This is a genomic window from Sulfurimonas marina (genome assembly GCF_014905095.1).
Taxonomy (GTDB): domain Bacteria; phylum Campylobacterota; class Campylobacteria; order Campylobacterales; family Sulfurimonadaceae; genus Sulfurimonas; species Sulfurimonas marina.
The window spans coordinates 519043-634385 of record NZ_CP041165.1 but is presented as its reverse complement, the minus strand read 5'-3'; the positions used below and the strand labels follow the sequence as shown (position 1 = coordinate 634385).

At 36.1% G+C, this 115343-nt stretch carries 119 protein-coding genes, 2 tRNA genes, 3 rRNA genes and 1 pseudogene (2 of these 125 only partly in view); 26 read left to right on the top strand and 99 right to left on the bottom strand.

Annotated features, from left to right (window positions below):
• The 18 genes from FJR03_RS03375 to FJR03_RS03290 form a co-directional block, all read right to left on the bottom strand.
• Positions 1–479 carry the beginning of a polysialyltransferase family glycosyltransferase gene (locus FJR03_RS03375; RefSeq protein ID WP_193114249.1) on the bottom strand. 550 nt of this gene lie to the left of the window's left edge, so only the first 479 of its 1029 coding nucleotides appear in the window; its start codon is at positions 477–479; its stop codon lies off the left edge, out of view.
• The gene (locus FJR03_RS03370) at positions 476–1165 is read right to left on the bottom strand and encodes an acylneuraminate cytidylyltransferase family protein (protein WP_193114248.1); all 690 of its coding nucleotides are present in this window, start codon (positions 1163–1165) and stop codon (positions 476–478) included. The genes FJR03_RS03375 and FJR03_RS03370 overlap by 4 nt, the downstream gene beginning before the upstream one ends.
• Positions 1165–2211, bottom strand: coding sequence for a nucleotidyltransferase family protein (locus FJR03_RS03365; protein ID WP_193114247.1), 1047 nt, complete (start codon positions 2209–2211; stop codon positions 1165–1167). The genes FJR03_RS03370 and FJR03_RS03365 overlap by 1 nt, the downstream gene beginning before the upstream one ends.
• On the bottom strand, positions 2212–3369 hold the full coding sequence (gene neuC / locus FJR03_RS03360) for a UDP-N-acetylglucosamine 2-epimerase (RefSeq protein WP_193114246.1): 1158 nt from the start codon (positions 3367–3369) through the stop codon (positions 2212–2214).
• Positions 3366–4364 (bottom strand): N-acetylneuraminate synthase, encoded by a 999-nt coding sequence (gene neuB / locus FJR03_RS03355; protein ID WP_193114245.1) that lies wholly within the window; start codon positions 4362–4364, stop codon positions 3366–3368. Before neuB ends, neuC begins: the two co-directional genes overlap by 4 nt.
• Positions 4361–4939: a NeuD/PglB/VioB family sugar acetyltransferase gene (locus FJR03_RS03350; RefSeq protein WP_193114244.1), complete on the bottom strand. Its 579-nt coding sequence runs from the start codon at positions 4937–4939 to the stop codon at positions 4361–4363. Before FJR03_RS03350 ends, neuB begins: the two co-directional genes overlap by 4 nt.
• Positions 4936–6078 carry a LegC family aminotransferase gene (locus FJR03_RS03345; protein ID WP_193114744.1) on the bottom strand — a complete coding sequence of 381 codons (1143 nt, stop codon included), beginning with the start codon at positions 6076–6078 and terminating at the stop codon, positions 4936–4938. The genes FJR03_RS03350 and FJR03_RS03345 overlap by 4 nt, the downstream gene beginning before the upstream one ends.
• An 8-nt stretch (positions 6079–6086) precedes the next feature.
• Complete coding sequence (locus FJR03_RS03340; protein WP_193114243.1) at positions 6087–7211, bottom strand: hypothetical protein; 1125 nt, start codon at positions 7209–7211, stop codon at positions 6087–6089.
• On the bottom strand, positions 7212–8348 hold the full coding sequence (gene rffA, locus FJR03_RS03335; RefSeq protein ID WP_193114242.1) for a dTDP-4-amino-4,6-dideoxygalactose transaminase: 1137 nt from the start codon (positions 8346–8348) through the stop codon (positions 7212–7214).
• 3 nt (positions 8349–8351) lie between these two features.
• Entirely contained in the window at positions 8352–9047 is a 696-nt protein-coding gene (locus tag FJR03_RS03330; protein ID WP_193114241.1) for a WbqC family protein, read from the bottom strand.
• Complete coding sequence (locus FJR03_RS03325; protein WP_193114240.1) at positions 9044–9949, bottom strand: glycoside hydrolase family protein; 906 nt, start codon at positions 9947–9949, stop codon at positions 9044–9046. Before FJR03_RS03325 ends, FJR03_RS03330 begins: the two co-directional genes overlap by 4 nt.
• Complete coding sequence (locus FJR03_RS03320; RefSeq protein WP_226962168.1) at positions 9946–10758, bottom strand: phytanoyl-CoA dioxygenase family protein; 813 nt, start codon at positions 10756–10758, stop codon at positions 9946–9948. The genes FJR03_RS03325 and FJR03_RS03320 overlap by 4 nt, the downstream gene beginning before the upstream one ends.
• 2 nt (positions 10759–10760) lie before the next feature.
• Entirely contained in the window at positions 10761–11423 is a 663-nt protein-coding gene (locus FJR03_RS03315; protein ID WP_193114238.1) for an acetyltransferase, read from the bottom strand.
• A gap of 241 nt (positions 11424–11664) precedes the next feature.
• The gene (gene rfbB, locus FJR03_RS03310) at positions 11665–12702 is read right to left on the bottom strand and encodes a dTDP-glucose 4,6-dehydratase (protein WP_193114237.1); all 1038 of its coding nucleotides are present in this window, start codon (positions 12700–12702) and stop codon (positions 11665–11667) included.
• A complete protein-coding gene (gene rfbA / locus FJR03_RS03305) occupies positions 12695–13570 on the bottom strand; it encodes a glucose-1-phosphate thymidylyltransferase RfbA (RefSeq protein ID WP_193114236.1) in 876 nt (291 codons plus the stop codon). The genes rfbB and rfbA overlap by 8 nt, the downstream gene beginning before the upstream one ends.
• Positions 13571–14758, bottom strand: a complete 1188-nt coding sequence (locus tag FJR03_RS03300; RefSeq protein ID WP_193114235.1) for a UDP-N-acetylglucosamine 4,6-dehydratase — start codon at positions 14756–14758, stop codon at positions 13571–13573.
• A 57-nt stretch (positions 14759–14815) separates the two neighbouring features.
• The gene (locus FJR03_RS03295; protein ID WP_193114234.1) at positions 14816–15898 is read right to left on the bottom strand and encodes a glycosyltransferase family 4 protein; all 1083 of its coding nucleotides are present in this window, start codon (positions 15896–15898) and stop codon (positions 14816–14818) included.
• Positions 15888–16910: a glycosyltransferase family 9 protein gene (locus FJR03_RS03290; RefSeq protein ID WP_193114233.1), complete on the bottom strand. Its 1023-nt coding sequence runs from the start codon at positions 16908–16910 to the stop codon at positions 15888–15890. Before FJR03_RS03290 ends, FJR03_RS03295 begins: the two co-directional genes overlap by 11 nt.
• A 59-nt stretch (positions 16911–16969) precedes the next feature.
• Here FJR03_RS03290 and FJR03_RS03285 point away from each other — a divergent pair, with 59 nt between their 5' ends.
• Together FJR03_RS03285 and FJR03_RS03280 are read left to right on the top strand one after the other, a co-directional pair.
• Positions 16970–17710: a lipopolysaccharide kinase InaA family protein gene (locus FJR03_RS03285; protein WP_193114232.1), complete on the top strand. Its 741-nt coding sequence runs from the start codon at positions 16970–16972 to the stop codon at positions 17708–17710.
• Entirely contained in the window at positions 17700–18458 is a 759-nt protein-coding gene (locus tag FJR03_RS03280) for a glycosyltransferase family 2 protein (protein ID WP_347402124.1), read from the top strand. Before FJR03_RS03285 ends, FJR03_RS03280 begins: the two co-directional genes overlap by 11 nt.
• Here the strand turns inward: FJR03_RS03280 and FJR03_RS03275 are convergent.
• Positions 18444–19409 carry a glycosyltransferase family 9 protein gene (locus FJR03_RS03275; RefSeq protein WP_193114231.1) on the bottom strand — a complete coding sequence of 322 codons (966 nt, stop codon included), beginning with the start codon at positions 19407–19409 and terminating at the stop codon, positions 18444–18446. The genes FJR03_RS03280 and FJR03_RS03275 overlap by 15 nt on opposite strands.
• Before the next feature lie 58 nt (positions 19410–19467).
• Here FJR03_RS03275 and FJR03_RS03270 point away from each other — a divergent pair, with 58 nt between their 5' ends.
• Together FJR03_RS03270 and waaF are read left to right on the top strand one after the other, a co-directional pair.
• The gene (locus tag FJR03_RS03270) at positions 19468–20748 is read left to right on the top strand and encodes a glycosyl hydrolase (RefSeq protein WP_193114230.1); all 1281 of its coding nucleotides are present in this window, start codon (positions 19468–19470) and stop codon (positions 20746–20748) included.
• Entirely contained in the window at positions 20745–21719 is a 975-nt protein-coding gene (gene waaF, locus FJR03_RS03265) for a lipopolysaccharide heptosyltransferase II (RefSeq protein ID WP_193114229.1), read from the top strand. Before FJR03_RS03270 ends, waaF begins: the two co-directional genes overlap by 4 nt.
• Here waaF and FJR03_RS03260 read toward each other — a convergent pair.
• From FJR03_RS03260 to rfaD, 3 genes are read right to left on the bottom strand one after another with little or no spacing between them, the layout of a single operon-like run.
• Positions 21708–22292 (bottom strand): YfaZ family outer membrane protein, encoded by a 585-nt coding sequence (locus tag FJR03_RS03260; RefSeq protein WP_193114228.1) that lies wholly within the window; start codon positions 22290–22292, stop codon positions 21708–21710. The genes waaF and FJR03_RS03260 overlap by 12 nt on opposite strands.
• Positions 22286–23692, bottom strand: coding sequence for a D-glycero-beta-D-manno-heptose-7-phosphate kinase (gene rfaE1, locus FJR03_RS03255; protein WP_193114227.1), 1407 nt, complete (start codon positions 23690–23692; stop codon positions 22286–22288). Before rfaE1 ends, FJR03_RS03260 begins: the two co-directional genes overlap by 7 nt.
• Positions 23693–24700: an ADP-glyceromanno-heptose 6-epimerase gene (rfaD, locus tag FJR03_RS03250; RefSeq protein WP_193114226.1), complete on the bottom strand. Its 1008-nt coding sequence runs from the start codon at positions 24698–24700 to the stop codon at positions 23693–23695.
• Between the two features lie 113 nt (positions 24701–24813).
• Here rfaD and FJR03_RS03245 point away from each other — a divergent pair, with 113 nt between their 5' ends.
• Positions 24814–25104 (top strand): c-type cytochrome, encoded by a 291-nt coding sequence (locus tag FJR03_RS03245; protein ID WP_193114225.1) that lies wholly within the window; start codon positions 24814–24816, stop codon positions 25102–25104.
• Positions 25105–25143: 39 nt separating this feature from the next.
• Here FJR03_RS03245 and ccoS read toward each other — a convergent pair whose 3' ends face one another.
• The 28 genes from ccoS to FJR03_RS03105 form a co-directional block, all read right to left on the bottom strand.
• Positions 25144–25362, bottom strand: coding sequence for a cbb3-type cytochrome oxidase assembly protein CcoS (ccoS, locus tag FJR03_RS03240; RefSeq protein WP_193114224.1), 219 nt, complete (start codon positions 25360–25362; stop codon positions 25144–25146).
• A 58-nt stretch (positions 25363–25420) separates the two neighbouring features.
• Positions 25421–27808: a heavy metal translocating P-type ATPase gene (locus tag FJR03_RS03235; protein WP_193114223.1), complete on the bottom strand. Its 2388-nt coding sequence runs from the start codon at positions 27806–27808 to the stop codon at positions 25421–25423.
• Positions 27798–28283 carry an asparaginase domain-containing protein gene (locus FJR03_RS03230; RefSeq protein ID WP_193114222.1) on the bottom strand — a complete coding sequence of 162 codons (486 nt, stop codon included), beginning with the start codon at positions 28281–28283 and terminating at the stop codon, positions 27798–27800. The genes FJR03_RS03235 and FJR03_RS03230 overlap by 11 nt, the downstream gene beginning before the upstream one ends.
• The gene (gene gmhB, locus FJR03_RS03225) at positions 28267–28791 is read right to left on the bottom strand and encodes a D-glycero-beta-D-manno-heptose 1,7-bisphosphate 7-phosphatase (protein ID WP_193114221.1); all 525 of its coding nucleotides are present in this window, start codon (positions 28789–28791) and stop codon (positions 28267–28269) included. Before gmhB ends, FJR03_RS03230 begins: the two co-directional genes overlap by 17 nt.
• Entirely contained in the window at positions 28784–29386 is a 603-nt protein-coding gene (locus tag FJR03_RS03220; RefSeq protein WP_193114220.1) for a D-sedoheptulose-7-phosphate isomerase, read from the bottom strand. The genes gmhB and FJR03_RS03220 overlap by 8 nt, the downstream gene beginning before the upstream one ends.
• Before the next feature lie 158 nt (positions 29387–29544).
• Positions 29545–29660: ribosomal RNA gene (gene rrf, locus FJR03_RS03215) — 5S ribosomal RNA — on the bottom strand.
• A 150-nt stretch (positions 29661–29810) separates the two neighbouring features.
• A 23S ribosomal RNA gene (locus FJR03_RS03210) occupies positions 29811–32697 on the bottom strand.
• 163 nt (positions 32698–32860) lie between these two features.
• Positions 32861–32936, bottom strand: a tRNA-Ala gene (locus FJR03_RS03205).
• A 122-nt stretch (positions 32937–33058) separates the two neighbouring features.
• A 16S ribosomal RNA gene (locus FJR03_RS03200) occupies positions 33059–34577 on the bottom strand.
• The 16S, 23S and 5S rRNA genes sit together here with 1 tRNA gene alongside, the layout of an rRNA operon.
• Before the next feature lie 308 nt (positions 34578–34885).
• Positions 34886–35539 (bottom strand): pilus assembly FimT family protein, encoded by a 654-nt coding sequence (locus FJR03_RS03195; RefSeq protein WP_193114219.1) that lies wholly within the window; start codon positions 35537–35539, stop codon positions 34886–34888.
• An 87-nt stretch (positions 35540–35626) separates the two neighbouring features.
• Entirely contained in the window at positions 35627–37429 is a 1803-nt protein-coding gene (locus FJR03_RS03190) for a citrate/2-methylcitrate synthase (protein WP_193114218.1), read from the bottom strand.
• Between the two features lie 9 nt (positions 37430–37438).
• Entirely contained in the window at positions 37439–38776 is a 1338-nt protein-coding gene (locus tag FJR03_RS03185; protein WP_193114217.1) for an ATP citrate lyase citrate-binding domain-containing protein, read from the bottom strand.
• Positions 38777–38866: 90 nt separating this feature from the next.
• The gene (locus FJR03_RS11605; protein WP_226962167.1) at positions 38867–39520 is read right to left on the bottom strand and encodes a hypothetical protein; all 654 of its coding nucleotides are present in this window, start codon (positions 39518–39520) and stop codon (positions 38867–38869) included.
• Between the two features lie 536 nt (positions 39521–40056).
• Complete coding sequence (locus tag FJR03_RS03175) at positions 40057–40626, bottom strand: aminodeoxychorismate/anthranilate synthase component II (protein WP_193114215.1); 570 nt, start codon at positions 40624–40626, stop codon at positions 40057–40059.
• A gap of 43 nt (positions 40627–40669) precedes the next feature.
• Positions 40670–44242 carry a proline dehydrogenase family protein gene (locus FJR03_RS03170; RefSeq protein ID WP_193114214.1) on the bottom strand — a complete coding sequence of 1191 codons (3573 nt, stop codon included), beginning with the start codon at positions 44240–44242 and terminating at the stop codon, positions 40670–40672.
• Between the two features lie 57 nt (positions 44243–44299).
• Positions 44300–45319, bottom strand: a complete 1020-nt coding sequence (locus FJR03_RS03165) for an AI-2E family transporter (RefSeq protein WP_193114213.1) — start codon at positions 45317–45319, stop codon at positions 44300–44302.
• 14 nt (positions 45320–45333) lie between these two features.
• Positions 45334–46134, bottom strand: coding sequence for an ABC transporter permease (locus tag FJR03_RS03160; RefSeq protein WP_193114212.1), 801 nt, complete (start codon positions 46132–46134; stop codon positions 45334–45336).
• A gap of 5 nt (positions 46135–46139) precedes the next feature.
• Positions 46140–48020, bottom strand: a complete 1881-nt coding sequence (gene flgK / locus FJR03_RS03155; protein WP_193114211.1) for a flagellar hook-associated protein FlgK — start codon at positions 48018–48020, stop codon at positions 46140–46142.
• 1 nt (position 48021) lies between these two features.
• Complete coding sequence (locus FJR03_RS03150; protein ID WP_193114210.1) at positions 48022–48450, bottom strand: hypothetical protein; 429 nt, start codon at positions 48448–48450, stop codon at positions 48022–48024.
• A 29-nt stretch (positions 48451–48479) separates the two neighbouring features.
• Entirely contained in the window at positions 48480–48680 is a 201-nt protein-coding gene (locus FJR03_RS03145; protein WP_193114209.1) for a flagellar biosynthesis anti-sigma factor FlgM, read from the bottom strand.
• Positions 48681–48750: 70 nt separating this feature from the next.
• Complete coding sequence (locus tag FJR03_RS03140; protein WP_193114208.1) at positions 48751–49056, bottom strand: rod-binding protein; 306 nt, start codon at positions 49054–49056, stop codon at positions 48751–48753.
• Positions 49056–50102 carry a flagellar basal body P-ring protein FlgI gene (locus FJR03_RS03135; protein WP_193114207.1) on the bottom strand — a complete coding sequence of 349 codons (1047 nt, stop codon included), beginning with the start codon at positions 50100–50102 and terminating at the stop codon, positions 49056–49058. Before FJR03_RS03135 ends, FJR03_RS03140 begins: the two co-directional genes overlap by 1 nt.
• A 37-nt stretch (positions 50103–50139) precedes the next feature.
• A complete protein-coding gene (gene rsmD / locus FJR03_RS03130) occupies positions 50140–50739 on the bottom strand; it encodes a 16S rRNA (guanine(966)-N(2))-methyltransferase RsmD (protein WP_193114206.1) in 600 nt (199 codons plus the stop codon).
• Positions 50729–51106: a hypothetical protein gene (locus tag FJR03_RS03125; RefSeq protein ID WP_193114205.1), complete on the bottom strand. Its 378-nt coding sequence runs from the start codon at positions 51104–51106 to the stop codon at positions 50729–50731. Before FJR03_RS03125 ends, rsmD begins: the two co-directional genes overlap by 11 nt.
• 3 nt (positions 51107–51109) lie before the next feature.
• Positions 51110–51772, bottom strand: coding sequence for an exodeoxyribonuclease X C-terminal domain-containing protein (locus FJR03_RS03120; RefSeq protein WP_193114204.1), 663 nt, complete (start codon positions 51770–51772; stop codon positions 51110–51112).
• Positions 51766–52278, bottom strand: coding sequence for a hypothetical protein (locus FJR03_RS03115; RefSeq protein WP_193114203.1), 513 nt, complete (start codon positions 52276–52278; stop codon positions 51766–51768). Before FJR03_RS03115 ends, FJR03_RS03120 begins: the two co-directional genes overlap by 7 nt.
• Positions 52279–52281: 3 nt before the next feature.
• Positions 52282–52707, bottom strand: coding sequence for a hypothetical protein (locus FJR03_RS03110; protein WP_193114202.1), 426 nt, complete (start codon positions 52705–52707; stop codon positions 52282–52284).
• Positions 52708–52769: 62 nt separating this feature from the next.
• The gene (locus FJR03_RS03105; RefSeq protein WP_193114201.1) at positions 52770–52982 is read right to left on the bottom strand and encodes a hypothetical protein; all 213 of its coding nucleotides are present in this window, start codon (positions 52980–52982) and stop codon (positions 52770–52772) included.
• Between the two features lie 145 nt (positions 52983–53127).
• Here FJR03_RS03105 and murA point away from each other — a divergent pair, with 145 nt between their 5' ends.
• Positions 53128–54390: a UDP-N-acetylglucosamine 1-carboxyvinyltransferase gene (murA, locus tag FJR03_RS03100; protein WP_193114200.1), complete on the top strand. Its 1263-nt coding sequence runs from the start codon at positions 53128–53130 to the stop codon at positions 54388–54390.
• Between the two features lie 7 nt (positions 54391–54397).
• On the opposite strand, the gene FJR03_RS03095 is transcribed toward murA, so the two are convergent.
• Positions 54398–54772, bottom strand: a complete 375-nt coding sequence (locus FJR03_RS03095) for a heat shock protein transcriptional repressor HspR (RefSeq protein ID WP_283949394.1) — start codon at positions 54770–54772, stop codon at positions 54398–54400.
• Positions 54773–54788: 16 nt separating this feature from the next.
• Positions 54789–55685, bottom strand: a complete 897-nt coding sequence (locus tag FJR03_RS03090; protein ID WP_193114199.1) for a DnaJ C-terminal domain-containing protein — start codon at positions 55683–55685, stop codon at positions 54789–54791.
• Positions 55686–55784: 99 nt separating this feature from the next.
• Here FJR03_RS03090 and FJR03_RS03085 point away from each other — a divergent pair, with 99 nt between their 5' ends.
• From FJR03_RS03085 to FJR03_RS11880, 3 genes and pseudogenes are all read left to right on the top strand, one after another.
• Entirely contained in the window at positions 55785–56273 is a 489-nt protein-coding gene (locus FJR03_RS03085; protein ID WP_193114198.1) for a SprT-like domain-containing protein, read from the top strand.
• A 127-nt stretch (positions 56274–56400) separates the two neighbouring features.
• A pseudogene (locus FJR03_RS11885) lies at positions 56401–57090 on the top strand (methyl-accepting chemotaxis protein); the annotation flags it as partial.
• A 9-nt stretch (positions 57091–57099) separates the two neighbouring features.
• Positions 57100–57495, top strand: a complete 396-nt coding sequence (locus tag FJR03_RS11880; protein ID WP_430739140.1) for a CZB domain-containing protein — start codon at positions 57100–57102, stop codon at positions 57493–57495.
• Between the two features lie 50 nt (positions 57496–57545).
• On the opposite strand, the gene purH is transcribed toward FJR03_RS11880, so the two are convergent.
• The 10 genes from purH to FJR03_RS03030 form a co-directional block, all read right to left on the bottom strand.
• Positions 57546–59081, bottom strand: coding sequence for a bifunctional phosphoribosylaminoimidazolecarboxamide formyltransferase/IMP cyclohydrolase (gene purH / locus FJR03_RS03075; protein WP_193114196.1), 1536 nt, complete (start codon positions 59079–59081; stop codon positions 57546–57548).
• 164 nt (positions 59082–59245) lie between these two features.
• Positions 59246–59806 carry a hypothetical protein gene (locus FJR03_RS03070; RefSeq protein ID WP_193114195.1) on the bottom strand — a complete coding sequence of 187 codons (561 nt, stop codon included), beginning with the start codon at positions 59804–59806 and terminating at the stop codon, positions 59246–59248.
• Positions 59807–59848: 42 nt separating this feature from the next.
• Positions 59849–61105: a SagB family peptide dehydrogenase gene (locus tag FJR03_RS03065; RefSeq protein WP_193114194.1), complete on the bottom strand. Its 1257-nt coding sequence runs from the start codon at positions 61103–61105 to the stop codon at positions 59849–59851.
• 3 nt (positions 61106–61108) lie between these two features.
• A complete protein-coding gene (locus tag FJR03_RS03060) occupies positions 61109–61411 on the bottom strand; it encodes a hypothetical protein (protein ID WP_193114193.1) in 303 nt (100 codons plus the stop codon).
• 51 nt (positions 61412–61462) lie between these two features.
• Complete coding sequence (locus FJR03_RS03055) at positions 61463–62167, bottom strand: pirin family protein (protein WP_193114192.1); 705 nt, start codon at positions 62165–62167, stop codon at positions 61463–61465.
• 18 nt (positions 62168–62185) lie between these two features.
• Entirely contained in the window at positions 62186–62749 is a 564-nt protein-coding gene (locus tag FJR03_RS03050) for a YceI family protein (protein WP_193114191.1), read from the bottom strand.
• Positions 62749–63210, bottom strand: coding sequence for a MarR family winged helix-turn-helix transcriptional regulator (locus FJR03_RS03045; RefSeq protein ID WP_193114190.1), 462 nt, complete (start codon positions 63208–63210; stop codon positions 62749–62751). Before FJR03_RS03045 ends, FJR03_RS03050 begins: the two co-directional genes overlap by 1 nt.
• 79 nt (positions 63211–63289) lie before the next feature.
• Positions 63290–63991, bottom strand: a complete 702-nt coding sequence (locus FJR03_RS03040; RefSeq protein WP_193114189.1) for a hypothetical protein — start codon at positions 63989–63991, stop codon at positions 63290–63292.
• Positions 63992–64000: 9 nt separating this feature from the next.
• On the bottom strand, positions 64001–65173 hold the full coding sequence (locus FJR03_RS03035) for a vWA domain-containing protein (RefSeq protein WP_226962166.1): 1173 nt from the start codon (positions 65171–65173) through the stop codon (positions 64001–64003).
• A complete protein-coding gene (locus tag FJR03_RS03030) occupies positions 65137–66141 on the bottom strand; it encodes an ATP-binding protein (protein ID WP_193114188.1) in 1005 nt (334 codons plus the stop codon). Before FJR03_RS03030 ends, FJR03_RS03035 begins: the two co-directional genes overlap by 37 nt.
• A 166-nt stretch (positions 66142–66307) precedes the next feature.
• Between FJR03_RS03030 and FJR03_RS03025 the strand changes: the two genes are divergently transcribed.
• Positions 66308–66751 carry a DUF6932 family protein gene (locus FJR03_RS03025; RefSeq protein WP_193114187.1) on the top strand — a complete coding sequence of 148 codons (444 nt, stop codon included), beginning with the start codon at positions 66308–66310 and terminating at the stop codon, positions 66749–66751.
• Positions 66748–67668: a hypothetical protein gene (locus FJR03_RS03020; RefSeq protein WP_193114186.1), complete on the top strand. Its 921-nt coding sequence runs from the start codon at positions 66748–66750 to the stop codon at positions 67666–67668. Before FJR03_RS03025 ends, FJR03_RS03020 begins: the two co-directional genes overlap by 4 nt.
• A 92-nt stretch (positions 67669–67760) precedes the next feature.
• Here FJR03_RS03020 and FJR03_RS03015 read toward each other — a convergent pair whose 3' ends face one another.
• The 7 genes from FJR03_RS03015 to FJR03_RS02985 all read right to left on the bottom strand — a co-directional run bounded on the left by FJR03_RS03015 (position 67761) and on the right by FJR03_RS02985 (position 75032).
• Complete coding sequence (locus tag FJR03_RS03015; protein WP_193114185.1) at positions 67761–71180, bottom strand: PAS domain S-box protein; 3420 nt, start codon at positions 71178–71180, stop codon at positions 67761–67763.
• A gap of 76 nt (positions 71181–71256) precedes the next feature.
• Positions 71257–72477 carry a vWA domain-containing protein gene (locus FJR03_RS03010; protein WP_193114184.1) on the bottom strand — a complete coding sequence of 407 codons (1221 nt, stop codon included), beginning with the start codon at positions 72475–72477 and terminating at the stop codon, positions 71257–71259.
• Positions 72458–73465, bottom strand: coding sequence for an ATP-binding protein (locus tag FJR03_RS03005; protein WP_193114183.1), 1008 nt, complete (start codon positions 73463–73465; stop codon positions 72458–72460). Before FJR03_RS03005 ends, FJR03_RS03010 begins: the two co-directional genes overlap by 20 nt.
• 9 nt (positions 73466–73474) lie before the next feature.
• The gene (locus FJR03_RS03000) at positions 73475–73663 is read right to left on the bottom strand and encodes a hypothetical protein (RefSeq protein WP_193114182.1); all 189 of its coding nucleotides are present in this window, start codon (positions 73661–73663) and stop codon (positions 73475–73477) included.
• A 1-nt stretch (position 73664) separates the two neighbouring features.
• Complete coding sequence (locus tag FJR03_RS02995; protein WP_193114181.1) at positions 73665–74105, bottom strand: GNAT family N-acetyltransferase; 441 nt, start codon at positions 74103–74105, stop codon at positions 73665–73667.
• Positions 74095–74535 carry an ankyrin repeat domain-containing protein gene (locus FJR03_RS02990; RefSeq protein ID WP_193114180.1) on the bottom strand — a complete coding sequence of 147 codons (441 nt, stop codon included), beginning with the start codon at positions 74533–74535 and terminating at the stop codon, positions 74095–74097. The genes FJR03_RS02995 and FJR03_RS02990 overlap by 11 nt, the downstream gene beginning before the upstream one ends.
• Entirely contained in the window at positions 74535–75032 is a 498-nt protein-coding gene (locus FJR03_RS02985) for a thioredoxin domain-containing protein (protein WP_193114179.1), read from the bottom strand. Before FJR03_RS02985 ends, FJR03_RS02990 begins: the two co-directional genes overlap by 1 nt.
• 102 nt (positions 75033–75134) lie before the next feature.
• Between FJR03_RS02985 and FJR03_RS02980 the strand changes: the two genes are divergently transcribed.
• The 6 genes from FJR03_RS02980 to FJR03_RS02955 all read left to right on the top strand — a co-directional run bounded on the left by FJR03_RS02980 (position 75135) and on the right by FJR03_RS02955 (position 80208).
• The gene (locus FJR03_RS02980; RefSeq protein WP_193114178.1) at positions 75135–75524 is read left to right on the top strand and encodes a 4Fe-4S dicluster domain-containing protein; all 390 of its coding nucleotides are present in this window, start codon (positions 75135–75137) and stop codon (positions 75522–75524) included.
• Entirely contained in the window at positions 75525–75905 is a 381-nt protein-coding gene (locus tag FJR03_RS02975) for a 4Fe-4S dicluster domain-containing protein (protein WP_193114177.1), read from the top strand. It begins immediately after the preceding gene.
• 95 nt (positions 75906–76000) lie between these two features.
• Positions 76001–76396, top strand: a complete 396-nt coding sequence (locus tag FJR03_RS02970) for a NifB/NifX family molybdenum-iron cluster-binding protein (RefSeq protein WP_193114176.1) — start codon at positions 76001–76003, stop codon at positions 76394–76396.
• Positions 76397–76495: 99 nt separating this feature from the next.
• Positions 76496–78391 carry a sensor domain-containing diguanylate cyclase gene (locus FJR03_RS02965; RefSeq protein ID WP_193114175.1) on the top strand — a complete coding sequence of 632 codons (1896 nt, stop codon included), beginning with the start codon at positions 76496–76498 and terminating at the stop codon, positions 78389–78391.
• 52 nt (positions 78392–78443) lie between these two features.
• Positions 78444–79901, top strand: coding sequence for a nitrogenase cofactor biosynthesis protein NifB (gene nifB, locus FJR03_RS02960; protein WP_193114174.1), 1458 nt, complete (start codon positions 78444–78446; stop codon positions 79899–79901).
• A gap of 25 nt (positions 79902–79926) precedes the next feature.
• On the top strand, positions 79927–80208 hold the full coding sequence (locus tag FJR03_RS02955) for a hypothetical protein (protein WP_193114173.1): 282 nt from the start codon (positions 79927–79929) through the stop codon (positions 80206–80208).
• Here the strand turns inward: FJR03_RS02955 and FJR03_RS02950 are convergent.
• The 3 genes from FJR03_RS02950 to FJR03_RS02940 form a co-directional block, all read right to left on the bottom strand.
• Positions 80205–81410, bottom strand: a complete 1206-nt coding sequence (locus FJR03_RS02950; protein WP_193114172.1) for an NAD(P)/FAD-dependent oxidoreductase — start codon at positions 81408–81410, stop codon at positions 80205–80207. The two genes, FJR03_RS02955 and FJR03_RS02950, sit on opposite strands and share 4 nt — an antisense overlap.
• 130 nt (positions 81411–81540) lie before the next feature.
• A complete protein-coding gene (locus tag FJR03_RS02945) occupies positions 81541–82266 on the bottom strand; it encodes a Rieske 2Fe-2S domain-containing protein (protein ID WP_193114171.1) in 726 nt (241 codons plus the stop codon).
• Positions 82267–82296: 30 nt separating this feature from the next.
• The gene (locus FJR03_RS02940; RefSeq protein ID WP_193114170.1) at positions 82297–83649 is read right to left on the bottom strand and encodes an FAD-dependent oxidoreductase; all 1353 of its coding nucleotides are present in this window, start codon (positions 83647–83649) and stop codon (positions 82297–82299) included.
• A 229-nt stretch (positions 83650–83878) separates the two neighbouring features.
• Here FJR03_RS02940 and nifV point away from each other — a divergent pair, with 229 nt between their 5' ends.
• The 7 genes from nifV to FJR03_RS02905 all read left to right on the top strand — a co-directional run bounded on the left by nifV (position 83879) and on the right by FJR03_RS02905 (position 89431).
• The gene (gene nifV, locus FJR03_RS02935) at positions 83879–84985 is read left to right on the top strand and encodes a homocitrate synthase (protein WP_193114169.1); all 1107 of its coding nucleotides are present in this window, start codon (positions 83879–83881) and stop codon (positions 84983–84985) included.
• Positions 84976–85791 carry a hypothetical protein gene (locus FJR03_RS02930; RefSeq protein ID WP_193114168.1) on the top strand — a complete coding sequence of 272 codons (816 nt, stop codon included), beginning with the start codon at positions 84976–84978 and terminating at the stop codon, positions 85789–85791. The genes nifV and FJR03_RS02930 overlap by 10 nt, the downstream gene beginning before the upstream one ends.
• 127 nt (positions 85792–85918) lie before the next feature.
• Positions 85919–86125 (top strand): CCE_0567 family metalloprotein, encoded by a 207-nt coding sequence (locus FJR03_RS02925; protein WP_193114167.1) that lies wholly within the window; start codon positions 85919–85921, stop codon positions 86123–86125.
• A gap of 8 nt (positions 86126–86133) precedes the next feature.
• Positions 86134–86367 (top strand): hypothetical protein, encoded by a 234-nt coding sequence (locus FJR03_RS02920; protein WP_193114166.1) that lies wholly within the window; start codon positions 86134–86136, stop codon positions 86365–86367.
• Positions 86368–86375: 8 nt separating this feature from the next.
• The gene (locus FJR03_RS02915; protein WP_193114165.1) at positions 86376–87368 is read left to right on the top strand and encodes a leucine-rich repeat domain-containing protein; all 993 of its coding nucleotides are present in this window, start codon (positions 86376–86378) and stop codon (positions 87366–87368) included.
• A gap of 54 nt (positions 87369–87422) precedes the next feature.
• Positions 87423–89285: a PocR ligand-binding domain-containing protein gene (locus tag FJR03_RS02910; RefSeq protein ID WP_193114164.1), complete on the top strand. Its 1863-nt coding sequence runs from the start codon at positions 87423–87425 to the stop codon at positions 89283–89285.
• A gap of 70 nt (positions 89286–89355) precedes the next feature.
• Positions 89356–89431 (top strand) — tRNA-Gly (locus FJR03_RS02905).
• A 14-nt stretch (positions 89432–89445) separates the two neighbouring features.
• Here the strand turns inward: FJR03_RS02905 and FJR03_RS02900 are convergent.
• The 23 genes from FJR03_RS02900 to FJR03_RS02790 form a co-directional block, all read right to left on the bottom strand.
• A complete protein-coding gene (locus tag FJR03_RS02900) occupies positions 89446–90081 on the bottom strand; it encodes a hypothetical protein (RefSeq protein WP_193114163.1) in 636 nt (211 codons plus the stop codon).
• An 82-nt stretch (positions 90082–90163) separates the two neighbouring features.
• A complete protein-coding gene (locus FJR03_RS02895; protein ID WP_193114162.1) occupies positions 90164–90517 on the bottom strand; it encodes a hypothetical protein in 354 nt (117 codons plus the stop codon).
• Positions 90518–90615: 98 nt separating this feature from the next.
• On the bottom strand, positions 90616–91833 hold the full coding sequence (clpX, locus tag FJR03_RS02890; RefSeq protein ID WP_193114161.1) for an ATP-dependent Clp protease ATP-binding subunit ClpX: 1218 nt from the start codon (positions 91831–91833) through the stop codon (positions 90616–90618).
• Positions 91833–92654, bottom strand: a complete 822-nt coding sequence (locus FJR03_RS02885) for an SIR2 family protein (RefSeq protein WP_193114160.1) — start codon at positions 92652–92654, stop codon at positions 91833–91835. The genes clpX and FJR03_RS02885 overlap by 1 nt, the downstream gene beginning before the upstream one ends.
• Positions 92647–93186 (bottom strand): hypothetical protein, encoded by a 540-nt coding sequence (locus FJR03_RS02880; protein ID WP_193114159.1) that lies wholly within the window; start codon positions 93184–93186, stop codon positions 92647–92649. The genes FJR03_RS02885 and FJR03_RS02880 overlap by 8 nt, the downstream gene beginning before the upstream one ends.
• Complete coding sequence (locus tag FJR03_RS11805; RefSeq protein WP_283949393.1) at positions 93176–94708, bottom strand: sigma-54 interaction domain-containing protein; 1533 nt, start codon at positions 94706–94708, stop codon at positions 93176–93178. The genes FJR03_RS02880 and FJR03_RS11805 overlap by 11 nt, the downstream gene beginning before the upstream one ends.
• Positions 94709–94771: 63 nt before the next feature.
• Positions 94772–94981, bottom strand: a complete 210-nt coding sequence (gene nifT / locus FJR03_RS02870; protein ID WP_193114158.1) for a putative nitrogen fixation protein NifT — start codon at positions 94979–94981, stop codon at positions 94772–94774.
• A 3-nt stretch (positions 94982–94984) separates the two neighbouring features.
• The gene (locus FJR03_RS02865) at positions 94985–96625 is read right to left on the bottom strand and encodes an L-aspartate oxidase (protein WP_193114157.1); all 1641 of its coding nucleotides are present in this window, start codon (positions 96623–96625) and stop codon (positions 94985–94987) included.
• Positions 96626–96628: 3 nt separating this feature from the next.
• Positions 96629–97738 (bottom strand): aldo/keto reductase, encoded by a 1110-nt coding sequence (locus FJR03_RS02860; RefSeq protein WP_193114156.1) that lies wholly within the window; start codon positions 97736–97738, stop codon positions 96629–96631.
• A 167-nt stretch (positions 97739–97905) separates the two neighbouring features.
• Entirely contained in the window at positions 97906–98325 is a 420-nt protein-coding gene (locus FJR03_RS02855) for a TOBE domain-containing protein (protein ID WP_193114155.1), read from the bottom strand.
• 109 nt (positions 98326–98434) lie between these two features.
• Entirely contained in the window at positions 98435–99982 is a 1548-nt protein-coding gene (gene nifK / locus FJR03_RS02850) for a nitrogenase molybdenum-iron protein subunit beta (RefSeq protein WP_193114154.1), read from the bottom strand.
• Between the two features lies 1 nt (position 99983).
• Positions 99984–101450, bottom strand: a complete 1467-nt coding sequence (gene nifD, locus FJR03_RS02845) for a nitrogenase molybdenum-iron protein alpha chain (protein ID WP_193114153.1) — start codon at positions 101448–101450, stop codon at positions 99984–99986.
• Positions 101451–101530: 80 nt separating this feature from the next.
• Complete coding sequence (locus tag FJR03_RS02840; protein WP_193114152.1) at positions 101531–101887, bottom strand: hypothetical protein; 357 nt, start codon at positions 101885–101887, stop codon at positions 101531–101533.
• Between the two features lie 68 nt (positions 101888–101955).
• Positions 101956–102864, bottom strand: a complete 909-nt coding sequence (gene nifH / locus FJR03_RS02835) for a nitrogenase iron protein (protein ID WP_193114151.1) — start codon at positions 102862–102864, stop codon at positions 101956–101958.
• 296 nt (positions 102865–103160) lie between these two features.
• A complete protein-coding gene (locus FJR03_RS02830; protein ID WP_193114150.1) occupies positions 103161–103937 on the bottom strand; it encodes an RMD1 family protein in 777 nt (258 codons plus the stop codon).
• 145 nt (positions 103938–104082) lie between these two features.
• Positions 104083–104676 carry an ATP-dependent Clp endopeptidase proteolytic subunit ClpP gene (gene clpP / locus FJR03_RS02825; RefSeq protein WP_193114149.1) on the bottom strand — a complete coding sequence of 198 codons (594 nt, stop codon included), beginning with the start codon at positions 104674–104676 and terminating at the stop codon, positions 104083–104085.
• Positions 104677–104686: 10 nt separating this feature from the next.
• Complete coding sequence (locus FJR03_RS02820; protein WP_193114148.1) at positions 104687–105667, bottom strand: iron-sulfur cluster assembly scaffold protein; 981 nt, start codon at positions 105665–105667, stop codon at positions 104687–104689.
• 148 nt (positions 105668–105815) lie between these two features.
• Positions 105816–107021, bottom strand: a complete 1206-nt coding sequence (locus FJR03_RS02815) for a NifS family cysteine desulfurase (RefSeq protein WP_193114147.1) — start codon at positions 107019–107021, stop codon at positions 105816–105818.
• A gap of 17 nt (positions 107022–107038) precedes the next feature.
• Positions 107039–107368 (bottom strand): nitrogen fixation protein NifQ, encoded by a 330-nt coding sequence (locus FJR03_RS02810; RefSeq protein WP_226962165.1) that lies wholly within the window; start codon positions 107366–107368, stop codon positions 107039–107041.
• Positions 107365–108585, bottom strand: coding sequence for an FprA family A-type flavoprotein (locus FJR03_RS02805; protein ID WP_193114146.1), 1221 nt, complete (start codon positions 108583–108585; stop codon positions 107365–107367). Before FJR03_RS02805 ends, FJR03_RS02810 begins: the two co-directional genes overlap by 4 nt.
• Positions 108582–108944, bottom strand: a complete 363-nt coding sequence (locus tag FJR03_RS02800; RefSeq protein WP_226962164.1) for a NifB/NifX family molybdenum-iron cluster-binding protein — start codon at positions 108942–108944, stop codon at positions 108582–108584. Before FJR03_RS02800 ends, FJR03_RS02805 begins: the two co-directional genes overlap by 4 nt.
• Positions 108941–109921, bottom strand: coding sequence for a NifU family protein (locus FJR03_RS02795; protein ID WP_193114145.1), 981 nt, complete (start codon positions 109919–109921; stop codon positions 108941–108943). Before FJR03_RS02795 ends, FJR03_RS02800 begins: the two co-directional genes overlap by 4 nt.
• Position 109922: 1 nt before the next feature.
• The gene (locus tag FJR03_RS02790; protein WP_193114144.1) at positions 109923–110309 is read right to left on the bottom strand and encodes a NifB/NifX family molybdenum-iron cluster-binding protein; all 387 of its coding nucleotides are present in this window, start codon (positions 110307–110309) and stop codon (positions 109923–109925) included.
• Between the two features lie 177 nt (positions 110310–110486).
• Here FJR03_RS02790 and FJR03_RS02785 point away from each other — a divergent pair, with 177 nt between their 5' ends.
• Both FJR03_RS02785 and FJR03_RS02780 read left to right on the top strand, forming a co-directional pair.
• On the top strand, positions 110487–111827 hold the full coding sequence (locus FJR03_RS02785; RefSeq protein ID WP_193114143.1) for a nitrogenase component 1: 1341 nt from the start codon (positions 110487–110489) through the stop codon (positions 111825–111827).
• Positions 111828–111829: 2 nt separating this feature from the next.
• Positions 111830–112237 carry an ArsC/Spx/MgsR family protein gene (locus tag FJR03_RS02780; RefSeq protein WP_193114142.1) on the top strand — a complete coding sequence of 136 codons (408 nt, stop codon included), beginning with the start codon at positions 111830–111832 and terminating at the stop codon, positions 112235–112237.
• 14 nt (positions 112238–112251) lie between these two features.
• Here the strand turns inward: FJR03_RS02780 and FJR03_RS02775 are convergent, their stop codons facing one another.
• The 4 genes from FJR03_RS02775 to FJR03_RS02760 form a co-directional block, all read right to left on the bottom strand.
• Positions 112252–113691 carry a sensor domain-containing diguanylate cyclase gene (locus FJR03_RS02775; RefSeq protein WP_193114141.1) on the bottom strand — a complete coding sequence of 480 codons (1440 nt, stop codon included), beginning with the start codon at positions 113689–113691 and terminating at the stop codon, positions 112252–112254.
• A 96-nt stretch (positions 113692–113787) separates the two neighbouring features.
• Complete coding sequence (locus FJR03_RS02770) at positions 113788–113985, bottom strand: hypothetical protein (protein ID WP_193114140.1); 198 nt, start codon at positions 113983–113985, stop codon at positions 113788–113790.
• Positions 113986–113987: 2 nt separating this feature from the next.
• Positions 113988–115088 carry an alanine dehydrogenase gene (gene ald, locus FJR03_RS02765; RefSeq protein WP_193114139.1) on the bottom strand — a complete coding sequence of 367 codons (1101 nt, stop codon included), beginning with the start codon at positions 115086–115088 and terminating at the stop codon, positions 113988–113990.
• A gap of 127 nt (positions 115089–115215) precedes the next feature.
• Positions 115216–115343: the 3' end of an RNA polymerase factor sigma-54 gene (locus FJR03_RS02760; protein WP_193114138.1), read on the bottom strand. Its footprint extends 1090 nt past the window's final position; the window shows 128 of its 1218 coding nt (coding positions 1091–1218); the start codon falls outside the window, past its right edge; the stop codon is at positions 115216–115218.

Genomic DNA, 115343 nt, shown 5'->3' with positions numbered 1-115343 from the left:
TGTTTGATTCTAAACTTTAAATTTGCCAATAAATATCGTAATAATTTTAGTTTCTTTGAGAAAGAAAACTTATGAAAAAAATTTTTATCTTTTAATACATCATAAGTTGAAAGTGTCAATGTTCCATCATCTATTAAATATATATTCTTCGTAGTTAAATTAGCCATTAAAGCCTGTTGTATAGTTCCTAAATCTCCAACAAATAAATAATCATATTTGTCTTTTTTTAGCTCTTTTATTAATTTCACCTGTTCAAAGAAACGTTTTTTCTTCCTTATTTTAGCTAAATCATAATAAATTATTTTATCCCACTCTTCTTTGTTGAGTAGGTTGATTTTTTGTTGAAAATCTGTCTTATTTAAAGAGGAGTTGTACATTAATAACAATATATTTTCGTTAGTTGAAAAAGAGTTTACAGCCTCCATAGCATTAAGTAGCTGTAAAGGTGAAGCTACAATAGATAAACTATGTTTCTTCATACAATTTCCTTCATAAATAACTGTGCAATTTGAAAATCTATCTTTTCATCTATATCAATAGAGTATTTTCTTTCCATAATATATGAAAAAATATTTTCTTTTAGAAAAAAACCTTTATTTTCTAAAAGCTTTTCTGTTTTACAGATATAAAGAGCACCATTTATTCTATAGTATATTTCTAAATCCTGACTTCTTTTATTATTCACTTCATTTCTTAAAAAATTACTCATATTTTTATCTTCTGGTAAAGTATTGCTCCAAAGGAGGCTATGGTCTAATTCACAAACACTGATCACGGCATCAGCTTGTTTCTCTTCTAAAAGTTTTATAGCCTCATCTATATGCTTTTCATTCCTAAGTGGACTAGTAGGTTGAAGTAAAACTATATAATCATACTCTTCCATGTTTTCTATAGTATGTTTTATAGTATCAAAAGTTGTAGATGTATCAGTAGCTAATTCATTAGGTCTTTTTATCGTTTTCGAACCATATTCTTTTGATTTATTTAAAATTTCATCATCATCACTACTAACAACTACTTTATCAATATACTTAGATTTCATACCTGCTTCAATAGTCCAAGTAATAAGAGGTTTTCCATTTAAATCTAAAATATTTTTTCGTGGTAACCTTTTACTGCCTCCTCGTGCAGGTATTATTGCTAAATATGTTTTATTTAAAAACATTAAAATACCTCATTGTACTCTTCATTGGCCTTTTTATATTCTTCAATTCTTCCAATATCAAGCCAATATTCTCGAAGAGGGAATGAGATAGCATTTTTATTTTTACTTATTAATGTTTCAAATAATGTTGGCATATCAAAAAATTCGTTTTTCGGAATATATTCTAAAACTTCAGAAGAAAGCATATATATCCCTGCACTCACAAAAAATTTATGTACAGGTTTCTCTGCTATTGATAATATTTTACTCTCTTCAATATTAACAACCCCGTAAGGAACTTGAAAATCATATTCCCTTACACACATAGTAGCCAATGCGTTATTAGAAAGATGATAATCATGAAGGTGTTCAAAATTTACATTTGTTAGTAAATCACCATTCATTACAAAAAACGGTTCAGTAGGTTTTTCCTTTAAAAGACTTAATGCACCGGCTGTACCCATCCTTTGCTCTTCTAAAACATACTCGATATTTACTCCAAACTTTTTTCCATCACCGAAATAGTCTTGAATTATATGTGATTTATAATTTACACACATAATAATATTAATATACCCATACTCTGCGAACTTTTCTACAATAGTTTCTAATATAGGTTTATCACCTACTTTTAACATTGGTTTTGGAACATTTTCAGTAAGCGGACGTAGTCTTGTCCCTAAGCCACCAACCATTAAAACAACCTTGTTTGTCTTTGTTTTCGGCTTGATAAGCTCTTCAATTTCCTTAAGACCGACAACTTTTCCCTCAGCATTAACTATTGGAATTTGATGTAGCTTTTTCAATAATGCCACTTTTAATATTTCTTCTTTTGTATCGCTGATAGTTGCTATTGTAGGTGTTTTATATATAATTGTTTCTATAGAGCTATCAAGCTCTAAACCCTTTAACAATCCTCTACGTATGTCACCATCCGTTATTGTTCCTAACAATGTACCATGTTCATCGACTACTAGTGCTATTTGTAAAGCTCCCTGATCTATAATTGCTAATGCTTCTTTTATAGTTGAATTAATGTTTAGTTTTAAACTGTCTATGTTTTTCATTTATTTACCTAAATCATAAAATGATTTTTTTAATAGTTTTTTTAAATCTTTTTGCTTTAAGATATTAATTATCTTTTCACTCGCAATACCATCACCATACGGATTTTTTACAGTAAGTAATATATCTTGAAACTCTTTACTTTCTAATTGAATAAAAGCATTTAAAATACTCTCTTTATTTGGTTTACAATCAATTACACTCTGTGCTTTTATTCTACCTTGTTGTCGTTCACCAATATTTATAGTCCCTTTATGAAAACTTGGAACTTCCAATAATCCACTTGAGCTATTTCCAACTACTGCATCTACATATTGTAATGTGCTTAAATATCTTAATTGTCCCATTGATGTAAAAGCTATTGATTTAGTAGAATGTTGTGAAACATATTCATCGATCATACTATTAATAATTCTTCCATTTGTATCGCTATTGGCCTTTGTAAAAATAATATTTGTATTATCAAGTTCGTCTATAGCGGATAACAACTCTTTAAATTGTTCCTCTGCTGTTTCATTTTCTAAAGTTACAGGATGAAATGTCACTAATATATTTCGTTTATTTAACTGAAAGTTTATAGACTTTTCAAACTCTTCTTTTGACAATAACTTTAATCGTTTAATATTCTCAATACCCATGCCTCCAACGTTAAAAACATTTTCAGGTTTTTCACCAAGTTGAATTACTCTATTTTTATATTCCTCTGTAGCTGTAAAGTGTAAATGGCTCATCTTTGTAATACTGTGCCTGATTGCATCATCAAAAGCCCCTTCAGTAATTTCTCCACCATGCAAATGTGCAATAGGAATTCGTGCTATCATTGCTGTAGCAGCTGCACTTAAGATTTCATATCGATCACCCAACACAACAATAAGATCCGGGTTCAAATCAGCATAAGTTTCAGCAAATGAAATTTGTGCTAATCCCATCGATTTTGAAATACCTATTGGGGTATCTGATGATAATAGTATCTCAATCTTCTTATTAACTTTAAACTCTTTTTCTATCTCTTTAAAAGTGAGTCCAAATTCCGGACTTAAATGCATTCCCGTAACAATTAACTGTAATTCTAAGTCAGTATCTATTTCTATAGCTTTGATCAACCAATATAACAGTCCATATTCAGCTCTTGTACCAGTAACTACACAAATCTTTTTCATATCAATTCATCTTCCAAATAATCTTTCTGTGCTGTTAAACCAACAATCTCATCCCATCTCATTGGACTGATCCCATTACCAGGTCGTTTTATATCCAGATTATCTTCACTAAAAGTCTCACCTGCTTTAATCTCTTTTTTTGCAACAATTGATTTTCTAGCAATTTCAATATTTTTACTTTCACTTATACTTGGTTTTTTTACACTACTACCAAGAGCTATTTCAATATTTCTAATAGCTTTTACCATAGCCTTTAACTCATCCGGTTCTAAAGAAGCTTTATGGTCAGGTCCTTCCATCGTTTTATCTAAAGTAAAATGTTTTTCTATACACTGCGCACCCATTGCCACTGCTGCTGTGGGGACCTCAATACCTAAAGTATGATCACTATATCCATAAGGTATATCAAAAGTTTTTCCAATTGTCACCATTGCTTTGAGATTTACATCTTGCATTGGCGTAGGGTACTCCGTATTTGCATGAAGTATAGTTATTCTCTCTTTTTGTGTTCCTGCACTTTCTAAAACATTCAACGCATTTTCAATTTCACCAATTGTTGACATACCCGTTGATAAGATAATTTTTTTATTTAGTTTTCCTATATGTCTTAAATATGGTAAATTTGTAATCTCTCCACTTGGAATTTTAAATATATCTAATCCCATGTCATTTAAAAGTTCTATGCTATCATGGTCAAAAGGTGTAGATAAAAACATAATATTTTTCTTTTTACAATAGGTCATTAACTCTGTATGGGCGTCTACATTTAATTCCAATTTTTTGATCATCTCAAACTGAGATTCATCTTTATCTGTAGTTTGCTTTTGATATTGTGCTTTTTTAGCATTTTTACTTACTAAGTTTTCTGTTTTAAATGTTTGAAATTTAATAGCATCTGCTCCAGCTTCAACTGCAACATCTATAAGTTTCTTAGCAAGTTCTATGGAACCGTTATGGTTTACCCCTGCTTCTGCGATGATAAATACATGATTCATTTAATTACACTCCCAGCTTTTACAAAACCTTCTATAACTGTTGTTTGTTTTGAAACAGCATTACTACCATAAAAAGTATTTTCTTTAACTTGACAGCCACCATTTAAGACACTAGCTGTTGAGATATGACAATTATCTTCTATAATCACATCATGTTCAATTAAAGCTTTTGTATTAATTATACAGTTTTTACCAATTTTTACATTAGCATTTATTAATGCATGATGCATCACAATTGTCCCTTCTCCTATTTGTGAATAATTAGAGACATAGGCTAAAGGAGAAATTACTACAGGTAGTGAGAAACCAATTGCTTTTAACTTTTTATAGAGTTTTTTTCTTAATTGATTTGATTCAATATGCCCTATTGTTATAACAGCTCTTGAAGAAGTTAAAAATATTTTATCTAAATCATCATCACAACCAATTATCTCATAATCTAAAACTTTTTTACCTATGTTATCCCTTTGGTCAACAATGCCAATAATATCATATTTTTTTTCTTGTTCAATAACATCAATAACACTATGACAATGTCCTCCACCGCCAATTAACACTATTTTTTCTCTACTCATATTCGTACACTACTAGGGATATTAACGATTCGTTCTTCTAAAAACTTTGCATTCTTTAGTCCATCTGTTTGACAAGATTGAAACATCTGAAGTTCATTCATAAGTTTCCATATTGGTCGTGTCATTACACTATTATTATTAGTAAATTCTAAAAATGAATCTCTCTCTTCTTTTGTACTCATCATAACAGCTTGCAGCCAATAATTAGAACTCGAATCAACTGGTTCAGAAATAAACTTAATACTATTTTTTGAAGAAAAGAACTCTGCATATATTGATGCAAGTTTCTTTTTTGATTCTAAAAATTTTTCTAGTTGTTCTAGCTGTGCAACTAACAGAGCAGCATTGAGATTAGGCATTCTATAGTTATATCCTATCTCATCATGTACATATTCAAACGGGTGTGGAATTTTTGCTGTTGTTGTAAGATGCTTGGCCCGTTTTGCAAGTACTTCGTCATCTGTAACAATAACTCCTCCTCCACCCGATGTAATAATTTTATTTCCATTAAAACTAAAAGCACCTAGTTTTCCAAATGTCCCCGTATGCTGCCCTTTATAATAGCTTCCTAAACTTTCTGCACTATCTTCAACCAAATTAATAAACCATTGCTCACATATCTCTTGTATTTCACTAATTCTACAAGCGTGACCAAATGTATGCATAGGGACACATGCTTTTATAACTTTTTGTGTAGTTTTGTTAATACAACGGTTATCTTTTAATTCACAATGTTCTTCTAAAAAGTTTTTTAAAGATTCAGGGCTCATTCCCATTGTATCTAAATCTACATCTATAAAAACAGGTTCTGCACCACAATAACTAATAGCATTACATGTTGCAATAAATGTTAACGGCTGTGTAATAACCTCATCTTCTTTTGTAACATTAGCCAATAGAAGTGCTATGTGGAGTGCCGCTGTTCCATTTACTGTTGCTATTGCATATTTACTACCAACAAATTTTGCAAATTCTGATTCAAAAGTATCGACATACTTTCCTACACTTGAAACGAAAGTAGAATCAATACATTCATTTAAATACTTTTTTTCATTTCCTAGAAATCTTGGTTCATGCAAAGGTATAAATTCTTTTGTATTAAACGTGTACTGTATAAAATCAATGATCTTTTGCATAATATAACCCTCTAATTATAAACTTTTCTAAGAAATTCAATTGATCTCAATTCTTCACTTTCTACTGCTTCTTGATTCATGACGATATCAACTTCACTCGTTACAATTGATTTTGCAATATGTTCTAAATTATCAAAAAAAATACATTTTGTTTTATAAACTTTTTCAAAAACATTTGAATTAGAAGAACCTGTTGCAGTACACAAACTACCACAACCCCATTTTACAAAAAGTCTTGCACTACTCACACCACCTCTTGGCTGTAAAATAAGATGTGAATTAGAAGCCAATAAAACATTATATAAGAAAGGCGTCATTTGAGAAAAGTAATTTATTTTCACTTTAATTTTTTTGAAAAACTGTAAATAAAAAAGATACATATCAAGATATATTCTTTTCTTCAATGTCAACATTACAATAAAGCTATATTCTTGATATATATTTATAGAACGAAATGAATTAATAACTTTAATGATTTCTCGTACAGAAAATACATTTGTTTTTGTACCAATCATAATCTGTTTGCCTGAAAATTTTGTATTTTCCATCTCATTAATTACAGTAAATAAATTATTGGAATCTTTTGTAAGTAAAATTTCAAAGATTCCAGATGAATCTATTACACTAATGTTATTTCGATTAAGGATTTTTGTTATCTTATCATAGTAATAATATTTAGGAGCAATAAAGTTTTTTAATTTAGGAAGTAAAAACAATAAATCTTCTGAAATATGATTGTTAGTTTCCTTTGTTAATATGCCATATTTATTAATATTTTTTTGCCATCTATCAAGTTCATCATCAGTTATATAGATATATACTTTATCTAGAAGTTCTTTTTTTAAATCAAAAATCTCTTTAATTATAGGTACATTCCAATTATTTAATGATATGAATGTAAAAGACTTTACTTCTTCCATATAAAGAAGTAACTTTGAGTCATACTCAATATATTCAATTTTTGGCAATCTTTTATAATTTGTATTTAAAATACTTCCAGAAGGAAATACTAAAACTTTAATATCAACATCTTCCAATCCTAATTTATTAATAAGAGAGTCAATAATCAAGTAGGAAAAAGTATCATTATCTACAATGCAAAAGACATGCTTCTTTTTAAAGTCTTTTTGTTTCATTTAATCTCCAAAAAAATTTCTAACTTTCGTTATTACATATTGAACAGAACTGTGCTTTATATTATAAAACAATGGCAGTCTAATCAACAATTCACTTTCTTTCGTAGTAAATTCATCTCTACCTATAAAATCACCAAACTTCCTTCCAGCAGGAGATGAATGAAGTGGAATGTAATGAAAAACCGCCAAGACATCATGTTGTTTTAAGTAGTCTAAAAGAGCTGTTCTTGTCTTCAAATCCTGTACCTTTATGTAAAACATATGTGCATTATGCATAGATTCTTTCGGAATAATTGGTAGCTTTATAAATCCTCTAGTTTCTAACTCTTTCAAGCCATTGAAATATATTTGCCAATTTTCCAGTCTGTTGTGATTTATTTCATCTACACATTCTAAATTTCCCCATAAATATGCTGCACTTACATCATTCATTAGATAACTACTACCAATATCTACCCATGTATATTTATCAACCATGCCTCTAAAAAATTGACTTCTATTAGTACCTTTTTCTCTTATAATTTCAGCACGTTCTTTAAATCTATTATCATTAATAATCAGTAATCCACCTTCTCCAGCACTAGTATAGTTTTTGGTTTCATGAAAACTAAATGTTCCTAAATGTCCTATCGTTCCTAGTGGTTTACCTTTATAAGTACTCATCATTCCTTGAGCTGCATCTTCAACAACAAACAAATTATATTGTTCTGCTAAGTGCATAATAGTGTCCATTTCACATCCAACACCAGCATAATGTACAGGAACTATTACCTTTGTTTTATTTGTTATGGCTTGTTCAATCTTACTTTCATCTATATTCATCGTATCTGGACGAATATCTACAAAAACTATTTTTGCTCCCCGAAGAACAAAAGCGTTTGCAGTAGATACAAAAGTATAAGATGGCATAATTACTTCATCACCATCTTGTATATTTAATAATAGTGCAGCCATCTCCAATGCATGTGTACAAGATGTAGTTAAAAGTGCTTTTTTACATTGTAGTTTCTCTTCGAACCATTTATGACATTTTTTTGTAAACTCTCCGTCTCCAGAGATTTTATCACTATTTATTGACTCTAATATATATTTTTCTTCATTACCTGTAAAAGGTGCTTTATTAAATCCTATTTCCATAAACTATTCTCTAAAACTCTTCATAAAATTAGTAGCATTTACTCCTTCGTTGAATATTAAATCTAAAATACTCACACCATGTTCAAAAGGTGGATGCAACTGTTCGTATTCTTTATACTCACTATAGTCCATCCATTCTACTTGGATATTCTCTTTATTTGCCAGTTCTTCATCAAAATAATCTTTTGCAGCAGGCCCACTAACATAAATATCTGCATTGCAATCTTTACAAATGCCTAACAATTTTTCTGTTTGTCCATCGACCAACTCAAATTCACTTGACCATCTTATTGTTGTTTTTATATCTAAGATCTCATTTATAACACTAATAAATTTATAGTTTATCTGACTCAAATACTCTTCATCACATGTCAAGTATATCTCTTCAAAAAGGTCCTTATATTCTTTAAAATATTGTGTTTTTGAATAGTTCTGTTTTATCTGCTGCCAGTGATTTTTCGCCCAATCTTTATTATTTATCTTAGTTTCATTTATTTTTTGAAAATATTTGCCTTTAACTTCCACTGGGATTGTTAACCATTTCAAACCTTGATGTGTTTTTATCTTATTTCTATTTCGCCAATCTCTTCTTGTGTATTGCATATCATCATAAAGTATAAATTCATCTACCATATTAATAAGGTCAAAATAACCTTTCCAAGGGATATAGTTAGATTGTAGTATTGCTATTTTTTTCATTCATCCTCCAACACAGCTAATCCAAAGCCAGTTTTACCATAGTCATTACCGTTGTAAAGCATATATCTTTTATCTTTGTGATCAAATACAAATGGATAACATATCATTTCAGAGTCCCAACCATTTTCACTAACATCAATCCCAGAATTTTGTTTTCTATCCCACCTTAAGCCATCATTACTATGAGCATATCCTATCCTATATTTTATGCCGTTACCAGAGCGATAAGAAAACCACATATGATAACCTTCTTTATCTTTGATAACAGTAGGTCTTGAAAAAGCTTGAGCAACACCTAGTTCGTAAGGTATTGCCAATCCATGCCGTTCCCATTTTTCTCCATCCTTAGAAGTAGCGTATTTAATTACATGAATCATTTCTCCATTTTCACTGGACCAATCTATCGTTGAACCATACCACATTTTATAAATTTCTTCATCTTGCATTATCCAAGAATAAGAAAGGCTTATAGGGTCCTCATTATTACACCCAATGTAGACATTATTAGGATTAAGTTCTAAGCTCGTAAAGTCTTCGCTAACTTCAAGCCTTCCGATATCTCCTCTCCAATGACCACCATTACGAATTTGCCATGCCATGAATTGAATATAGTTTTTATTATCTACTTTATACATATTCCCTATACTTATACCATGAGAGTAAAAACTATCTTCTTTTCCATACTTTACAACTACTTTTTCACACATACAAATTACTAATTGCTTGATGATATCTATATCAACATACCCAACAGATGATTTATTATTTTTATCTCTTCCACTAAAGAATATTCTGTATATATCATCTTGTAAATGTACTGCTAATGGATTCGAAGCATGTGATATTAAATATTCATCAATTGGACTACAAATAAAAATTTGTCCTAATTTCTTCCAATTCATTTTGACATCCTTTTTATTCGTTCATTTCGCCATTCAATATCATCTAAAGGAACTTGGGAAGTATAACCTAGTAGTTGAGCTAAAAACTTATCCTTTGAAAATTTACCATTCAAAGCTTTTGGAAAATTATAAAACTGTTTTAAAAGTGGTATTTGATATTGTTGGTTTACTGCTCTTCTTATATTATTTGATGAGTTATATCCTGCTTTATGAAAAAGCATAGAATCAAAAACTATAACAGATCCTGCTTTTGCTACAGCTGTTACAGCATGTTTTTCAATATATTTATCTGATGGCAAAACTTCAGTTTTATGAGTATAAGGAACTACAATAGTTCCCCCTGTCTCAATAGAAAAATCATCTATACAAAAAAGTGCATTGATTGACAAAGGGTTAGAAATAACATAGTTCTGATAAGGCAAATCTCTATGCCATGAACTTTGATGATGTTCCTCATTTGGAATATTTATGATTGCATTTTGAAGATTCAAAATAAAAAAATCACCTAAAAATTTTCTAACCACATCTAAAACAGTCTTATTTGTTACTATATTGATAAAATAATCATCATATTTTAAAGGCATTCTACACATGTTTTTTTCTTTAATAGAGTTTAATTTATCAAGTCCAAAATCTATCTCTTGTTGTTTGTATACTACATCAATTTTTTCTCTATAAATATTCAATTCTTCTTGAGTTAATACATTTTCAATAATTGCAAATCCATCATTCTTTATTTCTTCAACATATAAATCTATATCACTATTACACTCGATCTGTGTAAGTTTTCCATAAAAATTATCTTTCAACTTCATATTCCTCTTAATCTATTACTAGGTACTCTTGAGACTTCTGTAGCTGTTGCCATATACACCTTATTATCTTCTGTATTACCAAGTATTACTGCAGCAGCTCCTATCACATTAAATTGCCCTATTTTAATATGGTCTCTGAGAGTTGCATTAACACCTATAAAAGTATTTTGACCAATATTACAAGCACCAGAAATTACAACATGTGATGTAATAAAACAATTATCTTGTATTACACTATGATGACCTATATGATTTCCACTCCAAAGAGTTACATTATTTCCAATTTGAACATATGGCTGAATAGTATTGTCTTCTAAGATAAAAGCATTTTCTCCAATTTTATCTGTAAAAATAGATGCTTTTGAACTTATGTATGAAGCTATTTTATAACCTTTATCTTTACAAGCTAAATATTTTTCCGTTCTTGTTTTATTAATTTTATTATAGCCTATAGCAATAAATAGCTCATATTCTTCTATAGAATACTTTTCTTCTATATTTTCAAATTTCTCAATAGGTAAATCAAACAAAACTTCTTTATCTCTTATATATTCTTTGTCTACAGTGAAAGCTACCACTTCATAAGAACTGTCATTTTGGAAATAATAATAAGCCATTTCCGCTTGCTCACCTATACCAAAAATTATTAATTTTTTCATTCTTTACTATATCTCCTATCTTTGTTCTAATCTAAAAGCTCCAAATATTTTTCAAATGTTATAAATCTTAAAGATTATAAATTTATCAGTTTTATTCATTTTCTTGATTAAATATAATCCTCCACTTTCATTTACTTTAGAAATTTCAAAAATTTTCTTTGTTTTTCTTTATAATTCATAGTTATGATTCACAATATTAAAAAAAACTTTGTTAAATTTCCTAATCTAACAATATATAAAATTATATATTATATTGTTTCAAATACCATCTAACAGTTTTTACAATACCTGTATCAAAGTTCTCATCAGCTTTCCAGCCAAGTTCATTCTCTAGTTTTGTAGCATCAATTGCATAACGTCTGTCATGTCCTGCTCTGTCTTCTACGAAAGTGATCAGTTCTTTATAACTTTTACCGTTAGCCTGTGGAACTTTCTCATCTAAAATACTACAGATACGATCTACTATCTGAAGGTTTGTTCTCTCATTACGTCCACCGATATTATACACATTTGCTTCTTTACCTGTATGGTACACTAAGTCTATACCTTTACAATGATCAAGTACATATAACCAGTCACGGATGTTTTTACCGTCACCATAAATTGGGATTGGTTCATTTGCTAGTGCTTTTCTGATAATAGTAGGGATTAGTTTCTCATCATGTTGTTTCGGACCGTAGTTATTTGAGCAGTTTGTGATCACAGTATTGAGCCCGTAAGTCTCTTGATAGCTTCTTACGAACATATCTGAACTGGCTTTAGAAGCTGAGTATGGAGAGTTTGGAGAGTACGGTGTCTCTTCTGTGAAAAGATCGTTAGGATCATCACTCAGTGTTCCATATACTTCATCTGTTGAGATATGGTGGAATCTGCACTTATTATATTTTTCTTTGTAAGTGAATGGTTTTTCCATCCAGTATTTATATGCTACATCTAAAAGTGTAAAAGTACCATTTACATTTGTCTCTACAAACACTCCGGGGTTTTTAATGGAGTTGTCAACATGAGATTCTGCTGCAAAGTGGATAACACCTTGAATATCATATTCAGAAAATATGAATTCTACAAGTTCACGGTTGCAGATATCTCCTTTTATAAACTTATATCTAGGATTCTCTTCACACTCTTCCAGGTTTTCCAAGTTTCCTGCATATGTTAAGAGATCTAGGTTGATTAAATTGTAATCCGGATATTTTTCTAAAAAGTAAGGTATAAAGTTTGAGCCGATAAAGCCGGCACATCCTGTTAGTAAAATTGTTTTATTATTGTTACTAAACATCATTTTCCTTTACAAGGTCATAAAGATATTGACCATATCCATTTTTAGATAACGGCTTTGCAATTTCAAGAATTTTATCTTTATCTATCCATCCATTATTATAAGCAATTTCTTCTAAACAAGCTATTTTATATCCCTGTCTATGTTCTATCGTTTGTACAAATTGTCCAGCTTCTATAAGACTATCATGAGTTCCAGTATCTAGCCATGCAAATCCTCGACCTAGAAGTTCAACCTTTAACTTTTTTCTATTAAGGTACTCTTGATTTACCGTTGTAATCTCTAATTCTCCTCGATGAGATGGTTTTACATTTTTTGCTATTTTCACTACATCATTATCGTAAAAGTACAATCCTGTAACTGCAAAGTTTGATTTAGGATTTTTGGGTTTTTCCTCTATACTTATGGCACTTTTATTATTATCAAACTCTACTACACCAAATCTTTCAGGATCTTTAACTTGATATCCAAATATAATAGCACCTTCTTTTAAAGATGCAGCTTTTTGCACCATAGTAATTAATCCACTTCCGTAAAAAATATTATCACCAAGTATCAAGCAAACATTGTCATCACCTATAAACTCTTCACCCAAAATAAATGCTTGAGCAAGTCCATCAGGTGATGCTTGAACTTTATACTCTAACTTTACACCCCAGTCATCACCATCTCCAAGAAGTTCTTCAAATTTAGGTAAGTCTTCAGGAGTTGATATGATAAGTATCTCTTTGATACCAGCTAACATAAGTACTGAAAGAGGATAATATATCATCGGCTTATCATATATTGGAAGTAACTGCTTACTTATACTTCTTGTTATAGGATATAATCTTGTACCACTTCCGCCTGCTAATATAATCCCTTTCATCTACATTTTCCCATCTAAATATTTACCTGTTTCTTTATGTCCAAAATCTGGAATTAGTTTAAAAAACTCTTTAACAATATCATTTTTAGACCATGAAAGATTCAGTCTAAATTGATTAATTACTTCTTTAAAGCTATTTAGTTTCTCTTCATCATAAATAGCTTCATTTTTAATAATTCCAAGATTTTCAAACTTATCCATATCTAAGATCTCTTTGTCTGTAAAAAACTCTTCAAAATCTTTTTCGCCAGTAGTATCACTTGCTGTGAATAAACAAGGCCATTTACCTTGTTTAGGCAATGTTTTTGCTAATTCTCTCGCTTCGTCTTCATTTTTGCACAAATAAGGTTCATAACCTAAATCTTCTAAATATTTTATAGCAATATCAGAAAAAGTTATCAGATGCAGGTTTTCACTTAATTTTGGGAAAAAAATATCTCTATTATCTCCAAAAATACAGCTCATTAAACAAAGTTCACCACTTTCTTGAGGTGTTACAAAATATCGTTTAATATCACTTGGAGCTACTATAGGTTGTTGTTTTTGTATTCTTTGATTAAAACCATGTAAAAGTGAGCCATCACTAAAAGCCACGTTTGCAAAACGAGCCATTGAAACATCTATTTGTTTTGATTTTCTCATCACAAACATTTCCATAATTCTTTTACTAGCACCCATCATATTTACAGGATTTGCAGCTTTATCTGTACTTACACAAAAATACTTTTTTGTTCCATGTTCAATTGACTGTTGAAGTGTTTTATCTGTATTAAAAATATTAGTTTCAATCATACGCATAAGAGTAAATGGATCTTTTTCACTTCTTACGTGTTTTAAAGCTGATAAGTTTAAAACATAATCATATTGACCATCATTTTTAATAAAAGCATCATATTCTCGACTTCCAATATCTAGTGCAAAAGTAGCAAAATCTCCATCTATATATCCAAAACTACTTCTAATGTCTCTTACTAATTCAACCATATTATTTTCGGAAATATCTACCACATGTAATTTTTTAGGATTACGCTTAAAAATCTCTTTTGTAACAGCTTGGCCTATCGAACCAGCCCCACCTATTACAAGGAAAGAAGATGCTGACACTATTGTACTTAATTCTTCTTCACTTCTTTCAATATCACTTAAAAACAGTTCCTTTTTTCGTCCAATTAACTCTAAAAAATTCATTTTATTCTTTCCATTTTCTATCTCTCTTGTAATTATATCTTTTTGTATAAACTAAATCTATTGCACTAGCACTTCATATAACTTTTTCATCTGTCTAGACATATTAAATTTTTTCATAACTTTTTCATACCCTGCTTGAGCAATAGTTTGGACCAGCTCTTTATTATTATATAGCAGTTCTATTTTTTGAGCCAAGTTATCACTCGTTCCATCAAATAATAATCCATCTTTCCCATCATCTATGATCTCCAAAGGCCCGCCTTTTGCTGTTGCGATCATAGGAATTTTATTTGCCATCGCTTCAATGACAACAAGCCCGAAAGTTTCATGTTCTGTTGCTAAAACGTTTACATCAAACAACTGCATATATTCGTTTACTTGTTTTGTAAAACCTGTCAAAACAACTTTATCCTCCAAACCAAACTCTTTGATCATTTGCTCGAGTTTGTGAAGGTATTCATCATACATCGCAGAACCAACTATAAATGCTTTTATATTTAAGTCTTTGAGTTTGGCAACTGCTTCGATCACTTTATGTTGCCCTTTTTCCTCTTGCATACGCCCTACAATTCCCACAACAAATTGATCCGTTAAATTATATTTTTTACGAAGCTCTTCAACTATAGTTTGATCAATATCTTTAACCTCGGTGCCGAGATACACCATTTCCAACTTAGGTCTGACATCTTCAGGTATAAATTTTTCTAACTGCCCTTTTACTTCATTGGTCACGGCATGCATCATGTTAATGTTTTTATATAGCCATTTATGGTAAAAATCATCCTTAAAACGTGTCATCCCCATATGACGGCTTTGTACAAGTTTTGGTTTACGTTTACTCAAAACTTTTGCCAATACTGCGGTAATAATATCTTTTGTCCAATGAAAATGGATGATATCTATTTCGTTTTGATCAATGTATTTTGCTAATTTTAAAGCTGGAAATATAGGAAAAAATTTGCTTCTTTTAATATAGAACTTATCAGAAATATCCAAAAAACTATCTAACTTTGAATTTGCTGCTATTACAACTTTACAAGAAGTTTGTTTTGAAAAGTTGTTATAACAACTTGCAACAAACATTTCTAGTCCACCAAGCCCAGGGGCCAAACAAAGTTCTAGAATGTTTTCATTTTTCATATAACTTCTCAATCATCTCTTTTGTTGCAATATATACATCTTCAACGTCAGGAGATGTATACTCTATGTTAAACACACAATCATGTTTATCTTCACGCGGCCAATAACGAAATGGAGGTATTTGAAAGAAAATCCCAATTGTAGGAGTTTCTAATGCTATCCCCATATTTCTAACACCAGTATCATTTGAAACTAAACATCTGCTTTTAGAGATAAACTTCATAGCTTCTTCAATAGGCATTTTTTCTTGCAGTAAAACATTCTCTTTGTGAGATAAAGGTTTATAAATTTCTAAGAACTTTTCATTCTCCCCTATTCCTTGTAAGACAATATGATTATACTCAGGAAAATCATCTGAAATTTTATCTATCAAACTTCTAAACTTCTCTTTTTCCCAACACTTCTTTTCCGTCGATGCACCTGCAAAATAAACAATTTGTTTAAGATCCTTTTTTGGATATCTTTTCTCATTACCGTAAACTAATGGAAACCTTGTTTTAGCACCTAAAATATTCAACATATGCATAATAGACTGTGCTTCAACCACAAAATCACTTCTAAGTGTTGCAATATCAAAAAAAGCTCTGCGAAGTGCTCTGTAAGGATATCCTATTTTTAGTTTTGCATTTGCCAGAGCTACAATGAAAAGGCTCAAAGTACTATCTGTTAAATCGAAAATGATATCTTGTTCAGCTAATGTCTTTGCTTCTTTGATTCTCTGAAATAGTCCTGTCTTAGTCCCATCCTCTTTATATCTTGTTATTACATGTACATCATCTATCAAATCTTCTGGAATACCATACATATAATGTCTAACTACACTCAACGTTATCTTTGCATTTGGGAAAAACTTGCGAAGTTCTATTAAGAAAGGGCGTATATTCATAAAATCACCGATTGCTGCATGACGGATCACAGTAATTTTTTCTACATCCTTTGGAGTAATCGTTTCTAAATACTTATGTGCTTTTTTAGATGCAAAAGCACTCCCTCTACGAAAATTTAACTTCAATATAATCCCTTTTTTTATATAATTCAACCAAATTATACAAAACCTATTATGAGAGATAAATGAAATACGAAATAAATCCTTTGTATAAGGATAAGTTAGAAGATTTTTTATTAAATATAAAAAGCTATTTTTATGACAATCACAACACTATTCATAAAGCAAGAAATGAATTAAAAATAATTGCTTATGACGGTATTGATACAATCGTTAAATCTTTCAAGGTACCAAACTTTATCAATCGTATTGTCTACTCTTTTTTTCGAGACTCTAAAGCAAAAAAATCTTATGAGTATGCTCTTAAAATTGGAGACTTTACACCAACTCCTATAGGATATATAGAGTTTTATTCTACAAAACTTCTAAAAGAGAGTTACTTCATCAGTGAAAAATTCTCTTATGACTTTACTATCAGAGAGCCTCTTCTTGATCGAAATTTTGAAGATCGAGAAGCTATTTTAAGAGCTTTCGGACTTTTTAGCTTTCAACTTCATGAAGCCGGTATATTTCATGATGATTATTCTCCCGGGAATATTTTGATCAAGAAAAATAATGACACTTATGAGTTTAAAATTGTCGATATCAATCGTATGAAATTCTTTAAATTTTCAACTTCCGATCGTGCTAAAAGCTTTGCAAAATTATGGGCAATAGATGAGGACTTACGAATAATAGGTGATGAGTATATTAAACATTTTTCTGCCGATAAAAAATTTGTCGATTTAATTTGTCACTATTCACTCAAAAACAAAAAGATCAAAAATTTCAAAAAACGCCTAAAAGGAAAAGAGATTGATTGGTAATATATCTGTAGTCGTTCTTGCAAAAAACAACGAAGTTACAATAGAAAAAACTCTTAAAAGTCTTGAAAATTTTGAAGATGTCGTAGTTTATGATAACGGTTCATCTGATCAAACAATGGAGATTGTAAAAAATTTTTCAAATGTAAATCTTATTGAAGGGAAATTTAAAGGTTTCGGCTGGACTAAAAACCAAGCAGCCTCTTTTGCAAAAAATGAGTGGATCCTAATAATTGACAGCGACGAAGTGGTAGATGAACAACTCTTTCAAACACTTCAATATAAAGAGCTAAATCAAAATACAGTCTATCAACTTAATTTCAAAGCTTTTTACAAAGATATCCAAGTGAAATACTGTGGATGGAACAATCAAAAAATTAAAAGACTCTATAATAAAACAAAAACTTCTTACAATTCCAACGATGTACACGAAGATATCATAACTGATGGTTTTAATATTGAACTTTTAGATGGAAATGTTGAACATTACAGTTACCAGTCGATCGAACAATTTGTTAACAAAGCAAATACATATTCAACTCTATTTGCAAAAAATAATGCAGGAAAAAAATCATCATCTCCAGCAAAAGCATTTTTCAATGGAGCCTATTCTTTTATAAAAACTTATATTTTTAAGCAAGGTTTCCGTGACGGATATGTAGGACTTATTATCGCTTACTCTCACATGGTAACTAACTTTTACAAGTATATCAAACTCTATGAATTTAACAAAGAGTTAAAAAGAGACTAACTCTTTTTTCACCTCTTCAAAAATTGCTTGGCGCTTTTGCTCATCAACAGGCAGCATATAGTGCTTTTGCAGCTTTTCATCTCCCACACTTTTCCAACGTTTTGAACTAGCGAACAAAGAGTCTCCAAAAAATGTCATCGTTGCAGTTCCGACTAAACTAGCTACATGATAAGTTCCCGTTGAAGTTGACACAAAGAGTTTAAAGTTACTTATCAGTTTTGCAAAGGTAATCAATCCGTCTGTAGAGAGATAAAAAACAATATTTTCTCCTTCAAGTATTCTTTGCATCTCTTCACAAAGTCCTTTTTCATCAGGACCAAAAGTAAGTACGACTTGATACTTATCTTGTTTTAACACTTCACGGATTAAGATTTCATACTCATCTAAGTTCCAGTTAGCATCAGACGAACCGCCAAAACCGACATGAAAAGCTATAACATCTTTTTCTATACTGTTGTCTTTACAAAACTTTGCATAGATCTCTTTAGCATCATCAAATTGTAAAAGCGGCTTTGGAAACTCTAGAGAGATGTCAGGAAATAGTTCACGTATAAGTTGTAGATTGTATTCAAACTCAGCCATTTTCACTTCGCTGCGTCTTTGTATTACTCTTTTATTATAAAAAATTTGCGCTATTTTAGTTGCAGGTGCTATTCTTGTTTTTATCCCTGCAAAAAATTGAGCAAGAGCTACACGTGTATTTGAAAAAAGTGTGATCGAGGCATCTATCTTAGCTTGTTTTATTTTAGAAGCAAGTGAAAATACAGAACTATCTTTTTCATCAACAATCACCTCATCTATAAACTCACAACTCTCAGCCAACGCTTTATTTAAAGGTGCTACCAACACTACAATTCTATTGTTTCGATCATAATTTTTAAGCACATAAATTGAGGGAAGTGCCGTTATAAAGTCACCGAGTTTATCATTTCTTACTACTAAAATATTCATTATTACAAACCATATTAATTTAGTGATATATTATCTTAAAAAAGATATAATTGCACTTATGAATGAACCTTTTAAGTGGGATAACTATTCCGATCAACCGGCAATTATAAAAGATAGAAACTTTAAAAAGAAAATGAGAAAAAAAGAGCTTTTCTCATTAATAAAAACAATACTGCTCTCTCTAATCATCCTCCCCCTTTCTGTAATGGCTATGCCCTTTGTCAAAAGAAAAGTTGTAGATTCCAAAAAATTTTTTACTTTAGGTATTGATTTTCAAAGAGAGAGTCAAAAAACTTTAGAGTATATAGATGAGATAGGTGTTGAAAGTATCTTACTTAGATGTAAACTTTGGGAGATAGAAAGCTTAGATGAGCTGGTAAGCTTTACAGATAACTGTAAAGAGAAACAAATTACACTAAAGATTATGCAAGATCGCGAACATATTGAAGATTTAGAACTTTTAAAAAACGATCTAAGAAAGATTTTTTCTGCCTTATCTAAAAATGTAAATATCTTTGAGATCGGTTCTACGATCAATCGTGCAAAATGGGGCTTTTTTAGTGTTAATGAATATCTCAAATTTTTTCAAGTAGCTTATGATCTTAAGAACGATGAGTTTCCTGAATTAAATCTAATTGGAAGTGAAGTGATTGATTTTGAATATCACTTTACAGCCCATACTCTCTTTAACTTTTTCAAATTAAAATATGACGGTATTGCCTCGCTTTTATATGTAGACAGACGCGGTGCCCCTGAAAATATGCAACTGGGATTTACACTCTCAGATAAGATAGCACTGCTTGGAAGTATGATCACATTAAGTCCAAAGACGGAACATAAACTCTACATTACTGAAACAAACTGGCCAATTCAAGGCACTGCACCATATGCACCAACAAGTGAATATGAGTGTATTAGTGAAGAGATGTATGCAAACTACATGTTACGTTATTATCTTTTATCTTTCGCATCACAGCAGGTAGATTATGTTTCTTGGCATCAGTTAATCGCACCGGGTTACGGACTTATCGACAACAGAGAAGGACTTAAAAAACGTGAAGCATTTAATACATATGCATATATGGTTAAAACACTTAAAAATGCTCAGTTCTTAAGACTTGATATAAAAAGAGACTATTACATACTTCAAGCATGGATAAATGAACAACTTGTACAAATACACTGGTCATTGAAAGATACGACACTGAAAAATGAAGAGTTTTTTGAAGTACATGATAAAAATGGTGTTATGATCGAAGATGAGATACTAAAGATAGGTGCTTCACCGCTTTATATTTTTATCACAAAAGAGGTTGGAGAAAAGGTGAATTGTTTATGAGAATATTAGTAGTACTTCCAAACTGGCTAGGAGATGCTGTAATGGCTACTCCGGCAATAGAGCTCTTGGCAAAATATTATGAAAATGCACATTTTACATTTATCGGCAGTTACGTCTCCATTGAAGCTCTTAAACACCACCCACTTTGTGAGTCAGCGATTGTAGATGAAACAAAAAAAGCCTCTTCACGTTTGGCTGCTACTTATAAACTTGCAAAACAACTCGGTCGTTTTGATTTAGCAATTACCTTTAGAAACCAGATCCATTCATCTACACTTTTACGTTTTACAGATACTGTTTTAACAGTTGCGAGAAAATCGTGGCATTCACAACTTTTGCTCTCTCACATACCAAAGATAAAAACAGATCAACATTTAGTTCAACAGTATGTAGAACTGGCAATGGTTAATGTCGATAACTTTGATGGAGATATACCACCGTTAAAACTCTATATTCAGCAAAATAGATTTGAAAATCCAACTTTAGGTATCAATGCCGGAGCGACATATGGAAGTGCGAAACGATGGTATCCTGAGCGTTTTGCGCAAGTGGCTGCATACTATAAAGATAAGTACGACATCTTAATTTTTGGTGGACCTAATGAAGTTGAGATGGCAAAAGAGATCGAAGAAAACCTCATCTCTTTAGGAGTTACGAACTACAAAAATATTGCAGGAAAAACTACGATTGAAGAGTTATGTGCGAACATTGCTGGATGTTCATTATTTATAACAAATGATAGTGGCCCTATGCATGTCGCAGCTGCTTATCAAGTACCAACTGTTGCTATTTTCGGTCCGACAAAATACAAAGAGACTTGTCAGTGGAAAAATGAAAAAAGTACAATTGTAAGGCATGAGATGGATTGTAGTCCATGTATGAAGAGAGAATGCCCGCTAAAGCATCATGATTGTATGAAGAGCATAACAGCTTCGGAAGTTATCGAAGCTGTTAAATCTTTAGAACTTTAATTTAAAACCTAAGTATCCAGAACGGTTATATCTAAAGTCTTGATTGTTTTCATAGTTTGTTTCTATGTTTCTATATCCTAGAGTGATATTTCCGTTTGGTATCACCTCTAAATCGAAGCTAATTCTAGTCTCTAAATAACTATCAGCATCTCTTAAAGATAAAACTTGTGGAGCATAATATACAGCAGCATTTAAATGCATAGGTACAAACTCTTTTGATGAAATTGTATATGAACCTTCTACACCTAATGGAAGTGCCGTATAGTTTTCTGTAAATTCAGCTTTAACACCCATACCAAGTCTAAAACCTGTACTACCAACATCTTTCATCATTAAAAGGTTTGCTTCAACTAGAGGATCGATATTAGCATTTTTAACCTCTGAATGATCACCGTCAGCATTTAAAAATCTAGCACCAACGAACATAGTATTTGGTTCAACAGTATCGTTGAATTGCCCCATATCAAATTGTGCTCCAACTTCTAAATCTTTATCATTAATATTGATCTCTGCAGTATGTAATGCAAATGCAGAAGCTGCACACACACTTAAGATTGCTAATTGTTTTAACATGTCTGTCCTTGAATTTTTTCTATAGTTTTTGTCGTACTTTTGCCATCGACAAAGTCAACGAGTTTTAACTCTTTAGCAAATTCTGTTCCGACAACAACTTTTCCTTCGTAATCTCCACCCTTAACCAATACATCGGGCTCAATCATTTTAATAAGCTCATACGGTGTATCATCTTCAAATGGGACAACAAAGTCAACTGCTTCCAAAGCCGCCAGTAAATAAGCTCTATCTTCAGCAATATTAACAGGCCGAGTAGGACCTTTAAGACGTGATACAGACTCATCTGAATTTAATCCCACTATCAAGATATCTCCAAAACTTTTTGCAACCTGGAGATACTTTACATGCCCTACGTGTAAGATATCAAAACACCCATTTGTAAATACTACTTTTTTGCCGTTTACCTTATATCTGTCAACAAGACGTTTAATATCTTCAAAACTTTTAATATGTGCATCAGATGTAGATTTATGTAAAGAGGCTTCATACTCTTTTATCTCATCAATTGTTACCGTAGCACTACCGATTTTTCCAACAACTACACCCGCTGCAAGATTTGCAAATGCTGCAGAATCTTCGATCGACTTGCCAAGACTTAGTGCATATGCCATAGATGCGATTACAGTATCACCTGCACCCGTTACATCAAAAACCTCTTTTGCAACGGTTGGAGAGATATGCAGTTTTTCATCATATGTCGCAATACCGTCTTCACTTAATGTAATCATAGAGATATCAAGATCACACTCTTGTTTTAATTTTAAAAGAGCATCTGTTAGTGAATTTTCATCAACTATATCAATCTCTGTAGCAATTTGAGCTTCTTTTTTATTTGGAGTAAGTAGATAAGCACCTTTATATTTAGAAAAGTCCTTTCCTTTTGGATCAACAAGTACTTTTTTGTTTTTCGATTTAGCTAAAGAGATAACAGCCTGACATAACTCCTCTGTTAAAACACCTTTACCGTAGTCAGATAAAATAATTGCATCATACTCTTCTATATTATTTTTTAAAGACTCTACAATATTTTTTGTTGATGCAGCTTCTATATCATCTTTTGATTCTTTGTCGTAACGAAGTATCTGTTGACTTACCGCAATAATACGAGATTTTTTTGAAGTGTGACGTCCCTCTTGGATTACCAAGTTAGAAGTATCAACAGAGATATCCTGAAGCATACCAGTAAGTTCAGCTCCATTTTCATCATCACCGATTACACTTGCTACACTGACCTCTGCTCCTAAAGATTTAAGGTTATTTATAACATTTCCGGCACCGCCAAGAACTGCTGTTTCTTTTGCAATATCAACAACCTGAACAGGTGCTTCGGGAGAGATACGTTCACAAGAACCCCACAGATAGTGGTCAATCATTAAATCACCGACAACAAGAATATTCATCTATTTTTTCACTTCTGTTTCATAAATACGTTTTATCTCTGCAACATACGCTTTGATACCCTCTTCCATCTCATATCCTGGAACATACCCTAAAAACTCTTTCGTATCTTCTATGTCTGCCTGTGTAAAAAATTGGTATGACCCCACAAATGGGTTTGGAATATACTCACAAGTAGCAGTAGTCCCTAATTCACGTTGTAAAATATCTACAATATCTTGGAAAGACCTTGCTTTACCCGTTCCTACATTATAAACACCGCTTTTCTTCGGTGCCATTGCTTTAATGTTTGCCTGAATAATATCTTCGATATAAATAAAATCTCTTAAAATTTTATCGCTTCCCTCAAATAAACGAGGATTTTTTCCGCTCAAAAGTTGGTGACCAAACTGTAAAACCATCGAAGCTGTTGTATTTTTAAAATACTCTCTTGCTCCGTAAACATTGAAATATCTGAGCCCAACAATAGAAATATCAGCAGTTTTCATATAATCATATGCGATATTATCCATCATCACTTTTGAGAATCCATACACATTGTTTGGTGCTTCATGCCCAACTTTAAAAGTATCGCTACCGCCGTAAGTTGCAGCAGAAGATGCATAAATCATATTTGCCTTGTGAGCAACTGCAAGATCTAATAAATCTTTAAATGCGTTCACATTTGTTTTGACCATTAGATCTTGCTCTAATACAGTTGTATCAGAGATTGCAGCTTCATGAAAAATATAATCAAATTTGTAATCAGCTTCTAAAGTAAGAAGAAGATCTTTATCATTAATATCGCCGCTAATCACTTCACCACTAAAACCAATTAAGTTCTTAAAATGTCCAAAAGATTTTAAATTACCATTACTAAAAGTCTCACCGCTTCTAAAACAATCCAGAACTACAACTTTTGCCTCTGGATGGTTGTTTTGAAAGTAAAAAGCCAAGTTGCTTCCAATAAATCCTGCACCACCTGTAATAAGTATAGTTTTATCTTTTAAATCATCTTCAATGTATCTCATTTTCACATCCATAAATATCTTTTCTAAATATAATAATACCTTTATCTTTATTAACAAGTATTTAAGACTTGAAGTATTATAATGTAGCCGAAACTTTAAATTAAGGAAATAAAATGAAAAAACTACTAGTTGCTTCAATCGCTGCTGCTGCAGTATCAACTATGGCTATGGCTGCACCAGTAAACGGTAAAGCTTGTGCAGCATGTCACGGTGCTAACTGGGAAAAACACGCAATGGGTAAATCTAAAGTTGTTGCAGATATGACTCATGCAGAAATTGCTGATGCTCTTAAAGGTTACAAAGCTGGTACTTACGGTGGACCAATGAAAGGTGTTATGAAAGGTCAAGTAGCTAAATACTCTGACGCTGAATTAGACGCTTTTTCACAAACTATCGGTAAATAATTTTACTTTTATTTCGAGTTGCCTTTTGGCAACTCATTTCTACTCTGGTTTATATACTTTTTTTCTTAACTCTTCTTTCTTTTTTTCCTGATTAATAGCATCATTTAAATCCTCTTCATTATCAAACTTAACAGCATTTAAAAATTTTTCTTCATCATCAAATTGACCATTTTTCAATCCCCATAAAAAAGCGATAAGAGCTACACCACCTAATAGTAATGAAGCCCCTAACATCATTGCTACAACCCAATTATCCATTTAAAGTTCCTTTTATACTTAAAATCATTTTGATGAGCATATTTACTCAAATATTTCCTTACTTGTTCCATTTCATCTTTATTCTCATAGAGTTTCCTACAACAAGTAATGAACTGACACTCATTGAAATTGCAGCTACCAAAGGAATAATTAAACCTGCCATTGCAAGAGGAATAGTAATACCATTATATACTAAAGAGATAGCAAAGTTTTGTTTGATTAATCTAAATGTTGTCTTTGCTATCTTAAATGAGTCAAGTAGAGACATAAGTGAGTCATTTAATAATACTACATCACCTACATCTATTGCTATATCACTTCCGCTTCCCATAACAATCCCTATATCTGCTTTAGCAAGAGCTAGAACGTCATTTACACCATCACCAACCATCACTACAACTTTTTCATCCTTATGCAGCTTATCTATAAAAGCTAACTTTTCTTCAGGTGTAAGTTCAAAATGGACTTGAGATATTCCAACTTGCTCACTTACATAAAGAGCAGACTTTTGATGGTCACCCGTAAGCATAACAGTTGCTATCCCTTTAACATTTAATGTATCTATTAACTCTTTAGCACCATCTTTTATTTTATCTTCAAGCTCATAAACTGCTACAATATTTTTATCAATAGCAAAATAAAAAAGTGTCTTATCACTTTCAAAATCACTCTCTATTCCATTGTCCTGCATAAGTTTATAATTACCACCTAGCATGAGTGAACCGTTAACTCTTGCGACTATACCTTTTGCAGGAATCTGCATATATTCATCAAACAATATTTCATTATCTGTTTGCACAAACTTCTTTACACCTTGTGCGACTGGATGTTTAGAGGTTTTTACTAAAGAGTACAGTAGTGTACTATCAAACTTTTGAAAAATATTTTCTTTTACAACTTCAGGTTTTCCGTGTGTCAATGTCCCTGTTTTATCAACTACAAGTACATCTGCTTTTGCCATAGTTTCCAACTGTGCAGCTTCTTTAAAGAGTATCCCTTTTTTCGCACCAAGACTCAGACCCACTAATGTTGCAACAGGAGTTGCAAGTCCTAATGCACAAGGACACGCAATAATAATAACAGATATACCTACCATTAAAGCTGTTTCAAAATCATGTGGCCATAACCACCAAACCAAGAAAGTTAGAAATGATAAAGCTAAAATTGTCGTAGAAAAATGTTCTGAGAGTTTATTAGCCAATTGTTCTATTTTTGGTTTTTTATTGATTGCACTCTCTAGTAAAGTAACCAAATTTGAAAGTGTGGAGTGCTCAAAATCTTTTGTAGCTTTATACTGAACATCAGCATCTATACTTATAGTCCCACTAATCACCTTATCATCAACTTTCTTGTAAATAGGTTCACTTTCACCCGTTAAGTTTGATTCATCAAAAGAACCTTCCCCTTTAAGTATCTCTCCATCGATCAATACTCTCTCACCAGAACTTACAACAACAATATCCCCAACCGATATATCTTCTAGCTTAATAGATTCTATTTTTCCGTTTTGAAGTACTTTTACTTCACTTGGTAAATGTTTTCCAATCACATCTAAAGTATCTGCTGCACTTTTTTTACTGAGAACTTCTAAAAATTTTCCGATCAGGACAAAAGTGATGATCATACTTACAGAGTCAAAATAAGCCTCTCCACGCTCCATTACGGTAATATATACAGAATATACATACGTTAATAGGGCACCTGTCGCAACAAGTAAATCCATATTGACAACTTTATTGCGAAGTCCATAATATGCACCTCGAAAGAATACCCATCCACTATAAAAAAGTACAGGCGTTGCAAGGGTACCCTCAGCAATATTTAAAATTGTTTTCATCTCTTGAGATATACCTGTAAAATATCCGGCATACTGAGCAACTGCAATCCACATTACATTCATAGCAGCAAAAATAGCCACTGCCATCCGAAGATAGTAATCTTTTCTCACTTTGTTTGCATGTGCTTCTTGGAGCGATGCATCATAAGGAAATGCGTTATAACCGATTGCACGAATCATATCGATAATCTCGGAAAGTTTTACAATATCATCAGCCCATACAATGTGTGCTTTGTTATTTGTAAAGTTTATATTTGCCTCAACAACTCCATCCATTTTGTGGAGTGCTTTCTCATTAAGCCATACACAAGCAGAACAATGAATACCCTCAATTATCAATGATACTTCAGAGAATCCATCACTATTAATTTTTACAAACTTATCATAAAATGCAGGAGCATCAAAATTAGAAGAGTCTTCATATTGTAATGTAGGAGGAGCAAGTTTTACATTTTTAGCTTTATCATAGAAACTATCAAGTCCTTCATCCGTTAAAAGATGATATACTCCCTGACAGCCGTTACAACAAAAATAGTGTCCATCATCTTCGATCATTACATCTTTACTAAACTCTAAATGACAATGATCACATGCTATTTTATCTGACAATTTCAAACTTCCCTAATTCTCTATTTTTCTTTATTTTATTCCAAGGGGCAACTTTGCCGTTCATACAAATATACACACCTGCATTCTCTTGATGTTCTGCAAATCCTATAGACATACCAAGATTAAAACTTGCTTCTGCTTTTTCAATGCTAAAAGGCTTCATGGCACCCGTTAGTACTATTACTCTATCATCAAATATTTGGTCTAAAAACTCTGCAGTGACATCCATAGTATCAGTACCGTGTACTATAACAAACTCAGCTTCATCACTTTGAGATATGATCTGCGCAATTCTTTTACGATCTTCTAGATCCATATCTAAACTATCTTTATAAACAACACCAGCCATCAAATAACTAACTTTTGAAGCTGCTAATATCTCGTCAATAGCTAAATTGTCATATGGAACTTCTAATTCCCCGCTAATATCATTATAACGCTTATTAAAAGTTCCTCCACTATTGAGAATCAACATCAATGATCTCCTTTAAGGTTGATACAATTTCTGTAGCTTTTGAAGTTTTAATCTTTTTTGATTCATCAAAGAGATAAGCCGTTTGCAAACCTGCATTGAATCCAGCTTCGATATCTCTCTCTTTATCCCCTATCATAATAGAATTTTTCAAATCAATATCATGTTCTTCAGCAGCTTGCAATAACATCCCTGGATTTGGCTTTCGGCAATCACATTCACCTGAAATATCTGGATGATGAGGACAATAATATATTTGTACAATTTCTATACCCTGCTCTTTAAACTGCTCTACCATCCATAAAGAAAGTTTTTCAAGGTCATTTTCATTATAATATTGACGTGCTATACCTGATTGATTAGTAACAACTATAATTTTGTATTTTTTTTCTTGAAAATATTTACAAAGGTCAAATATACCTTCTACGAATTCAACATCTTCAATTTTATGAAGGTAATTTTTTTCAACATTTATTACACCGTCACGGTCTAAAAATAAAGCCTTATGCATCTACAGTTGTCTTAATACCGTCTCCAAAGATCTCTTGTTCAATAATATCGCAAAGAATATGACCAATTAATATATGAGATTCTTGAATACGTGGTGTAGAGTTTGATGGTACAATAATAGCCATATCTGCATCTTTAGCCATTTGACCTCCATCTTTACCAGTAAGCGCTACAGTAAAAATCCCTTTTTTCTTAGCCGACTCAAAAGCCTTTAGTAAGTTAACAGAATTTCCAGACGTAGAAATACCTATAAATATATCACCTTCATGTCCCATACCTTCTAACTGACGAGAAAAAATATAATCATATCCATAATCATTTCCAATAGCTGTCAAATTTGAAGTATCTGTAGTTAATGCCAAAGATGGAATAGAAGCTCTATCAAAACCGTATCTACCAACTAATTCAGCTGCGATATGTTGTGCATCAGCAGCACTACCACCATTCCCTGCCAGAATAGTTTTTTTATTTGTTTGATATAGTTCAACGCATTTTTTAGCTAATTCTTCAATTTTAGAGATTAATTCATCATTTTCGTAAATAGCTTGTTTTGTTTCGTAAGATTTTTTTATTTGATCTTTTATATATTCTTTCATTTTAAATCCCATATTTTTAGTATGTAATAATAGCATATTTATACTAATTAGATTAAAAATCATAGTAGTAAAAGGGTAAAAAGTAAATAGTAAAATTAAGTAGATAAGTTGTAAATAATAAAAAAGTGAAGATAGATTAGAATGGATAATTGATCCGAACTAGGCAGCGACCTACATTCCCACACCTGAAAGATGCAGTATTATCAGCGATGAGAGGCTTAGCTTCTGGGTTCGGAATGGGGCCAGGCGTTTCCCTCTCTCTATAGCCACCTAGACAAGATCAAGTGTAAAAGTATTGTTTGATACTCTTACAGTTGACCTTTAAGATCATAGATAAGAAGATTAAAAAAGTTAAAGTCAACTAAACAACTCAAGGATTACTTCATTTAATGATATACACTAAATAAGGTAGTGAAGCTTTTAATGAAAAAAGACAAACGTACTATTAGTACTGGTCAGCTAAACGAATTACTTCGCGTACACATCCAGCCTATCAAGCTTGTAGTCTTCAAGCGTACTTCAGGGATTGTTCATCTTGGAGTTGGCTTCCCGCTTAGATGCTTTCAGCGGTTATCACATCCGAACGTAGCTACCCAGCTATGCCCTTGGCAGGACAACTGGTGCACCAGTGGTTCGTCCAACCCGGTCCTCTCGTACTAGGGTCAGCTCTCCTCAACAATCCTACGCCCACGGAAGATAGGGACCGAACTGTCTCACGACGTTCTGAACCCAGCTCGCGTACCGCTTTAAATGGCGAACAGCCATACCCTTGGGACCTGCTCCAGCCCCAGGATGCGATGAGCCGACATCGAGGTGCCAAACCTCCCCGTCGATGTGAGCTCTTGGGGGAGATCAGCCTGTTATCCCCGGCGTACCTTTTATCCTTTGAGCGATGGCCCTTCCACACAGAACCACCGGATCACTATGACCGTCTTTCGACTCTGCTCGACATGTATGTCTCACAGTCAGTCCGGTTTATGCCATTATACTCTACGAAGGATTTCCAACCCTTCTGAACCGAACTTTGTAAGCCTCCGTTACTTTTTAGGAGGCGACCGCCCCAGTCAAACTACCCACCAGACATTGTCCTCGCACGGGATAACCGTACGGAGTTAGCTATCAGAATATTCAAGGGTGGTATCTCAAGGATGCCTCATCATAATCTGGCGACTATGAATCAATGGCTCCCACCTATCCTGCACATGAATATCCCAATAGCAGTGTCAAGCTATAGTAAAGGTGCACGGGGTCTTTCCGTCTTTCCGCGGGTAGGAGGAATTTTCACCTCCACTACAATTTCACTGGATCCCTTGTTGAGACAGCTCCCATCTCGTTACGCCATTCATGCAGGTCGGTATTTAACCGACAAGGAATTTCGCTACCTTAGGACCGTTATAGTTACGGCCGCCGTTTACTCGGGCTTCAATTCAACGCTTCGCAAAGCTAACGCATCCTTTTAACCTTCGAGCACCGGGCAGGCGTCACACCCTATACATCCACTTACGTGTTAGCAGAGTGCTGTGTTTTTGGTAAACAGTCGGGAGGGACTCTTTGCTGCGACCCATCAATGCTTCAGAGAGTAAATCTCTTAACAAATAGGGCACACCTTATACCGAAGATACGGTGCTAGTTTGCAGAGTTCCTTAACAAGGGTTCATCCACGCGCCTTAGAATACTCATCTCACCCACCTGTGTCGGTTTACGGTACGGGCAACATTATATCTCGTTTAGAGGCTTTTCTCGGCACGACAGTATCGACGATTCTAAACGCTCTCCGAAGAGATTGTTCAGCCTGTCAGGTCTCGGATTCGTGATAAGCGGATTTGCCTACTTATCATCCTACACCCTTCGAGCCACTATTCCATCAGTGACCTCGTCTAACTCTATGCGTCCCCCCATCACTCAAACGATATAATGTCGGTATCGGAATATTAACCGATTTGCCATCGTCTACCCCTTTCGGACTCGACTTAGGTCCCGACTAACCCTACGATGACGAGCATCGCGTAGGAAACCTTGGGTTTTCGGCGAAGAAGATTCTCACTTCTTTTCTCGCTACTCATGCCTGCATGCTCACTTCCATCCGCTCCAGTACTCCTTACCGGTATACCTTCAACGCTGAATGGAACGCTCTCCTACCACTCATAGTAAACTATGAATCTAAAGCTTCGGTGTTTATCTTAGCCCCGTTATATTTTCGGCGCAGAATCGCTAGACCAGTGAGCTGTTACGCTTTCTTTAAAGGATGGCTGCTTCTAAGCCAACCTCCTGGTTGTCACAGCAACTCCACATCCTTTTCCACTTAGATAAAACTTTGGGACCTTAGCTGTTAGTCTGGGTTGTTCCCCTCTCGACATAGGATTTTATCACCCTACGCCTGACTCCCGAGGTTACACATGTAGTATTCGGAGTTTGATAGGGTTTGGTACCGCGGTAAGCAGCCCTAGCCCTGTCAGTGCTCTACCCCTACATGCTAATGCTCGAGGCTATACCTAAATATATTTCGGAGAGAACCAGCTATCACTGAGTTTGATTGGCCTTTCACCCCTATCCACAAGTCATCCCGTGACTTTTCAACGTCAATGGGTTCGGTCCTCCACTGGCTCTTACACCAGCTTCAACCTGCTCATGGATAGATCACTCAGTTTCGGGTCTGCAGCATCTGACTATGTCGCCCTATTAAGACTCGCTTTCGCTACGGCTTCTCGTTCGATTAACCTTGCCAGATACCACAACTCGCAGGCTCATTATGCAAAAGGCAGTCCGTCACACATTAAAATAGTGCTCCGAATGATTGTAAGCCATAGGTTTCAGGTTCTATTTCACTCTGCTCACCGCAGTCCTTTTCACCTTTCCCTCACGGTACTTGTTCACTATCGGTCTGGTAGTAGTATTTAGGGTTGGAGGGTGGTCCCCCCATATTCAGTCAAGATAACACGTGTCCCGACCTACTCGTTCCTTAGTCTAGTACCACATAAATGTTTTCGCTTACGGGAATATCACCCTCTATGTTCACACTTTCCAGAGTGTTCGGCTAACAAATATGCTATCACTAAGCGCCCTAATCCAATTTCGCTCGCCGCTACTTTCGGAATCTCGTTTGATTTCTCTTCCTTCAGGTACTGAGATGTTTCACTTCCCTGAGTTCGCCCCCCGTAGGGTAACATGAATCACTCCATGCTGGGTTGCCCCATTCGGAAATCCCCGGATCAAAGCTTCTTGGCAGCTCCCCGAGGCTTTTCGCAGCCTAGTACGTCCTTCATCGCCTCTACCAGCCTAGGCATCCACCTATGGCCCTTAATATCTTTTATTCTAATTCGCTTCACTACCTTATTTAATGTATCTCTACACTAAACTCAGTAGTCCTTGTAATTGTAGTTATTTAGTTGTTGACTTTAACAATGTTAATTTAATGAACTTAGACTTACGTCTAATACAAATCTTTAGATAAAAACTTGTATTAAACGTAAATAATGGTGGAGAGTAGCGGGATCGAACCGCTGACCTACTGCGTGCAAGGCAGTCGCTCTCCCAGCTGAGCTAACCCCCCATCAATAATATCAATGATCTCAGATCACTGAAAACTAAGCAAGAAGAGACAAGAAATAATACTTTTTTAGTTCGTGAGAACTTATTTGCGACTATGAAACGAATCATATCGCTTTACTCTAGAAAGGAGGTGATCCAACCGCAGGTTCTCCTACGGTTACCTTGTTACGACTTCACCCCAGTCGCTAATTCCACCGTAAGCGGTAGCCTCCCGAAGGTTAGCTTCCCGATTTCGGGTGAAATCAACTCCCATGGTGTGACGGGCGGTGAGTACAAGACCCGGGAACGTATTCACCGTAGCATTGCTGATCTACGATTACTAGTGATTCCAGCTTCATGCTCTCGAGTTGCAGAGAACAATCCGAACTGAGAGACGCTTTATGAGATTAGCTCCACCTCGCGGTATCGCAACTCTCTGTACGCCCCATTGTAGCACGTGTGTAGCCCTGGCCGTAAGGGCCATGATGACTTGACGTCGTCCTCACCTTCCTCCTCCTTGCGAAGGCAGTCTCCTTAGAGTGCCCAGCCGAACTGCTGGCAACTAAGGACGAGGGTTGCGCTCGTTGCGGGACTTAACCCAACATCTCACGACACGAGCTGACGACAGCCGTGCAGCACCTGTTTTCAAGCTCCCCGAAGGGCACCACTCTATCTCTAGTGTGTTCTATCAATGTCAAGGCCAGGTAAGGTTCTTCGCGTATCTTCGAATTAAACCACATGCTCCACCACTTGTGCGGGTCCCCGTCTATTCCTTTGAGTTTTAATCTTGCGACCGTACTCCCCAGGCGGAACACTTAATCTGTTAAGTGCATCACCGAAGTAACTAGTACCCCGACGACTAGTGTTCATCGTTTAGGGCGTGGACTACCAGGGTATCTAATCCTGTTTGCTCCCCACGCTTTCACGCCTTAGCGTCAGTAATGTCCCAGCAGATCGCCTTCGCTTTCGGTATTCCTAGTGATATCTACGGATTTTACCCCTACACCACTAATTCCATCTGCCCCTTCCATACTCTAGGCTACCAGTTTCAAGTGCAGTTCTACAGTTAAGCTGTAGGATTTCACACCTGACTTGATAACCCGCCTACGCGTCCTTTACGCCCAGTGATTCCGAATAACGCTTGCACCCTCCGTATTACCGCGGCTGCTGGCACGGAGTTAGCCGGTGCTTATTCATATGCTACCGTCATTTTCTTGACATATAAAAGGAGTTTACACACCGAAATGCGTCATCCTCCACGCGGCGTTGCTGCATCAGGGTTTCCCCCATTGTGCAATATTCCTCACTGCTGCCTCCCGTAGGAGTCTGGTCCGTGTCTCAGTACCAGTGTGGCGGATCATCCTCTCAAACCCGCTACCCGTCATTGCCTTGGTGAGCCGTTACCTCACCAACTAGCTGATAGGATATAGGCCGATCCCTTAGCGAAAAAACATTTCCCTTCTTAACTTATGAAAAGAAGGAGTATCCAGTATTAATCACCGTTTCCAGTGGCTATCCCGGTCTAAGGGGCACATTACCTATATATTACTCACCCGTGCGCCACTCGTCAGCAGGAAGCAAGCTTCCTCTGTTACCGTTCGACTTGCATGTGTTAAGCACGCCGCCAGCGTTCATTCTGAGCCAGGATCAAACTCTCCATAATTGAATTGTTTAATCTTTAGCCCAAGATTTAAAAATCATTGGCTTTATCTTAAAGTTATCTACTAACCTATTAAAAGTTAATAGACGGTTGTTGTATTATTAGTTATTATCTCAAGCTCTCGCTTGCTTAGTTTTCAATGATCTCAAACGTTAATCAGTAGCTTCAACTCGAAGTACTTCTGACCCTCTTTCGATGGCCTCTCATCGTTTGTGGACGGGAATTATAGGAGAAGTATACTTAGAAGAAGCTTAACTATTTGGGGAATTGGAAATAAATTTGCAAATTTGTTAATTTGCTTCATTTTTACATTAATTTAATATATATGTATATCCTGTTTCAGGAGTAATTCTAATTGTTACACTTTCAGTTCCATCACTTAATGTTATATCGCAATTTGAAGTTATTATTCTATTACTATTTGGATAAGGAGACATATAAGTAGTTGCATTTGACAGATCTCCTTTTAATGGTCTACCTAAATGATCAAATGCTATTCTTTTACTACTAGAAAATTTACATGAATCAGTCAAGTTTACATCTACTATTCCATATTTAATACCTAAGTTCATGCTTCTTGTTGCTGCAGCATTATCATATGAAACGCCATTTGTCCCACCTGTTAATTTTTTAGATTTATCTTGTGGGTTTGTAGCAATCTCATTAGCACCAGCATGTCCACTATAATCAGGATTATCAGAAAATATAGTATAACTCTCTTCTCCACCCGAATCAGCGTTATTTTCAAATATAATCTGCCATCTGCTTCTATACCAATCTGCATCATCTTTATTATATCTATCATCAACTAATGCAAGATGTTGTGTATAACGGATATGAGATACTAATTGAATAGCAGCTTCTCTAACTACATCCCGCTCCATCCTTGGCATAACTACAGCAGCTAATATACCAATAACAATAATAATAAACATAAGTTCCATTACAGTAAAAGCTTTTTTCATAGCTCTAGTATATCGTAAAAAATAATAATTTGGAAGAAAATGAAAAATTAGGAAGAAAAAGTGTTAAATAGAGGGAAAGCGAAGAGATTAAATCTCTTCTGCTTTTTGAACGTCGTAAAGGATATCGTCCATTGGGTGACGATACATTGGCATTGCAAGACGTTTTTCATCAAGTACGTGACCGATGAAACCGATTGTACGACCAGCAATGAAGAATGCGTTAAGTGTACCAGAAGCGATAAATTCATTGATTTCTTCTTCAGGGTAACCTAATGCTCTCCACATATCTACCATAAGGATACCGATAGTACCGTCAACGTTAAGAATTAAGTTCTCTTTTTTACTTGTAGTTAGAGCTTCAACAGTTCTAGCATAGTCAAGTAATGGAGTTTTAGGGAAGTTTTCCGCTGCAAAATCCATTAAACCTTTAACACGAAGGTCTGGGTTTTTAAGAGATTTAATACGGTGACCGATACCTGGAATTGGAATCCCTTGTTTTTTCATATGGTTTAAGAATTCAGCTGGAGTTAAACCATTGTCATCTGCATATTTGAAATGCTCTGCAGCACCATCAATTGCACCACCGAATCTTGGACCGATTGTTAAAAGACCAGTTACTAAAGATTCAACAACTGATTTACCAGCACGTGCAGTTACTTTAGCATTGTGAGCACCAGATACTGCTGGACCATGGTCAGCAACAGTTTTGATTACAGTTTCAATGAAATCTGTAGCCCATTTTGGATATTGTTTTTTGAACCAAAGTAATGAGATAACATCACCAATACCTTTACCTGTACTTGGTAAAGCAACAGATGAAATTGGGAAACCAGCGTAAGTAGCTTCTTCACCTCTATCATCAGAGATAGTACAGATAAATTGTTTAGAACGTCTAACTTTTGGTACAACATTCATTTCTGGTTCTGGAATTGGAGCAATATTTAATGACTCGTATACCTCTTTGATTTTTGCAGGTAAGTCATTGAATGTTGCAGGTACGTGAATACCAGCTTCTGCCATAGCTTTGTTTTTAGCTTCAGCAGTTTCTCTTTCTGCATTTGCAGATGCACCAGCGTGACCGAATTGAACACCAGAATCATAGTACTTAGCGATTGTACCGATACACCATGCGATGATTGGTTTAGTAATTTTTCCAGATTTAACTGCTTCGATTACTTTGTACTCTTCAGTACCACCAACTTCACCTAGTAAAATCATATATTTTACATCTGGGTTGTCTTGCATACGAAGAAGATTGTCAATAAATACAGAACCTACGAAACGGTCACCACCAATTGCAACACCTTCTGCAATACCATCAGCATTGATAGCGATAATGTTAGAAAGTTCGTTAAATAAACCACCTGAACGAGTTACAAGACCACAAGAACCTGTTCTGTGTAATTTTGAGTTTACGATATTCTCAATTGTACCACCAACGTTAGCGATTTTGAATGCACCTGGAGCGATACCACCAACTGTAGCAGGTCCGATAACAACAACACCAGCATCACGAGCTGTCTGGTTCATTTTACGTGCTAATCTTTCAGGAATACCTTCAGCAGTGATCATGATAGTTTTAAAACCACCAATTTCTAAAGCTTCCATAGTTACATCGTAAGCAGTTCTAAATGATGCAAAGTTTAAAAGTACATCAGCTTGTGGCTGAGCAGCTTTTGCTTCTGCAGTAGTTTTATATGTTGGGATCATAATCTCATCAGCACCCCAGAAAAATTTCTCAAATTTTCCAGAAGCAGTAGGAGCTACGATAGCAGCTACTGATGGTGTTTCTCTTTTAATTGTATAGTCATAGTCTAACATTCTTTGGATAGCAGTTTTGTTGTTATTCCAAAAAATTGCTTGTGTATCTTTAGTAAATAATTGTGCCATTTTTTCTCCTTATGCCTCTACTGCCATTCTTACGATATCAGTTACGTGAGTTTCCGGTCCATATACATCGATCCATAGACCTAATCTGTCCGCAGCCTCTTTAATATCTTTAAGACCTTTTTCATAGTTTGGTCCACCACGTCTTACGTAGATTTTAATACCAACCTCTTTCATTTTATCTGCGTAGTTTTCAAACGCTTGGATAATACCTGTGAAAGTTTTTGCAACGTCAGTAAAGTTAGCGATAGCTCCACCAATGATTAAAATTTTATCTCTACCTTGAGCATCCTTTTCTCTTGTCATAAGGTCAAGTAAAGTCTCAGCATAGAATTTTGTTTCACCAGTAGTTGGACCACCAGAATACTCACCATAGTTTGCAAGGTCATCAATACCTGCCATATCAGCAATTGTATCTGCATAAACAACAGATGCACCACCACCGGCAACCATAGTCCAGATTCTAGCTTCAGGTTTAAGTAATGTAAGTTTTAAAGATGCACCAGTTTTTGCATCAGCTTCTTCAACAGCTAATACTTCTGGAGATTTTTCTTCCATACCGAATGCAGTTGGGTATTCAACATCACCCCAAGCTTCAACCATCATAAATCCAGCTGTATCATCAAGTTTAGCAACCATGTCTAATAACTCGATTTTATTTCCTTGCATTACAAACGGGTTAATCTCAAGGTATGCAAAGTTTAATTCACGGTACGCTTTGAAAAAACCAATTGCAAATTTTGCAAAGTTTTCTTTATCTTCAGCTTTTACATCTGCAGGAACGTTTGCAGCAATTTTTTCAGCTATCTCTTCTTCAGTTGCAGTAATAGGGAATGCTACTTCAGTAACTTTTTCATCCCAACCTTCTTCAACTTCCATACCACCTTCAGCTGACATATAAAGTACATCATCGTCACCAACACATGTTGCAGAGATGTAGTACTCTTCAGATTGATCATGTGGAGTAAATGGCTCAACAACAAAGTGAGTTAAAAAATCTACTTTTGGATCACCAGTTGGAGTATCACCATCAAATGAGAAATATACACTTTGTTTATCACCAGATTTTTCATCTATCCATGAAGCAGCTTTTGCTAAAGATACATCACCTGGTTTTTGGTCTCTAAATAAAACTAAACCATTTTTACCACGTTTACCAAATAACATATCTGGTTTTGCAACTAGTGGTTTCTCATTTAACCAAGCTTTTTCTTTTGCAGCATCGTTAAGTTCAGTACCGTTTTGAACCATAACTGTTTCATATGCATAAGTAAAGTCTGGAAAGTACTTATTCCAATGTTTTGCTAAAATCGACTTCGCGTCATATTCTCGTATCGCTTTTTGAGCCATAGAAACTCCCTATTTTGATATTATGAGATTGATTGTAGCATAAAGTTTCTAACAATTATATTCCTGATGGGTCATTCTTACACAATAAGGCTATTTTATGTTTACTTTTGTAACACTCCCTTTGTAGGCAGCTCTCGTTTTGTAACTTATAGTTACATTTGCGTCTCTATTTCCTTCTAAGTCTATCTCTTTGAGTATATAATCACTACATTTTTCTATTCCATAAAACTGTAATCTTTGTTGCATCTTAAAATCAGTATTAATACAATTGATATTCATATTCTTTAACTCTTGTGCCAACTCTTTTGCTACATACATATTATATACAAAGTGTTTTTTTGGATTATCTATGAATCTATAAAGAGGTTTATTAAATAGAACTATTAGTGTGTTTAAAAACAGGAATAAAAACGACAGAACAAAAATAGTCTGATATCTTTTTCGAAACATCTTTAAACGTACACGATAAGAGTGAATAAAAGTCTGAGCAGCTAAAGGCAAAGCTATCATCAAATATGGTGCAAAATATTCTATATCTAATCTTTGTCTAAAAGAGAGTAGTAATGAAAATATCAATGCACTTGTTGCTATATACCAAACTTTATCTATTTTGTCTGCAAGATACTTTCGATATAGTGCATATACAAGATATACAAATACTATCGGTGTAAATATTGCACTGTAGACAGCTATAGTATCAAGGAAGTGTCCGCTAGGAACTCCATAGATTTGTAATCTATACATATAAGCTGAAATAGTTAAGAGTATGAGATTGTATACTATATTTTTATAGTCTTTAACAAAGATGTTATATATCAAAACTCCAAGCAATAGATATGCAAAACCACCATCAATAAATGCATATACTAATAATAAAGGGTTGGTGTACTTGGTTGGAAACCTTTGATCCAAATAGATAAAAAGTAGCAAACCAAAAAGTATTAAGAATGCATGACTGAGGACTATTGCGGCACTTAAGGTCCCCGGAAGCATTACATATAATAGTAACAGCCACAATCTATTACGTGTTGTGGCAACATACTTCTTTGATATTTCATAAAAAAGCAATGTAGAGATCAAATGTATTAATATGATTGGTATTCTTAATGTATAGTCATTATTACCGAAAGTAGCAAGTAAAAAATTAAAAAGAGAACTCAAAAACGAGTTCTCTTCATATAATATGTATGTTTCTGCGGATGAGACAGAAAGATTATCTATCTGAAAAAAAAGTATTGTGACATCAATTCCTAAAATTAGGAAAAAGATGAATTTTTGTATCATAGTTTTAAAAAGTTTCCTATAATCTCATGACCATATTGGCTCATTATAGATTCCGGATGAAACTGTACTCCGTAGATGTCTCTATCTTTAATCTTTAACGCCATAATCTCTTCATCGTCAGTTGAGTATGCTGTCGGTTCGATCACATCAGGTAAAGTGTTTTTATCTACAATCAAAGAGTGATAACGTGTAGCTATAAACTCTTCAGGAAGATCTTTAAAAATTTCACAAGAGATATGTTGTTTCATTGTAGAAGTTTTACCATGCATCATATTTTTTGCACGTACTACATCCCCACCAAAAACTTGCGCAATACTTTGATGCCCTAAACATATACCTAGAATTGGCAGTTTATCTTTAAAATGCTCGATCACCTCTAACGTTACACCAGCCTCATCAGGTGAAGCAGGTCCAGGTGATACTATAATTTTTTCCGGATTAAGTGCTTCAATCTCTTCTACACTCATCTCGTCATTACGGATAATTTTTAAATCTGCTCCAAGCTCACGACAGTACTGCACAATATTGTAAGTAAAACTATCATAATTATCGATCATTAAAATCATGTTATATTTTTTCCTATATCTTATACTTCTTCTATAATTGTATCTAATCTTGAGTTTGTTTTTTATAAAGATGCAATCCATGAACACCTAAATTACCATATCTATGATAGGAATGGGTCACACTCTGTTCAATAAAATAGTGCATCAGCTCTAATCGACCGTGTGTTACAAAAGAGTTAGATGCTATATATTTCGCATCAGCAGCAACTGCATTGAAAATATTTTGCGTGATGTTCTCTTTAGATAAAAATCGAATTCTCTCAAATCTATTTATCGAATCCACCAACATCACCTCATCTTCACGAACAATAGCATCATCTTTTCCTAAAATTCTTGTGATGCTTGACTCCAACCATTTGAATTCAGCTCTTTGAGATAATTTTGGTAGTGATATATGAAGTTTTACATCTATCATTTTAACTGCTAATATTGTAGCCAGAACTTCCTCAAAATTATCATTATCCTCTATACGTAAAAGCACACTATTAACTGGCAAATAGCGTATTACATTACTTTCACCACGTATATTTACATAATCATGATCCGGTAAGAACTCTTTTGTATACCAATAAACAAATCCTGAAACATACGCTAATGCTTTTTGTATCTCTGATTGAAAATCTTTCTCTTGTGCAAACAGCTTACGCATCTCTTCAATAAAATCTGATGATTCTTGCTCATCACTCCTTCGTGTATTACACTCGATATTCATAAATTGGCTGACATAATTAAATCCACCCGCTTTTTTACCACTGCCTATTGCCGACTTTCTCATTCCACCAAAGGGTTGACGTAATACTATCGCTCCCGTCGTACCTCTATTAATATATAAATTTCCAGCAATGATGTTCTCTTTCCAGTATGTTATCTCACGCTCATCAAGCGTTTCTATTCCCGATGTCAGTCCATACCCCGTAGAGTTTACTATATTTACTGCATCTTTCAAGTTTTCGGCACACATAACACTGAGAACAGGACCAAAAAGTTCATGCATATGACAAAAATCCCCTTTTTTAGTCCCCCATCTAACAGCAGGTTTTAACATATATGGATTTTGTTCATCGGCGTATTTAGGTTGTACCAACCACTCCTCTGTATCATCCAAGTAGTCAAGTGATTTTTTTAAATTACCGCTAGGCAAATTACTAAGGGCTCCAATACGATTTTTAAAATCCCATACCGAACCAGTTTCTAAAGACTCAACTGCTTCTTTGATCGCTTGTTTATATGTTGGATCGTCATACAACTCTTTTTCTAAAACCAGTAAAGAGGTTGCCGAACATTTTTGCCCGGAGTTGTGAAAGGCTGAAACAACTACATTTTTAAGTGCTTGATCGCGATCAGCCATAGCCGTAACAATTGTGGCATCTTTTCCTCCCGTTTCAGCACTTAAAGCTATATCTGGGCGGGACTCTATAATCTTATATGCACTCTCTTCCCCACCTGTAAATATTACATAATCAACATTTTCATCAGGAATAACATACTTACTTATCTCAGAGCCCCGGGCAGGAAGATACTGTAAAGTATTTTTACTCACCCCTGCCCTCCAAAAACATTGACATAACATATAAGCACACAACATTGCATCCTCTGCAGGTTTTAAGATAACTGTATTACCGGCTGCTAAACTGGCTGCAACTCCACCAACAGGTATGGCGATAGGAAAGTTCCATGGACTAATCACTACACCCACCCCTTTAGGTGTAACACTTATCCCTTCTAAAGAAGAGAGTTTTTCAACACTGTAAGGGTAAAAGTTTAAAAAGTCGATCGCTTCACTAACCTCTACATCTGTTTCGCTAAAAACTTTTCCAACTTCAGCTGCTGCGATACCGATAAGCTCACCTCTGGCTTTTCTAAACTCCTCTGCTACATCCATTAGAACTTTTTGTCTTTGCTGCTGTGAGAGTTCTCTCCAACCGTCAGGATCCTCTTTTGCTGTTTGCACTGCTAATTGCATATCTTCTAAAGTAGCTCTCGCAAATGAACCAACTTTCTTTTTTTCATGATACTGGGACTTGTCATACACATCATGTTTATTTTCCTGATGTTTTCTTTCCTCTCCCGAAATTACAGGATATGCATCTATACCACCATTTTCTCCAATATTCATCCATTTATCGCGGATTGCTTCAGCCCATTTTCTGTTTTGAGGCAAAACAAAGTCTGTATCAGCTTCATTTGTAAAATGATAGTTTTGAATATCAAATTCCTCTTTCTCTACCTCTTTATTTCTATCTTGTGTACGGTATGGTTTTGAATCAAGATTCTCCATCAATGCTATAGCATCATCATAACTTTTAAGAAGTATCTTCCACTCTTGACTATCAACCTTTAAGCCGAAACTGTGACTTAAAAAATTATTTTCCGCAGTGTTTTCATCAAAACGGCGAACAAGGTATGCGATCGCATTTGTAAATGTCTCTTTTGTAGCAGTGGGCGCATATAAAACCACATTTATGTCTTCACTTTTAAGTGCCTGGTATGCAGCTTCACTCATCCCCTCTAACATCTCTGCTGTAAGATACTGTTCAACATTACGCTTTTTTGCAAGTAAGACAGCTAAAGCATGGTCAAAAAGATTGTGTGATGCAACACCGGTATGCACATATGGTGCTACATCAGGGTCAAGAAGATAATTCATAGCAACTTTAAAATTTGCATCACTCTGCGCTTTACTTGAAAATGTGACAGCAGGCCAACCGCGTAAACTCGCTTCTGTAAGCTCCATCTCCTGATTTGCACCTTTTACTATACGTATCTTTATTGGTGCACCACCCTCTGCTACTCTTTCTTTTGCCCAAACCGTTAAATCTTTTATGTAGCTCATAGCATCTGGAAGATAGTTTTGAATTACTATTCCTGCATATAAACCTTTAAAACGCTCTTGGGAAAGTAGTGATTTGAAAACATCTATAGTGATCTCAATATCTTTATACTCCTCCATATCAAGATTTACAAACTTCTCTCCGTTTTCCAGTGCAGCTTCATAAATTTTTTCAACTCTAGCAGAGATTTTTTCAACACTGTTTTGGTGTGCATAAGGGACAAACTGAGAAAAAAGGTTGGAGATTTTTATAGAGAGATAATCGATATCTTGATTTTGGAGAACTTTTATATATTTCTCTTGACGTTTTTGCGCTTCTGCTTCACTGAGAACGATCTCTCCGATTATATTGATATTGACCCGTGTACCTTCAGCCTTACGTTTTTGCAGATGTTTTGCTAAAAGTTCATCTTCCCCCTGTATAACGATACTGCTAATATCATTGCGTAAATATTTTATAAATAGAGGTACAGAGATAGCACTTACGTATATCCCAATCTCTCTAAAAAGCCAGATAAGTATCTGCTCAAACGTTGAAAAGAAATCAGTTGTACCATATTTTTCAAAGATGTACTCCAATTGATCTGCTATTCGTTTTGTATCATTTGATCGAAAACTCTGGTCAAGCAATTCAATAAGAAAAATTTTATTAAGTGGATTATGTAACATTTTGAGCATCATTTGATGGAACTCTTGCTCTTTTGCTTCTCTGGAGACTTCTATCTTCTCTTGCCAACTTCGCGCAAGATTTTTCACTTCTTCATGTATAGTGGGGGATATGTCCATAGATTAGCCTTTTGTTATTTTCATCTATTGTAACATATTCAATACACTTATAAAAACCTATTTTTTTAAATTTTCTCCATCATCAAGTAAAAGTGCAATCCATTGTGTCTTTTCGTTTGCATTAAAAATGATTTTGGCCATGATTGTAAGTGGAATTGAAAGGAACATCCCAACTATTCCAAGCAGCCAGCCCCAAAAAATTAATGAGAGAAAGACAACTAAGGTAGATACTCCTAAACCTTTTCCCATAATTTTAGGCTCAACTATTGAGCCTATGATAATGTTTACCGCTACATATATACCCGCTACGAGTGAAGCACTTACAAAACCCAACTCCACTAAAGATATAAGTACTGCAGGAACTGCTGCTAAAATTGAACCTATGTTTGGAATAAAGTTGAGTAAAAATGCAAGTACAGCCCAAAGGAAAGGATAATCTGTACCGATTAAGACAAGTGCTACATAGATAATAAATGCCGTCACGAAAGAGATAAGCGCTTTAATTATCATATAGTGTTTTATTTTTGAGAAGATCTCATCTATATGAGAGAGCCCATTTTTAGAACTTCTTTTTATCTTCTCGACAAAGGTATCTGCCTCTAGCAACATAAATGCAACTGTCAGAATCACAACAAAACCGTTTGTAAAAAGTGCACCGACACCTTGAACCATAGAGGAGATAAATTTCATTATCTGCTTAGCGTTTACCATCTCCGACACAGACTCTGTTGTCAAAGTGTAGCCTATAGTGTTTGCAAAATCTACAACATATTGATAATAAATATTCAGCTTCGATGAGTAATCTTCAATATTATTAGTAAACTGATATGCAGAGGTTGAGATCAGCTTTACAACTAAAACAATAAGAAGCATAAACAGACCTAAAACTACAACGAGAGAGAGTGCTGAAGGCAGACCTTTTGATTTTAAGTATGAAAATGTTGGTGCTAATATGATCGCAATAAAAATAGAGAGTAAAAAAGGAACTATGATCGATGAAGCAGTTTTAATCCCGGCTAATATTATCACTACACTGGCTAAAACAATAAAGTAGTATCCAATCTGTTTCTCTTTCATAGCCATTCCTTCTGTTAGGTTGTTTGTATATCTTTTTGGTTTGTTTTATGTTGGAGATAGTTTGAGATATTTATTAGAGAAAATGTCACCAAAAATATCATTAAACCCGGAAAGAAACTAACCCACCAAGCGATCTCAACAACATCTTTCCCGCCGCTGAGTATCGTCCCCCAGCTCATCTGCGGAGCGACTATCCCAAGTCCCAAGAAACTAAGACCCGACTCCGAGAGAATAGCTCCCCCAACTCCAAATGTAAAACTGACAAAATAGATAGGTGCTAAAATGGGTGCGTAATATTTCAGAAGAATTTTGATTTTTGAAACTTTTGCAATATCCAAAATCTTGATGTACCCTTGAGAGCCTATTTTAAAACTCTCAGCACGAATAAGCCTTGCCGTTGTCATCCAGCCTGTAATGGAGATAATAACAATTAAGACAAATATGGAAGCGTTCATATAGCTGACCATTGCCAAAAGCAAGAAGAAGGTCGGAAATGTTAAAAAGAGATCGACCAATATGATAAAAGACTTGTCAACACCGCCTCTGAAATATCCAGCGATCGAGCCTAATATAAGACCGATAAAAGATGCAATTAAAGCACTTCCCACACCGATAATCAAAGAAACTTTTCCACCTTCTATCAAACGGGCGAGCAGGTCTCTGCCAAGTCTGTCCGTTCCTAAAGGATGTGTAAGTGACGGCGATGATAAAATAGCTTGCGGTTCTAAAGTAAAAGGGCTCACACCGTAAAAGTATGAACCAAAAAATGAGAAAAGAAAGATAAAGCCTAAAACCAATATACTAAAAATTGGCATCTATACTACTGTTTAATCCCGAGTAATGTTTGCATCATCTGATCAACTGTCGTAATAACTTTAGCAGATGCACCGTAAGATGTTTGGTATTTGATAAGATTTGTCATCTCTTCATCTATACTTACTTTTGAAATAGAGTTATACTCTAATTCTGTCGCATTATACTGTGTATTTACTGTTTCACTGCGAGTGATTGCACTATTTGTAGTAACCCCGACATAGGTTGCCGTAAGGTCAAACATACCGTAAACAGTTGTGTTATAAACATCTCCTCCAACTTGAAAATCGTAGTTTTCAAATTGCTGCTGTATCATATCTAGTGCAACTCTATTATCTCCACTTGATGTTGAATACCCTGCTCTAAGCGTCGTTGGATTATCTGCGATACTAAAGTTAAGCTTGATATTTTTTGCGCTATCACCATCAAAAAACTTATGCAGTCCTATAGCTCCAGCGAAATTTGAGCCTGATGAAAACTCATTTGTTTCTAAATTGTCAACGATTGAGAATGTGTATCCTGCCCCTTTTGACTCAGCATTCATACCGAGTTCAAGTCTTAATTCCCCTGTAGCTGAAGGTTGAAAGTTAAACTCTATAAAATCATCAATATCATTATTAGCGTTTAAATCATTGTTATCATCTTTGTTTTGGGTAATTTGTCCCTCGATTGAGTTAGTTCCCGCAGCCCCAGACATAGTAGTAGCAGCATTAATCTCTATAGTTCTACGTCCCACTTCATTACCGTCGATATCATAGATCACAACATCAAAAGCTCCAGGCTTTACATTAAGATTTGAACTTAATATTGCATCGTTTTGACCTAACTCTATAACATTAGATTCCATATTTGTAGTATTACTCTGTGCATAAAGGTTGTTCGTTGATTCGATCAACCCTTTTGCGAAAGCATCTAAATCAGCAATAGTAGTTTGCAGAACTCCATTTGTAGGCATCCCTGTTGTTTCATCTATCGCACGACCGCGAAGATCAAAAATAGCACCAATCTTTCCGCCGTTAATCTCTTCTTCTAATGGAATAAGAGAACCGTCTTGTCTTTCAAAAGAGACTTCGTAAAAACCATATTCATTATTGGCCTTATCCATATGAAGCGGATGGTAAGTATTTCCATCTACGATATTAAATCCGTTTACAGAGATTGTATAACTTCCCGTTTTTGTATTTGAGTTACTATCTATTTGAATATTTGCTTCTAATTGACCCTGATTTACTTCAGCCCCGATAAGTCTTGCTAAGTCTTTCTCTAAAAGATTTCTTTTGTCTCTAAGATCACTTGCTTCATACATCCCTGCCGCTTCAGCAGTATCTATACTTAAATTCAATTCTGCAATTTGTGCCGCAATATCATTTACTTGCTCAACATTAAGTGCTAACTGGTCATTAACCTCTTGTTGCAGTGTCACTATTTGATTTTGTGTCTCTTGTATATGTCCTGCAAGTGTTTCAGTTTGTTTTGCCAAGGCAATCTTAATAGCATCATTATCCGGATTGTCAGCAAATGTTTGCCACATATCATAGTATGCCGAAAGATCTGATTTGATACCTACACCGTCAATTTCAGGAAAATAACTTGATAACTCTTCAAGTGTTCTTACTTCAAAATCACTATACTCTTTTTCAGCCGAAACTGCCGTATATCTGTCAAATACAAAGTTATCAAAAACACGTTTTATATCTTGAACAACAACACCGTTACCCACATTTCCAGGCATTGTATTTAAAGGTGTCGCAGCAGATGTGATCACTCTTTGACGAGTATACCCTTCTGTTTCTGCATTTGCAACATTGTGACCGGTCGTATTGATCCCGACTTGTGCAGCTGAAAGCCCTGAGTATCCGATACCTAAAGTATTAAATAGATTAGCCATACTATACCCTTACTTCCAAGATAGAAGAATTTTTCGATGCTACTTTATTATATCCTTGCATCTCAGTAGGAACAAGTCTCTCTAAAAAGTCATTATATAAATTACTTACTATCACAACTAATTTTGCATACTCTTTATTTACATCTCTTAGCTCTGATAGTTGAATTTTTAACTCATCCAGTAGTTTATGTTGTTCATCATTTAAAAGATCTGGTAATTGTGCATTTGGATTTTGTGTCATTAATGAAGATATTTCATAATCGATCATCGCTTTTTTAGACTCAAAACTTTTCAGTTTTTCATCTTTGATCGATAATCTATCAAATTGGGGATCGTGCTGTGCTTGCTTTATATCTTCTATATCTGATTTTGTAATTTGAATGAGGTCTTTTAAATCCTCTAAAGCACTTGTTAGATGATGCGTTAACATATCGTTATCCCCTACTTTGTTAATTGTTTTTAAAGTAGCTCGTCCGCCATCTTTTTAGATAAGGCTGAAAGGTCTACTTTATACTCGCCAGAGCTTATCGACTCTTTGAGTTGTTCTACTCTGCTATTCTCTTTAGCATTTTGAGTACCAACATTCTTATTTTCTTTAGTTTCTGAGGCATTGTTTGCATAAACATTTTGTGCCATTGAACTGTTTACTCTTGAAATCATAATTTTCCTTTGTCTTTATAAAACATTCGTAACTACAATATCGGCAAAATTATAATTTCCTAAACTATTTTTACGACTTTTGTGATAAATAATCATATAACATCTGAGAAAACCCGAAACTACCTGCACTCGCTTTTGAAAGTTCGTCCCTGTACATCGATTTATATATCTTATCACCCGGGTCGTTTTGGGATGAAAATATATTTTTTTCATCTTTCATCGCATTATCCATCAACATCTTTACGATGATCGCTTCAAAAGCGTCCGTTTGTTGTTTCAAAGCCTCATTTTCTACATTTGTATCTATCTTTGGAATTGCTTTATTGTTTGTAATTAACTGCGATTGTGCCTGCAGGGCATTTAAACCGTAACTCATTAGATCACCTCCAGTTCAGCCGAGATACTTCCAACACTTTTCATCGCTTCTAAAATAGCGATAATATCTTTTGGAGTAGCCCCGAGTTTTTGCAGTGAACGCACAAGGTTGGCAACCGTAGTCGTTCCTGATTTTGTATAGAGTTGGTTGTCATTAATACCGATAACCATATTGTTATCAACCGGCATTGAACCTTCAGGAGCTGTAATTACGTCATCCTCTACTATTTTTATAGTGATATCACCGTGTGTCAGCATTATCGGTTTGAGTTCTATATCTACACCTGCTACGATAGTACCCGTTCTTTCATTAATTACTATCTTGTCTTTTGGCTTGTACTCCATATCTACATCTTGTACCTCTGCCAAAAATTCGATCATAGAGCGGTTTTTAGGACGTTGCAGTTTTACACTGCGAGAATCGATTGCAACAGCTACCTGCGTATTGAAGTGTTGGTTGATCGCATTTTGTACACCTACGGCATTTGCAAATCCAGCCTCTTTTAAAGAGAGAGTTGCATACTCTTGGTGAAACAGATCAATATTAATCTCACGCTCAACCAAACCGCCGTTAAATACGATTCCCGTCGTTGGATGTGATTCTGCCCCGGCACCTCTTTGATTCATACCCCCTATACTGAGTGAGCCTTGTGCCAAAGCGTAGATCTTTCCATCCACCCCTTTTAGAGGAGTCATTAATAGTGTACCACCCTCTAAGCTTTTCGCATCTCCGATTGAAGAAACCGTTACATCAAGTTTATCCCCTTGTCTGGCAAAAGGTTTGAGTTTTGCAGTAACTACAACAGCGGCCACATTTTTTGACTTAATATCTACGGGGTTCATATCGATATTCATCGCTTTTAACATGTTTGCAATCGATTGGAGGGTAAATTTTGAAGTAGTACCATCACCAGTCTTTTTCAGACCCACTACAAGAGAATACCCGATAATCTGGTTTTCCCGTACACCAACGATGTTTGAAACATCGGTGATTTTAGTAGCGTAAAGTGATGATAAAAAAAGTATAAATGTTAAAAGTATTTTCATTAATTCCCCTCGTTAGTTGAGGGAAATCAAGCAAAGTTTATTCCACTTCGGGATTTGTAAGGTATGTTAAGCTTGTTTTTCCAAACTTTTTCGTTTTTTTCATTTCATATATACCTATTTTTTGAGGTATCTCTAGAGCACTCATATGCTCGATAATGATCATTTTCACCACTTCGCTTGGAAGATTTTCGATAAGCTTCATTGTATTGTCGTAGATATCTTCCATCCCCTCTCTGTAGCTAAAAGGGGGATCGATGTAGATGTAAGCATCTTCTCCCATCTTTTTCAAAGAAGAGACTACGGCGTTAATATTTTCAAAACTGTTCCCGCCCAAAACTTCACATCTGCCAGGATCCGTTTGAGAGATATTTTTCTTTAACACTTTCAGAGCATCTCTGTCTTTTTCCATAAAGTAGATCTTTTTTGCCCCGCGGCTAAGTGCTTCAAGCCCGATCGAGCCGCTTCCGCTAAACACCTCAACAAAGTTTGAATCGATCACATCAAACTGTAAAGTATTAAAAAATGACTCCAAAACTATAGCTTTAGAGCTTCTTGTAGTTGTTTTAGATGGAAGTTCTAAAACTTTTCCTTTATATTTTCCCGCTATTATTTTTTTTGTTAATTTACTATTTTTCATAAAACGCTTTTACTGCTCTTAATACATTTTCTTTATATTCATTTGTTAAAAATTCTATTCTCTTTTCAAGTACGGAAAAGTCCATCCCTTCATCTTCAAAGCTTTCCTCTTGAGATGTCGGTTGTTCCTTTTTCGGATGGAGAGATTCATATCTTTTCTCCAAAGCCAAAATAAGCTGCGACTTTGAAAAAGGTTTTAGAAGATCAGCCTCTTCATTATTTGCTATATAAAAACATTTTGGATCATTTAGACACTTCGTATCTCTGATCACAATATCGCTTTTTTTACTAGAATCAAGATATGTTCCCAAAAAAAGCTCTAAAGATTTTTGTAACAACGGTGACGAACACTCAACAGCTACTCTCATATCCTATCCTTGTAAATAATACTCGATCGTATAACGTAAATCTGTATCCAAAGTATCGAGTGTCAACAGCCACTGAAGATACTGCGGATCGTTATGGACGATCTCTTCAATATAACGTCCGTTGTATTTTCCAAAACTAAACTTTTGAAGCAATACATTTTCAAAGCTGAGATTTAACATCTCCTCTTCACTGACACTTTGAAGTAAATATTGAAAAAGAGATTTTAACACATAAACATCTTCTAATGGCTTATATACAACCTCTTTATCCTCTATAAGTTGTAATTCATAGCGTAAAAACTGCAGATCGAAGCGCTCTATATCACTAACAATATGTTTTGTCACTTTTTTCGTATCGATTATTTTGGTTTTTAATTGTACACCGTAACTATCCAAAAGGGTAAATACAAAATCATAATCGTGAACAACTATTAAGTCATCTTCGTTTAACTCTTTTAAAAACTGGTAAGACTTACTCTCTAAAAAACTGCTTTTATCTTTGATGTTCTCATTACTGATATGATGCACTGCTGAGAGTTCCGGGATTATCTTTTTCCCGTCGTTAATAAGTTCGGAGAAATAATCATCTGCACTTAAAACACTCATAGCACAGATCTTATCCTCTTTTTCATATCCTGTAGTTTTAAAATCTAAAAACACTAACATTTGACAATCCTTACCCCTTTACAGCGACTTCCTATAAAGATAAATGAAAAATATCCAGAGAGTAAAATAGCACCATAGAGGACATAGATATTATAGTAGTCAAAAAGTATAAAATCTATAATCATAAAAGCGGCACTCAGCCAAATAAGGAGCATAAACCACTTTCTCCAAAACTTTACCAAATCCCCGTAACCAATATATTCAATAAATGTTTTCTCTTTGGGACAACTGAGCAGTTTAAAACTGTAACCGCCGTAACATCTGTTAAAAATATACTTTACGCTTCTAAACAGAGCAAAAAGAACCGTTATATTTAAAGTGACTAAAAACCAAAACAGAAACAGTTCTCCAAGTGCACTTAACACTTCACTCTCAAGGCCGGGCATCCCTTTTTTAACATATAAAACCGATGTAATAAGGCCTGAGAGTACACTAGCCGATATTACACTGCACAACACAACACGAACAGCCCAGAAAAGCCAAAGGAGAAAATAAAACTTCTTCATCCTTTACGCAAACTGCCCTAACATCTCGTGATAATGTTCTAAAGTCATAAAACTCTTCTCAAATCTGTAGCGGATAATAAACTCTATAACTTTATTTTTAAACTCAACATCTACGTTTTCTACTCTGCCGAAATATCCCAACGATATGTTTTTACTTTTTACAGATGCACTTTTATCATAAGCAATTGCAAGCACCTGCAAGTAGCGCCCCTCTTTGATCTCTCCTAGATTTTCACTTTGTAGTGAAGCACCTGAGAGATTAATCGCTTTAAAGTCAAAAAGATCTTCAAATTTTTCAACTTTTTTGTCAATCCCTACCTCTTTATACAACTCTTTAAGTTTCGATAGGTTCTCTTTTCGTGCCATTTCATAGTTTGAAATAGAGAGCTTATTGCTCAAATTTTTTAATCGGTCTAATGCTGAACTCATCTGTAATTCCTTCTTTTAAAATTATACAATATAAATTTATAAAAGATGAAACCTTGGAGCTGTTAAACTATAGTATCTACCTCAAAATGATAGTAATCTTTAAGCTCACTGGAGATAAACTCTTTATACTCGGGTGATGTGATCTCATAATTTACTTTCACCAGCTCATCGTTCAAACTGTTTACAGAGTAGTCTATTTCTGCCAAATGGGGAAACTTAGGAACTATATCTTCAACAGTGGTTGTAGTGAAAAAATCATCAGGATTAAAACTCATGACATATCCTTATTTTATAATAGTTTGACACTGCACTATCTATTCCGTTGTAAAAAATTAAATTTAAACCAGTATAAACTAAACGGTAAATTAATCTATTTTCAGCTATAATAAATAAATTCTATTAAACTGCAAAAAGAGAAAGATGGACTATTTAAAAATTCAAGGGATTGACTCTCTTAACGGAACAATAAAAATATCTGGTGCAAAAAATGCATCATTGCCACTGATCGCAATGACTATACTTGCAAAAAACAAGTTAAACATTTCAAACCTTCCAAATGTTGTAGATATCAAAACTCTTTTAAAACTTTTAAGTAATTTAGGAAGTGTTTGTGAGTTTAATGAACACCATGTATCTGTAGATACAAGTTCGATCAATGAAACACGTGCTACTTACGATATAGTAAAAACAATGCGTGCATCTATTCTAGTTCTTGGTCCAATATTATCCCGCTTCGGACATTGTGAGGTTTCATTACCTGGTGGATGTGCGATCGGACAACGCCCTATCGATCTGCATCTAAAAGCGTTAGAGCAAATGGGTGCAGAGATAGATATCAATGCAGGTTATGTTGAAGCAAAAGCACCTAACGGTCTTCAAGGATGTGAGATCATATTTGATAAGATTACTGTAACAGGGACTGCAAACATTGTTATGGCTGCAGCACTTGCTCACGGTGAGACAATTATTATTAATGCAGCTCGTGAACCTGAAGTTGTACAGTTATGTGAAATCTTAGATGCAAGCGGCGTAAATATAGAGGGTATCGGTACTAGTGTGTTGAAAATACAAGGGACCGGCGGTAAACTTATAGATATAAAAGATTTTACGATCATCCCGGATAGAATTGAAGCCGGTACATATCTATGTGCAGGAGCAATTACAAACTCTGAACTCACTCTTACAGATGTTGAGCCAAACCATTTAGATGCTGTAATCGGAAAACTTGAAGAGATGGGATTTAACTTTACTATTACACAAGATACGATCACAATCCACCCTGCAACTGAGATAAAACCTGTAAAAATCATTACACAAGAGTATCCTGCTTTTCCAACAGATATGCAAGCACAGTTTATGGCCTTAGCTACTCAGGCAAACGGAACATCTATTATAGAAGAGAGACTTTTTGAAAATAGATTTATGCATGTGAGTGAATTACAACGTATGGGTGCAGAGATTGACCTAAATGGACATATTGCAACTGTTAACGGAAAAACTGCTCTTAGTGGTACTGATGTTATGGCTACAGATTTAAGAGCTTCATCTGCATTAGTTCTTGCAGGACTTATTGCTACTGGCGATACAAATATTCACCGTATCTACCATCTGGATCGCGGATATGAATCTTTAGAGGAAAAACTCCAGGAAGCCGGAGCGAAAGTTCAAAGATTAAAAGAGTAGAATCTCTCTACTCCTCAAATATAATCATCTCGTAAGTACTTCGTTTTGTAACAAGTGCTTTATCGGGTGATACAGAACGTGCATTGTTTGCACGTTGTACTTCATGACGCAACTCTGCGATCTCTTTTTCCATAGAATCTACACTTTCACGAAGTCTTAATATAATATCAACACCCGCAATGTTTACGCCAAGCTCACGAGTGAGACGTAAAATCAATTTTATTTTATCAACATCACGTTGCGAATAGAGTCTTATACGACCATCTGAACGAGATGGACAGATAAGGTTTTCCCTTTCATATTGTCTCAATGTTTGCGGATGTATATCCAGCATCTTAGAAACGATACTGATTAAATATACCGGCTCGTCATAATGGTGCATAATCTCTCCTTTAAAACTATTTTGGTAGTTTCTCTTTCATCATCTCTACTAACTCTTCATCTAAATCATCAACATTTGGAAGTACAATGTTCGCTTTTAAGTAAAGAGCACCGCGCTGCGAAGTTTTTCTATTCATAGCACCCATATCTTTAACACGGAAACTTTGGCCGTTTTTTGTATTTTGAGGCACTTTTAGTTTGATCTCTTTCTCTAGTGTTTGCACTGCAACTTTATCTCCAAAAAGTGCAGCATGTAAAGGTACATCAAACGTTTTTATAAGGTCGTCACCGTCTCTTTCATACTCAGGTGAAGGAGCGACTGTTATTTTTAAGAACAGGTCACCTGCACGACCCCCTTGTGCATGCCCTTTTCCGCGAACACGCATCTTCTCACCTGTTTTTACACCGGCTGGAATTTTAATGTCAAATCTATCCCCCTGTACACTTACAGAGTGGCTTCCACCTAAAATAGAAACATTAAACGGGATAGTTACACTCGTTTCTATATCTAAGTTTGGCTCTTGGTGAAAACCACCGCCTCCGCCGAAGCCGCCTCCAAACGGATTACCGCCGCCAAAACCGCCGCCTCCGCCGAAGCCGCCAAAACCGCCTCCGCCTGAGAACATTTGACGTAAAATCTCGTCAAGGTCAACATTACCGCCTTGAGCACGAGAAAAATCGTGGAAGTTTTGACCGCCGAACATCTGATCACCGAACTGATCGTACTGTGCTTTTTTCTCTTTATCGCTTAGTACTTCATAAGCGGCATTGATCTCTTTAAATTTTTCTTCCGCTTCCGGAGTTTTATTAACATCAGGGTGATACTGACGTGCTAGTTTTCTATACGCTTTTTTAATTTCTGTTTCACTAGCGTTTTCTGAAATTTCTAATGTTTCATATAATGATTTACTCATATCTGTTATCCTACTTCTTATAATTTATACATTTTCTTAATTAAGCTTTATTATAGCACAAAGCTTGAGTGTATGTCAATCAAGGTTAAAAGGTAGAGTATGAAAAAGAGTTTGGAAAAAATCTTTATATTTATGATCGTTTTCTTTGGCGCTATACTTGCCTATAATGCTTACAGCAGCTACGCTTTCAAGCATAATCCTCTCCCACAAAGTTATGTAGATGCCATAGGTAATAAGCAGAGTGAAGTGTTAAGAAAGATGCAAAAAAATTACGGCTTTGTTTATAAGTTCCCACTCATAGTTACTGATAAAATCAAAGGAAACCTTTACGGAGTTACCACTTATGAAAACGGACAAATAAAAATTTATCTTAATAAAAACGTGATGCAGGAAAGTTTCAAATATATGGTAGATGAAGTGATCCCACACGAATATGCACATGCTCTTTTAATGCAAAAAGGGTACTTGAATGAAACAAAAAAAGGACACTCTGCAAGATGGGAAAATGTATGTATAAACCTAGGGGGAAAAGAGTGTCGTCAGTATGTGAATCACGAGGAGATTATCAACGGAAAGCTGCCGTTTTAAGATTCGTGATGCTTTTGTGATAGTATTAGATTTATTTATGAAATAAAAAATAAACAATTTCTGTTTTTTTCATCAAATTCTATACTCATGTGTTATAATCACTTCACTAAGCATAAAGGAGTCAACTATGGGTCTTTTTGGAAATTCAAATAGAGACTTGGAACGTGTAAAAACACTAGAAGATAGAAATAATACACTTCAACAAGAAAATGATGAACTAAAACATCAGCTGCAAACTTTACAACAACAGTTGGATAGTTCAACACAACAACAATCCCTAAGCATTGCCGACACCTTGATGCATACACAAAATGTGCAACTCAAGGCAAACTTGGTTGATATTCAAGGAAATATGGCAGAATCAGTCAGTACCTCAAAAAACACATTGGCATGTGCAGATGATCTGCTTACAAACATACATGCCATTACAGATGAGACTAAAGATGTTGTTACAAGACTAAATGCATTAAATGAGGTCTCTTCAAGCTCACTGCATACCGTTTCCGGACTTTCTGAACGTACGAACGATATTACCAGTATATTAGAACTTATCAAAGATATTTCAGATCAGACAAATCTTTTAGCACTCAATGCAGCTATAGAGGCAGCTCGTGCAGGTGAACACGGTCGTGGTTTTGCGGTAGTTGCAGATGAAGTTCGTAAACTTGCAGACAGAACTGATAAAGCCGTAAGCGAGATCAATATCTCCCTGCAAACCATGAAACAAGATGTAGACAGCATCTCAGAACAATCAGAGCAAATTCAACAAGAGGTTGATAATACAAGTAGCTTTATTTCAGAGATCGATCACAAACTCCAAAACAATATGGATGAGATGAAAAACGCTTTTAAAGATATTAACTACACTACCGATCGCGTATTTATGTCTCTGGCTAAACTTGACCATATTTTATGGAAAGTAAATACATACCTCTCAGCAGCTACAAAAGAGGAACAGTTTAAATTTGTCGACCACCATAACTGTAGACTTGGAAAATGGTACTATGAAGGTGAAGGGAAAGAAGCATTCTCTCACGTTTCTCATTACGCACAACTTGAAACTCCTCATGCTACTGTACATAACGGTACACACAAAGTATTTGATCTTATAAAAGAGGAAAAAGTAGATTTACAAGCTTTAAAAGCTGCATTTGAAGAGATGGAAAAAGGAAGCGATGCCGTCTTTAACATCTTAGATAAAATTTTACACGATAAAGATTAAAGTAGAAAAGTAAGATAAAACCAAAAAAGGTTTTATCTTAAGAAGAGTTCTTAATGTAAGAAGTGGCGAACTTCTGAGAAGTAAAGAGACATACCAAATTCATTAGCAGCTTCAATAATCTCCTCATCACGAATAGAACCACCCGGTTCAATTACATTTTTAACACCAGCTGCAGCTGCAGCATCAATTGAATCGCGGAACGGGAAGAATGCTTCAGATGCAAGTGCACATCCGCTTACATCAAGACCCATCTCTTTAGCTTTTTTCAGAGCACATTGAGCAGCATCAACACGAGAAGTCATACCCATACCAACAGCTACCATTGCAGCATCTTTTACATATACTACACAGTTAGATTTTGTCAGTGAAGCAACTTTGTAAGCGATCTCAAGGTCTTTCATCTCTTCTGCAGTTGCAGCATTTTTAGACATAAGTTTTGCATTTTTAACTTCATCGTCGTTTACTTTGTCAGCATCTTGGTATACAAATCCGCCGTCAACGTGTTTGAAGTCTTTTTTATCGTTAGCAAGAACAAGTTTGTCTGAACCCATCTCAAAAAGTTTAATACGTTTTTTCGCAGCGAATACTTCTTGAGCTTCAGGAGTGATACGACCAGCAATGATAACTTCTAAGAAGATCTCATTCATTTTTTCAGCTAACTCTTTTGTTACAACACCGTTTACAGCTACAACACCGCCGAATGCTGAAACAGGATCACATTTAAGTGCTTCAACATAAGCGTCAACTAGATTGTCACGGATTGCAAAACCACATGGGTTACCGTGTTTAGTAATACACACAGCATTTTCCGCGCCGAATGCAGAAGCGATCTTAACAGCACCGCTTAAGTCGTTTAGGTTGTTGAAACTTGCTTCACCTTTTAGTGTTTTGAAGTTATTTGAGAAATGTTTGTCAAATTCGTAAAGTGCACCATTTTGGTGAGGGTTTTCACCATAACGAGTATCCATAACTTTTTCACCAACGATAAATTGTTTCTCACCGAAACCTTCGTTGAATCTCTCATTCATGTAGTTTGCGATCATTGAATCATATGCAGCTGTATGCTCGTATGCTTTGATCATGAAACCGCGACGGAAATCTTTTGTGTTTTTTTCGTTCTCAATTGCATCGATTACAACAGAGTAATCTTCAACATTTGTAACGATTAAAACTGAATCAAAGTTTTTCGCAGCTGAACGAACCATTGCAGGTCCACCGATGTCGATGTTTTCGATGATATCATCAAAATCATCAGTACGCTCGATTGTTGCTTTAAACGGGTAAAGGTTTACACACACTAAGTCAATCGGCTCAACACCAAGTTCTTTTGCTTGATCCAGGTGAGATTGTTTGTCACGACGATGTAAAATACCCCCGTGAACATAAGGGTTAAGAGTTTTTACACGCCCTTCAAAACACTCAGGAAATTTTGTGATCTCATCGATCTCGATCGCACTTACACCACTCTCTTGTAAAAGTTTGAAAGTACCACCTGTAGAGATGATCTCGTAACCATTTTTTACTAATGACTTACAAAAATCAACTACGCCAGTTTTATCGCTTACACTTACTAATGCTCTTTTCATAACTTACCTTGAAAAAAAATATAATGGAATTTTAGCGAAACTTATATTATGATTTGATGAAGTGGTATTAATAGAGGAATGTTGTTTTGGAAATTGTGAAGTTACAGGAGATAAAAAGCTTACCCCTGAACCTCTTAGATCTATGACAAAAATGTAGATTTGGTTTACACTGCACCCATAAGTTGTTTAGAACTCTCACCGATCAGCTCACACATTGCATCGTATGTTTTTTGAGCATCAGTTGTATCGTTATCAACAACTTCGTCGAAAAGTGTCTCTATTTTCTCTTCAGCACTTAGTTTTTTCATATCACCTTTTTCAAGATCAACTAATTCTAAGATCTCGTTCCAAACAGAACTTTCATCAAGTGGATACGCCGTAAATGTTACCCCTTCATACTCAAATGTACCGCTACCGTCTAAGTCTGTTACATAAAGTACATATACACCTTCAGGTGAAAAGAACTCTTTATATTTTGCATACATAGGAGCAAAGTCATTAAAACTGTCAAGCTCACATGTAAGAAACTTCATTTTTTCATCATCACATACCATGATCACTTGTTTAGCCTGAATCTTAGGAGGAAGTTTTCTATCCGGTGAAAGTTGTTTCCCCTCTTCAACTATTAAAGCACCTCTGTACCCTTCTAGATCTCCAACTGCACCGTTAAATGATGGCTGCCAAGCTAACTCGTTTGCTTTTATGTACTCTAAAACTTTAGACATTGTAATCCTTTTTTTTTCTAAAAAACATACATTTATTATTCCCTAGCGACCAATTGCTAGCATATATAAAATATTGTTCTTCGTCTGCAAGAACTCCTTACACTCATCATCATAATAAGCTCCGATCCCGCTGCATCCAATTCCTAAAAGTTCAGATTTCAGATAAATAATATGGGCAAGGAATCCACTTAAGATATTCACTTTTTGGTATTTCTGTACTTCATTGGAGGTGAAGTAAAATGTCACACCGCTTGCACCGCCTAAGTTTTGCTCAAGTGCTAAGTATCTGGACTTATCTTTAAAGTCACCCTCACGTAAAAGTTCTCCGTTTTTATAAAGACCCTGTGTGTAGTTTTTAACTAGATGGGCTGTATAAAAGATATCTATTCCATGCTGCTTTGCAAAAGAGAAGATTCCTTCTAGAATTGTTAAAAACTCCTCTTTTTCAAGTTCTAAAGAACAAAATGCACGAATCGATCTACGCTTTACGATCGCCTGACGTAATTGTTCTTTTGGGATATTTATAAAAAAAGATTCAGGAGTGAAACTCTCATCGCTGTACACTGCACCCTCTTTGTAAGCATTTTGTATAAACTCGTTTGTCTCAAAATAGTCACATCCGCTTACAAACGGCAGGTTTTGTCTTAGTTTCTGAACAGCTGTATCTGCTTTTTCCCCGCTTCTAACTCCGCAGGTAAAAAATTCATCCTCTCTAAAACCAAAGAGTTCATTTAAAGCAAGTTTGTCAAAATCAAAAACAAACTCCCCCTCTTTTCCCATAACACACAAGGCTGCATAGATGCTTCCCAGTTGATGTCCCGCATCTAAAAGTACATAGCGGATTGCTCTGTCGTGATACTTCCAAGAGCTTCTAAAATATACACTTGAGATTAAAAACACAAACCCTTTTTGTTTTTGCTGCTCTTTAAAACTCTCCTCTACACCGTCACGCTCAATCTCCTGTAAAAGAGTTAATATTCCTCTTTTTGGTTCATAATGGTATATACCGTTTAGCAGCCCTTTGACGGAACGTATTTGAATGTAGACTTCACAAGGAAAAAGTCCTCCTGCACTCGGGACACTTCTTAGATGATACACCCCGTCTGGGTAGTTTTTCTCAAAAGTGATGCCCCCAATGAGACCTAAATCTTTGAGTTCATCATAGTCGTCAATCTCAAAACGCTGATAAAAATGGGGATATATTTTCGTGTTAGAGGGTTGGCTTCGCCAATCTAAAAAGTTTGCATTTTTACGAATGCTTATGTAAGAGTGTTTCGTTTGTTGATGATAAAGAGGCATAGATTACTGCTCTTTTTTATAACGTTTTGTAAGTCTGCAAAAATCATAAAAATCACTGAGCATCAAGTAGCGCATCTCGACATCTTCAAACTTTTTCAGCAAGCCGAGATTCCCTTTGAGATAATTTCTGACATCGTTTTGAAACTCTTTTGGAAACTCTAACTTCTCCTCTTTCAAAGAGGAAAAGCACTCTAAAAAGTCATAAAAAGCTTTTGTTACGATCTTCGCTTTTGTTTCAGACTTATCTGTTAAAAAGTCCGTAGTTTCTTCAAACGACTGGCAGATATTATGTAAACACTCATTCATTTTTAGCCTCTATAAATGTAGATTTATAAAAGCTTTATACATAAAGTGTACCTACCCTTTTGCCATCTCTATAAATAAAAAGTGGGTATCGCTGAGTGCTTTGATCTCTAACGAAGTTTCATCTGTGCATTCACAAGCATCGTGGGCATTTAACTCTAAGCCGTTTAGAGTTAATTCTCCTTTAATCACAACAAAATAGACCTGACGATCTTTTTGCAGCTCAAAGCTCAGTGTTTTTCCTTCACCAAGTTCACTTACATACATATTTACATCTTGATGCAGTTTTATTTTTGCATCTGAATTTTGTGAAGAGACGATACGAAGAAGTTTGTTTTCCCGCTCCTCTTTAGAAAATTTATGGGAACCGTAAAGAATAGGCAGGTTATGTTTTGGGGGCAAGATCCAAATCTGTAAAAGTTTTAGCTCTTTACTTGGGTGATTGTTATACTCGGCATGGAAGATTCCGCTTCCCGCACTCATATACTGCACCTCACCCGCTTTTAAGGTCTCTTCGTTTCCCATAGAGTCTTTATGTGTTATCTCACCCTCGGTAACATAAGTAACTATCTCCATATCACGATGCGGGTGCATATCAAACCCGCTTTGCGGTTTAATCACGTCATCGTTAAGGACACGTAAAACTCCAAAGTTTCTGTTTTCATGGTTTATATACTCTGCAAAGGAGAAATGAAACCTGCTTTGCAGCCAACCTTTGTCTGAGAAGAACAGTTCCTCTTTTGCTATTTTGTTAAGCATCACATCTCCTTTTACAGATTATTTTTCTAAAATCCCCTCGATACTTACTTCCATTTTTACTGTATCGCCAACAAGGACACCGCCTGTTTCTAAGACTTTATTCCATTTTAAACCAAAATCTTTTCTATTGATTTTACCCTCTAGTATCATCCCCGATCTTGTTTGTCCCCAAGGGTCTTTTAATACACCTGCGAACTCATAATCAAGTACGACATTTTTTGTTACATCTTTGATGGTAAGTTTCCCGTACGCTTTATCTCCTGCTACACTATCAAGAACAAACGTGATTTTCGGATATTTTGCCACATCAAAAAAGTCTGCTGAACGCAGATGTTCATCTCTCTCTTTTTTATTGGTATTTAGAGATGCTGCTTCGATCACCCCTTGCAGAGCCGTTACTTTGTTATCTTCCACTTCAAATGAACCGTCAAATTTTTCAAATTTTCCCGCTACATTGCTGATCATCATATGTTTTACTTTAAAGATTACGTTTGTATGAGCCGCATCTACTTTAAACGTTGCACCAAATAAAACACTTGTCCCTAACATTGCTACTACAAAAGCTGCAAATAACTTTTTCATCATTTATCCTTTAAGTCGTTTTTCTGAACTTTTCTCAGGAGTTTACAGAGTGTATCTAACTCTTCATCACTCAAAACACTCATCTTTTTTTCAAGGTTTTGAATATGATCCGGAAATAGACCCTCTAAGATATCTCTCCCTTTTTGTTCAATAGACAAAAGAGTACTTCTTTTATCTTTTTCATTTCTAATAGAAGTGATCCAACCGTCACGCTTGAGATTTTTCACCACAACGGTAATGTTTCCCGGTGTAGAGAGTGTTAGTTTCGTAATCTCCCCAATGGAAAGATCACCGCGATGGTAAAGTACTTCTAAAACCTTAAACTGATTGTACGTAAGACCGTGTTCTAAAAAGAATTTTGCCTCATCGGAAGCAATCTTGTTTTGTGTACGATGCAACTGAAAAACAGTTCTGAGAACTTTGTCTTGATGTTCTCCGTATGATTTAATTTTTAATTTCATCACTCAGCCTTTGAAAAATTATACTACTAATTAGTACTAATATCTTATAAATATTACTAACTAGTATTATATTATAATTTTAGATTAATTTTTTGGCTAACTTTTCAAGACTCTTTTTTTGTAAGATGTGCAGATCACATTCATCAAGCCATTCCATCGCCTGATTATAGTAAAACTCTAAAACTATTGGTGAGAGATGCTCTTTTTGGGGAAGCAGCTTTTCGATAAACTCTTTTACCTCTCCCGAATCAAACTCCTCAAAATTTTGCAGCTTTTCATAGAAAGCCTGCATAAAAGGATCATCTATAAAATCTTTTGCTTTTTCCAAAAAGAGTGTCGCTTCATACTCGTTGGCAACAATATCGTTCCATTTTCGCCCGTTTATAAGCTGATCGACCGCTACATCAATATACATAGGCACCATCTCTAGCACTTTGTTCAGCTCGTTAAAGTCGTTGTCAACCAGATCGCGAAAGAGCATTCTGGAACGATTGCGTATCTTTTTACGCAACTCGTCATCTTCGATCACATCTTTGTGCAGAAGACAAAAACGCTCGAGTGCTCCTAAGCGGGAGTGATTAAATGCCATGATTGAGACAAGGGGATGTTTGTCTTTGATCTGATCGGCATGTGAGCCTGAAGGTCTGCAAAATGCCCAGTAGAGTCTCGCTTCAAAATCTTCGTGGTTTATATATTTTTTATCACCCAAAGCCTCAAACTCCTCTTCATCTTTTAGTGCTTCCACTTCCTCTTTGTAACTCAAATTAAATAGTTCTTCCATCTGTTTTTCCTATAGAATTAAAAGTTTTCTTCCAAAAGGGATTCGTGCCCGCCCGCTTGAAAGTGCCCATAGAACTTCATACGATGGTGGTATGCGTGGGAATATCCCCTCCCCGTCTGTAAAATATAAGAGCATTGTACTCATTGGCAGGTTTTGCTCCACATAGTCAAAAACTACACGATAGTCGGTTCCCCCACCACCCGTGAGTTTAAAGTCCAACTCATCCGCACCTACAAAAGTGTAATGGTGATGCACTTTTGCATCAGCTATTAAAAGCTCAATCCGAATTGAGGGAAAGTTTTGCATAATAGATTCAAATTCAGATTTGAACACTCCTAAAAGCGACTCATTGATCGAGCCTGAAGTGTCGATCGCAACTATAAGCGAGAGTGTATCGCTGGCAAGTGAAGGAAGAGCGACTCCGCGATAGAGATGTTTTTTGTTTGGCGGCATAAAGGCATAGTTATTTCTCATATGGCGGTTGATCGCATTGTAAAGCTCAAACCTCCAGTCTATGTCGTTTGCCACCATCTTTTTTGCAAAACGATCAAACCCTGAGGGAAGGAGAGATTTTTTCTGGGCTACCTCTTTTGCCAAAGTTGCCGCGTAGTCCCACTCCTCTTCCTCTTTTTCGCTTGGATTCTGCTCTATCCGTTTTATTCTGCTAAAGAAAGAGTATTCGTTTTTCCCGCCTGTCACCTCATCTAGCACGTCAAGGTCATCGTACAAACTCACACCGTCGGCTATAAGCTGTTTTTTGAGTTCCTCATAGATCTCTTCGGCGTACATATTTTTAAATGCTTTGTCGTAATTGACACCACGAGGAAGTTTGAACTTATTTTTTACAAGCATATTGTTGATCGCATAATCAGTTGCGAGTTGCCAAAGTGCCCCGCGGCGTCCAAGCTTTCTCTGTTTATGTGCAAGTACATGGTGCATCACCGCATTTGTCAGTATGAACTGTAACTCCTCGATCGAACAACTTTCAATAAACTCGGAGTTATAAAGAAAACGGACTCCGTTACTTGCATAGTGAGTAACTTTCTCGCTGACCTCATGCTTCAGACGTGATGCCAACATCCCAAAATACGGATGTTTATTTATAAGCTGACTTTTTGCTTTTGTAAGGAGTTCTTCGGCAATCATTATGTATGCAGTATCTTTGTAAAATTTTTGCTCCACAGCGCCCAGTTACTCAAATAATCCAGCTCTATGTTACGCCCGCGCAGGTCTTGAACGATCATGATCGCAAACTCTGCCGGGAGATTTAGCGTATATGCTAAGAGATTATTTAACTCTTGTGAACGTGTTTCGTCATCTATGCGCATCGTTAGTGCAGTTGAAAGGATATGTAAAGCCGATGTTTCCGCAGGAACCTCTTTTGATTCACCTGCTAAAATAGCTTCAATATCAGGTAGTGATTTCTCAACCGATAAAAATCCTAAAAACGAAGCTGCCAGATCTTCACCGATCGCACCGCTAAGCATCGCTAAAAGGAGATCATCTTCCGGCTCACTTTCCAAGATCTCATTTACATATTCCCAAGTTCTAGGAGTTGCAAACGCTTTTGCTTCTGCATTTGCACCAAAAGTAAAAAGTGCATCCGGTCTGTAAGAGATAAAAGCGATAATAGAATGACGAAGATTTGAGTTTTGCGCCCAAGTTTTCCAGTCCTCTACATTTGACTCCATATCTAAGTGGATAAAACGGTTTGCAAGGGGTGCCGCCATACGAAACACAACACCGCGATCGCTCTCACGGTTCCCTGCCGCTACAATCGCCCAACCATCAGGAAGTGTGTACTCTCCAACTTTACGATCTAAGATCAGCTGATATGCAGAAGCCTGAACCATAGGAGCTGCCGTATTGAGCTCATCTAAAAACAAAATTCCCGAAGAGTTTTCATCTGTCGGTAAAAAAGAGGCAGGTGCCCAAACAGCTTTGTCATTTTTAGCATCAAAAAACGGGATACCTCGTAAATCTGTCGGATCAAGCAGTGACAAACGAAGATCGATGTACTCCAACTCTTTTTCATTTGCGATCTGTTTTACGATCGAAGACTTCCCAATCCCAGGAGGCCCCCATACAAACATAGGCACCTTTCGATCAACAAGATGGGCAATAGCTCTTTTGGCACTTTGTGGATTCATACATCACTCCTTTAATAAAGAGGTATGTACAAGTTTTGTGCCGAAGGTATAATTTATCATCTAAATTAACATTTTTAGTGTTTACTTATTTAGCTAGTATCAAGCTAATCTGTATATAATGTTAGTTGAATAAATAGTTAAACTTTATACACTTAGGTATTAAAATATGGATGCAACACCTCTATTAGAACCAGGTCTACACAATTTTGAATTAGGTGAAATTGGAAATCACTTTTTACAAGATTTTCCTACTTCAAATACAAGACCTAGTTTAATTCAAAATTTAAGTACCTATATTGATTATTTATCTAATATAGGTGTCCCTATTGAATTATGGATAGATGGTTCTTTTACAACACAAAAAATTGATCCAAATGATATTGACTTAGTTATTTTTTCACCAGCAGCTATTCTAAATGAATTACCAGAAGAGAAACAAAAGAATTTTCAAGTACTAACAGACAGGGAAACAATAAAGCAAGAATTTGGCTTAGATGTACTATTTTGCCCTGCAGAAGACGAGAATATGAGAAGTTATTGGCGTGGTTGGTATGGATATAATCGGAATGAGCAACCAAAAGGTATAGCTCGTATTATGGTGAACAAATGAGTAACAAATATATAAGAAAAGCATTAGAAGCAAAAAAGTTTTATGATCAAGCTATAAAGCAAGCGAAAAGTGGTAATTTTGCTTATAAACTAGCTGCAAAATCCTTTGAAAGTCATTTAAATGAATTATCACAAATAGAACTAACTTCTAAAATAAATCCAGCATATGAAATGTTAGATTTTAGAGTTAAAGCTACACATTTAAAGACAGGAAATGCTCCTTTAGACTTAGTAGCAAAATTAACAAATGAAATAAGAAAAACTATTGGTTATGCTGCTCTTCGACTTATGAAAGGTGGCATAAACAAAAAAAGAATTCCAAAATATCTTTTTCAAGACTTAGACCTTCGTCTGGAGGGGATATTACCAGGTTCATCACGTTTTATAATTTCTGCTGCTGCCAAAAGGGACTTATTTGATGATGGGTTAAGTAAAGGTGCAATTGAACGAGTATTTTCTGTTCTTTCTTCTTTAGGTCAAGGAGAAGAATTCCTTAGTTCAATAAATGACTTAGGGCCATCAGGTGCAAAAAGTTTAAGAGAATTATTAAAACTTATGAAGCACCATGATGCTGAACTAGAATTAACATGGAAATATTCTGGTGAAGAAGTAAAAAAATGGAAAGGTAGTAAAAAAGATATAGAATCCGTGACTTCATCCCTTGAGGTAACTGAAATAACTGAACAAGAAAAGATTGTACTGCATGGTACAATTGAACTTTTAAGTAAACGAGAAAGAATTGATCTCAGAATAAATGATAATAAATTAATAAAAGTTCTATATCCTAAAAGTGCATTGTCAATGGTCAGCGAACTACATTTGGAACAAGAAGTTTCATTATATTGTCAGGTAACTGAAACAGAAAATCCCTTGACAAATGAATCATCAATATTCTATGAATTATTAGAAATTAGATGAAAACTAGTATAAGTAGTCTTACTTATATCAAACTTTATATCAAAACCTGTTCACCCTATCATCCTAAAATACTTTTATACATGCCCTTCCAATCAAGAAGAGTGCATACTTGACTCAGTGTTAAATGTAAATTTCTTTTTATTAAAAAGTTTCATGCAGGCATCTACCACCGCAGTGTCATAGTGTGTGCCCCTACCTTTTACAACCTCATCAAGAGCCAGTTGAATTCCAAGTGCCGAGCGGTAAGGACGATGCGAAGATATAGCTTCGATCACATCCGCTACGGAAATGATCTTTGCACCTAACAAGATCTCATCAGCTTTAAGTCCCTGAGGGTACCCCGAACCATCCATATGCTCATGATGTTGAAGAACATACTGTGCAATAGGCCAAGGGAAATGTACATCCTTGATGATATCGTAACCCGCTTGCGGGTGTGTCTGGATCAACATAAACTCAATATCTGTAAGTCGTCCAGGTTTTGCAAGAATCTCCGCGGGGATGTGAATCTTTCCTAGATCGTGAATGATAGCCGCAAATCTAATCCCCTCTATCTCATCCTGATCAAGTCCCATCTCCTCAGCAATTGCTACTGCCAGTTCAGCAACACGTTTTTGATGACCCGCAGTATATGGATCGCGTGACTCTACCGTTGCCGAAATAGCTAAAATTGTCTGCTCCAATCCTTCACGTAATATCTCTTCATGCTTTTCACTTGCAGCACGCGTACGCTGGTTTTGAATTCCATAGGCGAGATCATTAGCCAACTCTTCAAGTAAATGGATCTCCTCTTCATCAAAAGACTCCTCTTGTGATGAATATATACTAAGCGCTCCAAAAGGCTTTTTCCCATCAAAAAGCGGCAGAGAAATGTGTGAAACATATCCATGTTCCATTGAAGCCTCTCGCCAGTTAGGACAGGTAAGAGGGTCTGAAATATCTCTGAAGATCTGCGTTACCCCTTCACGAACGGCTGCTCCTGCAGGAAGGATACCTTTTTCCATCTCCTTCCAACACAGATCATTAAGCCAGTACTCTTCACCGCTAAAACCATGCCAAGCAACAGGATTAAGACGTTTCTCCGGACCATCTTCCGCATAATCAACAACAGCAAGGCTATAACCGCCCGTTTCAACGATCACTCTGGTTACCTCTTTAAGTAACTCATCTTCGCTGGTTGCATGTACAAGTGCCAAGTTCCCGGCCGAGAGTGTTTTTAAAGCACGGTTTGCCCTATTGATTGCAGATTCGGATGCTTTGCGTTCACTTATGTCACGAATGATCCCTATAGCTCCCCATCCATCTTTACGAAGTATGGAAGACATAGAGAGTTCAACAGGAAATTCCGTACCGTCTTTTTTTATAGCTGCAAGTTCTACAGTCTTGCCAATGGCCGCACCTTCACCCGTATGTTGAAACTCTTTGAACCCTTTGAGGTGAGCATCCATAAAACGCTCCGGTGCTATCAAGTTATGAAGATTGGTTCCAACTGCCTCATCTGCCGAGTAGCCAAGTACCCGTTCTGCTGCTTCGTTCCAGTAAGATATATCTCCTTTTGCATCTATCATCAAAATCGCATCCTGCGCAGAAGCAGTAATAGTACGGAATTTTTCCTCACTCTCTTTTAGATGCTCTTCCGCCTCTTTTCGTTCGCTAATATCGCGCGCAATAGATAGTAAGTAAGGGTGTCCAAGATTGTTAAGCGATAATGAAATTTCTACAGGAAACGTGCTTCCATCACGGCGCTTATGTACACTCTCAAAAGTTAGATTTCCCTCTTTTTGTATCTTCTCTTCGATCGATTTACTAACCTCAGGGGTCACTGTAGGATCGATATCATAAATAGTCATCTCAAGCAGTTCTTCACGACTATAACCGAGTTCACGGCAATTAGTTTCATTTACGTCAAGCAGTTTAAGCGTACCCGGTTCTATAATTTCAACAGAATCTTTAGAATGTTCGAAAAGTGTATGAAACAGTTCTAAACGTTCCTGAGTTTTTTGCTGTTCAGTAACATCCATACCTATAGCTAGCAGCCCCTCTGTTCTCCCTTTAGCATCTTTGATCGTTTTACTATACCATTCAATATGAAGCTCTTCTCCTGAACGTGTCAGCATAGTATCAATCTGCCCCTGACTATCGAGCTCATTAATCGCTTCTAGAAAAATCTCTTTGGTCTTCTCTCGGTTTTCTTCGGGTAAAAATATTGAGAACCATTCCTTCCCCTGTACCTCTTCAAGAGGATAACCGCTAATCTGCTCTGTGTAACGATTGTATTTTACGATGTGTCCTGTTTGATCAAGCAATAAAACAATTACGGGAGCCGTATCGATCAGCCTGTTTGAAAAATCTCTCTCCCTTTCTAACTGCAGTTCCATCTTCTTTCGTTTGGTCATATCAAACCCGATGCCGATAATCCCTTTTCCTTTAGGGGTTGTGATCCGTTTACTTGTAAACTTGTAGTCACGTACACCCTCTATTGTCATCAGTCGCGTTTCTACGATGCTGTGTCCAACCTCAAGGGTCTCTTCAATTTTCCCTGCAATTTCAGTACGATCTGCTTCATGTATAAAAAAGAGAGCCTCACGATGTTTTAACTCTTCAGGTGTCATACCGAAAAGCGTTTCTATCTTGTTGTTCCAACGTTCAAGTTTTCCCTCACCGTCAAGTAAAAAGAAGACATCGGGAATACTCTCAATAATCTTATCTGAAAACCGTTTTTCACTGCGTAAGAGGTCCTCCATCTCCTTACGCTCTGTTACATCCCATACCAACGAAATAATTGAGTCCATATCGGACAGCGGAATATTTTGTGCCGATATGTAAGTTGTCTTTTCCCCTTTACGAGTCAGAGGAACATCACTCCAGCGCATACATGTCGGCTTACCGCTTTTACAATCTTCAAGTACCTTTTTCTTAATTTTTTCTCGGAAATCTGCATCTTCATATGCCGCCGTCCAAAAATCATCCGGATTTTTTAATGCCTCTTGTGTCGTACGGTAAAGTTTTGGAAAATTGTCATTCATATAGGTAAATTTTACCTCTGGATGAACAGTATTTACGGCAACACCTATGGGAAGGTTATTGAGTACCGTCTTAATAAACTTTTCATTTTGTTTGAGTTTCTCTTCGTCTGCCTGCTCTTTAGTAATATCTTGCAAAACATGAATCGAATAACAATATTTCCCTTTTTCATCAAATATCGTGTGAGAACGGGAACGGTAAAGAGTACCGCCAACCAAAATATCCTCTTCATGTTCATCAGTACTATCATTATGTATGCTTGAGTAACAAGCTCTCAAAGGGGCATCTAATTTTGGGAAGATCTTGAAATAAGGCTGAGAGATAATCTCCTTAAACGGAAGCTCAGCCAGATGCTGATATGCGCGATTACAACGAAGGATCCGATATTCATGATCATGAACGAAAATAGCATCATCCAAAACATCTAAGGCACTGACCCATTCGTGTAGGGCCTGCTCAATCTGTTGCGCATTTGTGACTTCCATCATACTCCCTGTGAAACATCTGATTAATCATATTATATCACTATTTTCTACAAGAAGAAGAACTATTTTTTAACCCTGCTTATACCAAAAACTCTATCACCCTTCCATACTGTTCAAACTTCCGAAGATTCTTTTTCTCATTAAGTACAAAAAGTGTTTGAGAGACAAGAGCTTCGCTTATTTCAAATTCCCCGTCACTAAGTACTAAAAGCAAATCGTTTGAGCGGATATCTGTAGTTTTTAGATAACGCAGTACTGCGTCAAAATTTGTCCCACCGTCGCTTTTGGGGATATGCCAGTCAAGACTCTCCAATGAGGAAAAGCTGTCAAAACTGACGATCAGCTCCTCTTTAACTGAAATATCAAAAGGGAGTATCTGTACTTTGTACTCGTAAAATCCCTCGCACACCTCGGCAATCACCCCTAAAAACTTTTTATACTCCTCCATTGAAACACTCGACGAGCTGTCAAGGGCTACAATTATCTCAAGTTGCTCTTGCTGTTTTTTTGTCCCTGGAAGATAAAGTCCTAAATGGGCAAAGCGTTTATTTGGTTTTGAAAATGTTGACTCTTTCTCAAAAGTTGAAATGACCAGATACTCTTTTAACACATCGTAAAAGCTGATTTCAGGTTTTATGAGGGTATCTATCTCAACCAGCATTCCACTGTAGTCGGTTCTGTTTTTTTGTGCTATTGAGAGCGCTTGAATAATGATGCCGTTTAATTTTTCCAGCTCACCGCTTGATGTTTTTTCATCTGCAACCTCTTGAATATCCTGCTTACTCTCATCGTAGATATGCGCTTTTAGTTTCCCCTTTTCATCTGGAGTCACCTTCGCTTCATTATCCTCTTTCTCTTCGCTTGCACCTTCATTTTCATCTTCTTGCTCTTTGTAGAGGATCTCATAAACTTCCTCTACACATTTATCTTTGAGCGTTTCATCAAAAATCTCATCTTGGGGCATTGAGCCGACATCTTTAAAAGTGGAGAGAGTATTATTCACAACAATGTCACAACTCTGGTTCCACAGCTTTAACTCTCTTGTTTTTTGTCTGTAAGGGTGTTTGAGTACTATATGCAAAAGTGTATGGGCATACAAATATGTAAGTTCATCTTCGCTGTATTTATCCAGTTTTTCAAGATCGACTGTTATCGAAATCCCGTCTGTCTCAAAAGCACTTTTGCTGTTTGAAGCGAAGATAGTGGGGATAGAGAGTGCTAAGACAGATAAAAAGGGATGATGGAAGAGAAAGTGGATCCGAGCTTTTTGAAAAAGTTCTTCATATGATGAAGTTTTCATACTTCTCAAGCCACTCTTCAAAGCTCTCTAGCTCAGCGATAGTTTCATCCTTCACAATAAGGTCTTTGATCAGCATCACATTAAACTCAACCGGCAGTTTTTTTGCATAAGTGAAGATGTTGTCTCCATGCTCAGCCATTTGATATTTTTCTATCAAAGCTGCGCACAGGGCATAAAGAGCACTCGGTTCACTCGGAACCTCTTCACTCTCACCTGCTAAAATAGCATCAATGTTCGGCAGGGTTTTGTAGACTTTGACAAACGAGATAAACTCTATCCCTGCGCCATAACCTACCGTACCGTGAATAATTGAGCTGATAGCACTTAGATCTTTTACCGAGTAAAGAATGTTGGAGAGCATACTCCAAGCCCTAGGGGTTGCAAAAGCAGGATTTGCCTCTGTCGCACTAGGAATCTGCGTACTTAAAAGATCGGGACGGAATCCTAAAAAACCGATGATGTACGGGTGGATCTTATTTTGAATACCCCAAGTTTTAAACTCGTCATATTTTGCTTCTAAAACAATATGCACCATTCTGTTGATCAAAGGTGAAGGTAGTTTGAAGACAATCCCCTTATCGTCTATCTTGTTCCCCGCACAGATGATCCGCCACCCTTTTGGCAAGACATACTCCCCGATCTTGCGATCGAGTACAAGCTGATAGATAGCAGCTTGAACAGAAAGGGGTGCAGAATTCAATTCATCTAAAAAGAGTATCCCCTCCGAGTTCTCGTCATCGGGTAGAAAAACAGGAGGCATCCATTTTGTCTGCTCATTTTGAATTGAGGGGATACCTCTTAGATCTACCGCATCTAGTTGAGATAGTCTGATATCGCGGATACCCAGATCATTTTTTTGCGCCAGTTCGTTGACAATGTAGGACTTCCCTATTCCCGGACTACCGTGAATAAAAACGGGTGTATCGGTTTGAATCAGCAGTTCTAGCTGCTTATACAGCTCAGATACCCCAATGGCAGGTGTTACCATCTAAACACCTTATGAAAGTTTCACATCTTTTAAAATCAGCACTAAACCGTCATTCATACTATTGATACGCTCAATAATCTTTTGACGTTCCTCTTCAGCCAACTTAAATCTGCTCTCTATAAACTCATAAATTGCCACACTGTCTGAATAGATGTTTTGCAGTAAGTCTACTTTGATTTTATCTTCCACTTTTCCCATTTTAAACCCCTTTTCTAAAAACTACCATCTGAGAGTGTTTCATCCCATGTTTTTTGTACAGTTTATGTGCAATGCTATTATCTGCATCACTCAAAAGCGTCACTCTTTTTAACCTTTTCTGTTTTACATATTGCATAATATGTTCCAAAAGCGCATTTCCCACACCTAGACCTCTATAATCGGACTCTACGATCATATCTTCGATAATGCCCACTTTTCCGCCGAGTGCTGTTGAGTAACTAAAAAGAATACTAACCATACCTACAATTTTGTCCTCTATTTTGTAGACAAAGATACGCCCTATCTTTTTATTCTCAAGGATCTTTTTGAGTGCTTTTTTATGCAGACCCTTTTTGTACACAAACTCTTTTTCCTGCGTAAAAAGCTCTTTTAACAACAGCTCTAAACTGTCTAGATCTTTTTTCTTCGCTTTATAGACCATTTTTAAGAGCCTTGTAGATTGAAGGTGTAGCCGCCAAATCTATCGCCTTAAATCCATCAAGATTTTCTATCTCTGTTTTTGCACCGTATTCCAACAAAAGTTTTACCATATCCAGCTTCCCTGCACTCGCACTATACATAAGAGCAGTTACACCGTTGTCATTTGTACTGTCTAGTTGGATACCCGCTTTTACCAATAGCTCTACACATTTGTAATCCTGCCCGAAACATGCATTCCAAAGTGCCGTATTGCCGTCAACATTGCGTAGCTCTAACTCTGCTCCAGCTTTTATAAACTCAGAAGCGATTTCACTTTTTGCTTCCCTTACCGCTTTCATAAGTGCAGAGTTGCCGTGCTTGCCGACCTTGTCTATCACCTTTGGATCGTAATCGTTTGCAACCATCCACTCTATTGTTGTTTCGCTTAACATTACACACCCATCCAGTTCTCATGCGTATGCCCTTTTTTCTTGAAACTGATCGCACTCTCTAACTCTTTGTCTAAAACCTGTAAATTAAATTCACTTACAAGATCATCTAAAACCTCTTTGTAAACAATCTCTCCATCTTTGTTAATAATAAAAACAGACTTTGCACAGGTTGTGTCATCTATATTTACCCCGTATTTAAGTGAGAAATCTTTAAAATCGTATGCACACATAGAATCATCGTAACTATTCTCAAGTTCCGAAGAGGAAACTACATATATATTTGCTTTTTCTTTATGTTTATTTATCACTTCTAAAAGTGAACCGTTTAGATCGTAACTGTTGCTGAGAGTTATCATACACTGTACTTTATCAGCCATCATCCCGATCACTTTTGTCTCACCGTTTAACATCTTTACTCTTGCAGCAGGAGCTTCGCCCCCGATATGACGCTCTTTTTTTTGTAGCTCTAACTTTCTACCGTTTACAACAACTTCCAAAATACCCCTCCAAATGTTATTTTATATAGATATACAAGTAGCATACCCTTAGAGGGAACACTATCTGAATAGATAAAACTAATTATTATTAAAGGAGCTATTATGGCAGTTATGATTACAGAAGAGTGTATCTCTTGTGACGCTTGTGCACCTGAGTGCCCGGTTGCAGCAATTTTAGATGAAAACAATGAAAAAAATCCTCAAGATTCTTTCTTTTATGTAAAACCTGAGAGTTGTGTTGAGTGTGTAGGTCATGCAGATGCACCTCGTTGTGTTGAAGCGTGTCCTACTGAGGGTGCGATCGTTTGGGATATGCCTTATACAAAAGAGTATAACGACTATTGGCAAGCTGGTCAGGATGCTGGAACATACAACATTCGTGTACATAAGAAAAAAGGTCTTATGCTTCCTGAGCAAAAAGAACAACCTTTTATCGCTGATGTTTCAATGAGCGATAGAGAATCTAATGCAAATATCGGTCGCTGGGCATAAATGTCTGTCTATATAACCGACCTTTGTATTAACTGTGATGCTTGTATAGAGGAGTGTCCCGCTACTGCTATAGTTAGTGCAGACGAATCCCCTCTTGCTGATGGTGAGTATACATATGTTAAACCTGAAAAATGTATAGAGTGTGTAGACACTACTGTACCAAAATGTGCCGATGTTTGTCCGACAGAGGGATGTATAGTTTGGGATATGCCTTACATTCCAGACTATGATGAGTACTATATCCAAGGCCAAGAGGCTGGAAAATACCTCATCAGAACACATAAGAAAAAAGGTTTGCTCTCCCCGGCAAACCAACCACGACCTTTCCGTGATTCTATTAGCTTGACTCAAAGAGCCGAGTCAATGGCTGTAGAGGTATAAAAAGAGGGTTTTTCCGCCTCTTTTTATAAAGAATTTCTAAACAAAATTAGTGCTACAATATTTAAATTTAAAATCAAAAAATCAAGGTAAATATAATGAAAATAGCTATTCCAGTTAAAGATGATTCACTAACTTTTTTCGGCAATGCAGGACACACTCCTAAGTTTGCAATTTTTACGATGCAAGGCGGAGGGATGTTTAAATCTTTCACTTTAGATGAGATCAAAAACAATCCAAGAACAGACCTTGACCACGACCATGATGACGAAAATCATGTATGTGATCACGATCATGATGATGCAGAACATATTGCACAGCATGACAAAATGGGTGTAGTGTTAGATGAATGTGACTACATTGTCGTAAACCGTGCGTGTAAAAACACTGCAAATACGATGAAGAACCACGGTGTTTCAATTGTAAAATACACTGGGAACTCTCATGATGCAAATGCTATTCTTAAAGAAGTGGCAGGAAACTTCACTCTTTAAAACTTCGTAACTTTAATATCATATAGGATTCATAAGCACTTGAATCCTATAAGCTTTTGTAAACTCAAATTTGCTATACTTGGCAAACAAGGGGTTTCTATGAATATTCAAAAACTTTTTTTAAATCCTAAAATCATTCTGCCTCTTACTTTTTTAATGCTTGTAAACATAACCGTTGGGATAACCGCTTACATTTATGCAGACAAAAATGAACAGCTCTCTTACACTCTGGCATTTAAAAACCTTGAAGCGATTAACAATATAAAAGAGCATAAACTCAAACTTTTTTTCAAACACAGACTTCAAGATATAAACACATTGGCACACAACAATGATATTTTAGAAATATCCAAAGATGGTATGAAGGATACTTCTTATATTTCGATCTTTTTAAATGAGTATGAATACAGCGATCTTTTACTCCTTGATCCAAAAAATTCAAAAATAACCTTTAGTGCGAAGAACCATTCTCTTATTGGTAAAGAGGTCACTTCACAAAGTTTTTCTAATTCAAATATTGCAAAGCTTTACAAAAATGTATTAGAAACAAATAAAACCAATATTGCAGATACAGAGTTTTCAGTTTTTAATAAAGAGAACCCGTATCTCCTTTTTGCAACCCCTGTCAGAGAAGGAAAGAAACTCTTAAATATTTTGGTTTTGGTTATGCCTGTTAATGTTATTGATGAGATCATATACTTTAGAGCCGGTATGGAAAAAACTGCTGAGAGTTATCTTGTAGGTTCTGATCATCTTTTAAGAAGCAGTTCTTATCTCAAAAAAACATTCAATCTAAAAAACTCTTTTTTAGAACCGCAAAAATATAAAATAGATACAAAAGCTGTTAAAGAGGCTTTAGAGGGAAACAGTTCCCATAACATTATTAAAGATTACAGAAATGTTGATGTACTTTCAGTATACAAACCTTTTCAACTGAACACGCTTCAGTGGGCACTTATCTCAGAACTTGATGAAAGTGAACTCATAGAGCATTACACAAATATTCGCTACGACATAATGTTATGGAGTATATTTACATCACTTGCCATTACTATTATTGGCTATCTGATAATTATGAAGATATTAAAAGTAAGTGTACTTACCCCACTGCAAAAAAGTTATAAGCGTGCAAAAGGTTTTGAAGATATTATTAAAAATTCACTCAATGAGATTTACATCTTTAATCCGAAAACACTTAAATTTAGCTATGTTAACAGCAGTGCCATAGAAAACTGCGGCTATAGCTGTGAAGAGTTTTTAGAGATGACTCCTTTGGATATTAAACCAAAATTTGATGCAGATCTTTTTGCTCAGATCATTAAACCCCTTTTGAAAAAAGAACTTGAGCAGATCTTTTTTGAAACAAAACATAGAAGAAAAGACGGCACCTTATACGATGTTGAGATTCAACTGCAATTGATGCATATAGGCAACAGTGACAAATTTGTTGCATTCATTCAAGATATCACCAAACGAAATAAGGCGATCAAAGAGAAAGAGAAGTTTTACAATATTGCTACACACGACTATTTAACTAAAATTTACAACAGACAGATGTTTGATGATCTCTATAAACGCGAATTTAACTCTTATCGCCGTTACCAAACACCTATGAGTTTAATTCTGTTTGATATTGACAATTTTAAAAATATTAACGATACTTTTGGACACGATGTCGGAGACAAAGTACTAACCGAACTTGTAAAGGTTGTAGATAAAAATGTCAGAGAAACTGACATTTTTGCACGTTGGGGTGGTGAAGAGTTTGTAATTTTAATGAGAAGAACAACTCTTGATGTTGCATATGAAAAAGCTCAGCATATTTGTAAAACAATTGCAGAACATACAATTGAAGGTGTCGGACAGATTACATGTAGCTTCGGTGTAGCCGCTCCTAGCGATAAAGAACATCCTCTAAGTATCTTCAAAGATGCTGACCTTGCTTTATACAAAGCAAAAGAAAACGGTAAAAACAGAGTAGAAAAAAGCTCTTAAGGAACAGTTTTTGAAACTCTAAGCCTAATAAACAAACGGCAAAGGAGTTTTCATGAGTTGTTCAACTGGAGGATGCGGTACGTCACCAGATATGGGATTTGATCCAAACAATCCCGAAGCTATGGCTATCCAAGAAAAGATCAATAATCACCCGTGTTATAGTGAGGGAGCTCACCAACACTATGCAAGGATTCACGTGGCGGTAGCTCCGGCATGTAATATTCAATGTAACTACTGTAACAGAAAGTATGACTGTTCAAACGAATCTCGTCCGGGAGTAACAAGTTCTAAACTGACACCTGAAGAGGCTGTAAAAAAAGTACTTTATGTCGGTGGTGACATTCAACAGCTTTCTGTTGTAGGTGTTGCAGGACCGGGTGATGCACTGGCAAACCCTAAAAAGACATTTGATACATTTAGAATGCTTCAAGAAAAAGCACCGGATCTTAAACTGTGTCTTTCAACAAACGGTCTTCGTTTACCTGACTACATCGATGAGATCGAAAAATACAATGTTGACCACGTAACTGTAACGATCAACACTGTAGATCCAACCGGTGAGATCGGTTCTCAGATCTATCCATGGGTACACTGGGATCACAAAAAAATCTGGGGTCCTGAAGGGGCAAAACTTCTTTTAGAGAAGCAACTTGAAGGTATCCGTATGCTTACTGAGCGTGGAATCCTTGTAAAAGCCAACTCTGTTTTAATCCCTGGTATTAATGACAAAGATCTTCCAAATGTTGCTAAAAAGCTAAAAGAGATGAATGTATTTTTACACAATATTATGCCACTTCTCTCTTCTCCTGAGTTTGGTACAAAATTTGGACTTGACGGAGTTCCTAGTGCAACTGACCAAGAAACAATGGCGGCTCAAGAAGCATGTGGAATGGATATGAAACTTATGAGCCACTGTCGTCAGTGTCGTGCGGATGCAGTAGGTCTTATCGGTGAAGACAGAGGTGAAGAGTTCACTAAAGATGTATTTATGAACATGAGTTTTACAGCACTTGAAGATAAGTACAACATCGAAGCTCGTTCGAAAAAACATGAGATGATTGAGACTTGGAGAAGTCATCTTGAAGAAGCGAATAAACGTATTAAAATTGAGCAGGCTGCTAAAGAGCAACTAAGCTCAAACGGTGAGACAAAACTTATCGCTATTACAACTGCCGGTGAAGGTATGATCAACCAACACTTCGGTTCTGCTCAAGAGTTCCTAATCTACGAAGCAGGTGACAAGGCGATCAAATTTGTAATGCACAGAAAAATCGAGAGTTCTTACTCAGGTGCAGATGTTGCCGAAGATTATAACCCGATCGAAGAGATCAAAACAACACTCAAAGATGTAGATGTACTTCTTACTGCAAAAATCGGGGAGTGTCCTATGAACGACTTAAATGAGATCGGACTTATCTGTGATGACAGCTATGCAAACGAGCCAATCGAGATCTCAGTTCACGAAGCTGCTAAAAAATACTTCTTTAACAACGAGCAAGAGTTAGGGTAACTCCCTGCTCTTGAAAGCTAGAAAAATGAAAAACAATCCCACCATCGTACTACTAAACGGTTACGGTCCAATATCCATAAACAATGAACTACTGGAGCTCTACCCCGTGACAACTTCACACGGAGCAATAGGTTTTCCATTAAAATCTCTTAGAGCTGAGAATGTAACTATTGTTACAAATATCATCAACTTTTGGTCTTTGTCTAAAAAACTAAAACCTGAAAATATGTGTTATTTGTATGCTTATGACGGGTTGCATGATAAAGATTTAGAGAAGATAAAAGCAAATAATATTCAATACCTTTAGAGATTTTCCTTCTCTAAAGATGTACGCTTCATAAATCCTGTATTGAGTCGTAATTTTAAACCTATGTAGTAACTTTTCGTGATCAGTTTTTTCAAGATGTAAGCAAATTTTCCCTTCACTTTTATAAAACTAAACAACTCACCCACTGCATAGTAACCGCCAAGTGCAACAAACACACCGTCCACTTTTGCTTTAAAGGGCTGAAGCTCTTTTTCTTCTAACAGTTTTAAAATCGATTTTGCAACATACTCAGCACTTCTCTCGGCAGTTTGTGCAGTAGGTGGTAAAATATTACCGCTCTTACTTGTCAGTTCAGCACAATCACCTATGGCAAAAATATTTTCATCTATACGCAAAGTATCGTTACAAATATACTGCCCTATTCTGTTTGTTTGCACCTCTTTGTCCATCTCGATTGTATTGGCTATGATTCCACCCGTAAAGATCATAAATGTGTACTCAAGCTCTGTTTTATCTTTAAAGTAGATCGTATCTTTATCCACACTGTCAATGAAACTATTAGTAATTATTTTTACACCTAATTCTTCAAGTCTTTTTTGAGTGTTGTTAATAATATATTCACTCATTCCAGGAAGTATTGTCTCACTGGCATCAATAAGATATATCTGCAGTTCTTGTGCAGATTCCCCTATACTTTTTGTTTGTCTTGCAACTACGTCTGCCATCTCGGCTGCAATCTCAACACCGCTCAGTCCCGCTCCGCCGATTGCCAGATTCATCAACTTTCCGTGCGATTTTTCCTCTACAAGCTTTTCATAGAGCAGTTTCTCAAAAGCTGTTCTAAAACCGTGAGAGCGAAACAGTTTTTTTACACCGAAACCGTATTGGTCCAAACCGCTTATCTGTTTAAAAAAGTTTGTTCTCGCCCCGCTTGCAATGATCAGATAATCAAAATCATATTTTCCATTCTCTGTTTGAACATTATTGTTTCTCGAATCGATAAAAGTTACTTTTTCTTGTATAAAATTAACTCTATTTTTAAATCCGTGACACCAGTTTTGCAGATCGAGTGCAACATCGTGCAAATCAAATCTCCCTGCAATATATCCGTATGCTTCAGTTTGTAAATAATGGTAAGAATTTTCATCAAAAAGGTAAAGTGATACCTCTTTATTGTTTGCTAAATTTTCAATAGCCCGCAAACCGCCGTAACCCGCACCAATAACTGCAACTTTTTTCACATACGTTCCTTATAAAATCTGCGAAATTATAGCCCAAAAAACATTATGTAAAATAAAAAGGATTTGTGTGAGTGTATTGTATGAAGAAAAAGGCAGAGTCTTATAATACTCCACCTTTGTATGAATTCTTTTAGTATTGAATTATATCTTTTGTAAATTCTGCTAAAGTAACAACTTGAGCAGTCTCTTTTACTTTTTTCTTTGCTTTTCTAGCTCCGCCGTACTGCTCTTTGAGTTCAGACTTGAACGCTTTAAAAAATTCATGGAACTTGTCTGAACCGAGGACACCGACTGCCCAAAGAGTATCATCATCATGATGCTCCAATACTATACTTGCAAGAGGTTGTGGTGCAGGTCCACTTATCACTTTACACCCTTTATTAGCATCATATGCTGAAAGATGTGAGCCGCAGACCATAACACCCGTTTGTTTACAAGCCATAGTTTTTTGACCCTTCTTTTGGTAAGAGATAAAAGACTCATTTTTATGAACATGTGTCATCTGATGACTACATATAGAGCTATACGCTACTATATTTCCTTTTTTCCCTATACCGCCTTTCCAGATATACTCTTCACCGCTTTCACTTTTCAGTGTAACATCTGTCTCTGTTTTTTCCGGTAAAGCTATTAGAAATGAACTTACTCCTACATACGGATAGTTAAATATGTAGTTTTCTTCCTCTAGAAGTTTTGAAGCTAAAATAGGATTACCCTTAGCATCAACCAACTGAACTTTATTGTATGTTTTATACAATCTGCCATCATCAGCTCTTAAGTCTGTAGTTATAAGAGATGGAGCGACTATCACCGCTCCAACCCCTGCAACTACTTTGAAGAACTCTCTTCTTTGCATTAATACTTCTCCTTAAATAGACTCTATAGATTATGCGTTAAACATATCTCTATACATACCTTTAGCCCATTCCATCAGTGCTTTTCCGTTATTTTCACCTATTTTGCCACGCCACTCTTGTGAAAGTTCAACATTTGTGAAACCTGCAAGTGTTTTACCTTTAAATTCATACTCTGCTCTAACAGAGATTGCATGATTAGGCATAGCAGAAACTGCAGAATAACATACAGTTAACGGAGATTTCCATGGAATATCTTTATTTTTAGTAATTCTCTCAGCTAACAATTTCCCTAAGTAGTGACCTTCAGAGTTTGACGTATTACCTGATTTTGAGTAACCCATAGGACGAGCATCACCCGCTACGAAGATATTTTTTTCACCAATTACTTCATATGTAAACGGATCAATATTTCCTTCCATTTTATTAAAGGCATTGTCTTTTGCTACACCACAAACTTCTAATAGTTTCCCACCACGTACATGAGGGTAGAATGCAGCATCACTAAACTCAAATTCATCTTCAAGTTCACCTGCGATCACTTTTTTGTTTTCTAGATCGACACTCATAATAGCTGCATTTGGAACATACTCTACATAATCTTTATACATCTCATCGTATGCCGAGTGGAAACCTTCAGACTTGATCGTAATATCCGGATTAGCATCTAAAATCAGTACCTTACCTTCAATCTCGTTCTTTTTGAAATAATCTGCTATTAAACAAGCTCTTTCATATGGAGCTGGAAGACATCTATAGTTACCGCCAGGTACAGTTATAATGAAGTTACCGCCTTCAAAGTCTTCTAACTTGCTTTTGATTGTCATATGTTCACTTGGTGACATAAAACCTGCAGGGTATTCCGTTCTTAATCTTTGTTCAGTTGCAAGGTCTACATTCCAAGGACTATAATCATAATCAATTCCCGGAGCTAAAACTAAATAATCATAATCTATATCACCATTCGTTGTTTTTACTATTTTTTGAGCTTTATCTATTCCGATAGCTGAAGCGTTAAAATATGTATATTTATTTTCACGAGCAGCTTGTAAATAATCGTGAGTTATAAATTCTAAATCAACTGCACCTACAAGGTATAAGTTACTAATAGGACAAGAATGGAATTGTGTTCTTTGTTCAACTAAAACAACATCAGCATTAGGTGCAAATTTTTTAGTATATTTGGCAACTGACAGACCTGACCATCCACCACCTACTATAACAACTCTAGGACCTTTAGCCGCTGGTAACGGTGCTTTAGAGCCCATTCCGACAGCAGGTTTTACGCTGTCATCCGGTTTCGGACTAGTTGTACAACCTGTTAAAGTAACTGTTGCTGCAGCTGCACTGATAGCACCAAATTTCAATATGTCTCTACGATTCATAGTTTCTCCTCTTTGTTTTAAAATATTAGATTTTCAAATAAAACTAAACCTTACAAAGATTACTCCTAATTATATTAATCGAAACTAAAACGAGATAATTTTACCAAAAATCAACAATATTGCATTATCATATGTGATAAAAATATCACATATTTATCTAAAAAAAATGATATTTCTAAGGAACACTTTCTGAATATCTACAACATAACTATATTTCTAAGGGGTTCTCATGGCGATCATAAATGACACGACACTTCGAGACGGGGAACAGGCTCCCTATGTTGCGTTTAATACGCATGAAAAATTAGAAATTGCCAAACTTCTTCATAACTGTGGTGCTGATGAACTTGAAGTGGGGATTCCTGCCATGGGAATAAAAGAGCAAGAGGATATAAAAGAGATCTTGAACCTTGAACTTCCGCTTCGTGTAATGACTTGGAACAGAGCCACTTTACAGGACTTGGAAGCATCTCTTTCATGCGGTGTGCAGGCTGTTGATCTCTCAGTCCCTGTTTCTCAAACTTTAATCGATGTAAAGTTTGGCGGAGACAAAGAGAAACTTTTTAGAAACCTTGAGGATGTTGTCACTACGGCAAAAAAAGAGGGGCTGTTTGTTTGTATCGGTGGAGAAGATTCTTCTCGCGGGGATGAAGAGTTTTTAGCTGAAATTATGAACTTCGGCGAGTCACTCGGTGCTGATCGCTTTCGCTACTGTGATACGGTTGGAATACTGACACCACATGCTACTTACGAGAAAATAGACTACCTTGCAAAACATTCAAGTTTAGATATAGAGATGCATATGCATAACGATTTCGGAATGGCTACTGCCAACTCTGTAGCAGGTTTTGAAGCGGGAGCAATCAGTGCGAATACGACGGTAATCGGTTTAGGTGAACGTGCCGGAAACGCTTCGTTTGAGCAGGTGTTAATGAGTTTAAAACACCAATTCCACGAAGATCGTGAGATAGATCCTATTAATCTACAGACGCTTGTACAAAGTGTTGCACTTGCAGCAAACAGACAGATAAGTCACAACAGACCTATTGTCGGGAGAAATATCTTCTCACACGAATCGGGCATCCATGTAAGCGGAATGATTAAAAGCCTCAATGCATATGAAGCGTTTGAGCCGGAAATGGTTGGACTGCACCGCTTTTTCCCGATCGGAAAACACTCAGGAAGTGCGACTATTAACTATCACCTTAAAGCATTTGGTATTACACCTGTAAAAGCAAAGGTGCAAGGTCTTTTACCGAAAGTTCGTGAGATAGTGACACAAAGAAAAACGGTGTTAGAACCAAATGAATTAGTGGAGTTATATTTATGTTCATAGGATGGATACGTGCAAAAAATTTCAGTGCCGATCTCGAGGCTTTTAGCAGTAGCATAACTATAGACAAATCACTTGTTTTAAAAACATTTGAGCAAAACCCATCTTTATGTTTCGGAGCTTATGATGAAAATAAGCTTGTAGCTTTTATATCAGCGTATGAGATGGAAAGTTCTATACTTATCAACAACTTTTATTATATGTCAAACATCACTGATGATATAAAAAAGCGTCTTGTAAAACTCTTACTTAACAATGCTTCACAAACTGAAAAGTCTCTCTGCATTATGAGTAAAAAAGATGAGCGAACGATGCTCCTTGCATTTGGCTTTAAAGAGTATGCAAAGTTTAAAAAAGCGATCTATGCAGGTGGAGCACCGGCATTTAACTTCTCAAACGCAACGGCAAAAAGCATAGCTAACGAAAACTACATACCAACTATTATGAAGCTCGATAAAAAAGCGTATCACGAAACAAGAATGGAGTATATTCGAGATGTGCTCTTTAAACAGTCATCTCTTGTACTCTCTACAGATTTTGGGTACCAACACTCTTACGCTATAGATAAGTCCCTTATCAAAATCTCTCCATGGATTATGGAAGATGCGGCCTATATAGATGCGGAAAAGATACTCCGAGGAGTGATTTACCACAGAGGACTTAAAAGAATTTTTGCCTATATTCCAAGTGATGTAAATGAGATAACAAATTTGTACAAGTCTTACAATTTTAGCCTGAGTGAGGAGTACTCACTTTTATATATAAACAAAAAACCCGACATCAATTTAGAGATGGTGTATGGATTTTAGGGAAAGTTTTTTGCATATTTAAAAGCATCGAAGGTGCGCCGGGCTCTCTGCCGAAGAGAACCTAGTGTTAACGTAGGTACTGAAATTACTTTCAGTAGCGTATAAAATAAAATTAAGGAGTAATATAATGGCATTAACAGATGAACAAAAAGCACTAAAAAAAGAGTTAGCAGGTTACAAAAGAAAAGTTGTAGAACTTGCAGGTGAGATCCATGACATAGTTGAAGATACAATCTGGACTGATTATGGCAGACTCATACCTCTTAGCGAAGAAGTTCAAACAGCTATGAAAGTAGTTGAAGACTTCAAAGCTGAGCATTCGTTTTTACAATAACAAACCCAATGGAAACAGTACAAGCAAAAATTATTTGTGAGTGCGGCAATAAAACAGTCGCAGAAGCAGAGGATATTTTACGCACAACTGATCTTCCATACAAAAAAGCGAAAAAACTAGTCACCGGATGTAATAAGACATGTTGCAGACGCCCCTTAATGGCACTATTCAAGATGATTGAGTTTGGTGAGATAGACTATGAGGAGATAGACTTTCTCATAGAACAAAAAAATGCTACATAGGTGTTAAGATGGATACGATTTTAGAAGATTTCGCAAGATGGATCAAGAGCAAAGGGCTGACTTCAAAAGTTCCTACAGATATAGAAAAACTAAAAACACTATCTGTGCTTGATCTCTCAAAATGCAAGATTCGTGAACTTCCTCCAAGTATCGGTTTTTTACCAAACCTTGTTGTCCTGAAACTTTCAAACAACAGACTTGAAGCACTTCCAAAAAGTATAGGGAACCTAAAAAAACTCAAAAATCTGCAATGTGAAAACAATCTTTTAAAAGAACTACCCGATTCAATCGGTGCACTCGATTCTTTGATCATCTTAAACCTAAACGGCAATAGACTAAAATCACTTCCTAACAGTTTTTGCAAACTAACTACGCTAACACGTCTAACGATAGCTGCAAATGCCCTGGAGAGTATTCCAAAAGAGTTTTATAAACTTAAAAAACTGTTGTATTTTTCACTCGATACAAATAACTTAGACGAACTTCCGGAAATTTTTGAAGGGATGAGATCACTTTATTATCTCGATCTTTCGTATAACAACTTTACGAAACTACCATCCTCTTTGAGTCATATAGATGAACTAGAAACGCTGCTCCTTGAGGGGAACCAGATCAATAATCTTCCCTCTTTAGAGTCTCACGATATGTTAATTAAACTCAATCTGAATGATAATGATCTTACAACTATCGACTTTGACCTAAGTGCCTTAGAAGATCTCCAGATCTTAACACTTGACAATAATCACCTTGAATATCTGCCCGATTCTCTGTGCAAACTCAAAAAGCTCAACCATTTAAGTGTGAGTGCAAATAAACTAAAAACACTTCCTGAGTGTATAGGGGAGTTGGAAAATCTTTTAGAATTAGATATAGAGGAGAACTATCTAGAGGAGTATCCTGAGTCTTTCTCAAAGCTTACAAAACTTAAAAATCTATATATCCAGGAGAACTCTTTAGAACGCCCGGAGTTGCCAAATCTAGAGTTTTGCGATCTTGATTAGTCCGATTAATTTACTTTTCATATTATTTTAGCTTTAATCTATAAAAGGAATAGTATGAATTATAAATTCTCGGAAATTGTTGATATTACAGTTATGCAAGAACTTTTGGATAGTTTTGCCCCACTATATCCTGTAGCCACTGCTATCCTTGATGTAGACGGAAAAATACTTGCCGCTTCAAGCTGGAGGCGTATATGTACCGTGTACCATAGAGTTAATCCGGCAACATCGCAGCGATGTCTGGAGAGTGATACGGCACTTGCAAACGGGCTTAAAGAGCAAAAAGAGTATAACGTTTATAAATGCAAAAACGGCCTTGTTGATGTAGCGTTTCCAATTATTATTGACGGTCAACACCTCGCCAACTTTTTTATCGGTCAATTTCTTTTTGAAGAACCTGACAGGGAATACTTCATAAACCAAGCCAAAACATTTGGTTTTGATACTGAAGATTATTTACAGGCTCTTGATGAAGTAAAAGTTTTTTCAGAAGATGAAATAAAAAATCTTTTGAAATTTTTTACAAAAGAGGTCAATATATTAGCCTTACTCGGAAAAGCATATTTTGATGCACATGAAGCAAATTATAAGCTTGAACAAAAAGTGAAAGAAAGAACAAGTACGCTTGAAAAAACAAACCGGCTTCTACAAAAATCACAGGAAATTGCAAACTTGGGAATCTGGGAACTTGATATTGTAAACAATAAGTTGAACTGGTCAGATGAGATATATAAGATCTTTGAGATAGATAAAGAGAAGTTCAATGCATCGTACGAAGCTTTTTTGCAGACGATTCATCCTGATGATCGGGATATGGTGTCAAAAGCGTATGAAAACTCTCTTATCACTAAAAACAAATATCAAATCACCCATCGACTGTTGATGAATGATGGCAGAATCAAATGGGTAGAAGAACAGTGTGAAACGGAGTTTGATTCACAGGGAAATGCTCTAAAATCAATTGGAACGGTTTATGATATATCCAGAATAAAGCAGATAGAAAAGAAGCTTCAAAGAACTATTAATAAGCAAGAGGCTCTATTAAAAGTGCAAAACGTCGGCTTTGCTTTTTTAAAAAACCGAAAGTTTACATGGATGAACAGTGTGCTGGAGAATATGCTAGGTTATGAGAGCGGTGAACTTATCGGAAAAGAGAGCAGAGTAGTCTATCCCAGCGAGGAGTATTATCTTTCTATCGGTAAACAAGGCTATCCGGAGTTAGCCGATAAAGGAGTATATACCCAAGAGGTAGATCTGGTAAAAAAAGATGCTACTCATATTACTTTTTTGGTCAGTATGACGGCACTCAAGAAGGACTTAAGTGAGGTGGTCGTGGTACTCGTTGATGTCACTGAAACTACTAAACTTAGAAAACAACTGGAAAAGGTAAATAAACAACTGGCTGAACAAGCTAACAAAGATTTTTTAACAAGACTTTATAACCGACGCGGATTTGAGGAACATTGTAAAGAGATTATCGAACTGGCAAAGCGTGACGGTTCTAAAATAAGCATCGCGATGTTTGATATTGATCATTTCAAAAAAGTCAATGATACTTACGGACATGACGAAGGCGACAAGGTCTTGAAATTTGTTGCAGAGATTTTAGTCGATGTAGGCAGAAAGAGTGATATTATAGGGCGCCATGGCGGAGAAGAGTTTATTTTGTTAATGCCTCCAAAAACAGATAAAGAAGAAGCTATTATTGCAGCCGAGAGGATTAGATTATCGATTCAAAACAGTTCTATAGAGAAAATCAACAAAATCACTATCAGTGCAGGAGTTGCCACTATAACCCCTCAGCCCAATGACAATACCGAAAAGATTGCAGATATTTTGCGAAACCAAGCAGACGAAGCACTCTATTTTGCCAAGGAACACGGCAGAAACAAAGTAGTTCATTTTGATAATCTGTAGTTGCATCCTAGAGAAGATTAATGAAGTTCTTAGTTTTTATAGAGTAAAATTCTGCCCTACATTCACCTATGCGGGTGTAACTCAGTGGCTAGAGTTCCTGCCTTCCAAGCAGGCTGTCGAGGGTTCGAATCCCTTCACCCGCTCCACCTTTATATAATCATTAACTAGAAAAACGTTCTGAATGCTCTTCGTTAGTAAGGTCTTTCCAAATATCTGAGCTTGGTAGCGGACTGTAAGGTTCTAAATCATCATATGCATCTTGCATTAAAGAGTTACGAGTATCAGGAATAAATCCGCCATCTTTCATATAGTGAATATATCCAGTCCATCCTAAATTGAATGTTTCTCTTTCTGTATTGACATTAAATTGCATTATAAGAACTGTTTTTCTTATTTTATCAGCAATATATTCATCTTCTGCTTCTACTATTTTTTCTTCAGCTGCATTAAACTCATCACGATGTTTATACTTGCCGTATTTATATTTTTCTTCAAGTTTTTTTTGATTTTCTTTAGCTTCGTTAATAATATCCATGTTAACTTTAGCTTTCTCAAGAGGATGCAGCCCTAAGTCTGTTTTTAATGTACATACAAACTCAACATATTTTTCATTATCTTCATCAAGATTTTCTGTCCATTTTGACTCTTTACAAGCTGACCAAGTATCAAGTGCCTTACCTACAGTAAAGTTATCTGCTTTATCTAATTTACCATTTTTTACAAGAGAAACCGTATCTGGATCACAACCGGTAAATACGAACATTGCACCAACAACTAATAATATTTTTTTATACACAACTATTCCTACACATAATCAAATTTGTTTGAATAATATCAAAAATAGCTATTGTAAGTCAAACAACTCTTTTTTATATTTGCTAACAGCTTACAACATCCCAAACAAGATTTTTATACGCTTTCATAATAGGTTTTTTCATATCTTTCATCATTGTTACACGTAACTCGCCGATCATATCTTTATAAACCGGATCAGCTTTAATTGGATCTTTTGCACGAGCTAAATCAATAATGCTGTGTACACTTAGATTAAACGGTGTATTTGCTTTATCTTTGATCCCGTCATACACAGACATGAAAAGATTATAGTTGTCATAATCCATTTTACACTCGTCATCTAAGATCTTTAATGCCAAGATCGTAGCATACTGAATCTCTTCTTCTGTAAAATTATACGTTTTTGCCCACTCATATACAGTTGATTGATCATCCATTGTTTTGTGTCTCCTTTAGAGTTTTACTCTGCTTTTTTACAGTGTAAACCTTCTCGACGAGCCAACATCTTTGATGTTGAGCCGAAGAGAAATCAGGTTTACTCTGCTTCCTTTTTAACTTCTTCGAAACGAAGCTCTACATCTTTTTTACCTTCGATAAAATCATTGGTAATAATACAAGCCTCTACACCTTCTCTTGCAGGAAGTTCATACTGAAGCGGTAACATAATCTTCTCGATAATTCCGCGCAGACCACGAGCCCCTACACCTTTTTCATCAGCTTCTTTTGCTATCGCTTCAAGTGCATCATCGCTAAACTCAAGCTCCATGCCGTCAAGTTCAAATAGGGCCTGGTACTGTTTAATAATCGCATTTTTCGGTTCTTTAAGTACGCGAATGAGGTCTTCAATTGAGAGAGGGTTAAGTGTTGCTATCACAGGTATACGCCCTATAAACTCAGGGATAAGCCCGAAGTTTATTAGGTCTTTAGATTCTATCTCTTTTTGAGACTGTTCATCATCACCTGATTTTAAAAATCCCATCTTTTTAGGTTTAAATTTTTTCTTGTGCTCATCATCCCCTACAAGGCCGACAAAAGCACCACCACAGATGAAAAGTACGTGTGTCGTGTCAAAGAGTACAGTCTCTGCCGAAGAGCTTTTACGACTCCCTTTTAAAGGGACATACACTTCACCACCTTCTAAAATTTTCAGAAGTCCTTGCTGTACACCTTCACCCGAAACATCACGACCGCTTGTCGCACTTTCACTTTTGTTTGCAATTTTGTCGATCTCATCGATGTAGATGATCCCTTTTTGTGCACGCTCTATGTCATAGTCAGCCGAAGCTAAAAGACGAGAAAGGATAGACTCAACATCTTCTCCTACATATCCCGCTTCCGTGAGTGCAGTAGCATCGGCGACCGCAAAAGGCACATCCATAATTTTTGCAAGCGATTTCGCTAAAAGTGTCTTACCGCTTCCCGTCGGTCCAACAAGCAAGATATTACTTTTTTCGATCTCTACATTTTTAAAAGTTGGTTTATCTATACGTTTGTAGTGGGAATACAGAGCAACTGAAAGCACTTTTTTTGCTTCCTCTTGTCCAATTACATAATTGTCCAAATGTTCCTTAATCTGTGTTGGAATATTTAACCCCTTTTGAAACTGTGCACGCTCTTTTTTGAGATGCTCTTTAGCAATGATGTCTGAACAAGTACCTATACACTCGTTACAGATATGTGCATTTTCTGCACTGAAAATCTTTTCAACCTCTTTTACGCTTTTACCACAAAAGTCACAAACTAAATCACTCATTATAAAGCCTTTAAAAAAGTGTCACAATCTTGTTGTAATACTTCAAGATTGTGTGTAGTTACAAATTTGTTCTCTTTTTTTGTAAGTTCCTCTTTCGGTGTAACTACCAGGCCTGTATCTAATCCTAAAGTAGTTTCATGTGCCACCATTCTAAAAGTGTCACGTGAGAAATCCACCCCTAAAAACAGATATGATTTATCTTTTTTGTAATCTTTTAGAAACGGTGGAAGTGCATATCCGCCCATCGCTTCAGTCAACCAGTCAACAAAATCTGCATCAGAGATGATAAAGTTCATCTCCGGCTTCATACACCCCATAGGTTTAAAAAGAATCGGTAAAGAATCATCTAGTTCCTCTTTTTCAACTCTTGTGTACTCTTTTGTTTTCGGATCATATTTGTAGATAAGAAATCTATCGTAATCAGCCGTAATACGAGAGACTCCCGTAATCATAAAGTGTGGGACATCCTCATACACTTTACATCCGCTGTCATCTACATTTGTATCGATCATATATTTTGGCTGTATAGTTTTGAGATATTCGTACGTGAAAGGAAGATCGTACTCTTTTGAAGCGTAGATGTGGTTTGTCATCTGAACAATAAACTCACGCCCTTTTCTTTGTTCCAAGCTCATAGCTGCACGAGAGTATTCGTACATCAGTCTCGGGCTCATTGCACGACCGTTATTAAGTGCCAGTATCATACTGTCACTGTCATAAGGCAAATCGCTTCCGTCTTTAGCTTTTGTATGTTCAAAAACACCTAATCCTATAAATGGAATAAGCTCCCCACTTTTCAATTTTTCTACGACATTATCCATGACATCCTACTCCAGTGTAGCTAGTATAGGCTTTGTTTAACTCTATTCTTAGTCTCTCTAGATCGAATGGTTTTTCCAAGTCACTCGGCATATCAAGATAAAAAATAGCTCCGTCTTTAGATATTAAAAACAGAGACTTAGTTAACTTACCTGCTAGAGTTCCACTTACAAGTTTCGTACCGTACATGTTTCCATACTCATCTTCAGTGTCTAAAACCACTTCAAATTTTTTCAATCTGTTTTTTAAAAGAGTTTGTTCCTTATACTCTTTATCAAAGATCATGTAACAATGCAAAGGTACCTGGATATGACTAAGCAGCTCGTCAATTTTTAAAATCTCATCAATAAAATCATCAGAAGCGTTTGGAAAAGAGATCAAAAGAGTCATCGAACGATCTGGATGACTTCTTCTGATCTCTTTTGTTTCCCCCTGCTTATCTGTAACCTCTATGTTTTCAGCCATGTACCCTATATCTATAAAGTCTTCACACAGCTCTAAACTTTCACCTTTATAATTTATACTAGATTCCATACTTTTTCACCTTATATCCAATTTGTCTTTGTGTCAGTCCTAACACTTTTGCCGCTTCAGCTTGATTACCGCCACTTTTCTCCAAAGCTCTTACAAGTGCATCTTTTTCAATCTCTTCAAGAGTCATATTTTCTGTAGGCATCGGACAATACTCACCTATGAGTTTTTCATTGTTAAGTGCAGGAAGAAGAAGCATCATATCACTTGCCGTAATTCCCTCTTCACTACCCATAAGTACGATACGCTCGATCGTATTTTCCAGTTCACGAACATTACCCGGCCAAGGGTACGACATTAACTGTTCCATAGCTTCGTCTGTAATTTTCACTATTTTCTTGTGATTTTTCATAGAGCGTTCCAAGAAAAAATTCACCAATAGTTTAATATCTTCTCCACGTTTTCTAAGCGGCGGCAGGTCGATCGGAATAACATTTAAACGATAGTAGAGGTCTTCTCTGAACTCTCCATCTTTTACCATCTGTTCGAGGTCCCTGTTTGTAGCCGCCACCAAACGCACGTTTACTCGAATAGTTTTACTACCACCTACACGCTCAAACTCTCTCTCTTGAAGAACACGTAAGAGTTTTACCTGAGCTGATGCGGAGATATCCCCGATCTCATCTAAGAAAAGTGTCCCGCCGTCAGCTAATTCGAAACGCCCTTTTCTTGTCTCTTTTGCATCGGTAAATGCACCCTTTTCATGTCCGAAAAGTTCACTCTCTAACAGTGTATCCGTAATCGCTGCACAGTTTAGTTTAATGAACGGTTCCTCTGCACGCTTAGAACGTTTATGTATAGCTGCTGCTACGAGTTCTTTACCTGTTCCCGTTTCACCGCGTACAAGTACAGTCACATCACTTTGTGCAATACGTTCGATCACTTGATACACAGTTTGCATCTTTGGAGAATCACCGATTATGTCACCGAAATTGTGCACTTTTGAATCCCATTCCATTTTGTAATATAGTTTTAATTCTTTTAATCTTTCTTTTTCCTGTTCTACAACAGTATATGAGTTTATATACTGTGCGAATAATGAGCTGATAATAGTTAGGATACGGATAGTTGCTTCATAGTCAATCTCTGTATCTTTAGTTAAGTTTGCACCGATTACACCAATTACATCATCTTCAGCTATCATAGGAACAGCTATATATGAGAGTGTATGATTAGTTTTATTTCCCGATTTGTTCAAAAAAAGTATGTCGTTGTGAATATTTTCAATCACAACAGGTTCCATACTTTTTGCTGCAAGACCGGTTGCACCCTCACCGAGTTTATACTCAGAGTTTACTTTTTGAAATTTACTAAATCCCAGTGAAGCAAACACACTTAAGTTCTCATCATCAAGTTTATAAATAACACAATTTTCTAACTGCAAAGAGTTCTTCAGTGCCAATAAACTTTTTTCTAATGATTTTTTTATATCTCTTGAATCTGAGATCAATGACGCTATATCATAGAGTACTTTTAATTCTTTGTGCGTTAAGCATTGTTCACATTGTCCAAACATATTATCCATCTTTTTTATTTTATTATACTGACATCAGTCCATATAATAAACATTATAATGTATAATTTTTCATCAATCAGCAATCTTCTTACAAACTTCCTCTTTTGGTAAGTTTTTAGGGCCAGGTTGAATCCACCAAGTTTCACCGTTACTCAGTTCAACTTCTCCACCCCATTTTTCTTCACTATTAAACTCTAAAGACTCTATAGTCTCTTCCATATCTTTTTTTGCAATATAAAAAAATATCTCTCCCTCATTTTCACGTAACATAACTTTTGCCATTTTCTATCCTTTAAATAAATTTCGTATAAACTTGATGAACCCTTTATCTTCATAACGCACATCAAAATACCCTTTTTTAGGCTCACTTATCAAGATTGATTTTTGTAAAGATATATCATCTTTGACAAAATCATCACGATGGTGGGCACCTCTGCTCTCCTCTCTAAACATCGCCGCAAGAACAACGGCTTCTGCAACTTCTAAAGCATTTCTTAATTCTAAAATTGAGATCAGCTCTACATTATTGTGTCGTCCCTTATCTATACAATGGAGCGTAATTGTTTCATTACGCAGATATTTCAAATAGTCAAATGCCTTTTGTAAACTTGTTTCACTTCTATGTATTCCGGCATTTTTGAACATTGTTTCCCCCATGCTCACACGCATTGCATTAAAGTTTTTCGAGGTATCCATATCAAAGATCCAATCTACCATCTTTTGATCTTTAATAACCAGATTGTAATCAATCGGCAGGAACTCTTTGTTTTGTGTAAACTCAAGGGCATTCTCCCCTGCAAGTTCTCCAAAAACAACACCCTCTAAGAGTGAGTTCCCCCCTAATCTATTTGCCCCGTGTACCCCTTCTGCAGCACATTCACCACAGACAAAAAGTCCTTTTATAGATGTTTTTGTCATATTTGATTCAATTCCACCCATAGAGTAATGAGCCAAGGGGCGTATCTCTAACACCTCTTTTGTTACATCGATTCCTGCTTGATTGTATGCGGCTTTATATAAACTAGGCAGTTTTGTTTCGATCTTCTCTTTTGGAAGGTGACGAAGATCTATATAAACTTTATGCCCCGCTTCAATCTGTTGCGATATTGCGTAACTCACTACATTTCGACGCTCTAACTCATTGACAAAACGCTCCCCTTTTTCATTGATTAAATAACCGCCCTCACCTCGGGCAGCTTCACTTACAAGGTAGGAAGTTTTATGAAGACCTGTCGGATGAAACTGAACAAACTCCATATCTTTGAGAGTGAGTCCTGCTCGTAGTGCAATGGCGAGCATATCTCCCGAATAGTCTTGAGCATTTGTAGTATGACCGCGATAGATCCCTGCATAACCGCCTCCCGCGAGTACTACAGATTTTGCAGGATATACCACTACCGAAGAGTCAGATCGTCTTAGAGCTACAACACCGCTTATACGATTATTTAAACTTGTCAGGTTCATTACAAAATTGTTTGCAAGAAAAGTTATACCTACACTTTTTGCTTTTTTTATAAGGGCCTGAGTAATTGCAGAACCAGTTTTGTCACCTACATAACACGTTCTTTGTGTTCGACCTCCGCCGAAACTTCTTTGAGCAATGTTTCCATCTTTATCTCTGTCAAACTCTACACCGTAGTCAACCAGTTTCTTGATCATATATGGAGCTCTCTCACACATATAGGTGATCGCTTTTTTGTTTTCAAGCCCGAAACAAGCTCTTATAGTATCTACTACATGAAAGTGGATTCCCTCTTTTTCATTTGGGTCAAGGACTGCATTAATCCCCCCGCTTGCAATAGAAGAGTTTGATTTAAACAAGTTCCCTTTCGTAATAAGTGCTACCTTATTGCTGCTGGTTTTTGCTTCAATAGCTGCCATCAATCCGGCAACACCACTGCCGACTACAATTACGTCATAGATCATATTTTAAAGCCTATAAAGTAGATCGTACTTCGATCTCGGTACTGCTTTTACTTTTGAGATTTCACAATTTTCTCGTACATTCACTGGTGTTTTAGAACCAAAAAGAGAACTGATAATTCCCGGCGTTGAACGGACAAACTGTAAGGCAAGCTGCACATCATTTTTTAAAGTCATCGTATTATCTAGTACTACTCCTGTTTCAGCTGAAAAAGATTTTTTAAACAGATTCATCTGTAGAAGTGAAGATGAGCTCATCACACCGATACCCAAATTATGTGCAGCATTGACAACACTACACTCTACTCCGTCAACTTTTTGCGTAGGATTAGTATATGCGGCAGTTTTACCCATATTAAAAGGTACTTGAATATATTTAAATCTATGATTCATCCCTGCTACTCTAATGGCACACTCAACTAACTTCTCTAAGCTTATACGTTCATCTTTGGTTTCTGATGTAAAACCGTTCCAAACTGCTACGCCGTAACTTTGGAAAAGCCCCTCATCTGCAAGTTTTTCAAAACGCTCAAAGATCTTTTCTATATGTTTGTAAAACTTTTTTTCTCCCAAACGCAAAAGCTGCATCTCAGGGTTGTGAAGATAATAGATATCTAAACTGTTTACTCCCAGGTTATTTAAACTTCTTTTACAACTCCACTCTAAAAAGTCCGGAGTCATACAATGTTGGTCAAGTTCAATATCTTCTTTAGTCGCAAGACCCGCTTCTATAATATTTTCATCGATCCAAGTATAAGGATTTTCAGGGAATGGATATTCGAGTTGAATAAATCCCCCTTTAGAAGATATGATCAACTCTTCTCTACTTACTTCTTTTGCATCCATAAGTTCTTTGAGTGCTTCGCCGATCTCTTTTTCACTTTGCCCGTAACGGTAATTACTTGCAGTATCGATTAGGTTAATACCCTGTCTCACTGCTTCTTTAACACCCTCTATATAATGAAAAACATAATTTTCCTCTTTATAAGGCTCTTTGGTAAAAGTACCCAGCCCTAATTTAGAAAATACAAGTCCATTCGATTTTGTGTAAAAATCTTTATAGTGTGCAAATTTCTTAGCAAAATTGTAAGTGTCTTCTAATGTTGCGTAACTCATTGGTGATTCTTTTGTGCTACTTTTTTTGCGTACATTCCAATGCCGACTACATAAACTATTGTTGTTGATGCTAATACTAAATATTCCATAAATATAGTCCCTAATATCTCATTTACATAAAGCTATTCAAGAACCATTCCTTTGAAATTTTTTACAAAAAAAAGGGACTATTTTGCGATCATAATATCTGATGCTTTTATTATTGCACTTACGTTATCACCTATTTTTAGGCCTAAAGAGTTGGTAGAAACTTTTGTTATAACTGAAGCTATTTTATCGGTATTTCCTATTGCTATATCTATCTCAGCAGTAACTCTACCCTCTTTAATCTCTTCTATTTTTCCTTGAAACTTGTTTCTTGCACTGATGTTTAATGTAACATCGGTAGTTATAAGAGCCGAGCTTGATTTAAAAAAAGCAAGCACTTCATCGCCAAGTTGAAGGTTCAAATCTTCTACAGCTGTATTAGTTATAACACTTACAAGCGTATAACCACTTTGGAGCTTAATGTATACAGAAGTGTTTACAGTTCCCTCTTCGAGATACTCAACAATTCCACTCAATTGATTTCTAGCACTTATTTTCATAGTCAGCCTTTGTTTTCTTTATATCATTTTTTACATAACGATTGAGTAAAAAAAAGCCAGAGTGGGGTAAACACTCTAGCTTGGAGAATATAAATGAATTAGTTTTTAATTATCTTACACAGTCGAAGAAATAGTCAGTTTTTGCTATATCTTTTGTTTCTTCATCAAGTTGATCAAGAACAGCATTTGTGATCCATGTAAGAAGGTTTAAAGCACCTTTGTAACCACTCATAGAGTATCTATGTAGGTGGTGTCTATCAAAAATTGGGAAACCAATTCTGATTAGTGGAGTACCAGTATCACGGTAAAGCTCTTTACCATATACGTTACCGATCATAAAGTCTACCGGCTCAGTGAATAGTAATGAACGTAAGTGCCATAAGTCTTTACCAGGCCAGATTTGACAATCTTCAGCCCATTGAGATTTGTCGATGATAGCTTGCATATCAGCTTCCCAACCTTTTCTTGGTGCATTGTGACAAAGAACGTGTGTTGGAATACCACCCATCTCAACGATGAAAGATACAAGACCTAGTAAGAAGTCAGGATCTCCATATACTGCGAACTTTTTACCGTGCATGTACGGGTAAGAATCCTGCATAGCATCAACAAGTTGGCCACGTTGAGCTTTTAACTCTTCAGGTACTTCTTTACCAGTAAGTTCAGCAAGTTTCATAACGAATGCGTCAGTTCCAGCTAAACCGATTGGATTACAAGTTTCATAACCTTGTTTCCATTTGTTTTTAATAGTCTTAGCAGTTTGCACTGTAGAGTATTTTTGTAAAGAAACAGTTGTCTCAGCATTGATAGCAGTTTTAGCGATATCCATTGGAGTACCACCAGCGTATAATGAATATCCACCAGCACCAGTATTCCATTGAGCTTCGTGATCACCAAGCATATGGATCTTATCACTGAACATTGCAGCAATCTCTTTAACCTCTGCTAAAGAACCTAGGTACGGTTCAAAACCAGGGATGATGTTGATACGACCCTCTTCAACAACTTTTTCACTTTTTGAAGGATTAAGTTGCTCAAGCATAGATTTCATCATGTTATCGTAACCAGTGATGTGGCTACCTACGAATGATGGAGTGTGAGCATAAGTGATTGGTAAATCATCTAATTCACCCTCAGCATCTTCTCTAGCACCAGTAATAAACGCATTTAAGTCATCACCGATAACTTCTGCCATACAAGTAGTAGATACAGCAATGTGATCTGGTTTATACATAGCGTTACAGTTACGTAAACCATCTTTCATATTTGCAAGACCACCGAATACCGCTGCAGATTCACTCATAGAGTCAGATACACATGGTGTCGGCTCTTTGAAGTGACGTGTAAAGTATGAACGGAAGTAAGCAACACAACCATGTGAACCATGAACATATGGCATAGTGTTCTCAAACCCTAAACCAGCCATGATAGCACCTAGTGGTTGACAAGCTTTTGCAGGGTTAACTGTGATAGCCTCACGAGCAAGGTTTTTCTCACGGTAATCCCAAGTTTTAGTCCACTCAGCTACTTCTTCTACTTTAGCAGGGTTAACAGCACCCATAGCACCTTCGAATTGTTTTTTGTTTTTTAGTACTTCTTGATACTCTTCTTTTAAGAAAAGTTTCTGACCATTTACAATGTTTTCTACGTCTTGCATCTTAAGCTCCTACCTCTTCTTTTTCCCATGGTGCTGTAGTATGATTCCATACTGGAGAGTTCATAGCTAAGTCCATATCTTTTGCGAATACTGCGAATGCGTCATACCCGTGGTAAGGACCAGAGTAATCCCAAGAGTGCATTTGTCTAAATGGAAGACCCATTTTTTGGAATACATATTTCTCTTTTACACCGGCAGCTACTAAATCCGGTTTTAATTTTTTAACGAATTTTTCAAGCTCATACTCATTAACATCATCATAGATAAGAGTTGAACGTGCGATATCGTCTTTTGTACGTTTATAGTCATCACCGTGAGCGAACTCATAACCAGTACCAACTACTTCCATACCAAGGTCTTCATATGCACCGATAACGTGACGAGGACGTAAACCACCAACGTAAAGCATTACTTGTTTACCCTCTAATTTCGGCTTATATTTTGCGATAACTGCATCAGTCATAGCTGTATATTTAGCAATAACTTCTTCTGCTTTTTTCTGAATAGACTCATCAAAGAAAGCAGCAATTTTTCTTAAAGACTCAGTAGTTTTACTTGGTCCAAAGAAGTTATATTCCATCCAAGGGATACCGAACTCTTGTTCCATATGACGAGAGATGTAGTTCATTGAACGGTAACAGTGAAGTAAGTTTAACTTCGCTTTTGGAGCAATAGCTAACTCTTTATAAGATGCATCACCTGACCATTGTGCAATAACTCTTAAACCGATCTCTTCAAGTAAGATACGAGTTGCCCAAGCATCACCACCGATGTTGTAGTCCCCGATAATAGCTACATCATAATCAGTTGCGTCAAAATCAGCACGAGCTGCAGCATCTGGCATAACTTCATCACGGATCATATCATTTGCAATGTGGTGACCAAGTGACTGAGATACACCACGGAAACCTTCACAAGATACAGCAACAGTTGGTTTTGAGCTCTCTTTTTTATGAATTTTTGCAACAGCAGAGATATCATCACCGATTAGACCGATTGGACACTCAGACTGAATTGAAATACCGTTGTTTAATGGAAATAACTCATCGATCTCTTCAAGAGCTTTTTTAAGTTTTTTATCCCCACCAAATACGATATCTTTTTCACTAAAGTCTGTAGTAAAGTTCATAGTAACGAATGTATCAACACCAGTAGTACCGATATAGTAGTTACGACGACCAGCACGTGAATACTGACCACAACCAACAGGACCGTGAGAAATGTGGATCATATCTTTAATAGGACCCCATACAACCCCTTTAGAACCCGCATATGCACAACCACGTTGAGACATAACACCTGGTACTGTTTGCTTGTTTGAACGTGTTTTGTCACAAGCACCTTTTACACCCTCTGGAGTATCAACACCTAAGTGTTTTGCTCTGTTTTTAGCCGCTTTGGCTGGGTAAACTTCTAAAACCTCTTCAATAGCTTCTTTCTGTAAAGCTTCTAATGTTTCTGGTCCCATTTTATTCCTTCTCCTTCTTTATACGTCCATCTAAAGTTCAAATTTCCAAATCTTGAAAATTTGAACTTTACTAAATAGTTTTATGCTACTTTAACTCTGTAAAGATTCATATCATCAAGTTTTTTACAAAGATCTTTAGTTGTATCACCATCTACAGATTTTGAAATCTCTGAGATTTGGTATTTATTTGTGTAATAAACCATTTTGAATTCGCCTTCCATTTCAGCGATATTTTCATAATAGTCAACAAAAGCAGTGTGAGCAAAAGTACCTTCTGGAACAGTTAATTCTTCTAACTTAGCACCCTCTCTAGTTTCACTAGTTAATGTAACAGTTTTACCTGCTGCAGACGTACCGTCTTCAACTTTTTCAATAACTTTATCGAAAGCAACATCGTTTCCTTCACTTGCTGGAAAATGATAACCACATACAAACATAATTTTCTCCTGTTTTTTATCTATTTAATTTTTGTTTTTATTTTAAATTGCTTGGTCAAAGCGTAAAATTACGCTTCTTTTTGACCAATTGCATCTTCTTCAACGTCTTCTTCAAGACCGAATTCCATAAGAAGATTTTCAAGATCATCCATCTCTAGTGGAGTTGGAATAACTTTTAAGTCATTAGCAATAATTTTACGAGCTAACTCTTTGTACTCCATAGCTTGATCAGAGTTTGGTGAGAACTCAACAACAGTCATACGACGAAGCTCAGCACGTTGAACGTGGTTTGAACGAGGTACGAAGTGAATCATTTGAGTACCGATTTGTTGTGCTAAGTGTTTAGCAAGGTCATACTCACGGTCAGTCATACGTGCATTACATACAAGACCTGCAAGACGAACACCACCAGTGTTAGCGTATTTTAAAATACCTTTAGAGATGTTGTTAGCTGCATACATAGCCATCATCTCACCAGACATAACGATATAAATCTCTTGTGCTTTACCTTCACGAATCGGCATAGCGAAACCACCACAAACAACGTCACCAAGAACATCATAAGATACGAAGTCTAAGTCATCGTCATAAGCACCCTCTTCTTCAAGAAAGTTAATAGCTGTAATAACACCACGACCTGCACAACCAACACCTGGCTCTGGACCACCAGACTCAGTACACATAATGAAACCTTCTGTAATCTCTTCATTATCTGGGTGGAACTCGTCAGCACCTGGTTTACATACATCTTCTAACTCTAGGTCTTCAACTGTACCAGCTTCAGAAGCTAATTGCATAATTGTAGATTGAGCTTTCTCGTGTAAAATAAGACGAGTTGAATCCGCTTTCGGGTCACAACCAACAATTAAAATCTTTTGACCATAATAGTGACACATAGCCGCTAATGTATTTTGAGAAGTTGTTGATTTACCAATCCCACCTTTTCCGTAAAATGCAATTTGTCTTAACTCAGACATCCTGTCTCCTTTAATTCTTTAATTTAAGTTCGCTACTACTGTTACAGATAGCGTTCCTTAGAAAAAATATTTTGAAAAGAAATTTTGAAATTTATCTACAAAGCCCTATTTTAAGGAGTTTTAAAATAAAAAAGGAGTTTTTTTGTCTTATTTTAATTTAAGAATAGAGGAAAAAAATTATTAACAAAAAAGAAAAAAAAGGAGGATCAAAATCGTTTTTTGTAAGATTTAGAGGACAAATAATGTAAACCTGTACAACAAAATTGTTATGCAGGTCTCATTTTATATATTTGTATTCATTTTAGAAACTCGTATAGTCCCATAATGATCTCGATAAAGATAAGAATGATGATTATCCATTCCAAAAAAGAGGAGTATTTATGATTTTGTTCATTACTCAAAACATCAAGCAGTTCTTGAATAACTTCAACCTTTTTGTTAAGTACCTCAACTCTGGGTGTAATATCTAAATACTTGCTGATACTGTTATAATATTTTTCATATTCAGGATACTCCCAAAAAAATTCCGGTGTATCAAGGAGATCATATTGCAGGTTAATCTGGCTTTTTACTAAAAACAACTCACCGATCTTTTTTGCTATCTCTTTTTTACTCAAACTGATTTTTCCGTATTTAGCCAAATTTTGAGGGATGATAGAATTTTCTTCGATCGTGTTTTCCACTTTTGTTTCAAACTGACTAAGTTTGGCATTTTGTGCAAGAGCAGACGAGATTGCTATTTTTAAACGCTCTGAATCATTATCGAGAAGAAATTTATCGTAGATGATTTTAAACTCATCTTCGAGTATATACTTAAACTTTTCCTCCGCGCACTCTTCAAGAGGATTGATCAAAAAAGATTTGATCTCATTTTGAAAAAATTCAAGATTTTCATAAGATATATTCCAACAGGTATATACACCGTATTTGAACAATACTATATACTGTTCGACATCGACTGTAACAAACAAAATATCTTTGTAAAGTGTCGTTTTATATTTTCCAGATAAAAACTGATAAATTTTCGTATCAAACTTATCACTCACTACAAAACTATTAATCTTTTTTTGCATCTTGATTTCCTTACAATCAGCAATTTTCTTCTTTAATAGTATATTTTGTTATTTTAATGTTTCATAAAAAAGGGGGATAAAAAGGGTATAAGAGTATTTATTCTCAAGCAAAAGCTTGAGAAAGGAAGTAGTTCGGCAACGACTATTATTCTTTTTCTTCACTTTTGATAAGAACTTCATCAATAAGTCCATAAGCTACAGCATCCTCTGCACTCATAAAGTTATCGCGTTCTACATCTTTGACAATAGTTTTGACACTTTTGCCTGTTTGTTTTGCTAGAAGTTCATTTAAAACCCCTTTTATACGCAGTATCTCTTGAGCTTGAATAGCAATGTCTGTGGCTTGTCCCTGAGCACCGCCAAGAGGTTGGTGGATCATAATTCTAGCATGTGGAAGCGCATACCGTTTCCCTTTCTCTCCGCTTGAGAGTAAAAAAGCTCCCATTGAAGCTGCTTGACCTATACAGATAGTTACTACATTTGGACGGATATAGTTCATCGTATCAAAAATCGCCATACCTGCAGTAACTACACCACCGGGTGAGTTAATGTAAAAGTAGATATCTTTCTCCGGATCTTCTGCTTCTAAAAAAAGAAGTTGTGCGATCACTGTTGAAGCAACCGCATCGTTTACCTCTCCGCTTAGCATTACAATTCTGTCTTTTAACAGACGTGAATAGATATCGTAACTTCTTTCACCGCGACCCGTTTGCTCTACTACATAAGGTACATAACTCATCTGCTCTCCTTTAGAGTGTGATTACTCTGATTCTATCATCAAGGTTTTGTTTTAGCGTACTCTCGATTGCATACAATGTACCCGTGCTTCCCGTAGAACATGTTGAACATGCACCGAGATATTTAATGTAAACGTCAAAATTTCCGTTCTCCTCTTTAATATCTACAAGCTCCATATCTCCGCCGTCCATGATAAGCATTGGGCGTACATACTCCTCAACTACAGCATCGATTGCACGTGTTTTTTGTACCATACTCATAGATGCGAAATCAGCTTTATCCTCTTTTGGAGCATTTGCCATAGCTGTTAGACGCTCACGTTCCATCTCTTCACGTGTATCTTTTAAAATATCTTCTAGATAGATATCTTTTGCTTCATGTCCGCCAGGTTTTATACAAGATTTACAAAAACCACCCGCTTTTGTAAAGTCGATGATCTCCTCAATAGTTTTAAGATCATTGATCTTAATTACATCAATAAGTGTATCTTGTGTTACACGAGCACACTCACAAATGATAAACTCCTCTTCAAAACTCTCAGCATCTACACCTTTGTACGTAGCTGCCGCTTTTTTGATAACATCATACGCCATAACAGAACAGTGCATCTTTTGCGGTGGAACAGCAGGAGTATCTGGAGTATCACGCATCGCTTTTTCAACATCGATATTTGTAATTTTTACCGCTTCATCAACAGTTTTACCCATACAAAGCTCAGTCATAATGTCAGAACTCGCAATAGCAGTACCACATCCAAAACTTTTAAATTTACTTCCTACAATTTTGTCCGTATCTTTTTCAACTGCCCAGTAAAGTCTTACCGCATCACCACAACTCTCAGCTCCGAAGTCTGCAACGATCAAAGTTGCATTCATCGCCTCAGCTTCCTCTTCAGTAATATGCCCTTGGTGTTTAGGGTTATTCATTCTATCTACAACAATATTACTATACTCATCCCAAATTGATCCGCCTACTAAACTTGCCTTTGCCATCATACTTTCCTTTAATTTATTTCATAAATTTAAGGGAACCTTTTTTATTCCCTTTTGATACGTTGTCGGAAGTAATTCCGTCAACTACGTTAACACTGGGTTTCCTTCGGCAGGAAGCCCATGGCACTATTGCCTTTTTTTCATCCTTTTAGTTGTGTTCTAATTCACTTACGTGATTTTTCGGTGTATATGCATACGAACTAGAGATACTTCTCAGTCTCTCTACTGCCTCTTTAATCTTCTCGATCGCATAATCTATCTGCTCTTCGGTATTAAAACGACTGAGTGAAAAACGGATTCCCGTATGTGCCAGTTCACTGTCACTTCCAAAAGCGTTCATTACCGGATTTGCTTCTAAGTCTTCACTCGCACATGCACTTCCTGTTGAGGCAGAGATCCCGTTTTTGTTTAAATCCCAAAGCATCGCTTCACCCTCAACACCTTTGATCGAGATGAGTGTCGTATTTGGTGTACGATTTTTTGTATCGCCGATTACAATTGTGTCAGGAATTTTCAAAATTGCTTTTTCTAATTTATCTCTCAACATTCCAACATGATTAATCTCATATGCAAGTGCCATTGTATTTGTTGCAAGCTGCATCGCTTTTCCCATACCTACAATAGATGCAACATCAAGTGTACCTGCACGACGCCCATCCATCTGTTCACCACCGTGCATATATGGACTAAGTTGTACACCTTTTTTAATGTAAAGCCCGCCTACACCTTTTGGACCGTGAAACTTATGAGCAGAAAAACTGATCATATCTACTCCGGCATCTTGAACGTCAACTTTTACTTTCCCGATCGCCTGTGTAGCATCAGAGTGAAACAACACCCCTTTTTCTTTACATATAGCACCAATCTCTTTGATCGGAAACAGTTTTCCCGTTTCATTATTTGCCCACATAACAGAAACAAGTGCCGTATCTTCACGTATAGCATCAGCAACGGCATCAGCTTCAAGTACACCCTCTTCATTTACTGTAAGGTATGTAATATCTACACCTTTTTTCTCTAGGTAATTACAAGCTGCCGTGATCGCAGGGTGTTCAACTTCACTTGTAATGATGTGATTTTTCTCACCGTCTAGGATTCTGTCAAGCCAGACACTTTTTACTACCCAGTTATTTGCTTCTGTCGCATTTGCCGTGATAATGATGTCATCCTCGTCATCTGCATTGATCCCTTCATAGAGATAATCAAATGCTTCTGCTATTTTAGGATGTGTTGCAGAACCTACACTATGAAGTGAGTTTGGATTTCCATACATCTCACAAAAAAACGGTGTCATCTCTTCAAAAACTTTTTCATCTACTTTTGTTGTTGCATTATTGTCTAAATATACTTGCATAAACTGTTATCCTTTTTTTAAATTAAACACTTGAAACATGTTTCTTGATCATCACATTCGGCACATGCCGGTGCCGTCTCATTAATCAGATCGTAAATGTACTTTTTCCATAATGTCTCTTTTGGTTTCATAACACTAAGTCTCGGAAAATACTGATTCATAAATCTTCCCATCTCAACCCTCGAAGCAAATCCGAGATCCTGGTAAAGATGGTTCATCTCCAAAGATGCCTTGGCCACACGGGGAGCTATAATCTGTTTGGCATAATCATCTATTGAAAAAAACTCTAATAACAGTTTCACCTTTGCCTCTAAAACTTCGTTTGTCGTCATATATGCTTGTGTCATAATGTCATCTCCACCATTTTTCCATTTACGATTTGTCCAAATTCAATTCCAAACTCAAAACAATCCACCAGCTCCTCCTTTGTAGGAATCAGCTTAATCTTCATCGGTTGTAGAGGAAGACGAAAATTAAGTGCTCCAAGACGATGATGTATCATCTCTACCGCTTCTCCGCTCCATCCGTAAGAACCGAAACACCCGCCAAACTTCCCTTTCTTCTCTAAAAGCATCATACAGCTAAGCAGATCCCAGACAGGTTTTGGAGCATCTCCGTTAATTGTTGGAGCACCGATAAGTATTCCCGTACTCTCTTCTAAGATCGTAAGCATATTTTGCTCATCGAGTGCAGTCAGGTCATAAATGTTTGCTATTAAATTCGTATCAGATTCTATTCCATCGAAAATACTTTGAGCCATATCTTTTGTATTTTTATAACTTGTTACATAAAAAATCGAGATGATTTTTTTACCGTGGAGGCGGTCAACTTTCTCACTCCACTCTCTATAGCGCTCTATATATTTTTGAGGATTATCCCGCATAATCGGGCCGTGCAGATTACAGATGATCGAGATATCAAACTTGTCATAAAGTTTAAGTGCTTTTACCACATCGGAGCGAAACGGACGCATAATGTGATCATAGTAGTATTTAAATGCATAATCAAAATCTCCAACAAGATCATCAAAAATACGACTGTCGTAATAGTGTGAGCCAAAAACATCCCCACTGAAAAGTACACAATCTTCTTCAAGATAAGAGCTCATTGTCTCAGGCCAGTGAAGATTCGGTGTACTTAAAAAAGTAATTGTTTTATTACCGAGTTTTAGCTGTTTATTTGTCCAAACCGTTTCAAACTCCATATCTTTTGTTTTTGCGATCGACTTTAGCATCGGCTGAGCCATAGGGGAGATAAATACTTTGGCCCCCGGAGCACGTCGTGTAAGTTCGGGAAGTGCCCCACTGTGATCAGGCTCAAGATGGTGCATAATTATGTATTTGATATCACTATAAGAACAAACAGATTCTATCTTTTTGAAAAACTCCTCTTGGAACTCTTCTTTTACGGTATCGAAGATAATTACACCCTCTGAAGTTTTCAGAAGGTAGGCATTATAAGTTGTACCGTTGGCTGTTTTCATAATGATATCAAATGTACGGATATCGGGATCACTCACACCAACATAATAAAGGTCTTTTATAACTTGGATCGCTTCACTCATTTTAAAAGTATCCTTTTTAACCATAGTGGAGGATTCGCTATCATTTTTTGAAGCTGTGCGACCACATCTTCGATCTTTTCCTCCTCAGACGCTGCTTTCATAGGATAAATACCTGCAATTTTTACCATGTTTGCAGCCTTGGGACCTATCTGAGTTACATAGATCATATCTGCTTCACTGACACAATCTATTTTGTACTCCAGTTTATCCACCTCAGCTTCGTATTTTTGATAGGAATCTATCTCTTTGAGCAAGTTTGCATTGTTCTCATCAATCTCATAAAGATAAAATGTTTCACACCAGCCAAAGTGTTCATTAACATTAGTCCCGTCTTTTGAAGCAAAAGCGATTTTGATCATATTACATACACCCTAATGTTTTCATCTATAACTTGAGAAAGTGTACCCATGATGATCTCGTATGTTGTAGTTGAGGCCATAGAACATCCGGCACAGTTCCCTTGATATGCTAAACGGATCTCAATATCCGGCTCATTGATATAGTCAATAAGAGTAATATCACCGCCGTCTTTTACCAGTATCGGTCTGATGTATCTGTCGATCGCATCCATTACCAATTCAAGTTGTTTCTCTTTAGGAGAGTTTCTAAAAGCAAGATTTGGCTCACAAGAGCTGTTTGGTGTTTTATCAACTCCGCCCATTTGTGCCAAAGCCATAGGATGATTTGTTTTTGCGGCATTTAACATACAGTTAAACCCCTCTTTTACTTTTCCAAGATCAGTTCTGTCTTTTAAAAGCATAAGACCTAGTCTAAAGTTAGCCCCTTGATGATTCTTTTTCACTGCACGTCTGAAATAATCTACGGTTTTTTCCATATCCTCTTCAACACCGAGTTTTGTCTGATACATAAGTGCTAAATTGTAGTTAGCCGAATCATTGTCATACTCGCTTGCCATCTCAAAGTATTCGCGTGCTTTAGCGAAGTCTTTTGATACACCTTCACCTTTAAGATACATAAGTCCCAAATTTGTCATAGCCTGATCATTTTTGTACTTGATCTCCTCTTCCCACAATGACAACGCTCTTTCATAATCTTTTGCTTTATATGCACTCAGTGCTTCTCTATGTTTCATAAATCTTCTCCCCTCTCCAGGTTTTGGCAATGCTCTGTTTGCATTGTATTCTCTAATGATGTGCTCTTTGAGATACTCTTTTGCCAACTCTATAGCTTCATCATAATCCTCACTTGCAGCCTTAATATCAAAATCAATATATTCCGCCAAGTAAGCATCTCCAACTTCATGTTCACCGGCAAAGCACTCTAAGGGATACTCTAAATTCAGATAGTAATCTAAACTTTTGATCTCTGCGGACATTTTATCCCTCACATCCACATTGACAAGCTCCGCCGTTACCCGGATCTAACTTCTCTCTGTAGTTAAATCTGTCTAACTTGTTAAGCTGTTTTTTCAAGAACTTTTCATAGATTTCATTTAAAGACATTTTCGTGTGTTCTGTCGTATAAACATCCATGCCTCTGTCCACAAAAGAGTTATATACACCCTCACCCATATGATAAAAAACCGTAGCTTTTACACCGTAAGCTGCAAGGAAACCTGCACTTTTTGGCCCTTGACCATTCACTTCGTTTTTTATAACTGTAAGTTCTCCGTCGTTTAGGTTTAACAGTCCAAAATACGGAGCTTGACCGTATAGCTCCGATATGTTTGTATTAAATTCATTATCTAAAGGGATTGCCAACATTTTATTGTCCTAATATCTTTTTCCTTTAACATATACATATAATGTTCCCTAGAGCTCAAAGGAATGAAATATGTATAAATAATATATAAGGAATACAGTGCAAACCTCATTTTCTTTGGGGCTAACATTAAAAATGTTTGCTCGTCAAGAAGGTTTCCACTGCAAAAAGGATCAAATATGGTAAATAGAAAACTTATTCGCGAACTTCTCAGTGAATCTGCTTGTACTCACAATGAAAAAAAGAAAAGCTCTTGTGATAAACCAAAACCTGGAGCCACAAGTGGAGGCTGTGCTTTTGAAGGGGCACAGATCGCACTATTTCCTTACGCTGATGCAGTCCACTTAGTTCATGCACCTGCAACTTGTCAGGGTGCATCTTGGGAAACCAGACAAACCCCGACAAGCTACAAAGGACAAAACAATACGGTAACAGGTTACTATACGGACGTTACTACAAACGATGTAATCTTTGGAGGGGATCAAAAACTTGAAGATTCCATAGAGTACATAGTAAAACATAAAGATCCAAAAGCTATCTTTGTGTATGAGACATGTGTAACCGCTATGATCGGTGATGATATGGACAATGTATGTAAACGTATGCAGGAGAAACACGGTCTGCCAGTCGTAGTTGTGCACTCGCCTGGTTTTGTAGGGGGAAAAAATCTCGGAAGCCGTTTAGGGGGTGAAGCTGTTTTGAATCAGCTCATAGGAACCCGTGAACCTAAAGAGATACACCCGTTTGGAATTAACCTTATCGGTGAATACAACGTAACGGGTGATATGTGGCAGTACAAAGCCATACTGGAACGAATCGGAATTAAAGTTGTTTCCACTTTAGCAGGAGACGGACGGATTGAAGATATTCAAACGGCTCATACTGCGAAACTAAACGTTATCGTATGTGCGAAATCTCTTGTCACACTCACGCGAAAAATGCAGGAGCGTTACAATATCCCTTACATATCTGTATCTTTCTACGGAAAACGTGATACTACAAATGCAATTCGCTCGATCGTAAATGCCTTTGGAGACAAAGAGCTCACATTAAGAGCAGAAAAAGTGATAGCCTATGAGGAAGCAGATTTAGAACAAAGACTGATCCCATACAGAACTATTCTTCAAAATAAAAAAGCTATCTTAAATACGGGTGGAAATAAATCTTGGTCAATAGCTTCAGCCCTTCAAGATATAGGTATAGAGGTGATCGCGACAAGTATCCGTAAAGCGACTCTTGAAGATATTGAAATCGCAAAACAGTATGTAGATATTCTGATGAAAGTACCGGCTCAAGAACAAGGAAAACTGATCGATGAACATAATGTTGACATTCTCCTAGCGGGTGGGCGTAGTCTCTACACTGCGATCAAGAAAAAAGTAGCCTTTGTGGATGTGAACCAGGAGAAAAAAGTAAGTTACGGAGCTTACGGCGGACTGGAGAATTTAGCAAAAGATGTATGTGCCGCCGTAAACAATCCTGTATTTCAAGTGGTTGGTGAAGCCGCACCTTGGGAGTAAAGATGGGAATCATATTTTTTGAAAAACCGGGTTGTATGGGAAATGCAAAACAAAAACAGATCTTAGATCTGCACAATATCTCGTATATGACAAAAAACATACTTACATACCCATGGACAAAAGAGTTACTCGAGTCTTTTTTTGACGGCGTTGCCAAAGAGAGCATCTATAACCCTTTTGCTCCACAGGTAAAAAATAAAGAGATTAACCCAAAAGAGCTTTCAAAAGAGGAACTAATAGGTCTTATGCTCAAAGACCCGATCCTTATAAAAAGACCTCTTTTGATCATTGGAGAGGAGAAGATCTGCGGCTTTAGCATAGAGAAGATCAATGCTATTTTTAACAGAAACATCTGCTCATCAGTTTCAACTTCTACGTGTCAGAGTGAAAGCTGTAAAAGTAGCGACTAATAAATGGTGTAGTGCTAAATAGAAGAGACCTTATTTTTCCCCTCTTTTTTAGCCTCATACATTGCATTGTCTACGCGTGCGATTGTATGTTCTAGAGCTTCATCTTCTTTACATTGTGTAACACCGAAACTTGCCGTTACATTTGCTTGAACTAACTGCTGAAGAACTAAATCACTTTCAATCATAAGTCTTAATTTTTCCGCTATATCTTTTGCATTTTGGGCATTTGAATTTATCAGTCCGATAATAAACTCCTCCCCGCCCCATCGAGACACAATATCTGTCTGTCGAATGTAAAGCTTTAAAATCTCCGCAATACGTTTTAAGACCTTGTCTCCCGTATGATGTCCAAGTTTATCGTTAATTTGTTTGAAATCATCTAGGTCTAAAAAGAGTAAAGAGAGTGGTTCTTTTGTACGTTTTGATAATTGATACAGATGCTCCATTCTATCTTCAAAAAAACGACGGTTGTAGAGTTCCGTTAAGGCATCATGCTCTGCCATAAAAGAGAGTCTTTGATTGTAGTTTTTGATTGTAATTAAAATAATAACAGCGACAACAAACGTAAATAAAAGTGAAATAGACAAGTTAAAATAAAATGCTTGATTTACATTTTGAATAAAATCATCTATCTTCGCCTCTACCAGTAAGTAAAGGTGCAGTTCCGGAATATATTTTGTTTTTAGAAGATACTCATTGCCATCTCTTTTATAATGAAATACTTTTGAAATTGGAGAAAGAATTTCATCGCGCTTACCAAACCATTCAGGGTCTTCGTTAAGATTTTTAATATGTTCTACGCTTCTCTGCGCTAAAACAACTTTTCCATCTTCACTTAAAAAGCAGACTTTAAACTTGTACTCTTCGTGGAATCGTTTTAACATACTGTCAATATACGATATTTTATGTCCTATCCCAGTAGCCCCGAGAAAGTGGTATTTTGAGTCATAGATCTTATAGTTTATAAACATCATTAAAGAGTTGTCTATATTTTCATTGTAGTCAAGATTGATCTCATGCTCTTCAGCAGAATCTTTAAATTCAAAATACCAACGGTTATCTGTTTTATTCTGATCGAGCTTTTCTAGAAAACCTTTATGGGTATAGTAATTTTGTGTCCTTTCAGATACTAGAAATGTTACAAACAGTCCATACTTATTTCGAATAGTTTCAAGATAACTTCTAATCTTTTCCGTATTATTCTCTTCGTTACGTAGCCAATCTTTCACAAAAGTATCCGTCGCCATCATTGAAGAGATAAGACTTGGTTCAATTATATGGGTTTGAATCTCCGTATATATATTATCTACAGATAGTGGAAGCGATCGTGTTGCCAGATCTTTTTGTACCGAGTTTAAAGAGATTGCATAGTTAATAAGAGTCAGACTTATAGATAAGACTAACAACAATCCAGATACTACAAAAAGGATCTTAAAACTATTAGTTTTTTTCATAAATAACCTTATTTATATTTGAACTAATAGTAACATCTAGTTACTTAAAATATGAAACTCTATTTTCTGTTTCATCGTGTGACCAGAGAAATTTCTCTAGTCTTCTAAAAAGATAGCTTCATTAAGTATTACGGCATCATCTTTAAAGCCGTTTGCACTATCTTTTGGAAGTGTTGAAAACCCCTCATTTGAACTACATTTAGGACATTTTCCTTCTACTAAAGATCCAAGTTGCTCAATCGGGATCGCATGATCACACTCTTGACAATAATAATATATTACCTCTTGTGACATTTTTACCCCTTTACTTTATACTCTATAGCGTGTGCTTCTCCAACTGCTTTATTATACAAAACACCGTCATAAGTGTTAAGTGCACTTACCATAACATCTAATTCATCACAAATTTTCTCAGCTCCGTATTTCGCAAGCGCTTTTACATACGGCAGTGTTGCATTTGTCAAAGCAAAGGTTGATGTACGTGGATAAGCTCCCGGCATATTTGCAACACAATAGTGAACAATCCCCTCTTCTATAAAGGTTGGAGCAGTATGGGTTGTAGGTTTTGATGTTTCAAAACAACCACCCTGATCGATCGAGACGTCTACTAAAACACTCCCTTGCTTCATCATTCCAAGCATATCTTTTGTGATCAGCTTTGGTGCTTTTGCCCCCGGGATAAGAACAGTTCCGATCACTATGTCTGCATTCGGTAAAAGTTCTGAAATAGCAGCTTTTGAAGAGTACATTGTTGCAACGTTTACAGGAAGTACGGCATCAAGATAGTGTAGACGATCAAGATTTATGTCGTAGATCGTTACATCTGCACCAAGACCTGCGGCAACTTCTGCTGCACAAGTTCCGGCAACGCCACCTCCTAAAACCATAACTTTTGCTTTTTGTGTCCCAACAACACCTCCTGCAAGTAATCCTAAACCGCCTTGGTATTTTCCAAGATGTACAGCTCCCATTAAAGCAGCCATTTTTCCGGCTACTTCGCTCATGGGCTCAAGTAAAGGGAGTTTTCCATTTAGTAATAAAGTTTCATAAGAAAATGCCCGGATCTTTTTCTCAAGTAAAAAATGGGTAAGTTTCTCATCAGCTGCAAGATGAAGATATGTAAAAAGTGTCTGCTTCTCTTTAAAAAGCGAATACTCCGATTCTATAGGCTCTTTAACTTTGATGATAATATCAGCAAGGGTAAACACCTCCGAAGCATTTTTTAAAACAACAGCACCTGCATCCAGATACTCCTGATCGCTAAAACCGCTCCCCTCTCCGGCTAAAGTTTCCAGATAAACTTCAACTCCAAGTTCAAGTAATTCTGCTACACCATGAGGTGTTACACTTACTCTGTACTCATCTTTTTTGATCTCTTTTGGTATACCTATTTTCATATGCAACTCCTTATAAGTTTTCGATGCATATTTTATGCCTAGACTTACTGTTCTATATATTTTAGTATAGAACCTTTATCAACATCAATATATTCAATATTATCAAAACAATTATAACTTTATAAAACTAGTCTCTAACTTTATAGATCTTTTTACGCTCTTTAGATGAAGGGATTTCAAGCTGTTTTCTGTACTTTGTGATCGTACGTCTAACCATATTCATATTGTAACGCTGCATCACCATATCTACGATAT

Coding starts and splice junctions, on each gene's coding strand:
- FJR03_RS03315 (WP_193114238.1), bottom strand. CDS start 11,423: ATGAAAAAATTAATAATTTTTGGTATAGGTGAGCAAGCGGAAATGGCT.
- FJR03_RS03185 (WP_193114217.1), bottom strand. CDS start 38,776: ATGGCTCAAAAAGCGATACGAGAATATGACGCGAAGTCGATTTTAGCA.
- nifD (WP_193114153.1), bottom strand. CDS start 101,450: ATGGGACCAGAAACATTAGAAGCTTTACAGAAAGAAGCTATTGAAGAG.
- waaF (WP_193114229.1), top strand. CDS start 20,745: ATGAGAATATTAGTAGTACTTCCAAACTGGCTAGGAGATGCTGTAATG.
- FJR03_RS03160 (WP_193114212.1), bottom strand. CDS start 46,134: ATGCCAATTTTTAGTATATTGGTTTTAGGCTTTATCTTTCTTTTCTCA.
- FJR03_RS02775 (WP_193114141.1), bottom strand. CDS start 113,691: ATGAAAAAAACTAATAGTTTTAAGATCCTTTTTGTAGTATCTGGATTG.
- FJR03_RS02970 (WP_193114176.1), top strand. CDS start 76,001: ATGAAAATAGCTATTCCAGTTAAAGATGATTCACTAACTTTTTTCGGC.
- rffA (WP_193114242.1), bottom strand. CDS start 8,348: ATGGAAATAGGATTTAATAAAGCACCTTTTACAGGTAATGAAGAAAAA.
- FJR03_RS02915 (WP_193114165.1), top strand. CDS start 86,376: ATGGATACGATTTTAGAAGATTTCGCAAGATGGATCAAGAGCAAAGGG.
- FJR03_RS03370 (WP_193114248.1), bottom strand. CDS start 1,165: ATGTTTTTAAATAAAACATATTTAGCAATAATACCTGCACGAGGAGGC.
- FJR03_RS11805 (WP_283949393.1), bottom strand. CDS start 94,708: ATGGATAATATGTTTGGACAATGTGAACAATGCTTAACGCACAAAGAA.
- FJR03_RS03020 (WP_193114186.1), top strand. CDS start 66,748: ATGAGTAACAAATATATAAGAAAAGCATTAGAAGCAAAAAAGTTTTAT.
- clpP (WP_193114149.1), bottom strand. CDS start 104,676: ATGAGTTATGTACCTTATGTAGTAGAGCAAACGGGTCGCGGTGAAAGA.
- FJR03_RS02855 (WP_193114155.1), bottom strand. CDS start 98,325: ATGAAAATAAGTGCTAGAAATCAATTGAGTGGAATTGTTGAGTATCTC.
- FJR03_RS02925 (WP_193114167.1), top strand. CDS start 85,919: ATGGCATTAACAGATGAACAAAAAGCACTAAAAAAAGAGTTAGCAGGT.
- FJR03_RS03365 (WP_193114247.1), bottom strand. CDS start 2,211: ATGAAAAACATAGACAGTTTAAAACTAAACATTAATTCAACTATAAAA.
- FJR03_RS03040 (WP_193114189.1), bottom strand. CDS start 63,991: ATGGAAGAACTATTTAATTTGAGTTACAAAGAGGAAGTGGAAGCACTA.
- FJR03_RS02895 (WP_193114162.1), bottom strand. CDS start 90,517: ATGGATGATCAATCAACTGTATATGAGTGGGCAAAAACGTATAATTTT.
- neuC (WP_193114246.1), bottom strand. CDS start 3,369: ATGAAAAAGATTTGTGTAGTTACTGGTACAAGAGCTGAATATGGACTG.
- FJR03_RS02980 (WP_193114178.1), top strand. CDS start 75,135: ATGGCAGTTATGATTACAGAAGAGTGTATCTCTTGTGACGCTTGTGCA.
- FJR03_RS03175 (WP_193114215.1), bottom strand. CDS start 40,626: ATGATTTTAATGATCGATAATTATGATAGTTTTACTTACAATATTGTG.
- FJR03_RS03285 (WP_193114232.1), top strand. CDS start 16,970: ATGAAATACGAAATAAATCCTTTGTATAAGGATAAGTTAGAAGATTTT.
- neuB (WP_193114245.1), bottom strand. CDS start 4,364: ATGAATCATGTATTTATCATCGCAGAAGCAGGGGTAAACCATAACGGT.
- FJR03_RS03110 (WP_193114202.1), bottom strand. CDS start 52,707: ATGAGTTCAGCATTAGACCGATTAAAAAATTTGAGCAATAAGCTCTCT.
- FJR03_RS03165 (WP_193114213.1), bottom strand. CDS start 45,319: ATGAAAGAGAAACAGATTGGATACTACTTTATTGTTTTAGCCAGTGTA.
- FJR03_RS02770 (WP_193114140.1), bottom strand. CDS start 113,985: ATGTCACAAGAGGTAATATATTATTATTGTCAAGAGTGTGATCATGCG.
- FJR03_RS02795 (WP_193114145.1), bottom strand. CDS start 109,921: ATGTCCGCAGAGATCAAAAGTTTAGATTACTATCTGAATTTAGAGTAT.
- rfaE1 (WP_193114227.1), bottom strand. CDS start 23,692: ATGAATATTCTTGTTGTCGGTGATTTAATGATTGACCACTATCTGTGG.
- gmhB (WP_193114221.1), bottom strand. CDS start 28,791: ATGCATAAGGCTTTATTTTTAGACCGTGACGGTGTAATAAATGTTGAA.
- purH (WP_193114196.1), bottom strand. CDS start 59,081: ATGAAAAGAGCATTAGTAAGTGTAAGCGATAAAACTGGCGTAGTTGAT.
- FJR03_RS03015 (WP_193114185.1), bottom strand. CDS start 71,180: ATGATGGAAGTCACAAATGCGCAACAGATTGAGCAGGCCCTACACGAA.
- FJR03_RS02930 (WP_193114168.1), top strand. CDS start 84,976: ATGTTCATAGGATGGATACGTGCAAAAAATTTCAGTGCCGATCTCGAG.
- FJR03_RS02805 (WP_193114146.1), bottom strand. CDS start 108,585: ATGAGTGAAGCGATCCAAGTTATAAAAGACCTTTATTATGTTGGTGTG.
- FJR03_RS03220 (WP_193114220.1), bottom strand. CDS start 29,386: ATGAAAGAATATATAAAAGATCAAATAAAAAAATCTTACGAAACAAAA.
- FJR03_RS02995 (WP_193114181.1), bottom strand. CDS start 74,105: ATGGTCTATAAAGCGAAGAAAAAAGATCTAGACAGTTTAGAGCTGTTG.
- FJR03_RS03190 (WP_193114218.1), bottom strand. CDS start 37,429: ATGGCACAATTATTTACTAAAGATACACAAGCAATTTTTTGGAATAAC.
- FJR03_RS03260 (WP_193114228.1), bottom strand. CDS start 22,292: ATGTTAAAACAATTAGCAATCTTAAGTGTGTGTGCAGCTTCTGCATTT.
- FJR03_RS03245 (WP_193114225.1), top strand. CDS start 24,814: ATGAAAAAACTACTAGTTGCTTCAATCGCTGCTGCTGCAGTATCAACT.
- rfaD (WP_193114226.1), bottom strand. CDS start 24,700: ATGAGATACATTGAAGATGATTTAAAAGATAAAACTATACTTATTACA.
- FJR03_RS02965 (WP_193114175.1), top strand. CDS start 76,496: ATGAATATTCAAAAACTTTTTTTAAATCCTAAAATCATTCTGCCTCTT.
- FJR03_RS03150 (WP_193114210.1), bottom strand. CDS start 48,450: ATGTTAACGCATCATCTAACAAGTGCTTTAGAGGATTTAAAAGACCTC.
- FJR03_RS03330 (WP_193114241.1), bottom strand. CDS start 9,047: ATGAAAAAAATAGCAATACTACAATCTAACTATATCCCTTGGAAAGGT.
- rfbB (WP_193114237.1), bottom strand. CDS start 12,702: ATGTTTAGTAACAATAATAAAACAATTTTACTAACAGGATGTGCCGGC.
- FJR03_RS03135 (WP_193114207.1), bottom strand. CDS start 50,102: ATGAAAATACTTTTAACATTTATACTTTTTTTATCATCACTTTACGCT.
- FJR03_RS02920 (WP_193114166.1), top strand. CDS start 86,134: ATGGAAACAGTACAAGCAAAAATTATTTGTGAGTGCGGCAATAAAACA.
- FJR03_RS03270 (WP_193114230.1), top strand. CDS start 19,468: ATGAATGAACCTTTTAAGTGGGATAACTATTCCGATCAACCGGCAATT.
- FJR03_RS03325 (WP_193114240.1), bottom strand. CDS start 9,949: ATGAATTGGAAGAAATTAGGACAAATTTTTATTTGTAGTCCAATTGAT.
- nifK (WP_193114154.1), bottom strand. CDS start 99,982: ATGCAAGACGTAGAAAACATTGTAAATGGTCAGAAACTTTTCTTAAAA.
- FJR03_RS02840 (WP_193114152.1), bottom strand. CDS start 101,887: ATGTTTGTATGTGGTTATCATTTTCCAGCAAGTGAAGGAAACGATGTT.
- murA (WP_193114200.1), top strand. CDS start 53,128: ATGGACTATTTAAAAATTCAAGGGATTGACTCTCTTAACGGAACAATA.
- FJR03_RS02865 (WP_193114157.1), bottom strand. CDS start 96,625: ATGATCTATGACGTAATTGTAGTCGGCAGTGGTGTTGCCGGATTGATG.
- FJR03_RS03120 (WP_193114204.1), bottom strand. CDS start 51,772: ATGTTAGTGTTTTTAGATTTTAAAACTACAGGATATGAAAAAGAGGAT.
- FJR03_RS02910 (WP_193114164.1), top strand. CDS start 87,423: ATGAATTATAAATTCTCGGAAATTGTTGATATTACAGTTATGCAAGAA.
- FJR03_RS03010 (WP_193114184.1), bottom strand. CDS start 72,477: ATGAAAACTTCATCATATGAAGAACTTTTTCAAAAAGCTCGGATCCAC.
- FJR03_RS02800 (WP_226962164.1), bottom strand. CDS start 108,944: ATGATCAAAATCGCTTTTGCTTCAAAAGACGGGACTAATGTTAATGAA.
- nifT (WP_193114158.1), bottom strand. CDS start 94,981: ATGGCAAAAGTTATGTTACGTGAAAATGAGGGAGAGATATTTTTTTAT.
- FJR03_RS02860 (WP_193114156.1), bottom strand. CDS start 97,738: ATGAGTTACGCAACATTAGAAGACACTTACAATTTTGCTAAGAAATTT.
- FJR03_RS03025 (WP_193114187.1), top strand. CDS start 66,308: ATGGATGCAACACCTCTATTAGAACCAGGTCTACACAATTTTGAATTA.
- clpX (WP_193114161.1), bottom strand. CDS start 91,833: ATGAGTGATTTAGTTTGTGACTTTTGTGGTAAAAGCGTAAAAGAGGTT.
- FJR03_RS03045 (WP_193114190.1), bottom strand. CDS start 63,210: ATGAAATTAAAAATTAAATCATACGGAGAACATCAAGACAAAGTTCTC.
- FJR03_RS02820 (WP_193114148.1), bottom strand. CDS start 105,667: ATGGCAAAGGCAAGTTTAGTAGGCGGATCAATTTGGGATGAGTATAGT.
- FJR03_RS03230 (WP_193114222.1), bottom strand. CDS start 28,283: ATGTTGATTCTCAATAGTGGAGGAACTTTTAATAAGCGTTATAATGAT.
- FJR03_RS03005 (WP_193114183.1), bottom strand. CDS start 73,465: ATGGTAACACCTGCCATTGGGGTATCTGAGCTGTATAAGCAGCTAGAA.
- FJR03_RS03030 (WP_193114188.1), bottom strand. CDS start 66,141: ATGAATCCACAAAGTGCCAAAAGAGCTATTGCCCATCTTGTTGATCGA.
- FJR03_RS03125 (WP_193114205.1), bottom strand. CDS start 51,106: ATGAGAGTAGCTGTTGAGTGTTCGTCACCGTTGTTACAAAAATCTTTA.
- FJR03_RS02780 (WP_193114142.1), top strand. CDS start 111,830: ATGGGAATCATATTTTTTGAAAAACCGGGTTGTATGGGAAATGCAAAA.
- rsmD (WP_193114206.1), bottom strand. CDS start 50,739: ATGAAAAATAGTAAATTAACAAAAAAAATAATAGCGGGAAAATATAAA.
- FJR03_RS03275 (WP_193114231.1), bottom strand. CDS start 19,409: ATGAATATTTTAGTAGTAAGAAATGATAAACTCGGTGACTTTATAACG.
- FJR03_RS02945 (WP_193114171.1), bottom strand. CDS start 82,266: ATGCAAAGAAGAGAGTTCTTCAAAGTAGTTGCAGGGGTTGGAGCGGTG.
- FJR03_RS03300 (WP_193114235.1), bottom strand. CDS start 14,758: ATGAATTTTTTAGAGTTAATTGGACGAAAAAAGGAACTGTTTTTAAGT.
- ccoS (WP_193114224.1), bottom strand. CDS start 25,362: ATGGATAATTGGGTTGTAGCAATGATGTTAGGGGCTTCATTACTATTA.
- FJR03_RS02815 (WP_193114147.1), bottom strand. CDS start 107,021: ATGCAAGTATATTTAGACAATAATGCAACAACAAAAGTAGATGAAAAA.
- ald (WP_193114139.1), bottom strand. CDS start 115,088: ATGAAAATAGGTATACCAAAAGAGATCAAAAAAGATGAGTACAGAGTA.
- FJR03_RS11605 (WP_226962167.1), bottom strand. CDS start 39,520: ATGTATAGATTACAAATCTATGGAGTTCCTAGCGGACACTTCCTTGAT.
- FJR03_RS02975 (WP_193114177.1), top strand. CDS start 75,525: ATGTCTGTCTATATAACCGACCTTTGTATTAACTGTGATGCTTGTATA.
- FJR03_RS02830 (WP_193114150.1), bottom strand. CDS start 103,937: ATGCAAAAAAAGATTAATAGTTTTGTAGTGAGTGATAAGTTTGATACG.
- nifB (WP_193114174.1), top strand. CDS start 78,444: ATGAGTTGTTCAACTGGAGGATGCGGTACGTCACCAGATATGGGATTT.
- FJR03_RS03115 (WP_193114203.1), bottom strand. CDS start 52,278: ATGAAGAAGTTTTATTTTCTCCTTTGGCTTTTCTGGGCTGTTCGTGTT.
- FJR03_RS03170 (WP_193114214.1), bottom strand. CDS start 44,242: ATGGACATATCCCCCACTATACATGAAGAAGTGAAAAATCTTGCGCGA.
- FJR03_RS03350 (WP_193114244.1), bottom strand. CDS start 4,939: ATGAGTAGAGAAAAAATAGTGTTAATTGGCGGTGGAGGACATTGTCAT.
- FJR03_RS03050 (WP_193114191.1), bottom strand. CDS start 62,749: ATGAAAAAGTTATTTGCAGCTTTTGTAGTAGCAATGTTAGGGACAAGT.
- FJR03_RS02940 (WP_193114170.1), bottom strand. CDS start 83,649: ATGAATCGTAGAGACATATTGAAATTTGGTGCTATCAGTGCAGCTGCA.
- FJR03_RS03060 (WP_193114193.1), bottom strand. CDS start 61,411: ATGAATGAGTGTTTACATAATATCTGCCAGTCGTTTGAAGAAACTACG.
- FJR03_RS02810 (WP_226962165.1), bottom strand. CDS start 107,368: ATGACACAAGCATATATGACGACAAACGAAGTTTTAGAGGCAAAGGTG.
- FJR03_RS03085 (WP_193114198.1), top strand. CDS start 55,785: ATGAAAAAGAGTTTGGAAAAAATCTTTATATTTATGATCGTTTTCTTT.
- FJR03_RS02785 (WP_193114143.1), top strand. CDS start 110,487: ATGGTAAATAGAAAACTTATTCGCGAACTTCTCAGTGAATCTGCTTGT.
- FJR03_RS02885 (WP_193114160.1), bottom strand. CDS start 92,654: ATGGATAATGTCGTAGAAAAATTGAAAAGTGGGGAGCTTATTCCATTT.
- FJR03_RS03065 (WP_193114194.1), bottom strand. CDS start 61,105: ATGCCTCTTTATCATCAACAAACGAAACACTCTTACATAAGCATTCGT.
- flgK (WP_193114211.1), bottom strand. CDS start 48,020: ATGGCTAATCTATTTAATACTTTAGGTATCGGATACTCAGGGCTTTCA.
- FJR03_RS03055 (WP_193114192.1), bottom strand. CDS start 62,167: ATGCTTAACAAAATAGCAAAAGAGGAACTGTTCTTCTCAGACAAAGGT.
- nifH (WP_193114151.1), bottom strand. CDS start 102,864: ATGTCTGAGTTAAGACAAATTGCATTTTACGGAAAAGGTGGGATTGGT.
- FJR03_RS03295 (WP_193114234.1), bottom strand. CDS start 15,898: ATGAAAAATGAAAACATTCTAGAACTTTGTTTGGCCCCTGGGCTTGGT.
- FJR03_RS02990 (WP_193114180.1), bottom strand. CDS start 74,535: ATGTTAAGCGAAACAACAATAGAGTGGATGGTTGCAAACGATTACGAT.
- FJR03_RS03090 (WP_193114199.1), bottom strand. CDS start 55,685: ATGAGTAAATCATTATATGAAACATTAGAAATTTCAGAAAACGCTAGT.
- FJR03_RS02880 (WP_193114159.1), bottom strand. CDS start 93,186: ATGGAATCTAGTATAAATTATAAAGGTGAAAGTTTAGAGCTGTGTGAA.
- FJR03_RS03105 (WP_193114201.1), bottom strand. CDS start 52,982: ATGAGTTTTAATCCTGATGATTTTTTCACTACAACCACTGTTGAAGAT.
- FJR03_RS11880 (WP_430739140.1), top strand. CDS start 57,100: ATGGATGAGATGAAAAACGCTTTTAAAGATATTAACTACACTACCGAT.
- FJR03_RS03070 (WP_193114195.1), bottom strand. CDS start 59,806: ATGTCTAAAGTTTTAGAGTACATAAAAGCAAACGAGTTAGCTTGGCAG.
- FJR03_RS03340 (WP_193114243.1), bottom strand. CDS start 7,211: ATGAAACAAAAAGACTTTAAAAAGAAGCATGTCTTTTGCATTGTAGAT.
- FJR03_RS03140 (WP_193114208.1), bottom strand. CDS start 49,056: ATGAGTTACGGTTTAAATGCCCTGCAGGCACAATCGCAGTTAATTACA.
- FJR03_RS02790 (WP_193114144.1), bottom strand. CDS start 110,309: ATGTTGGCAATCCCTTTAGATAATGAATTTAATACAAACATATCGGAG.
- nifV (WP_193114169.1), top strand. CDS start 83,879: ATGGCGATCATAAATGACACGACACTTCGAGACGGGGAACAGGCTCCC.
- rfbA (WP_193114236.1), bottom strand. CDS start 13,570: ATGAAAGGGATTATATTAGCAGGCGGAAGTGGTACAAGATTATATCCT.
- FJR03_RS02955 (WP_193114173.1), top strand. CDS start 79,927: ATGAAAAACAATCCCACCATCGTACTACTAAACGGTTACGGTCCAATA.
- FJR03_RS03000 (WP_193114182.1), bottom strand. CDS start 73,663: ATGGGAAAAGTGGAAGATAAAATCAAAGTAGACTTACTGCAAAACATC.
- FJR03_RS03145 (WP_193114209.1), bottom strand. CDS start 48,680: ATGATTTCAAGAGTAAACAGTTCAATGGCACAAAATGTTTATGCAAAC.
- FJR03_RS03195 (WP_193114219.1), bottom strand. CDS start 35,539: ATGAAAAAAGCTTTTACTGTAATGGAACTTATGTTTATTATTATTGTT.
- FJR03_RS03095 (WP_283949394.1), bottom strand. CDS start 54,772: ATGCACCATTATGACGAGCCGGTATATTTAATCAGTATCGTTTCTAAG.